The following is a 114606-nucleotide window of genomic DNA, read 5'->3' on the forward strand; positions in this document are numbered from 1 at the left end:
CGGTGGCTATGACGACCACCTGAAGAACAGCGTCTTCAGGCATCTCGGGGTAGTAGTTGACCCGGAGTTGTCTTGCGAAATTCGTCATGTCGGTGCCGGGTGGCTGGCGGGCTGCTAGCGGCGACAGATGAGCGAGATCGTACGTTTCTACAGCGGTGACCTGTCCTGAAAGGGGGCGGGCGGTCGGGTGATTTATCGAAGATGAAAATTGCCGGCCCTTCGTGAATGTCTTCGCGCCAGCGGACGGTGGAAACTTTCGCGCCAGAAACCACTGCCGTGTAATGCTTCTGATGAAAGTGCACGGTTTGAGCAGGAGCGCCGGTCGTCATGTTCGCATTGTCCACTAAGCACGGCCAGCACCAAGGCGGTCCTACCCTCGATGGCGGCGGCCGAAAGCGTGGCCTTCGCGCGGGGTGACCGAATCCGACTTCATCACGGTTGCAGGGTTGATCCTGGCCGCGGTGACGATTGCCAGAGTCCGGCGCGGCCGGCGATCGAGTATCGAATCCTGAGCTGGTACCTCGTTCGTCAGATGTAGTACTGCAGATGGATGTGCAGTCGAGTACCTGCTGATTGACTCTCTCCCGGAAGGGAGTCGTCAATGAGCACGTCCGTCAACCGAAGCCGCTGGTCGATCGTTGCGTTGTCATGCGCCGGAGCGGCATTGGTGGCCGCGTTCGTTTTGGGCCCGGCCGCGTTGTTACGCGGACGCTATCCGCAGTTCCAAGATCAATCCGTCATTAGTGTGCTGCTCGGCCGCGGCTTGGTCGACTACTGGGGTAGCGGAGTCCGCACCTATCCTCCCGGCTTGGCGGAGATGGTGGACTACTGGTTCGAGTGGCACGCGATCAAGATCGTCATCTCGGTGCTGCTGACCGCGGTTCTGGGTCTGCTCGCGGCGACTCTGTGGCGGCGATCTCTGACGGCCGGCGTAGGTTGCGTGGTCGCGGCGGCCACTACGACTGTGCTGTCATTGTTTTCGGTGTTTGTGGCTGTGCTCAACATCCAGTCGACGGTCGCACCCGTAGTCGCGCTGCTTCCGATGCTCTCCGCTGACAACGCGGACGGGCAGACAGCGCAGTCTCTGATCGAGAACGGTGTGCAGAGCGGAGACTCCAGGCCGCCACTGCTCGAGTTGCTCACACAGGTCGAGCACTACAACTGGGCGGCGATTGTCGCTACCACCGTGGTGATCGCTGTAGTCGCAACCGGAACCCGCATCGCCTTCCGACGCTACAGATCGTCGGACACGACAAACGGTGCCCACCGTCGGATGTTCGTCGCCCTCGGATCGCTCGGTGCTGTGATGACCATTGCGATGGCGCTGCTGTTCGTTGCGGCCGTCGTTGCCGTCGTCGATCCAGGAGAAGCTCTGCTCGGCGCGGTTGGCCTGTGACTCTATTGCCGGACCAAGATGAAGGGCGACGGCGTATCCAGACCGAATCGCGGAAGTGCTGAACGTCGCTCGCAGTACGCTGTGCCGAAACCTGTAGTAGCAAAAGCGAATTCGCTATGTCATTGGAAATGCTGCGTCTTCGCCGGCACTGATGTCGCTGGTTCGCCTTGGTGGATGTGCTTCCTACACTTCGATGGGGCGATTCGGGTGTGGGCCTGTGGTTGGCGCGCTGATATCTGTGCGCCATTGCCTCGACCGCGGTGAGTGGGTAACGCAGCTGTCTGTCGAAGTGGGAGAGGGGCAGCTGCGTCGCGGGTTGCAGATCGTCAAGCCGCGGCCCTCGACGGCTCGTTGCGGTAACGCGAGAGCCGGCCGTCGGTTCCGGTAAGCCGCCAGGACCAGAGGGTGAGCCGGGTGCGCATTCCGTTGGCGTCGGCGAGGCTCCGGACGTCTGCGCAGGACTCTGCAAGGAGTCGCCGGAAATCGGGGTTGCGCATCGAATAGGTCTCGCGCAGAACATTGCGGGGGATACCCAGCAACGTCGCGTCCTGCCGGCTCGGGACGACGATGGACCAAAACCCTATGCGCATGACTACAGGCGTGGTGAGGCCGAGTGCGAGGCGGTTGAATCGGCTCATGCGCGGAGCGTGATGGCGCAACCATGCATGGGCGAACCCGATGTGACGTGCTTCCTCGGCGAGATGGATCTGCATGATGCGGTCGGTGAGCGGGTGAATGCCACCGCCGCGCATGATGCTCTTCTGGATGTGGTCGATCGGCTCCTCTCCAGCGAGGATGATCTGAAAGAAGAAACTGGGCCACAGCGATCCCAGCGAACCGACCAGGGGGAAGGCCTTGACAAGCCACGTTGGGGCACCGTGGACCTCCGGAGCCACCCGGTTGGTGAACTCCTGAAACATCTGGATGTGGTGTGTCTCTTCGGTGAGTTCGTGCATGAAGTAGCGGAATTCGGGGTTCTCGTTCGCCAGGCCCATCAAGAACTGGGTACCGCCGAGAAGGAGCAGTTGCTCGAACTGGGAGCCGGTCTTTGTTATAGATGCGAGCCGAATCCGGGCAACCCGCCGTTGTTCCTGGGGTGAGAGCGCGCGGTACCAGTCGGTGTGGGACAAGGGGTCGACCGCGGGGAGTGTCCATCTTGGGTCGTCCGCGGGGGCGGCGAACTCGGGCGAATTCCAGGCGATGTCTTTGAACGCCTCGAAGTGGAGCCCTGTCGAGGATGCCTCGGACAGTGTGCGCAGAGTGTCGTGGTAGTCGCGATGTTCGTTGACGGTATTGCGCCCCGGAGTTAACCGGACAGATGGCGCGTTACGCCGCGTGCGACGAGGTGTTAGGAACTGCATTTCGGGCTCCTTTGTGGCATCTATCTCAGATGTGCCCACAGTAAACTAAGTGTGACTACGCGTCCACAGTAACTGTATGAGTCTGCACGTCCACGGGTAAGTCCGGAAGGGCGAAAGGGGCACTCAATATCGCACCATGCACGCAGCTCTCGGCATTTGATGGTGGTGTGGGTCCTGCTGTCGAGACGACGGCGCTGGACGTGGTCGACGTTAGGCCATTGTGTGCATCTGCCGACCTATTCGGTGGGATAGGTGCAGGACGAGGTTCTCGCGATCTCGTCACGGTCGGTGTCCCGCTTGATCGGGTCGGAACTCACCTCGCCGAACTCGCGTCCCTGCACCGCGGCGACATCCGAGGCGGCGCAGACAGTTGATCATGTGGATCGGCCCGCACGTCTTTCGTCATGCGACGGGGATCCGATGGACCGTGGTTTGTTGCTCGGATGGCGATCGGTAACAGTGGAAATATCTCACCGGTAACTTTCAAGTTGTGTCAGTTCTCTTTCTTAAGTGACTGTGTAACAACCAGTTTCGATGGAAGTCGCTATCTGAATTGAAATTCTGGGCGGAAATGCACGACGACCAATGGCTCTGGCAGGGGTAACTGTGCGCGTCACCGATGGCGACGGAACCAACAGCGTCGAGATCGACATGCTCGTGACCGCCGACGCCATCACCGAAGTGCCGTCGGTTGGCTGAGACTTGTTCAGTGCCGAGACCGGCAAGAGCGGAGTTCGCGTCGGGCGCTCCCGGTAGATCGGCGGTGGCCTTCATGGTGTGATCGCGCTCTATACGGCACTGGCTTTAGTGGTGGGTGTTGCTGTCGCGGCGCGCCGTCCTGTGGGCGGCAGGAAGAATCTGGCCGACGTGTTCGGCGGGACCGAGCATGAAGCGGTCCAAACCGGAACGCGTCGGGCTGTAGACGTACTGGCGGCAGAGGGAATTTCTGCTTCGGAGCAACCGTTGGCCGCATTACGTGAGTTGCGGCGGGCTAATCGAGCGTTGTCGCTTACCGGTGCCAAGATTCTTCTGGACCAACTTCTGCCACCTCGCTAGCGCAGTCGCGGATCGCTGTCACCGAAAACGTCAGCGGCCTGGGCCTGACAGCTACTGAATGCACGGAAAGGGCCAGCGAGCACTTTGCTCACCGGCCCTATGAGGGAAGATCGTCCTGGGTCACCACTCCTTGATGATATCGACGGTGCTCGTCCGGATCGCAGGATTGTCGACTGTGAAGGTGACCTCTCCGCGATGGCCGGCGGTCTCGTCCACCAGCTGATCAAACTTGCGGATGTGGTGTGGCCGGGATTGCCCAAAGTTCGAAATGGGCGGCGCCCCCTTCACCGCAGAAGCAGAAGCAGCAGCCCGAGCAGTCCTCAACGGCGAGATCACAGGAGACGAAGCGATCGCCCGCGGACTCACCGAACTGAACGCCCGCACCGCTCAGTGAGCAACGACTACCACTATCCCGGCACCACGGTCCTACGAAACCGACTCGGATACACCGACCCTCACACGCTCGCACAGGCAGAAGCCCTCATCGCCGCAACACGAATGGCGGAGCTGGCAGCGAACCCGATCGACGGACACTTCGACTTCGCGCACCTGCAAGCAATCCACCGACACCTACTCGGTGACCTCTACAAATGGGCCGGTGAAATCCTCACAATCGACACCGCGCCAGGCGATCTCGGCATCCTTCACGACCCACCCGCCGCCATCCCCGGCGAACTCGATCGAGTGTTCACCGACATCAACAGCGGCGTCTACGTCAACCACCACAGTCACGAAGCGTTCGTCCAGGATCGCGCCGGCCACTGGGGAGACCTCACCAGCGTCCATCCGTTCGTCTACGGAAACTCCCGTACTCAAAGGGTTTTCTTCGACCAACTCGCACGCGACGTCGGATGAGCAATCCAGTGGCGCGAACTCAGCGTCGACGCCGTCCAGGCTGCCCGTAACTTCGCCTACGTCGACGGCGGAACCATCCTCGCCGACGTCCTACGACCCGCAATCAAGCCTGTCACCGAATTACCTGCGGACTCCATCACCACCGCACCCCGTGGCAGCGCCATGACCTTCCCCGAGCACTGGCAGGCGATGATCGAGCACTACGACACCATGCCCGAGCAGGCCTACACCTGGGTGAGCCAGATCAAATCCGAAGCACCGCCATGAACCACCGGCGACCGAGATTCGACCAACTCTCATACCGGCCGCTCCGGAGCGAGAACTTGCCGACCTACTTTGACACCACCAAGTTCCACACCCACTGGAGCCCAGAAGTCGACTACCAACTTCTGAACAGCCGCACCATCCCACAACACAGCAGCAGACCAGAAGGACCGAGACTGTGAGCATCATTGGATACGCCCGCGTCTCCACTCTCGAACAAAACCCCGAACTGCAGCAGCACGCACTCCGGCCAAGCCGGAGCGATCCGCATCTTCACCGTCTACGAATCCGGCTCCAAAACGCAGCGTCCCCAGCTCACCGAATGCCTGAACTACCTACGTGACCACGACGGTGATGTCCTCGTTGTATGGAAACTCGACAGGCTCGGACGATCCGTCCGCCATGTCATCGACACCGTCCGCACACTCGGCGAACGCGGCATTGCATTCCGTTCCCTCACAGAAGGATTCGACACCACCACCGCAGGCGGCGAATTCCTCTTCCACATCATGGCAGCCCTCGCTCAGATGGAACGCCGCATGATCGTCGAGCGCACCCACGCCGACCTCGAAGCCGCCCGAAGGCAAGGCCGACACGGCGGCCGACCGACCGTCATGACCCCCGAACGCACCGAACTTGCCCGCACGCTCCGCGAGCAGGGGAGAAGTCTCGACGCCATTGCCTCGACGCTCGGCGTCGGTCGATCCTCCGTCAGTCGCGCACTCGCACCGGAAGTCCTCCCGGGCTGAATGCGACAAAGGTATCGCTCAGTCCAGCGGGTACTCGCTTAGCTCGACCGAACTGGAGAGAGTTCATTCCGTCAGGTGCCCGAAGAACTCTTCTGCGGCATCGGTCAGTTTTTCGTGTACTTTCCGGGCAGTCGCAGTGCGGCGGCCTCCAACTCGGCGGTATACCTCGGCTCGAATTCGGGCACCAACCCGGCGTGCGTCCAGTAGTCCGGCACGATGTGGGCGGCCCCGATAACTGCGCCGGCAATGCAGGCAATGGAGTCCGAGTCACCGTTACTGGTTGCCGCCCACCCCAGTGCAGCGGGCCCGGTGAGCGGCGCACCATCACCTCCGTCGGCGGAAGTCGCCAGATCCGCAACGAGCAGCCCGAGAGCTACCGCGCTGGCGGATTCCCACCCTTCACCGACATCGGCGCACGGATCACCGAACGCGGCCGCATCGATCCCGGCGAGTCGATCCCGTGCCCGAGTTGCGGCACCGAGGATGTCCACCACATCGTCGTTGAGCCCATCCACCAGTACTGATGGCATGTCCCTTCGATACGGGGCGAGGACGTCCGCTAGGTACGTATCGCTCAACCACTCGCTGACACCATCGTAGATTCGCTCTGCCTCCGCCAGGGCGAATTCGAGGAACCGGCCGCGGCGCTGCGGCGCGTGACGGACCGCGTCGGCCAGAAGCAGCGCGGGAACTATTGCGCGGGGGTGTTTGTGGGTGATCACAGCTTGAAGGGCGCTCACACCCCGCCAATACGGTTCCGGCGCGAATGCGGCGGGCACCAATCGCATGACCGCACCGCACCCGGCGGACTTGTACGCCCCGTCCGGGTCGTACCACTGGGCGCCGCCGCGCAGATTCGCCAATGAGCCCATGCAGGTCATGCCCGGGGCGCGGAAGTTTTCGGGATCGAGTTCCCATGCGATGAAGTGTCGGACGATCGAGTCGGTGACTGCGGGGATGTCGGCGAAGTCCGAGACCTCTACGAGTGCGTCGTGCAGCGCGAGAGTCATCTGGGTGTCGTCGCTGATCATCCACTCACCCGCAGGCGCGGGCACCGGGTAGGCCGGCATGTCCGCGTACTTGCGGAACTCGACCTGGAAACCCCACGCGTCACCGGCCGCGAGCCCGACAAAAGCATTCCCGTAACGGGCATGCTCGGCGGCGGGATCGTCAGCAGAAGGTAATGCCATGGAAACTCCTCTATCCCGGACTCAGTCTGGGGTCGCAACCGGTGCACTGGTGCGAGGGCTCATCGTCCAGGGCTGGACGGTAAGACCAGGCCGTTACTCCGTTCGAGGCCCAGGTGGTAGCCCGACAGGAACTACGGAAGCAAGTCCAAGAATTCTTGGATATACCCCCGGACTGCCGTCTCATTTTTGGATGCCTTCGTGGGATCGTCCCACCGCACCGCATTTATTATCTCAATTTGCAACCACGCGCCCCTCAATTCCTCGAAATCGGGCGCATTTTCGGATTCGCGGGCGTCCACATAACTCTCGAATATGTCGACGAGCGTTTGTAAAGATATTTTACCTTCCCTGTAATCGCGACTAACCTGCTCGCCTTCAGTGCGATATCTTCCATTATCTGTCATGTTAATTTCACCTTCCTCTTAGCCGTCCAAATGAGGTCGTCACAACTCTACCGAACTCGTTAACGATGACTGATAGGTTATTTGCCGCATCGTAGAACACGATCGTTGCGTCGTCGCTGGGGGTTGCCACCCCGTTTCGAATTGCTTGTTCGACAAGAGAGGGGAGGATGCCGCGCTCCTGCATCCGGTCGAACGCATGCCCCGTGTATTCGCGACCGTTGACTATTCCCGGAGGATTGGTTCCAGGCTTGACGCCCAATTCACGGCCTCGACGACCCACGGGCATCGAGGCGACTACCCGGCGGCCTGCTGCTTCGGCTTCTGCGGGGGTGCCGCCGCGTCGCAGGACTGCCTCTACCGCTTCTCGTACGGCTGTGACACCGGCTCTGCCCCCTGCACCCACTCCGGGAATCAGCGCGAGGATGTTTGTGGCCGCGAGTGTGATCTCGGCTGGGGAATGCTCGGGTGAGGGCTCGGCTCGTAGGCCAGGATGGAGGCCGAACGGATCGACGGCGGCATCGTTGACGGGCACGACGAGGAAATTGCGCCAGGCATCTCCGAGGGTTTCCACGCTCTCGACTGCTGTATCGACGACGCTTTCCCCGAATCCCCACGCACTGTCCCAGAGGCCGGTGGTCGGCGGTTTCTGCGGTGTCGTGCGTGGTGTCATCGAGTTCGGCTTCGACGTGGTGCCGCCGGATGTGTTGCCCGTATTCGTGTTCCCGCTGTTCTGCGGTTTCTGCGGGCTCGTTCGTGGTGTCATCGAATTCGGTGCCGACGTATTACCGCCGGACGTATTCCCACCAGAAGTGTTCCCGCTGTTCTGCGGTTTCTGTGGAGTCGTTCGTGGTGTCATCGAATTCGGTGCCGACGTATTACCGCCGGACGTATTCCCACCAGAAGTGTTCCCGCTGTTCTGCGGTTTCTGCGGGCTCGTGCGTGGCGTCATCGAATTCGGCGCCGGCTTGTTCCCACCGGAAGTGTTGCCCGAATTCGTGTTCCCGCTGTTCTGCGGCTTCTGCGCCGTGGTCCGGCCGGTCATCGAATTCGGCTTCGACGTGGTGTTCGAGCTCTTCGTCACCTGTTTCGAAACCACCGAAGCTGGCGCCTTCACCTTCTTCGCCGGCGGATCAGCCAAAATCGGATATGCGGTCGCTTCGTCGGCGTACACCTTTTGAATCAGGTGGCCGTCGCGGACTTTTGAATCAGGTGGCCGTCGCGGACTTCGTAGTCGGTCGGGACCGGGTTGCCGTTGGCGTCGTACGCCCACGGAGCTGCGACGACCGAGACGGGGTTTCCGTCCGCGTCGAAGACGGTGACGGAGCCGTCCGGATTGACATGCATGTGTCCTCCGGGCGGAACGTCGACAGGGATTTCCGCTTCATGTGAGGACGTCGCGTCGTGGATGAGGAAGAATGTACGACGTCCGCCATCGGGTTCGGTGACCGTGATCTTCGACTGGCCACCCTTCGTATACGCCATGAGCGGTGAGGCGAGAGTTCCGACGGTCTGGGAGAGGATCGATTCCGGTGTCCGGCCATTCAGCGGTATGCGTGGGCCGAAGGGTGAGCGGCGCCCACGGACTCCGATCCCGCCGGCTGTGAACGCGGCGGCGCCGACCAACACGAGTTCGAGGTAGCGGTCACGTCCGTCGTCTTCGTGGAGCCCGGAAGTCGCGACAGCGGGGGCTGATTCCGACTGAGTCGGAGCATTACTCGGCGTCGACGCGGGTACTGGTCCGGGACCACGATCAGTGGTCGATGCGGGTGCGGTCGATCCTGCAGGTTGCGGGGTGGTCGGTGCAGGTTCGCTGGTGGTCGTCGGAACCGGAACTCCCGCAGGGTTCTCGATGCCTGGAGGTGTCGGCGAATTCGGCTGCCCCGGTTGCGCCGCACCTGGCACGGGAACGATGGGGGTGCCGTTGTAGGTGGGAAAGTTCGTCGGCGCATTCGCCCCGACGTTCGGGCCACCGCCTGGAGCCTGCGCGCCGGGGAGCCCGACAGTGGTCGTCGGCGCAGCTGTCGCCGTCGTGGACGGCGCACTCAGGCACGGGTTGATGTACTCCGGCGGGACGGGGGCACCGGGTGGCAGTGAGGCGATCAGGTTCAGGTAGATCTGATGATCACGTGCCCGTACCGCTGCGCAGTCCTCTGCCGGCCCTGCGGAGGAGGTCGGGGCGAAGATCAGCAGCGCGAGCAATGCGATCACCATCGCCGCGAGCACCACCACGGTGGAGATCACCGTGGTCGGTGAGGTGCGGTCGAACCGGCGCGCAGGCTTCACCGGCGATCACCCGTGTTCGACTTCTTCCGAAATTCGGCGATGAGTGTGTCTGCGCCCCACCAGAACACCCGTCCTGCGATCGACATCCACAGAAAGAATGCCAGATACACCAGAATCGTCCCGTAATCGGCGGCCCACCCTCCGAGGCGTCCGATCACCGCGAACGCCGCGATCAACAACGCGAGCCCGAATACGGTCGCGATCACAGCTTTCGAGGTCTGACTCAGTTCACTGTCCGGGTCCCACTCCCGTTTCCCTGTGTCAGCGGCCAAATCCTCGTATGCCGATGGAGTAATCAGAACCGTTCCCGGCGGCACATGGGGCAATGTGTGCTCGGCTGTGTTGTCGCGGCGGGTGGGCGAGGTCATCGGGGCGTTCGGTGAGGTGGTCATCGGAGATGAATTCCTTTCCCCGCCAACCAGAGACGCGGGACTCGAGATACCCGTCACCGGCCACAAGGACGGGCGGTCACCGGGTGCAGGATTCGGTGGTGGACGGAAGTTGCGGCTGTTACCAGGGGCAGTTGGCGTACGAGGCAGCGTTGACGGCCCACGTTCCACCCGGAGGAAGATAGAACTGGTACGAGGTGCACCCGTTCGGGTACTGGGCAGCTCGGGCAGTCTGGTTCTTCAGGACCTCCGCGGTAGCGTCGATCACCCCAGTCCACCCCGGTACCGGGATCGTCACATTCGCATTCGACAGTGCGGCCACGATCCCGCTCTGGTGGGCGGCGACGGTCAGGGCGTGGTTGATCGGGATGTTCACCACTGGCGCTCCGTAGCTGGCGGGAACATTTCCCGGCCGCGGTGCAGGCGCCGCGGTTGCAGCCGGTGCGGTAGCGAGCAGAATCCCGCCGGCAGCGAGTGATGCAGCCGCGGTCGTGGCCGCGATTTTCTTCGTACGAGTCAAAGACATGATGCTCCTCTGATGGATGGATGGAAAAGTGGAAAGTGTTGGGTAACAGCGCCAACGGCGGCCCAGCACGGCAACCGAGACGTGCGATTGCGGGCGCGGACTACCGTTGACGACAGTCCTGGATCAGAGCCAGGTGGGATCGGAGTACACGAACACACTGTTGTCCGAGACGGCTGTCGACACCGCGAACTGCGCGTACGAACGGATCGTGACCGGGCCCATGCACGCATCGACCTTGACGTGCACGTTCTCCGCCGTGATCGACGCCTTCGCAGCCTCGAGGTCCTTCTTCCCGAGCGGGATCGTGGTGATCGTGCCCGGTGCGATGGTGGTCTGGATGCTCGGGTTCACCGAGGCATTCACGCCGACGTTCGCCGACGGAACCCCCGAAATGCTGACCACGACGGACGGGCCGAGGGAAAAACCAAGTCCCAGGCCGAGGCCGGAGGACACATCGATTTGGCAACCGATCTGCAACCCCTGCTCGACGTAGCCCGTCTTCACCGCAGAATTGCCGGCTCCGGAGATGGTGCCGGTGACCTTCGCCGACACGAACCCCTCGCGGGTGAATGCGGTTGTCGCCAGGTTCGGGACCGGGTTCGCCGAAAGTTTGGTAGCTGCCAGGTCGAGGGTCCATCCGTCGTCGGTGACCGTGCTCGCAAACTTGTCCGGCAGCGCCGTCGGGGTCGCCGATGCGCTGCCGGTGAACGCGAGAGAACCCGCCATCAGCACGGCCGACATCGCAGCACAGGAACCCACAGCCTTACCGATACGGTGCTTTCCTACTCGGGCCTGAGCGGTCTCGACGGTCGTGGTGGCCATGGTCGGTCTCCCTGTAGGTGAGTAAAAAGTCCAGCAACCCGATCGATTGCCGAAACTTAGCTGAACGTCTGACCGGGACGCTACAACACGACACGGATGCCCGACCAGCCCCCGATATCCGACTCAGCCCACCAAAAGTCGTACCCGGCGTTACAGCAACATTTCCGGAACACTCGGACCAGGCGGTTTGTTCGCGTGGGGTGTGTGACGAGCCTCATGATCACGAAATGGTGACTGTTTATTGCGGATCAGTGATTTTTTGGCAACCCAGCACCGAAACGTGTTGACAACTGGGGCGAGGGTTATCTCGTCGGGGTGGTGCGGCGAGGTCCGACCGCTGCTTCGGCAAGTCGGCTGTAGCCCGGTGAGTCGGCGGGAACCTTCCGACGTTGATCGGAGATGCGCAGTTTGCCGGCCAGTTTCAGCAACAGTTCCAGCGAGGTCGCCGAGAGCCCGTTCGCGGCCTGCAGCAGCTGCTTCAGTTCTTGATTGTCGAGACGGTCGACGATATCGGCGTCCTGGGCCTCGACGAGGGTACGGTCGCCGGTCCAGGGGACGGTGAAGAAGTGGCCGGGGGAGACTCCGAAGTAGTCGGCGAGCGCACCTACGACCTCATCGGATGGGCTCGTGCGAACACCGCACCGCAGTTGGGAGAGATATGGTGTCGAGATCCGACAGCCTCGCTCGAGAAGGCCTCTCGCTACCGCAGTGTTCGTCAAACGCCGACCGCCTCGGGCTGCGTCGACGGTGGCGAAAAGTTCGTTCAACCTGACCTGGAACACGTCCTCGCCGGCCACTCGCCCGACCATCACTGACTCGCTTTCTTCTGTCTGCTCCCATGCCCGAGGTGAGAGTACCGGCGAGGCAGGCAGCTCCGGGGTAGGCGACGTATGAGGGGGGAGTGGCGCTCCCACACGGGATGTCCGTGGTAGTCAACGAGCCGGGGTGAGTAGCAGTGTCATGGTGCGGAATTGTTGTTCGGCGCTGGCTGCGAGAAATGCACACCGATCCGCGCTCATACCCGAATCCGCAGTGGCCGTAGCATTCTCGGCTGGGGCGGCGCAGTCGAGGGAGGTGAACCGGTCGACGCTGCGGTTGAATATCTCGATCGGTGAGGAACTCTGACCTGTCCACGCCCGCGCCAGGTTAGCTGCAGTCGATTCGTCGATACTTCGCACCAACGCGGACTTGCGACTCAGGGAGTCCGAGCACAACGATGCCTGGAAACGGCACGAGAATTCGACCTCGGTACCGAATTCGGCGCATCCGGATGCATACCGCTCACCCGCGCCGGCACTCAGGCTGTCGACGGAGTCGCCTCCTGGCGAGCAACCCGCTGACATGATCGCCGCGACAGCGAGAACACCGATCGCACATCGGCGAACAACGGTGATACCGACACGGTGATGCACGGTTTCCTGCATGCCGGGTTCAGCTGTTCTCTACCAGGCGCTTTCGGCGTTGAAGATGTTCCCTTGATTGATTGCGGGGTCGACGAGATACAGCCCGACACGACCGCCGGGGTGCGAGGCTGCCTCGTCGACGAACTGATCGCCGGTGACCGGGGTCCATGCTCCGGTGTACCAGATGGAATCGTGCGGCAACCCGACAGTCCAGGCGTCGCCGAATGCGGCGTTGATCAGATTGCCCGCGTTGATCTGGCTCGCGACGACCGTCTCGTGGTGATCGAGAATGACTCCGACGTAACCGTTTCCCGATACCGGAGTCGCCGCCGAGGCAGAGCCTGCGCCGGCAACCGCCACAGCTCCAGCAGCCGCCGGGATGGCCAGAGCGGCAACGATCTTGAGTGCACCTGTCATCGAAAGGGCCTTTCTTCGTTCGGATCTAGTCAGGGGTCGAATCCGGGGCCTCGAAACCAAAATAGGTGGAGGGCCTGTGCCTCCAGTGAACGCCATTCGGCAAATAATCGGCAACCCTATGGGCTTACTTGGGAGTCAGATCACATGGGTAATCTCTATTCGTTGCCGTATCGATGGCAGGTGTCCATGGTCCCGAACGGGTCGTCCCAGGCGTCGTCATTCTCGCGCGGCGGCAAGTCTTCGGTTTTGGCACTGAACAGGTGCGCGACCGAGGGAATCCGCCCTCGATATCGCGAACCCAATGCTTTCAGTCCTCCCACGCATTGGCATCAGGTGTGAGAATCTCCAAAGATGCTTCGCGTGTATACCGCCGGGGTCGATCCAACCGTTGTGCGAAACATTTCGATGAAAGCACTTGTCGACGAATATCCGACGGCTGCCGCTACCTCATGTACCGGCGTGCCCCGCCCTAACAGGTCCATGGCGGCATGTACGCGAACCGTCGTTCGCCAGCGACCGAAGGACATCCCGGTCTCGGTTTGGAAGGTTCTTGCCACCGTTCTCGGGCTCGCGCCCACACTGCGCGCCCAGTCCTCGAGCGTCCGCGAATCGGAAGGGTCGGCGATGAGCGCGTTCGCAACGGTTGATGCCCGAGCGTCGGAGGGGATCGCGAGAGTGTCTTTTCGCTCCTCGGAGTTGTCGATCAGTTCGTAGAGAAGATCCACGCTTCGCCCCCGCTCCGTGGCAGGGCGATCGGAATCTTCCAGATGTGTCAACAGCGCAGCGGTCAATTCGCTGACAGCGACGACGCGTTCGTGACCCCACCGTTCACCACGTGGTCGAAGCGCCGTCGACCCGAACAAACAAAGCAGCTCGCCGTCGCCGAGCAACGTGGCCTCGTGTACTTCCCTCGACGGTATCCACGCGAGGTGCCCCCCGGTGCAAGCTGAGTCGATTGCCCGAAACGACGAGCTCGAGGCGACCGCGACGCGCCCACATCAGTTCGTCGGTGTCGTGGCGGTGGGCCGGAAAGTGCAAAACTCCGGCCGCTATGTCGCGCGTCACATAAAAAGCGCGATCTGACGCAATTTCGATACTTTGCGTCATTCCTGTGTGTCCCCGGCTAGATGATGCGGAATTTCTGCCACTGAAGTGACCTTTCTCCGATACCGAAGGCGTAATTCACGCATTGTAACCAAGGTAAAGCAAGGCTAACTTCTTCGGAGAGTGTGGGCGATTTCCCGCACCGTGCGAGAGGAACTCAGGTGTCACGGATCAGGCCGCGCTCACGAGCGACAGTGGTGGTAGCCATTTTGATCGCAGCATTCTGGTCACTGGCAGGTTGCGGAAACTCCGACAACTCCCCGGATTCGCTTCCGGCGACTTCCAGCGCAGGAGACGACACGGCATTTCCTGTCTCGATCGAGCATTTCTACGGTGAAACGACGATAAGCGCGCGCCCCAAGCGAATTGTGGCATTGGGCAGTACCGACTTCGAAATCCTCTACGCCCTTGGGGTCGTCCCGGTCGGAATTGCCACCTACCCCGGATTCGGTGCAACCAACGACGACGGTATTCAACCGTGGGTGGAACCATACGTCGATGCGACGGTCACGACTTTTCTTCCAGACGGAGACCAAAGCGTCGAGCAGATCGCGGCCCTTGACCCCGATTTGATTCTGATGACCTACGGAACACTCGGCGAAAACAGCTACCGACAACTGAGTCGGATTGCGCCGACTGTCGGGTCACCCGGTGGAGACTGGACACTGGACTGGCGCCTACAACTTCGCACAGTCGCCCGAGCAGTAGGCATGACCGACAAAGCAGAAAACCTCGAGGCACAGCTCTCCAACGGCATCGGAGAACTTCGAACGGCACACCCTGAACTCGACGGGAAAACGTTCAGTTTTGTCGAAGTTCACCCCGAAGGCATTTGGGCATACCTCTCCGGCGACCCCCGCAATGGGCTCATACAGGAACTGGGACTCCTTCCGTCTCCGGGTATCCGAGCTTTGGACGAGAGCACCGGCGGCAAATTTGTCGGCGATGTGTCTTACGAACTGGCCGGGGAGATCGACGCGGACATCATTGTCGTACAGGCACCGTCGCAGAGCGCCCAATCCATCCGCGACGCACCTATTTTCGGGGAACTGAACACTGTCAAGTCCGGCGCCGCAATCCTTTACGGCAAGGACGATCTCGCCTTCCTCGGATCGATGGTTCCGTCGCCCTTGACGATTCCCGCGTTTACACAACGATTCGTGACGGACGCATCTGAGGCCGCTACCCATATCCGATGAACAGCGCATCTGTGACGACCGCTTACGTTGTCGCTATCGCGTTGGAACCGTAGTCGAGTTCGAACTATCGCATGTGTCGGACAGAAACAACATTCATATTGAATGCCATTGCCGATAAAACGCTGATTATGTCGTTCTAAGGGCGAAATCTGCCGTACAGCAACGAAATACATTCACATCGAACGTGCATCGTGAGTGTCGCTACCAGAGTGAGAGCGGACGTCCTGCAGCCTCCCGATACGGATCGCGACGGCGATTGCCCGAGTGCGACCCCCGCCAGTACTCCCCATTGCGCTCTGGCGCACCATAGCAGTCGAAGGATGGCTTCGTACCCTCGACTAAATTGCGATCCATGGGGGCTGTGCCGAGGATCGGGTAATTGGTTGATTTATAGCCACTTTCGTCCGGAAGTCATTTACGTGGCGTGGAGATGGTGGTGACGGAGTTGCGGTGGTGGAGTTCTGCGCGAAGGTGGTGCGCTTCGAGGCTGAGTTGCTGGATTTACAACGTGCGGGCGAGGATAACCGCTCGCCCGGATCCGATTCGCGTGCCGATTGCGTGTGCACTCGATGCTCCGAGCAGGCTGGCGACTCCGAAGGTCGTCAGAAGCAAACCGTATGTGTAGGGGGCTGAACCCGAGCGAGCGGAGGGTGAACAGCGACAGCACAGTCAATGCGGCTCCGTTGGCGAGGAACCACACGTGTGTCGATGTTGCGAGCGGGTTGAGCGTGCGGTGGCGGTAGGTGAATCTCAGACCCTCACGCATTTCGTTCATCAGGTTGCGGGAGCGAGCAGTGGGTCGTGGCTCGTCTACGTCGAGACCGGAATTGAGTGCGACATCAGCGAGGTAGCTGATTGCGTCGACGGCGATCACGACGGGAGCGCCGAGCAGGCCTACGAGTGCGCCCCGACCGTTGGTCCCAATGTCGTTGCTGCTGCGTCGGCTTGGTCGAGTCGAGCGTTGGCTTGCACCAGTTGACTGCGTGGAACCAGCCGGGGCAACAAGGACTGCATCGCAGCGAAGCCGAACACAGAGAAGGAGCCGAACAAGAGCAACACGATGACCAGAACCCAGATGTGCAGAAGCCCAGCGAGCCACAGGAGCGGAACAGTACCGAGTGCTACCGCTCGACCGATGCTGGCCCACACGAGGATCGGCTTGCGCCGCCACCGATCGACGTAGACCCCCGCGACCAACCCGAGCACCGCATAGGGGATGAACTGAGCCGCGTTCACCACACCGACTTCGAAGGGCGTCGCGTTTAGAAGCTGCACGACCAGAATGGGCATCGCCACAGCTGTCACCGACGAGCCGGCCGAGCTGATCACCGCGGCCGTGAGAAAGCGGCGAAACGATGAACTACGTTGTGGCGGCGTCACATTACTCATCCGCTACTCACGACGCTCCACGTAGCGGACGCCACAGGTCCGTCCCGTCCCATGAAGGGGACTGTAGTCGAGCACTCCCGATATAGTGCTGAGCCCGGGACGGTTGTTTGGCATTGCGAAGCTGACAGAAGTACTCGACATGGTGACAGGGGAGCGACTCCACCGACTCGAGGGAAGGTATCACCGTGACCGAAACAGCCTTTCCCACAAGCTTTGTCGCGATGCCCCGCACCGGAGAACGCGGCGGGTACGAGAACGAGTGCTTCACCCATTACGTCCAAGGCAACGGCGGCCGCTGCTGCCTGCGAGGACCGATGGTCCAGTTGGACGTGGAATGGCTCGCGAACAACATGAACAGCGCAACGGAGCCCGAAACTGTTTGGCAGGTCAAGCGGACTGCGTGTGCGTCGCACCCACGCAGCGTCGTACTCGCGACCGAGTGTTTATCGAAGTGTCTACCGTTTCCGCTAGATCGACAGCAGTGCCGGGACGCAGACAATCGAGAGCAGAAGGAACGTCCCTGGGAATGCGATGTTGTAGTACACGCGAGTCTGGATGTGGCGGACTACCTCCTCCGAGGAAGAACAGGATAAGGCCGATCGCTGCGAGCAGCCCCACCGGTCAACCGCCCAATAGCCCGAGCATCAGATCGACCACCACCGGCGGTGGGTGGCCCTAGCAGCCCACGCCCCGGCTCGTCGTACCGTGCGCACCCCCCGACCTTCGTCAGGGGGACGGTCCCTATACGCCGCCTTCAGCAGCATCCTGAACGGGCGCACTGCTACGGCCCGACCGCGATGGACCTGCGAATACCCGGGAGCGGCATCGAGGCAACGCGGCAAAAGGAACAAAGCTAGCTCAATCGTTCGAGGACCATAGCCATACCCTGCCCTCCTCCGACACACATCGTTTCGAGGCCAAACTGCTTGTCGTGTGTGGTCAAGTTGTTCAGCAGCGTTGCGGTGATGCGCGCACCGGTCATGCCGAACGGGTGACCCAACGCGATGGCGCCGCCGGAAATATTCAGTGTGTCCTCGTCGATGTCCAATTCCCGCGCCGAACCGATCACCTGGACCGCAAACGCCTCGTTGATTTCGACGAGGTCGATATCGGAGATATTCATCCCGGCTAGGGCGAGAGCACGCTTGGATGCCTCGACCGGGCCCAGCCCCATGAGCTCCGGCGATAACCCGGAAACCCCGGTCGATACGACCCGAGCTAACGGGTTCAATTCCAATTCCTTCGCTTTGGTATCGGACATGATTACCAGCGCCGCGGCACCATCGTTGAGAGGGCACGCATTGCCCGCGGTGACGGTCCCGTCCGGGCGAAAAACCGGCTTGAGGTGGGCGACCGCCTCGTAGGTGGTGCTGATGCGAGGGCTGTCGTCTTTCGAGACCACGGTTCCGTCTGGCAACACTATCGGGGTGATCTCACGGGCAAAGAAGCCACTTCTGATCGCTTCCTCTGCGCGATTCTGCGAGCGCGCCGCCCACGAATCCTGCTCCTCACGAGTGATTCCCGTGACCTGGGCGACGTTCTCCGCAGTCTGACCCATCGCGATGTACGTGTCAGGGATCAAGCCCTCCTGTCGTGGATCTACCCACCGCTGGTTGCCCTGGGCAAGCTTCTGGGTTCGGATCTGCGCGTCTGCGTACAGCGGATTCTGGGTCTCGGTCAGTGAATCGGAGTTGCCCTTGACGAACCGAGAGACCGTTTCGACGCCAGCGGAGATGAACACCTCGCCCTCACCTGCCTTGATCGCGTGCAGCGCCATCCGGGTGCTCTGCAGCGAAGACGCACAGTACCGGGTGACGGTGGCGCCGGGAATGAAGTCGTAGCCCAGTTGGACCGCGACGTTGCGACCCATGTTGAATCCCTGTTCGCCGCCTGGCAGACCACAGCCCAGAATCAGGTCATCTATGTCGGTCGGGTCCAGCGCAGGCACGTTGTCAAGGGCCGCCTGGACCATCTGTGCGGCGAGGTCGTCCGGGCGCATTCCTACCAGTGAACCCTTCATGGCACGACCGATCGGCGAACGGGCGATCGAGACGATAACGGCTTCGGGCATGAAAATTCCTCTCTAATTGTCGACGGATTTGTGGACGACACCTACTTCTTGTCCATCTAAATCGAGCGCTCGGGATGGCACGCCGAAGCGAAAGCTATCGGCGAGTTCATTGACTGAGAAAGCTCAGACTTCGAACGTACCGCCATCCCTTATCGTGTTGCAGCCCAGCATTATTGGCCAGCGCCTCGGTCCCGTGACTGTGCACGGCACCGTCAGGTCCACCCGGTTCGCTGAGCTGATGGGTGCGGACTATCTTGCGGTCTCCACTGGAAGGTGGAGCTCGTTCGCTAGCGCCGAGAGGGTGTCGTCGATGACGTTCAAAATCGTGTCGACTTCGTCGGAAGTAACGATCATCGGCGGGCAGACCAGGAAGTGGTCTCCTGCGGCGCCGCCGCGTGTGCGCCGCGAATAGATGATGAGCCCTCGTTCGTAGGCGAGCTCGACGACGCGACTGTACGCGTTCAAATGCGTCGGAAGTGGCTCCATGGTTTCCCTGTCGCTGACGAACTCCGCCGCCAACAGCAGCCCTTTGCCGCGCACATCTCCAATGAAGGGGTAGCGCTTCGCCAACATCCGGAGTCCGTCTTTGAGTCGGGTTCCCATGCTTGCTGCATTCGCGACTAGGTTCAATCTGTCGATCTCGGATAGGACTGCCACTCCTGCTGCGCAGGCGAGAGGGTTGCCTGCGTAGGTGTACCCGTGGGCGAAGCCCCCCGCTTCCATGATGGGCGCCACCAAACGGTCCGATGCGATCATCGCACCGAGCGGTGCATAACCGGCGCCGAGCCCTTTCGCCATCGCGACGATGTCGGGACGACACGCCCAATGATCGCCGGCGAGGTATTCTCCGGTGCGGCCGGCACCGCTCATGACCTCGTCGTGAATGAGGAGAATGCCGTAACGGTCGCATATTTCCCGCACGCGGCCGTAGTAGGTGTCCGGCGCGACCAAGGCTCCGGTCGAGGCGCCGCCGACAGGTTCCATGATGAAGCTGAGCACAGACTCAGGGCCTTCGTCGAGGATCGTCGACTCGAGCTGGTTGGCGTATCGGATGCCTCGCTCTTCGAAGCTGAGTTCGTCGCGGTCCAAGTAGGCGGTTGGGGCCGAAATTTTCGGCATGGTTTGGAGCATTGGCGCGAATGGTGTTGTCAGGGCGTCGTAGCCGGTTACCGCGAGCGCTCCGAGCGTGGATCCGTGATACGAGGGGAAGCGTGAGATCACCTTCCACCGGTTGTTTTGGCCTGTCGCTACGGCCCACTGTCTGGCCAGTTTGAGCGCTGATTCGGTGGCCTCGGAACCGCCGGAGACGAAGAAGACCTTGTCTAGGTCGTTGGGCATACGTTGGACCAAGTCGGCGGCCAGTTGCTCGGCCGGTTCGTTCTCGAAATGCGTGCGGTAGAGGAATGTTGCGCGATCGAGTTGGTTCTTCATTGCAGTGATCACATTGGAGTTCGAATGTCCGATGTTGACGACCATCGCTCCGCTGGACCCGTCGATGTATCTGTTTCCGTCCCCGTCCCAGATGTATATCCCAGCTGCGTGCGACCCGCATGGACGTCGCCCATGGGATTGGTAGAACAAGTGGGATTTGGCTTGTGACGCTACCTGCATTGTTTTCGTTCTCCTCTTTCTGGCTTGTCGCTGGTTCGTCGATCGGGTGGTGAGGCGAAGCTGGCCGGATTGGACACGCAGGGACGAGCACTGCGATCGGATGTAACTTGGCACCCTGACGGAAGATTTGTGATCATGATGGCATACTTTTTGTGATCACAAAAGCGTGGATCTTCGTTCGGCTTCACCTAATGTTCGGTTCCGCCAACTCGACCTGGGCACGCGCTTGGGCTCTCGAGCCACGGGAACGACTACGGCAGGACAGTCGCGGAACACCTACGGTTCAACGATTCATGCCTTGAAGGTTGCTGTAACGGCAGGCAATGCTTCAATAACGACGTCTAGAAATCTTGACCTCGACCTGAAAGTCATACATGCACGACGTCTCCGCAGAATCCACATCAGGCGGCCTGGAAGAGCTGGCCTATCAGCGCCTCAAACAGGCGCTGGTGCTAGGCACATACGGGCAGGGGGACCGCCTGTCGATTCGTGGTGTCAGTGACTCTCTCGACCTGAGCCCCATGCCGTGCCGAGCAGCGATCCGACGGCTCGTACACGAGAATGCACTCGACACAACCCGGGCGGGCACCGCAATCGTGCCGCATCTGACCCGGCGGGAATTCGAGGACCTCACTCTCATGCGTATTCGGCTTGAGCCCCTGGCCTTGCAGCTAGGTGCACCGAAATTGACCTCCGAGAGTTTCGAGCGTCTCGGCACGTTCGTTCACCACCACGACGTCGCCCGCCTCGCCGGCGACACCCTCGCTGCGCAGCAAGCGGACACTGCGTTCCTCTTCGAGATTTATCGCGCTGCCAACTCCCCTCTCCTTCTGCGATATATCGAGGGTCTCTGGCTACGACGAAGCCCACTCTTCTGGGAAGCGAGGTGGATTGTGATGGGAAGCAGCGTCGGCCGCGTTCTTCGCCATCGAGAAATCATCGATGCCCTGCGAACAGTCGACGTGGATCTCGCGGCTGAGCTCCTGGCCGAAGAGATCCGGGCGACGGCGGATTTACTGTTGGCGGAGTTCGACTTTCGTATTTGAAGCGAATCATCGGTAGGTACGTTGAGCGATTGGGACTGCGTCCAGCATCGAGCGGACGCGCCCGAGGAACGCTGCCTCGGCGGCGTCGAAACTGCGGCGCGGATTGATCACCAGATGGACCTCGGTCGACAAAAGCTCGGATGTAGGAAGTAGCGGCCACAACAGCCCCGACTCGACGTCGGCACGTGCGGTATGCACAGGCAATGCCCCGATGCCCAGGCCCGCGGTGATCATGCGGCGGACCTCGAGCAGGTTCGCCGACACCCCTCGCGGCTTGGGATCCAGTTTGAACCGCTCCCGGAGTTGCCGTACCCGAAAGAGTGGGCCGTTTTCCAACTCGGTCTGAAAAGACACGGCCGTTCTCCCTGCCAGTTCGGGTAGCGCAATGCGTGTTCGCCCGAACAATTCGTGCCCCGGGCCGCAGTAGAGTCCGAAGTATTCGCAGTAGAGCACATGACTTTCGACAGCAACGTCCTCGTCACGCATCAAGCAGATACCGAAAGTGGCTCGGTTCTGCCGTACCCGACTGAGTACGTCAGCACTGTCAGTCACCACGGTTGAATATGTCACGTCCGGGTGGGCCGCATTGAACTGTCGCAGCACTTCGTCGAAGTGCGGGCTCACTACGTGACTCGCTGCAGCAAGGGACACGTGGCCCGATACGGATTGCTCGGAGGCCACCATAAGGCTGGGTATTCGCGAGACTGAATCGAGCATCGCACTACTTTCCCGGTAGAGTGCCGCCCCCGCCGTACTCAGCGAGAAATGGCCCGGGCGTCGGTCGAGCAGCTGGTGACCTACTGTCTGCTCCAAACGCTTCAAAGCACTACTGACGGTGGGTTGGCTCAGGTCGAGAAAGTCCGCCGCGCGCGTGATCCCTCCCTGTTCGACGACAACAGTGAAAGTTCGCAGGAGGTTCCAGTCGAGGGACCAGAGGAACGGTTGTTCGTACGGTCGCATAATAGGCTCCGAGAATGGTCGTCGCGCACTGATATAGACCTCAATGATAGGTGGGTATGTGTGGCGTCCCACAGCGCAACGGGGGAGGTAGCTGGTCATCGGCATGTCAGCGCACGTTGTCTGTCATCGTGCTGTCCGTGCGCACGCAGGCCTTCCCGAATCCGCCGCCATGAAACGCGAATGTTCCAGCGCGGCAACCCCCCATCCAATTCATGGGTGTCCGTGCATCAGTTGGCGAGGTCTCGCCACTGCATCGCAGTTCGCGCGATGCTCAAATCCTCGTCATACGTCGCGGCCAGCGCGCCGTACGAGTGTGATCGCGGAATGTGGGAAGAGATTCGCTCTGTGAATAGACAAGATCAATTCTCTCTATAGTCGAACATTTCTTTGTTCTCTAATTGAGGACGTTGTAATCTTCATCACGACCCGCACACATTTCGGTCGGCAATGGCCAGGTCTTCTCTCCTTTCCGCGTACGTGAGCACTCTGCGTAAGTGATCACTCAGCACATCGAGAATGCGACCGCGCTACGCGGCCCTACGAATGCACATGGATGGTTCGTGTTCACACTCCCGAGTAAATTTATCCGTATCGAAGAAGCTGTCTCCCAGATCCGGGACGGTGCGGTAGTGATGATTGGCGGATTCGGCGCGCCAGGCACTCCGTTTCTCCTCATCGAGGAGCTGGTCCGGCAAGGGCCACGTCACCTGACGATCATCAAGAACGACGCGAACGAGACCGGCTCGGGGGTTGATTGGCTCTTGGAGAATGGTCAGGTCGACCGCATCATTACCAGCCACATCGGACTCAATTCGAACGCTGTCCACATGATGAATGAGGAGCGGATCGACGTCGAGTTCGTACCGCAAGGCATTCTCGCTGAACGTATCCGAACCGCGGGCGCAGGACTGATCGGCTTCGTCACTGACGTGGGAATCGACACCGAGATCGCGACGGGCAAACAGTGCGTCGAAGTCGGCGAGAAAGTCGGAATTCTCGAGACTGCGCTCGCTGCCGACTTCGCGCTCGTGCACGCCGCGAAGTCCGACCCGTTCGGGAATCTGACGTTTTCGGCGACGGCGAGAAATTTCAACCCGATCATGGCGATGGCAGCCGGTCAAACAATTGCCGAAGCGGAGGAATGCGTCGGTCTAGGCGACATCGCGCCCGACCATGTTCACCTTCCGGGCAACTTCGTCGACCACGTCATCGACATGTTCGAACTACCGGAGGTCCCCAATGTTGTTGGACGCTAAGGAATCGATGCTGCGCCGTGTGGCAGCGGACATTGTCCCCGGAATGACCGTAAACCTCGGCATCGGGCTGCCTACAGGGGTGATCCAGTACATCACCCCTGGAACCTCCGTCTGCCTCCACTCCGAGAACGGTATCGTCGGAGTCGCACCGACAGCGCCCGGTGACACCCCGGATCGCAATCTCGTCGACGCCGGCGGTGCCTATGTGACGCACCTGCCAGGTGCTGCCTTCTTCGATAGCGCAGTCAGTTTCGCGATCGTCCGTTCCGGTCGAATCGATCTCACACTGCTCGGCGCCTTTGAGGTCTCCTGCCACGGGGACCTGGCCAACTGGAAGATCCCGGTCAAATTCACCCCCGGTATGGGCGGGGCCATAGAACTCGCGCAAAAGAGTCGTCGGGTCGGCGTGGTTACGTCCCATGTCGATCGTAAAGGTAACCCCAAAATCGTTTCCGAATGCACGCTTCCGCTCACGGCACGAGGACGCGTGAGCCGGATCTACACCGATATGGCGGTCTTCGACGTCACTCCAACAGGGTTGAGCCTGATCGACATCGCAGACGGTATCAGTGTGCGGGAACTGCGCTCGGTCACCGGAGCCGAATTCGTCATCTCTGCTCTAAACCCGACTACCTTCGTCTAAACGAGAGCCCAAATACCTATGCAAACAACCAAATTGGACATTCTGCACGCCGTCGACGAACTATTCGACCAAGAGACAGAGTTCCTTGCAGAACTCGTGCGATACCCCTCACTGCGCGGCAAAGAGGCACCCGCGCAAGTATTCGTCGCCGATGTCTTGGCCGAGCGCGGATTCGAAGTCGACAGCTGGAATCTTGACGTCGACGAAATATCGGCAATGCCCGGCTTCTCACCCGTACCCGCAGCCTACGACAACGCCGTCAACGTCGTCGGAACCCTCCGCAGCAACACTCGACGTGGAAGATCCCTAATTCTCAACGGACACATCGACGTTGTCCCCCCAGGACCTCTCGAAATGTGGACCCACGATCCCTTCACTCCCACCATCGACGGCGGGTGGATGTACGGTCGCGGCGTCGGCGACATGAAGGCTGGACTGACCACCAACCTATATGCCCTCGAGGCCCTCCGAAATCTCGGGAAACGGCCCGCCGCCGACGTCTTCTATCAATCGGTAGTCGAGGAAGAATGCACCGGCAATGGTGCCCTCGCTTGTTTGCACCGCGGATACCACGCTGACGCGGCATTGATCTCCGAGCCGTTCTCCGAATCCCTCGTCGCTGCACAAGTCGGCGTGCTCTGGTTTCAAGTGCGTCTCAGAGGCCGCCCGACTCATGTCGCCTACGCAGGATCTGGGGCCAACGCCATCGAAGCGGCAATCCCACTCATTGCCGCGCTGCACGAGATGGAACACGAGCTGAACACCGAAGCTCGGCGCCACCACGCGTTCGCTGACCAAGAGCGCGCCCTGGCCCTCAACATCGGCAAGATCCACGGAGGCGACTGGGCCAGTTCGGTGCCTGCATGGTGCACTTTCGACGTTCGGATGGGCCTGTTCCCCGGCCAAAGCATCGAAGCATTGCGGGCCCATATCGAATCCGTCATCCACGATGCGGCCCGGAAGCACCCCTTCCTGGCCGACAACACTCCCGAGATCGTGTACGACGGCTTCGCCGCCGAGGGGTACGCCCTGATCGACGACACGACTCCGAACGCGGCAAACGCCCAGAACTTGCTCGAATCAGCTCACCGAGACGCCACGGGGAAATCGTTGCAGCACAAGGCGATTACCGCAACAACCGATGCGCGTTTCTTCGGACTCTATGCAGGCACTCCCGCGCTCGTGTACGGACCCCACGCCGAGGAAATTCACGGCTTCGACGAACGGGTTGATCTCGAGTCGGTCCGCCGCGTCACTCATGCGACCGCGTTGTTCATCGCGTCCTGGTGTGGACTTGAGGACGACAAAAACAGATCGTGAATACTACTGCCGCCCTTGGCCTTACCGCTCAAGCCGCAAAAAATTGCACACCGAAGTTCTCTCACGAAGTGCCAAATCGGGCACTCACCGCTCGCACTGTCCGCGCCTACCGGAGCGAACAAGCATCGAGATGGAAAGGCGCTCATGGTCAGGCCTTGAAGAAATGAGGAATACCCATGAACACCGCCACTCGTTGAGAGCACTTTTCGTCGCGCTCGAAGACTGTGGGGAGACGCCACGCGCTCACGGCACTCACCGAGTCGATCGGCGGCATCACCTAGGAAAGATCAGGGCCGCCTCCCCAAACACCTGCCCTGTAAGGCACAAATCCGAGGATCGATATGGACATCCCCCCGATCAACAAAACACTCACCGAACCGACACCGGAGTCAACGATGACCCAAGTTCCCGGCGCGCCCCTCCTGCGCGCATCAATCAATAGCCGCCAAATGAGCATGATCGCGATCGGCGGCGTCATCGGTGCCGGCCTCTTCGTCGGCAGCGGAAGTGTCGTCAATACCGCCGGACCGGCCGCGCTGGTCGCGTACACAGGGTGCGGTTTGTTGGTGGTTCTCATCATGAGAATGCTGGCCGAGTTGTCGGTGGCCTCACCGACCACCGGATCGTTCGCCGCCTACGCCAGCCGAGAATTCGGTAGTTGGGCCGGCCAGACGATCGGGTGGCTGTACGCCTACTCATGGTCAATCACGGTAGGTATCGAGGCCGTTATCGGCGGCGGTTTGGTGCATGAACTTTGGCCGCAGACCCCCGCCTGGTTGGCGGCCCTCGTGTGCATGGCGCTCCTGACGGGATGCAATCTGCTCACGGTACGCGCATACGGCGAGGTCGAATTCTGGTTCTCCACCATCAAGGTAGGCGCCATCTGCCTCTTCCTGATCCTCGGAGTCGTTGCCATCGCTGGCTGGTTCCCGGGTGTCCCCGCGCCGGGTACCTCGAACTTGCTCGGAGACGGCGGTTTTGCGCCACACGGATGGGCAGCGCTGTTGCCCGCACTGCTGGTCGTGATGTTCTCGTACAACGGAACCGAAGTAGTGACAATTGCCGCCGGAGAAGCCGTCCGACCCGCTGAGGCGGTGCGCAAGGCCATGCGGTCGACCGTCCTACGTATCCTGACCTTCTACATCGGCTCGGTTGCCGTGTTCGTCACACTCATGCCCAGCGATGATGCCTCGATCACCCGCAGCCCATATGCCGCTGTGCTCGAAAAACTCGGCATCCCCGGTGGCACACTGATCATGCAGTTCCTGGTCCTCGTTGCTGTGCTGTCCTGCCTGAACTCGGGCATCTACACCTCGTCAAGAATGCTGTTCGCGTTGAGTAGCAACGGTGAGGCCCCCGCGGCGCTCACCCGCACCTCACGTCGGGGGGTACCGGTGAGAGCAATTCTCGCTGTGTCGATGGTGGGATTCGTCACCGGGGTTGCGAACTATTTCTTATCGACTTCGTCCCTTTTCGTGCTCCTGACCGGCACCACTGGCTCCATCGTGGTTCTTGTCTACCTGTGCATTGCCGCCACCCAGATCCGAAGCCGCTCGCGGGCACGTCGTGAGGGCGTCGAGCTTCCGGTCCGGATGTGGGGGTTTCCGTACATCTCTTGGGCGGTGATCGTTCTGCTTCTCGCATTCACCGCAATGCTTGCGATCAACACGGAGACGCGACCACCCCTAGTCCTGACCCTCATCGCAACATCGGTGGCCATGGCCTGCGCAGTCGTACGCCAACGGCGAACTCCATCCCGAACAGACACTGCCCACACAATTACTGCACAGTCGAAACTGGCACAGAACGACGCGGTCCGCGATGGACGGAACTGACGATCCCACACGCTGCTGGAGTCGAGAACGGTTGTGTCGCGACTTACCACTTCCCATCCAAAGAGGCGATCGCCGAACACCTCATCTCAGACTGGAACCACACCCTCGACGAAACCATCAGCGAAGCACTGGCGGCCAGTCCGAGCAGCACAGCAGGGGAGAAGCTGACAGCGATCTTTATCTCGCTCGCACAGCGCATCGGCGAAGACACCAACCTGCGGGCCGGCATGAAACTCACCCTCGAACCCACCATCAACAACGGCGCAGCATTCGCACACTGGGTCGACGTCATCAGCGACATCATCGAAACAGCCATCACCGAAGGTGAGCTCACCGACACTCCCACCACACACCGACTCGCCTGGAACCTGTGCGTCGGCACCATCGGAGCCGCCAACGCATCAGCAACCTTGAGAGAAGACGTCGACCTCGCGACCCGCATCGAAGACACCGTCACAGCCCACACAAAGGCTGCAACCCATCTTGATCGGGAATCTACAGCTCGGAGACAACCCGGGGGGCAGCATCCGGAATGAGATTGCCCTGCAGGAGTTCCGTGTGACAGGAGAACCGTCCGGTTGAGTTCTTCAATACGGCTCGTGCCGCCGAGGGAGACACGGCACCTGACTCGACTTGTTTGAGCAGATCAAACAGCTCTCGAGTGTCGATTACCAAACCATCAGGGTCAGCGAATGAATCGAGTTGGTCGTCCGCACCAGCAAAAATTTCGGGTCGGCCTTCGGGGCTTTGCGTACGGAAGATGTTGGCTACGTACCACATACTTCCTGCGTCACACCCGTGTCGACGCTCGTAAGCTCGTCGGTGTTTCATCACGTCCATGAGATCGTTGGACTTTGCGCCCTTTGCGTAACCCTTCACTTCGACTATCGCACTCCAGTCGTCCTCGGACACCAGGAGGTCGGCGGTCTTCGCCACTCCTTCGCTCACGAGTGCGTCAAGATCGACAACATCGAATTCGAATGCCTTGAGCGCGTAGGCCACGGCGTCGACGAGTTCATCACCTGTGGCCATCAGCAGCTTTCGCTGAGGCGATTGCTCAACATCACCACTCAGTACGTCAAGTTTGAACTCGGACTCTCGGATTGCAGAGGTCAAGTGATCGATCTGTTCTCTTGCAGAATCGATTTCGTTCCGTAACGTCAGCACGCGCTGCTGTTGGTCCGCGGACATCCACCGTGCGTCGGACGTCCAGCTCGGCGACGAGGGGAAGCGGTTCGGGTCTTGTGCATTCCATTCGGTAAAGGCCACACGAAGAATCGCGTCCAACGCATGATCAGCTTCCTCGGGGAAGTACCACACCTCGCGGGCACCGCGATGAGGTCTATAGATGACCGCGATCGCCTCGCCATCAGCGTTCTCTAGAAGCGGTTGCCATTCCACGTCCTCGATGCTGTAAGACCGATGCAACACTGCTCGTTCGTGTGGGTATTGCGGCAGGAGCGGAATGATGTGCCGTTTCACGAGATTCGCTCGCTCCTCGCTCAATCCTTGAGGAGGTAGCAGTTCATGCCCGGGCTTGAGCTCGGTTCGGAGCACACTGTAGGACTCGAACAAAGAACTAGCAGGACCCGAGATGCCGGACCTATTGCCAGCTGACCCGCGGAAGCTTCCGAGTGCCTTCCCCCCGATTTGAACCACGCGTAGCTCGCGCGAGTCGGGAAGCGCAGGCAGAAAGGGCGAATTTCCAATTGCGACGATCGAGTCCCAAGTTTTCCATCGAGGCGTGTTCCGTACAGGCGTAATGCTCTCGGTGTACTTCGACACTGCCGCTGTGATCCGGTCCTCGACGCCCTCGTTACGACCCCCGACGAGCACGCACGGCGGCGGCAAAGCGTTCACTATGTTCAACCCGACTACCCTTCAGAACTAGCCATAACTCGCGGAGACCATGCCTACTCGGTAAATCTATGGCAAGGGTGATCCGGGCTCGTAGGTAACAGCGGCATGGAAGCACCAAGGTCGTCCAGTGGGCCTCGCAATCTCGGAATTGCCCTCGCGTCAGCGACAGCTGGAATCTCGTACGACGCGACCGCACGCTCGATTCTGACTAGATCCTGTCTGTTTCCCTCGACTCGGGCCGGGCGAGACAGTGCCCGAATTGGTGCGTGCAAATCGTTCGTTTTCTCGGACACAAAGACGTCTCCGGCAACGGTCCGACTTTCGAAATTATTTGGCACGTTCTTCCCTGAATTATTTGGCACGGCCGTAGCCGTCGGACACTCTCACCTTGGGATCCTCGGTCGAGCAGGAGGCGGGAAGTATCTCGGGCCTCTCACCGTGTTGGGATCCGCCAACCCGGCATCCTCAGAGCCTCCGAACAACTCCTCGACGCGGCGACTGTTCAGAAAACCACTGATCAACTGCCACAGTTCATCCGCGTACGCCGGGGCGTCTGGACCGACCAAGCGCAGCAAGAACACGAACGCATCATCATCGTCGAGGGCGGCCACGATGCCGTGCTCGGCGATCGCCCCCGCGTCATCGGGGTATACCCCACCCAGGGACTCCAGCCCATGCAGATAATCGTCGAGGTACCTGTTCGGGCGCATCCCCTCATCCTTGCACCATGATCACTCGTGCAAGATCGCAAGCCGGACCCACCGCTAGGGCAACGCAGCCAGTAGGTCCTCTTCTCGTTCGATCGTTTCTAGGACCCAATGCAGTCGGTGAAATCCGTTCGATAGGGGCGATGACGACAGCCATCCACCTGCGCCCCTCGACGCCCGGTGTCCGCGTGCAGACAGATTTGGCCCCAGCAGACCGATACGAGCGCTGGATAGGTCATAGCCTGTAACGGCGTACACCAGTTTCAGAGAAGCAATACATCTGACCGCGAAAAGGAAGAAACATGCCATCCCGTGTCAGGCTTGCGATTGTCGCCGGCTGCGTTGCCGCACCTCTTGTCGCAGTTGGGGTCGTTGCCTTGAGCGAAAGATCGAGTGAGCAGAGCCTCTCGCCTGGCGAGATCGTCGTGATCGGAGCCGAAGGTCCAGATGCTCAAGACGATCCCCATGAACCGCCTCCCACTCTGAATCCTTATGCAATCGACTACCCGCTTCCCACCGCCACTCTCGAACTCGACTTACGCGAAGTCGAGAGATCGGTGCATGCACAAGCGGTCGCAGACTTAACGCCAGCTCCCGTCGACCGGGCACAGTGCCTTCAATCGCGCGTTCCGGCGAAACCTGGGATCAAGTTTTCCTGCAACGTCTACACGACCAATGAAGACAAACGGACATATTTCGTGACTGTCGACGATGCGCTCGGCAACTACACCATTGCGCCCACCTAAAACTTTAATTGCGGGATGAGATGCTTGCCAAATGGAGAGTGATCAGTTTTTACAGGATGAGTTCGCCTGGGTCGAGGAGGACGATCGCTTCGATCTCGGACTTTGCTTCACACTGGTTCATTCCACCGATGTCGAAGCCGTGCTGGAGGTCTTCGATTCGGCCAATCCTCGGAAGCTACGCAAACCAACCGAGATGGGTACCGAAGAGTGGTTGGACTCGCTTGCCGACGAGGACACTCTGACGATGCGCCATGCAGCCGCGGTCGGCGACTGGACGTGGATACTCGAGGAACTGTCGATCGCCGCCATACTGCCCCCGTTGCCAGAACGGCTGTCCGCTGCTTTCGGCACCAGCATCACAGTCCAGTGGGATGTCAACATGCTGTCCACATTCGTTCTCGCACGCGAAGGCGTCGTCGAGCGTCGGTTCGAACTCGGCCGGATAGCGGATCCGTCCGATCAGAGAAGTCTTGAAGGCTATCTCGACGAGGAACTGGGACTTGACTGGGAACAATGGATGTCTGCCGGCGTGTGCCTACAGGCCCGAATTGCAGGGGTGACGTCGCTGTCCGAGATGCCGATCGAGCCCATGATCACCGAAACCTGCACATAACCCCCACCACACCAGTCGGAAGAAGCTCGGAGTGACCATCGAACGACACCAATCAGTCGTTGACACCGACTATCACCAGTTCATGATCGAAGCAGGCCCACTGCGGGAGCTGATCCACGGCCAAAATCCCGACTTTCCGCTCGCGATGTTCGCCGGCGACCTTTTACGGGTAAATGTGGGTGTCAAAAGCGGGCCGGTGAATGTCACCGTCGAGGTACACCACACGCCGCCCTTCTATGACGACAGCGCATGGGAAGACTCCGTCGAAGGCGACCTGACTCAGGCCATTGCCCACCGTGTAAACATCGTTTCGTTCTGGGACAACATGAACGCAGACGGGAAAGCAGCCGATATTGTCGGGTTAACACCACCAGGGGAACGTCGGTATCGCGTGCGGATCTACGCCCGCGGGAAAAATATCCGATTCGATGCGCATCACGATGGCGATCCTGTCGAGGACTACCTGATCCAAATGTGGCCCACAGCAGAGGCCGAATCTCCCCGCCAGATAAAGCACACGTCCGGAAGATAACCTCGCGCTTTCACGACGACTGCCGCCAGCAGATCGCATCTGCGCATCCGGAAGCTGTAAAGTTGATCTCTTCGTCTCTGTGCGGAGTCATCAGGAGTAGACCCGTGACCAAGCACCCCGAGAGGACTTGCCTACACTTCGCTTTCGCCGACACTGCACGACATGGGTGAACTCCAGCCAGTACCAGTCGGTGACGACGGTATCGACATCCAGGCAATTCTGCGCGGAAGCAGAATCCCCCAGCCCGGGTATCGGGCAGAAATCGGTGGTACCCCGGTCCGGATCACCGTCGCCCGGCGCTGCGTCGACGATGACGGAACATTCATTCCTGACACCGGAAACAGAATGCTCAGCTTCGCCGTCACGGATTCTGTTCTGCAACCTTCGACCGCTATCGACGTCGTGCGGCACGCCGCACCGGTGAACCTGGGACCTGTCTACATCTACGTACCGGATCTCGAGAAGACATGGTCGAGATACCTTGTTGCCGCGTTCTTCTCAGGTTCTGGAACGATGACCGAAGCCCCACCGGATTTCGATTGGCGCAAGTACTCCAACATGTTTCGGGACTTCACTGTGTACCGTGCGGATAAGATTCTCGGCCCTCTGACACCGGTGTATCACTCCCTGAACCGCGATTTCTATCAGCCGTACATGGACCGGCGAGGAAGATACTGGACTCTTCGTGTCACCGCGCCACCCGAAAGTTCCGGTCTCGGCGAGGCATTCGCTGCCACCCTCGGTGCCTTGTCTCGCAGGTCCGCGATCAGAAGCGACATTCGGCCCCTCGCCCTCGAATGGCTCCGCGGCGGAATCGTCCGGTTCACCTTTCAGCGGATCCTCAAAAAGCGATGCTTCCAACTGGAGTTCGAGATCCCCAGCCTCAATCAGATGACGTTCGGCCGCTTCCTTCCACCCGGCTGTAATCCGACTATTCGCGAACCCGCCCAGTTTGCTGCAGGATTCGTCTATCGACTCTACGAAGCATCAGCCGCCTCGTATTCGCTGTTCGGGACGGAAGTTGTATGCGATGAGAGAGGCAACCTTCGGCGTTGACAGGTGTCGAGATCGCTCGGCCCAAGGATAGGAAGCGAATCACGCCTGAGCTCGCTTCTCGGGTTTGGGTGTGCGTTTTGACCGTCGACAAACTGGACGATTTGCATCTGGTGAGACACGCTCGCTTACTCGGGTGCCGTCGACTTCCATACCTGCAACAAATAGCTTTCCGGAATCGACGAATTCCCATCGTTTTGATTCGCTACCCTGCCTCGAGTAGACACCCGCATGGTGTACGTACCGGCACCTTCGGTGGTGATGGGCTGTTCGAAACCCCTCGCATACGAGAACGAATTCAGGTCGTACACGTACATCTGACCGTCTGCAGTCGAGAATTCGAGATCGAATGATTCTTCCCAACCCTCATCGTCTGGTGGTGGCGATTGCACCGAATTGACGGTGACGTCGACGCGGGGCCCGTACTGTTTTCCGGTGTGGATGATGACGACGCCGTCACCTGCGGATGCACCTCTGCGCGTGTCGTCGGCCGAGAATATCGAGTGTGGGAGTTGCGGCATGCCCGTAGGGCCTTCCGGCCAAGTCGCGATCGGGCCGGCGATCATCAGTTGACCATCAGGGGTTTCAACAGACCCCGACTGGCTGTGGCGGTTATCGGACGACTCGATTTCTTCCTCACCAGGTGAACAAGCCATCAACGCTCCGGCCAACATCAGGATCGTCCAGGCCGTACCCAGTGAGCTTCTCATGCTCTCGAGCTTGCCATGTCGGAGCTCACGCGAAATCAAATATCCGTTCGTTTGGACGAGCATCAACTCGAACTCGCTCTGAGCACGATTCAGTTGCCACGCCCTCGTGAGTAACCAGAATCCACTCGGTGGGGTGCGTGTCGTCGTGCTTGTATGTGAACGATTGACCCGTTGCAGCCTCGTCGAAATCGACATGCTCGTGACCGCCGACGCCGTCACCGAAGTGCCGGCCACTATTTGAGCCGGGCAATTACGGATACGCGACAAGGGCCGGTGAGTAATGCGTTCACCGGCCCTACGCGTACGAACTCGACCTATGTCACCAGTTCTGGAGGATGTAGATGTTGTTGTTCCAGATCGCAGGATCGGTGAGCGAGAAGGAGATTTCACCTCGGTGGGACGCTGTTTCCTCGACCAACTGATCGATGCTGGCGTAGACGTGCTGGCCGTCGCCCTTGTAGATCGAGCCTTCGCCGAGGGCGATGCTCCAGTAGTCGTTCGGAACGACCTCGAGGAAATCCGCGGCATTGGTGTCGGCAATGAATTGAGTTTCGTTCGGATCGAATCGAACACCGACATAACCGTCTCCGGAATACGGCGTAGCAGCAGAAGCGGCACCCGCCCCGAGGAGAGCGACAGCACCGGCCGCGACCGGTACCAACAGCGCAGCTACAGCCATACGTGAACGGGACATGGAAACCTCCTGTGACGCGAAGGCTGCATCGACCGCAACCAACTTGATGTAACCGACGGTATCGCAAAATCCGGTAACCGAACATTTGCGACAGCATGACGTCGGTCACGTCCGCGGTAGTGGAAAGCCTCGCAATACGGCTACTCATACTTTATGACTAGGCGAAACAAGGCTTATCGCCCTTCAGAGCGGACGTGGAAACGGGCAACTTGCCGTTTTCGGCTCCCGATGAGTAAATGCCTGGCACTCAACCCGGTCGGTCGGATCACCTAATGCATCCGCCTGCCCGGCGGCCCGGCTACCTGCGGTGTCCCCCGAGGAGAACTCCGCTTCGCTCCGTCCGGAAAAGCGTTCTATTTGTTCCCTTACCGTTTTTGCTGGGCGATGATGGCCGAATATTTGTAGGTTCGGAGCTGCCTGGGGACGCCGGGTATGGCTCTTTTTGTTTCTGCTGTGCGCATGGCTGAAGGAGAATGGCCGCCCGGTGTTGTCGACGACTCGACCGCTCATTGAGAGACGCGAACCATATCGCTGTGTAAGGACACGACGGAGAGGTCGTCCATCAGGCTTTTCAGCCGACTCGACAACCATCGGAGGGGTGCGTGTGAAGCTACTCTGGGCAGGAATCGACGCAGGTAAAGCCCACCACCATTGCGTGGTGATCGACAGCGACGGAACGCAATTGTTCTCCCGCCGTGTCGCGAACGACGAAGCGGATCTGTCGACGCTCGTCGACAGCGTCCCTGATCGCGATCGGATACGCATACGCTCGGTGGATGGCGCGCAGGGTGGTGTTCGATCCGACTGAGTGGGAACTGTTCGATGAGCAGCGGCAAGGTTTCGACTGGACGCTTCTGCAGTCGGGGTTCGTGTTCCGGTACGCCACTCGGTTCCAGTTCGACAGCGCGTGCACACGACTCACGGACCTCGGCTATCTGGTGCATGAGGTCGAGGCGCAGGAATGGGCCTCGGTTGAGGATATGCACGCCGCGTTCGCAGCGTCGATGTCGTTCCCGGACTACTACGGAAAGAACCTGGATGCGTTCAACGATGTCCTCAGTGATGTCGCGACTTTCAGCTATGGCAGCGATCCTGCGACGGTGGGAACTGTCCTTGCGATCGCGGACTTCGACGTGCTGCTGCACATCGACCATCGCACCGGCCGGAAGATCCTGGAGATCTTCGCAAGGCAGGCGCGCCTGGCGGCTCTCTACGGCCATCCGATGCTGTGCTTGGTGGAGACAATTGCGGCTGATCTCGGGACGGTCGGAGATGTCGATGTCTACGAGGGCACGGTGTGGGATACACCTCCGGATCCGCCGGTTCCTTTCGAGGAAGCTGACGTCCTCGAATTCGGGTTTCGGATTTATGCCACGTCCGATGAGGCTGCCGACTATGTGTCTGCACTGGATCAGGTGATCGCACCCGTTCTCGGCGAGATCGGTCGGTGGCAGGTTCTCGATCCCGCACTCGTACCGGAGAATTCAGTCCGTTTCCACCGAGAACATCCCAGTGCACGGCGACTGCCCGGCCAGCAATTCTGGGACGTCTTCATCGGTGTCCGCGGAGTGGGGGATGCCATGGTGCTGGGCGAAGAGGTCTTTCGCGCCGTCGAGCGGGCGGGCATGCTCTTCGAGCAGATGTCACAGACCTTGTACAAACTCGGCTATCAGGAAGCCGCGTTTGAGAAGTACCAGGAGTTGGCCGACTTCCCGAACGGTATCCGGCAAGTGGATTCGTGACTGGTCCCCGATCCGGTAACGGAGAGTGACCGGAGTGAGGATTCTGACGCGTTCGTGAGAAAGAAGCATGACGCGATGTAAGAACCTGCAATCAGGGAGCCCGCACGCGTCAGCGAAGCTTCGGCGGCGATGTACCGGTCATCGTTCCTGAGTCGAGCTACCGTACCCGGCAATATGATCGACCAGTGCTCAACCATGCGATGGAGTCATGACACAGCGGCTTCTCACGGTGCCGATTGTGCTCAAATCCGACGTGCTGCCCTACACCACGCCTTTCCATCTGGGTGGCCAGATTGGTGTCCACCTGTCCTGGACGCCCACGCTGGGACGCTGGTGGTGCGATCTTTCGGAGGGATGGCGCTTAACCATGCCGTTTCGGTTGCACTCGGAAATCGCAGCCGAGACCCGCGATACATACCTCACGCAGGGTGGGAGACCTGTTGCCGTTGACGTGGTGGCGGAGTTGGCGGGAGTCCGGGTCGCGACGACGGTTGATCTGCCGCTTCCCGCTGCGCATCGTATCGAGCTGTCCGGAGCGCTCAATGTATTGGAACCTGCTGATCGGGTCGACGGCAGACCGAGCCGGGCTCGCGTGCTCCCGACCATTGGCAGGGTGGACCGCATCCGGATGATTTCCGTCGCGATCGGTATTCCTGCCGAAGCTCCCGACGGGTGGATCGCGAGCCAGTATCTATCGGGAACTGCGCGCGAGTACGAACTCCGCCGGAGTCCAGTGGGCGTGTACACGTATCCAACTGCTGAAGGTGACGAGGGCGATTGCCGCGAAGAGCTCCTCGTGGTCGATCTGATGTGCGAGGAATGAGGCCGTCCGGGATCTCCCGTATAGGGATCGTCCACCGGTCTCCGATTTTCCTGCTCGAAGTCTCACAGATTGTCGTCTCGGAAACGATCGAATGAGAGAAGACCACTAGCACATAGCTTTACCAAGAGTTGGTGGCGGTCGGGGCCAGGCTTTTGTGCTGTACATACGATCGACTCATTCCGCGGATATCTCTTCGATATCGCGGAACACCAAGTTGGAGGTTGAGATTGTGAATCGCCCTAGAGGTGTCGCTGTAGCAGCTGTCGCGGTTGCGGTTGTTCTCCTCGGTTCGTTCTTGGCGCTGACCAATCGAGGCCAGCAGTACGACGATGGTGCGAGCAGTGGTCCGTTCAGCTCCAGGGCTTGGGATTTCGATCCCGACGGGACCGTTCATGAGAGCTTCGACCTCGACGGCACGATTGCGCCCCGGGGCGGTACCCCAGCGAGTGGCGTCGTCACCATGTGGAATGGCGAGGAAGGCTGGGGAGTCATCGACTCTGCGGACACACCGGGCGGTTGTTGGACCTTCTACAGCGCCCTGCACCCCGACGAAGTCCTCAATGCTCAGCCGGGCGACAGTTTCAAAATCGGCGGAGGAATCCATGGTCTCGTCGTGGGCGAGCAGGTCGACTTCGAATGGGAGCCGGCCATCGACCAGGACGGATACAAATTCCGTGCGATCAAGGTCAGGCCGCAGCGCGAGATCCCGCCTTGGCACGTCGAACGAATCGGTAGGTAGCGCTCGGAGTGGACTCATCGGCGACGTAGTCGATGCCGCAACGGACTACCTACAGTCCGGCCTGGCTGCGGGCTGCAGATACTTGGATTGAAGCATGACTGAGCTTGAGGCTCGACCGCCTATGTCGTCAACGCCGGTCGATCTCAACCCTGGGTATGTCACCCTTCAGGTGCTTCACAAACCGTCGAATAAGAGACATCCGAATATGCGCGTAATTACCCAACCGATCAATCGGCGGCGAAGCCGTGCGACGGATTCACCGTTCTGATTCAGTGGTCTCAATGAACACACGAGTGAGCCAAAGATCGCACGTTCGCTTCCTAGCGTTTGCTGCCGGTGGCCTTCTGAGCATCGCCGCAGACCGTTCAATCTCTCGTCGGAATCCGACACGTCGAACAGTGGTCTATGCCGCGGGGCTGGTGGGCGCTGCAGTTGTCTATCCGATCTCGCACCTGGGGCGTACTGCGGATTCGGCTGTGCTCACCCGTGAGTGGATTGCGGTGTTGGCGACGGCAGCGGTCTATGTCGGTGCGAGCATTCTGCCGGCACAGGGTGCTGCGCGGCTGACCGCTGGCGGATGGCTTGGGCATGCAGTTTTCGATCACGGACACGATCGAGGTGGGTCTTCACGGCTACCACAGTGGTATCCCATGCTGTGCGCTGGCTTCGACGTTGGCGTAGCAGCGTTGCTGTGCGTGTCGAACACTCCTGTGCCATCGAGAACCACCGCGTAGCCGCAGAATCCGGGCCAGCCCATTCAATTGCGCATCGATCTGTCGACATTGGCCGCGGCGCCCATACGGTTCGGTAACCGCTGCCATCGATTTCGGACCGGCACCCACGGGAGCGGCAAGCATCGCTGTGTCTCAGCCTTCGATGCCCCAGCAACGGCCGATTCAGAGACATCGAAGAAACGGATAGCTCCTCACCGTTATGGACGATCAAGCTAGGGAGTGGGACGGCTCGCCCACTCGTGCCGCAGCCAAAGGGCGCTGCAATCGACTGCGCCGCAATTTTGCTGGAGGGATTCGACGTGGTTGTCTTGGGGACTCTCTGGTGGCGCTGTAGCGCCCTCCCACGGGCGGGCAGTGGCCGCGCGCCAGGAGTAAGGGATCGCTACTGATCGTCACAGAAGGGTAATGGGACGGCCTGGATCTGCGGATCTTGTCGCGAGTATCCGGACACACAGGTCTATCAGCGTGGAGAGGGCGTGTGACCGGCATTCGGCTCGACGTCGCGGCCGCCGGCAAGGGATTCCAACAACGCACAGGAAGCCTGGAGATCCGCGACGAGAGTGGACAGCTCCGCTGGGCCGCCATCGACGACAATACCCTCGCAGCTACACGACCATTGAGAGCAGCACAGTGATCAACACTGACCATTGGACCGAACGCTGGCCCGATCACCCCGTGCTCAGGACATTCGACGAGCCGAGAGCAGTAAAGGTCGACATCGGCCGGGCGCTCCCACTCGGACGCGGGGGATCATCACGTGCCGATCACGTGAGTATGCGCGTAAAAACATCCGCGCTCTACATGTCTGGATATCTCGATGCAACCCAACAGTTTTGGGTCAAGATGCATTCTCTGCACTAGTCAAGCTAGGCGTCGATTCAGCTTCGATGGACACTCCAGAACCGGGCCTTGACAGTTCTTGCGACTATCCCGAGCGCTCTGCCAATCTGCGATATGCAATCTCAAGAGCTATTCGAGGGGCGGCGATTGCAAGCCTGAGCTGCGCGATGAATCTGGTGGACGAATGGATGTTGAGGTGGCCGTACATGCGATGTTCGATCACTAGACCGTCAGATAGTGTCCATATTTCGGTTCCGATCTGTGTATCGCGGCTGCCGAATCCTCCAGTCCACGAGAGCACTACGGTGTTTGCGTCGGCACATTCGACGCGCTTGCGTATCGTAAGCCCGTACTTCTTCCAAACGTGCGCGAGTTCGGTGGCAGCAGCGGATATCTCTGCGATTCCGGCATGGACGTCGCGTGCGCCGTTGAAGACCCACTCCGCTGTGGCCTCTGGATGGTATAGCGCGATCCACTCGTCGAGTAGCGCGTTGTTCGTGATGCGCTCGGCAGACTCAGCGAATTTGATTGCAGCGGTTGAGTGGTTCACTTGCTTGCTCCTTGAATCTGGGGGCTCGTATCAAGTCTTCGAGACGGTCGGCTGCTGCCCTTGCGCCGTCGTTTGCGCGGAGGCGCCGGACGATCTCGGATGCAGCCGCTCCCTTCGAATGTGGCAACGAGGATCGTCGCCATCAGCTGCTCTTCCTCCGTTGAGGCGCGATGTACGGGGCTAGTGCTGAACGCAGTGCAGCATCGAGTTGTTGAGGTGCGATGTCGGCAAAAGGCTTTGCGCACGATGGATCGACCATGTAGTCAAAGTTGTTGATACTGGCTAGGTGCCGACTGAATTGGTACGAGTCACCGGTGAACCGGGAGACGAGGAACGCGTCGATAGTTGGGTTGCTCCACGGCAGCCGAAGGATCGGTTTGTTCACTCCGAGCGTCCGCATCACTGCACGCACCAGTTCCTCGTGCGTGGGCTCTGCGGACGCTGGCACGTCAACAGATCCCATTGGTTGGTCGGCTACCCCCGCCCGGACCAGACAAGTTGACACCGTCTCGGAGTCAACGACGGCGATCCTGTTGTCCCGCCAAGGCCCCATCGGGATGATCGGAGCACGTTGCACCAGTTGGGCATACGGTCTCATCCCACGCGATCGGTCGGCGAGGACCATGCCTGCTCGCACTACCGTAAGCTCGTTGAGCCGTTCAGCAAGGGCGACCTGCACTGCCTGGCGATTCCGCTGGTAACGAGGAGGCTCGCCGATGTTGGGCGCCGGCAAGGTGGTGAAGAAGACACCTCTCTTCACCTCCGCCTCGGCTGCCGCGCTTGCGAAATTTCGCGCGGCTACCAGGTCGAGATCATCTTGGGCCCGAGAGTCGAGCGAGTGGACGAAGTAGTAGGCGACATCGATACCAGCAACAGCTTGCGCAAGTCCCGCACCCGTGACTACGTCGCCGGCATGGACCGCATCAAGGCAGTCTGGCGCTCGTGCCTCGTCCCTTACGAGTCCGCTGATGTGATGACCTTGAGCGCCTAGCCTTCGGGCGACCGCCACGCCGTTATGCCCTGTCGCGCCGACTATGAGGACCCTCATCTAACGCTCCTGCTTGGTGGGATGTGTCTCGCTTCGGGTGAGTTGGCGCCCGCTGGACCACGGCCGCGCAGCGCCGGAACGCCACCAACTCCACCACTCCGATGGATGCCGGGGCAGCTCTGCCACAAGGGGAATCGGATCGAAGTAGGAGATCCTTTCGACTGCCTTGGCGCCGCGAAGTAGGAATCTGTCAACCCCACCCCACTCCACTGAGCGCGACGCCATGGTGGACGACAGGCGGATCTCGATGAAGAGCACTGTCGCATCCCCCTGCCAGCGCTCCACATGAGCCCTCAGATCAGGCGTCCATGACCACAGTCGCTCGAACTCCGCCTCGGCCGCAGCCAGGCCGACAAGCGGGGGTGAAAGCGGCTGTCTGAGCACTACATCAGCGTGGAGGATCTCGTCCAAGCGGTTCGGTGCTGGCCTACTCCAGAAGTCTGCGAACGCATCGACGAAATCGTGCTGCGGGTCAGTCACGGACATCTCCTCGGATCGTGATGCGGCGTGTCCTCGCCGCGCAACGATCGTCACATAACTTTTTGAAGTGAGCAATGCAGAATTGTTTTCTCCAACTTTGAATAGTTCCCTGGCCTGAGTATCATCGACACCATGTCCAGGCGCACGTACAACCAATTCTGCGGTCTCGCCGGCGCGCTCGACGCAGTCGGCGAGCGGTGGACACTACTCATTGTGCGAGACCTGAGTGGCGGACCGAAGCGCTACTCGGACCTCGCAGGATCCTTGGAAGGGATCGGCACCAGCCTCCTAGCAGCGCGCCTGAAGCAACTGGAGGTCGACAAGGTCATCGTTCGGCGTGACCTTCCGCCGCCGGCTGCATCCACGGTGTACGAGCTGACAGATGCTGGCTGGGAACTTGTGGATGCGTTGACGCCTATCGCTGTTTGGGGAGCACGCCACAGCCTCAGCAAGACCCGACTTCCCGATCAAGGCTTCCAGCCAGAGTGGAGCCTGGCATTCGTAGGTCGAGCGATGCGAAACGCCCTGAGCGACAGCGCCCCTCCTGCGGTCATCGAGTTCACAATCGACGGATCCACTGCAGTTGCGACAGTTGACCGGCACAACTCGGCGATTACGCCTGGGCGTGCCCAAGGAGAAGTCAACGCGTCAATCGCCACCGACTCCGCGACCCTAGCTGCGATTGTCGCCGGCCGCGTTGATCTCGCTAGTGCGCTCGAAAGTGGACAACTCCGTGCAAGCGGCGACGACTGGGTGATGCTCAGTCTCGCATCCGCCTTGTCGCAGGTGGCACACTAGATGGTTAGGTAGTTGCATACGCTGGCGGCGTTGGAATGGATTGTGTTTCAAATAGCGCATTTCGGCCTCTGCGGTAGCGCGTGAGGCGCGCCGCTGTTGCACTTCCGCCGCCAGTTCGTGCTCAACGCGCTGAGTATGGGGAAGTCGACGAGCGCGCGAAACAACAGATATCAGGCAGAGCAACGTTTTGAGGCGGTGCGATGTTGGGGAGCAACGAGCAGTACTTCATCCGGGTGCGCGGAGGTGTTGTCGTTGAGGGGACCTGCGGGTACTGACTCGGAGGCCGGCGATTGTGGATCTGTCAGGTGGTCGGCGGGATGACAGTGAACGTGATGGCGAGGATGTCCATCGTGTTGAGTTCTTCCAGGATTGAACGGAGCGCTGCTGCTGCGTCGGTCGCCAGTGTTCTTGCAGCGCTGGGTGTTCTGCCGCGGGCGGTCACGGCCAGTCCGGGCGCGTCGGATGCAGTGATTGCCAGATCCGACTCGTAGTCGGACGCATTGCCGCCCAGATCTTGTGCGAGGCGTTCTCCGGTTGATGGCAGTTCGTGAGGAAAATTCGCGGCGGCAATGAAGGTTTGGCTCCTCGAATCGTCTGGAGCTTCGAATGGATCGATACTGAACTGCACAACTGAGGTCGAGGTGAAGGCAATGGTCTTCGTCCACCACAGACTCCCCGCCACGACCAAAACGACGGCGGCACCGACAATCACTACTCGACCGCGATGGTGGGAGCGCGTTGTTCGCATCGTTCAGTTGTACCGCTTCAACCAGACGATTCCATCATTTACTGGTGCTAACTCATAGATCCCGAGCGTCGGCAACACCGGGAGTGGCATCGACGAGGCGCTTTGTAATGGATCGATGTAGTCAGCGATATTCCAAGTACCTACGCCCCGATGGAAACAGACGTGCCACACATCCATACAGCGCAAGAGGTGGAAGTGAATGCTGCTGTCCGGATGCGCGAACTGGGGTTCGCTGACGCCCGAGTAACCGCTGCAGGACCCGATGGCGGAATCGACGTCTCGTCATCGCGAGCGCTGGCTCAGGTGAAATGGCGAGGAGGGATGGTCGGGCGTCAGGACTTACAAGCGCTGTATGGAGCACGCGGACAGGATGTCTCGAAGAGATTGCTTTTCTTTGCTGCATCGGGCTATTCGAAGCCTGCGATCGACTATGCCGATCGAAATCAGATCGCGCTGTTCATCTACGAACCTATGGGGACGTTGGTCGCCAGAAACAAGTGCGCCGCCACGCTTGTACTCGATGGACCACATCGCAAGCAGAGTTTCTGGTCACGAGTTCTGTGGCCTACGTTGACAGCGATATGGTCCCTTGCAGTTTGGCCGCTCTTCCGTGCCTTGTGGACAAGGTGGTTGTGGCCGTTCTTCGACGATCGATGGCGCCTGATTTCCGTGATCGCCTTCACGGCAGGTGCGTGCGCGGGCATAACTGTCGTCGTCTTTGCTTCTCCTGGTCCCCTTCGGGTCTTCGGAACGGTGTTGTTGCTTGTCAGTGTCCTCAACATGCCGGTTGCGTGGTGGATTTATCTCGCAGATCGCAGTCGAGCTTCATAGCACTCACCACGGGTCAAGCGCAGCTATTTCCATCGGAGCGACCACGCCGAGACCGGATAGTGCGAAGACCCCGGTCAGCGGAAGACTTGAGGAGGATGGGATATGTGGCTCGGGGCGTTCAGGATCGTCGAACAAGCTAGCCGGCAGGTCTCACTTGAAAGCGTGGTGAATGGTTTCTGTTGCCGCGGCGTGGGCAGAAGGGGCGTGCGCATCGAGAGGGTTTGAAGGATGCGGGCCCGGGTTGCTCGCGTAGCGGCGTGTTTGTCTCGGGCGTGGATTTCTGCGCGTCTCGCTGCTTGTTCCGCGAGTCGAAAGTGATCATGCTGGCTAGCCTTCTCGGTCGGGGTGGCCGCTGCCCAGCTGATCTGGGCCAGTCTCCAGCGTAGAAGTGCGGCCGGCTGGGCGATGTCGCTGGGCCAGATCCAGCCTCGTCGTTGGGTGTCTGCTGTGAGTTGGCGTGCGATGTCGCGTCCGGTCCATCGGGTGGTGTCGACGCCGGTTTGTTGGAGCGTATTGCAGATTGTTCCGATGTGGGTGGCTGGTTTCAGTGCTGGTGCGTGGGCGATGAGTTCGGCTGCTGCGCGTTGGAGGTGGAGGGGTCGGGGTGTGGTTGTTGGTTGGTGTGTTGTCTTGCCCGCGTGCGTTTCTGCGCGCGTTGGTGAGATCTTGAAAGCAAGAGCTTTAAGTGCAAATCCCCCGGAGGGGGATAGGGGGTCACGGTGGCCGGATTGTGGATGGTTCCGTGTGGTGGTTCTGGATCGGTATGCGTTGGTGCGCAGTGTGGCTCGGGAGGGTTTTCTGGGTTTTGTGAAGGGAGGGGTGACGGTTGTGGCTACCGGGCGGGGTGTGGTGAGGGCCCAGGTGGAGGCTGCGCGGAATTGGCGGTGGCCGTGGTGTGATTCTGCAGCCATAGCTTCCAGGCGGCTGAGGTAGCGGCCGCGGACGAGTTCTACTGCGACTCCGAGGGCTGTGAGGACTCGTCGGGCGCGTTTGACGGTGGAGGTACTCACTCCTGCACGGCGGGCGATGGTGTTGCGTGAGGCGGTCACTGAGCGTCCGGTTGCGCTTTCGGCGAGGGAGGCGTGGGTGACGGCGACGGCGAAGACGGCTTCGGTGCTGATGGTGTGTTTTGTGCAGAGTGTCGTTCCGGTGGGGGAGTTGAGGAGGGTGCGGACTTGGTGTTGCCAGTGTGTGCGACTGGTCCAGGTGGGGGTACGGCTGTAGGTGCCGTCGGGGATGGGGAGGGACCAGGAGTTTCCGCGTTGGTTGCTCGTCCGGTTGAGTGTTTCGATGCGGGTGACGTTTTCGGTGGCTTGTTGTACGGCGTGGGCCCACTCGGTGTCGGAGACTCGGGCGTGGCGCGTTGATGGTGAGCCGTCGAGGATTGTGTTGTGTGGAAGTGTTGAAGCTGGTTCAGGGTGTGCGTTACCCTGAGATGTACCTGTCACAGGTAAATCCCTTCAGTGAGTGAAGTAGTGCAGTACAGAAGGCGGAGTGGTTACTTCGGCTTCATCAGTGACAGCGAGCCGGGCATGGCTTTGCTGTTGATTTGGCTCAGTGTGTGGCGAACCCCCGTAAGGGGGTTTCGTCGTTTCTGGACTGCGTCTATGGAGTTGTGTGTCATGGTCTTTCGGATGTCACGCTGGGTGGTGGCGGGGCTCCCTTTTTTGGCGGTGTTCGGGTCAGGCCGGGTGTTTATCGAGTGCAGTTGCCGCTGGCGGTCTGTGTCGGACGCCGACCCCTGATGTGCGGATCTGTCGCGTGTCGAATGTCAGGAACGTGTGGTGCGAAGCGAAAACACCGCTCCCACAACACCCGCACTCCCCAACGCGACAGCGAGAACGAGCGCTATCACGAATGATTCGCTCGAACGGGGATGTGCAGATCCAGAAGCCCCCGGAGTGCAACCGCAACCTCGTGAATCTGATAGACCGACGCAGTTTCCGGATCGGAGGCAACGAGATCTGCCACGTCGATGAGGTTGTCGCGCAACCCGGCCGACAACTCGCGAGGTCCGGCGAGCGCGTCGACGGTGTCCCGGACGATCGTTTCGGCGAGTTGTCGTACCTCGGCCATCTCGGCGTCGGTGGGGAAGGTGATGCCGACTTCTTTCAGGAGTGCTGTGGAGGCGGTGCTGATCATGGATTCGATCAGCGGTGAGCGATGCGGTGTTGTTGTCATGATGCTGCCCCCAACTGTGTCGAAACAGATGATGCGGTGGTGCATGTGGGATGAATCCAGTGTTCGACGGCCGCAGTGATAGTCGTGCGGGCGGTCGCAGGGTCCTGTGCGGTGATGACGGCGGTGAATGCTGAGGTGACTGCTTCGATCCCGGAGGTCTCGAGTCCGTTGCAGTGGTCGAGTCCGTCGGTGATCAGCTCCAGTGCAGTGTTGAGGACTTCCCAGTGACCGTCCTCGTGCGGGGAATGCGCTGCGATGAGTTCGATGGTGGGGAGTTGTTCTGCGGCCCACAGTTCTCGCACGTTGAGGGGGTGGATGGGGTGGGCGGTGAGCTGGCACAGTCGGGCGACGGGGGCGCAGACGTGGTCGAGTCCGTCGACGATCGCGGTCATTCCCCAGAGCGGGTGGGTGAAGAGCTCCGCGAGCCATTGCCATCGTTCGGCGGGAAGGCCGCTCGAGGCGGGGGATGGGAGGGCCCCGGTACTGATCCCGTAGATGATGTCCGGGAGGGGGCGGTGGGGGTTGGTCAGTTCGTCGAGCAAGCGGTGTGTTGTCATGTGGGGCAGTCCAATCGGGTGACGTCGAACGAGGCTTGTGACGTGCAGGTGGGAAGGTTCGCGGCATCCGTCGTATCGGTACGGAGGGGTGCGAGGACCGCGGCAGGGGAGGGGTCGACCCTCAACGGGCCGTGGGCTTCGATCAGATCGCGGGCATGAAGAATCGCGCGGGAGTCCACGTCGATCAACCCGTACACATCCGGTGAGTCACCGATGTCCGGGTGATCGTGAATGAAGGTGCGGCGGCTACGCAGGCGGCCGGCGACTTCGACGAGGATCCACAACCGGTCGTAGCGGTCCCGTACCGGCACATGGCCGTGCGTGTCGGCGAGGATTCCGTACACCGACCACGCTGATTCGAATGTCCTCAAGATCAGCACCGGGCACCCATCTGATGCCGGTGTGTCGACCGGCGGTGTGAAGACCGGATCGAACGACCCCACTATCGGGGTCACGCAGCGCTCCCACGAGAAGTACCGCGATGCCCGTCGACCCGCCGATAGTACGAACGCAACACCGCATCCGAAGTAATCGGCCGGCCCCGATGACTGAACGGCACACCCGCCCAAATCATCGACCGAGGCGGAGTATCCGCCGCCACCATCGACGACAACTCCTTCCGACAATCCGCCAAACGCGGGCACCGGAAACACTCCGCCTGCGCATCCACACCCGCGCGATACGAACCCTCATCCAAATCCCACGATTGAGGATCGACCGCGCACGCCAACACCGTCGGCGGCGGCACCGCGGCCCTCACGCGGCCACCTCCGAATCCCGGCGACGACGCGTTGCTGTCGTCAACGACTCGTACAGGCCCAAGCGTTCACCGTCGACGATATTGCCGTGACTGTCATACGCATTGCCCGCCATGATCATTCGCTGCGGACCATCCCCACGTCCCACCGACGCGGCCGCATCAATGCGGCACTGCGCCAACAACGGGCACGCCCCACACGAGGAGATTGCGCGACGCCACTCCACCACCGTGCGGCCATCCATCTCCCACGACCGCGACTTCCCCGCGCACAAACCCTTGCCCGGCTCGGCACCGCCAATCGGCACCACGCCCCGAACCTCCAACTCCACACGAACAGCTCGCACAGTCGGGCACACATCGCACTCCGACGAGAAAACGAACCCGCACCGCGCGCACCGACCAACCCGATCAGGATGATGCAAAGCAGCAACCCGAAGAAGATCGTCAGTGCTGAACTGCGGCCACACGACCGCAGATGATCCCCGGCCCTCACGGTGCGTCAACTCACGCAACGCGGCCGCAGCCTCCGGGCACAACGGAACAAGCTCCGAAACACTGAAACCGCAACCATCGCAACGCCCGCCGATCGACGAATGCCGCGCAACAAGCCGACGAAGCGTCAACGTCGATAACGCGGCATACCGATTGCGGAACACGTCATCCGGACCTGATGGGTCCACTAAGATAGACATCGCAGAATCCTTTCTGCATCTGAAGAAAATGCTGGACGGGTTGCATCCCGTTTGGTCTGGTCCCTCGGTCGTTGGCGCGACTGGGGGACTCTTCCGTTTTTTGCTCTAGTTGTCTCCCTTGAGGTCGTTGACTATGACTTGGCCGCCATCTAAAACCGGTTATCTAAAAATAGCCGCGTGTGCGAATGGTATCGAGGAGGCGGCACAGTGTCTACTAATGACAACGAGATGCGAAGGGTGCTGGCTGTGAGTCGGCGAGTGATGCGGGGGTTTTCCCCGTCAAGTCTTGTGGCTGCGCGCCGCACTGCGGGGATGTCACGTGCGGAATTGGCGCGGCGGGCGGGAGTGGGTGAAACGACGATCCGGCGCTGGGAGCAGTCGAATTCCTCTCCGCAGGTTGATCTTCTGGCGACTGTGGTGGCGGAGTTGGGTGTAGAGATCGCCGATATCGTGCAAGTGCCTGAGGATGACAGGTACCCGGGTGATTGGCGCGTCTTGAAGGGTTTGACCCAACCGCAACTTGGGATGCAGGCCGGCTTGCGGACACCGATCGTTGGAGGCATCGAGCGGGGCGAAATTCCGTTGTCAGACGTCGTGGCGGAGAAACTTGCCCCGGTTCTAGGTGTCTCGGTTGACGAGTTGTTCGCTGCGCATATGCGGGTTCGTCATCGGGGGCCTGAGGCGCCCGCCTAGGTCCAGGCTTTTCTTTGGTCGCCTTCGCTGTCGTGCTGACTGATGAAGTTACGTCGTTTCGGCTGCGGTGGGTCACCGCCTGTCGGTCCTGACTCTGTAAAACATTGCTGCCCCTCACGGTCGAGGTCAGCCTAAAACCGAAAACTTACTATTGCAAGTTGCGTTGGGCAGCGGGACTTGCCAGTATTGGAAATTGAACATTGGACCAGTGCGCCCATCCAGCGTGGCGATTGAGGACGGAGGGACGAACGATGAGCACATTCGCAGAACGGCTCCGACATCTCTTCGACACGGTGCACCCGAGAGATCGTGGTCCGTACACGCAAACAGAAGTTGTGGACATAATCCGCTTCGGCGGCGGCAAGATGACTACCGGGTACATGTCTCAACTGCTGAGTGGTAAGCGTCAGTCGCCAGGCGTAGAAACTGTTCGCGATATCTGCAATGTTTTTCATGTTCCGATGGACTACTTCAGTGACGAAGAAACGTATGAGTTGGTCAAGCACACCATCGCCTGGATCCAGGATGTTCGTGATAGTGAAGGTCAGCAGGTTGCAGCACGTGCCTACAACCCGTTTCGGAAGATGATGCAGTCTGGCGATGACTAGTTTCTATGCGATCAACGCATATGCAATCCCCGTTGTGACCGCTCCGGCGATAGCTCCGACGATCACCTGGCCCTTGGTGTGATCTCCCAGGTGAACCCGTGACCATCCGATTAACGGAGTCAATGCGAGAGCAAGTAGCCACCAGGGCGACAGCGCAAGCGCCAAAACTATGGTGACCCCGGCTGAAACTCCAGTGTGCACACTGACTTTCCAGTGGAGAACGCTAGTGATCAATGCAGCCACCACAAGCGCCGACAATCCGGCAGTCATGAACGCGATCATTTGAATGGGTGCGCTCGCGATAATCTGAATGATCAACCCACCCAAGGCAACTGCGAGCAGTATGACAATGAGCAGGTGTCGTTCGCTGATGCTGGTGACGTGGTGATCGCCGATTTTCGACTTTCGCATCCCGTAGAGGATGACGCCCATCGGGACCACACCTGTGCAGATCGCGACGAAGATTCCCCATCCTGGCGCCCCGATGGAACACCCGAGGATCAATGAGGTCACGATGTTGATGACCCAGGGTGCGCCAATCTCGGTGAGCAACCGTGCGATCCGGTCGTGTCCTGAGGCTTTTCCCTTTACTCGTGCTTCTGTCATTGCTCAAGGACCAACTTTCGCTCGATTTCACGGGCGTACGCATCACCCAGTTCTCGCGCCCAACGGACATCTGAAGTAGCTGCCCGTGCTCGGAGGTTGTCCGATCCCAATCCCTCCGGAATCCGATCAGTAATAATCCATTCCGCAACAGCATGTGCCACCTCTGTCCGGCTCAAGGCTGCACCTTGGTTCGGTAGAGCCTGTCGCTTGGCCTCCAAGCTCAGCGCGTCCAGCAGTTCCGCTGCGCGATCGGCAGCCCGATCAGCGGCGCCGCTTCCGGGCTCGGATGGCCGTAGGGCACCAGGCCAACGGGCAAGTAGCTCGGTGCGAAGGTCGTCAAAGGCCCGAAGTTGCGCTCGTGAGACGAGCGTAGTTCCCATCGCTGTAACCAAGACTCCCGCTGCGACAAAGAGAACGCCGACAACGGCCAGGAAGCGCGAGATTGCAAAGGGTGTCGGGGTCGGATCGATCAGTCCCCACCGTGCCGACCCCAGGTAGCCAATTCGGAGTGCGGCGTATGCGCTGAGTGCAGCGGCTCCGGGGGAAATGATGATGAGCCCCCAGCCGGTTGCCGTCCGCCGGTCTGCTTGCCGAATAGCGACGATTGTCACCATCAAGCACAACAGAAACGGATAGGCCATGCCCAGCATCAGGCCCTCTGCATACCCCGGAAGAAATGCGTATTGGTTGTCGAAAGTCCGGTTGTCGGGGTTCGATGCCGGCCACGGAGTCTTGAAGAAGAAGTAGAACGAGAGCGCTGCGGTGACAACTGAGAGTGAAATGTGTAGCCAAAGTAGCTTTTTGAGATGCCGGGAGCTGGTGACGGTTGTGAACACAATGGCGGTGCCGACGCAGATACCGCAGACGAGCAGCATTTTGATTGTGCCGGGTATTCCAGCCCCGAGTGTGACTCTGACAGCGTTCTCGACCGTTTTCACGTTGAGCGCCATATGAATCGACATGCACAGTAGAACAATGACTGCGCCTGCCAGAGTCCACGACCTGGAAAACCACCAACGCTGGATCCGGGTGGCCGCTGCAGTGGCGAGTACTGCCGCCGCGAGAGCAGTGATCAACCGAGTGCCTCATCCAGTCGTGAACGAACCGAAGGATTCTGCGCGCGACGTGTGACGTGAAGCCGCCGCAGAAGCAGACTCCCGAATGCTTCAGCCTCGGCTTCTTCCGTCGAGACGGTGTCCACACAATCGCGTCGAAGCATCAGAGTTCCAAGATCACGCAACGCGGGTGGGAGGAAGTCGGTGGCCAAATCGATGGCCGGTCTGCCGGAGTGGTTCAACGCGATATGTCCCAACTCATGAGCAATCGTTCGGTCGCGAGCATGAACCCACCCTGCACAGGACACTTCATCGCGGTCGTGGTGTCGGACCCATTGACCAAATACACCGGGCGGGAGGACTGCGTCGTCCAGCACGGACAGTGGGCGTCCGCGGTCGCGCGACAATGCTTCGGCCATACCTTCAAGGGTTCGCGCTTCGTCGCCTACGGCAATGCGGAACAGGCGCTCGACTGCTCGAGCGACGGTTTTGTCTGCCACTTCGGGGCACCTCCTCACCGAGTATCCCCTACGGCCCCAACCGAACACCGTAGTCGTTGTTGTTGGTATCGCTCAACTGGGCGCTCAAGACTAGCGCAGTCACGGGCTCGCACAGTCGAGCACAAGACACGCTAGGGTCGTCCGAATGTCGCCTAACTTGCGCCCCTCACGTCGACGCGCTGCCTGCGTGGCTATTGCGGCGGCAGGTTTTCTGCTGACAATGAGTGCGTTGGCGCCCACCTATGCCAAGGGTCAACTGGTGAAAATTCCGTTGAGCATCGATGCGGCAACAGTGTCGACGGGTACTGCAGTATTGCTCGATGCTGCGGCGTTAGCGAAGGGCAAATTGGTTGTGGACAGCAATGTTCCGATCACAGTCCAGCAGCGCGTCACTGCCGAAGATCCGTCGGGATCCGACGTGGTGACCCTGCAGTCGGCGGTTCAGATGGTGCGGGACGATCGGGTCGGTACGGCAGCGATTGTGAATGCGAGCATCGATCGTTCCACTGTCGACAGGATCTCGGCGATCCCGGTCGAGGAGCCGATCGGCTCGATCCAGACCGTGATGGACAAACCGGCGGAAGTTGTTGCCCATGAGGGACTTCAATTCAAATTTCCGTTCGACACTCAGAAACGAACGTATCCGTATTTCGACTCGACACTGCGGGATAGCTATGACGCGACCTTCATCGCGGAGGGTGAAATTGAAGGCGTTGACGTCTACAACTTCCGTCAGGAAATCGCGCCCGTGGAGATTGGTACGGAGATCACATTGCCCGCCTCCAGTTGGGGGAAAACAGGAACAAGCCCAGTCACCATGAAGCGTTTCTATGGCATCACGCGCGAACTGTCAGTCGAACCCATTTCCGGCGCCATAATCCAAGTGCAGCAACACTATAGGCAATATTTTGCGACATCCGCTTTAGCCCCTGAAACCATCACGATCATCGATGTAGCCCCCAAACTCGATTCCCAGACGCAGCACGAACAGATCGAACGAGCCGTCATGTATCGAGACCAAATCCGGTGGGGTACGGATTACGGCCCGGCAATCGGGGGCTCGGTCGGGCTACTGCTTCTTCTTGGTGGGATATATCTCGGATGGATATCAACGAGACCCGGACCACAATCTCTGATAGTCCAAAATGAGAAGTCCGGCGATCTTGTGACTCGATAGATGCCGGAACTGATCGCGTCGGACCGCACTTTCGCTGTTGCTAGTGAGAGTTGCAATCGACATGCATGGCGAGGTTAACCTTTTCGGCCGAATTGATCACCCAGTGTGGGGGTGTTCGCTCGTTGAGTTGGATTTCCACGTCACCTGGTTGGGGGACGTCCCAGGTGACGCCTCTGAGGAACTGGTTGGTTGTTCCGAATTTTTCGTTTAAAGCGATTTCGTGGTCGAGTGAACTCTGCGAAGTCGTGAATTCTTGCGCGGCGTAGTTCAGTTGAGGGTTTTCGATGGTGACGGTTTGGGATCCGTGGGTGAGGACTGCATGCCAGCCGTTGGGCTCGGTGATGTCGACGGTGAGGTTGTCGCCTTCGCCTATGCACTGTGCGCGGACCTGGTTGGCGGCAGGGAGTGTGATTTTGTCGTCGGCTTGTTGGTCGCCGACTCCGATTACCAGGTCTCCTCGCCACGAGGAGGATTCAGCTGGTGTGACGGTGCCGGCACGACCGTTGTTTGCGCTGGTGGTGGCGCTGCCGCCGTTGTCGTTGGCGGATGTCGAGTCCGAGCATGCGGTCAGGATCAGGGGTGCTGCGAGGATCCCGGTGACTGCGATGGCGGTGGTGCTGCGCTTCATGTGTGTTTCCCTCCAATGTGGGTTCGCGGGCCTGTTAGGGTCAGTTTCTCCTGAAAACGTTTGTGCCTGAGTCTTGTTCGGCGCTTCGTTCCTGTTGGTACGAACATAGTCGATCGGTACGAATCCTTTGTCGTACAGCCACGGTGGGGAGTGGTGGTCAGTAGCGGATGGTGTCGAGGAGCCACTGGTCGCCACCTTTGGTGAGGGTCACCCAAACCGTGGTATCGGTTGCGACAGTGCTGGTTTCGTTTTCGTTGATTGCGGTTTGGTGGATGCTTGCGACTCGGTGGATGAGTGCGTCGGTGTCGGGTGGGCAGCCGGAGCATCCAAGGGTCACGTTGGCGGCCACTTTGGCATTGTCGGAGGCCCATTGTTTCCACTGTGCTCCTGGTCCTCGTTCGGTGTGCGTGTCGACGAGCAGGGTCTGTGCCAGGGTGTCGGTGAACCATTCCCGGGCGCGTGCGTATCCATTGGTGGGGCTACGGTCCGTTGCCGGGTACCAGGTGAACGCCACGGAAAGTGCCTGGCGAGCGATGTTTTCAGCCACCTCCGTATCCGGATCCGCGGTGACGTCGATTGCTGTCGGAGCCGGCGAAGTCGAAATGGTCAGCGGCGCCGGTGCTGGGGCGATCTGTTCAGCTGTCTCGGTTTCCGTCTCGTTGCCCCAATCGAAGAGGAAGTACACCAGTCCACCGACGAGGAGGACAGCGACGGCAAGCAGAACCAGCTTGCGTGCGTTGCTCACAGAACCCTCCTGGCTTTCATATCGCTCTGCAGTGGAGCTTGTTTGACGACGTCCCCCGTAGTGGGAGCATGGATCATCTGGCCTCCGCCGATCGCGACGCCGACGTGCCCCGGACCTGTTCCGGCCCACGAACCGAACACCAGATCCCCGGCTTGTGCTTGGTCGATAGGGATCTCGACTCCGACGTTCCACTGCTGTTCGGATGTCCTGGGCAGGGTGATCTTGTTTCCACTTCCCTGGTAGATGGCGTAACTGGTCAGTCCGGAGCAGTCGAATCCACCGCCGGTAGTGCCGTTGATGTTGCCGCCGCCCCAGACGTACGGGGTGCCGAGGAATTGGCGGGCAGCGTCGACGACCTGCGATCCGGACGCCGAACCGGGCGAGACGATCAGTTCCCCGCTACCTCCGGGGGACGCGAACTCTGCCTCGTATGCAAGGACTTTCGCGACGTAGGGCTGTGTCTGGGTGGTGTAGTCGCCGCCGCTGGGCATTCCGCCGGCATTCTTCACCGCGCCTTCGCCCGCGTTGTAGGATGCGATGTAGAGCGATTTGGGATCGCCTTTGACTGATCCGTCGGTAATCCATCCGTCGACCTGGGCCGCGATGGCGCAGAAGTATCGGCCTTGAGCCATGATCGCGTCCCCGTCGTCCCAGATCGAGATCTTGCCGTTGCTGTCGTCGTCCTGGCCGTAAGAAGCAAATGTTCTCGGCATGAACTGCGTGATTCCCTTAGCGTCGCTCGCGGAGGTCAGTCCACGGACCAGGCCGGATTCGGCTTTTGCATCTGCGGCCAGCAGCGAGGGCTTGATCTGGGGGCAGATCGATCCGGCTTTGCGGAACCACGGCTCCATCTCTGGGGGAACGGATCCGGCTTTGAGATCGCCGCCACCTGCCACGCCGAAGCCGCCGCAGTCGATCGCCGATGACGAGGCGGCCAGCTCGATGGCAGGAGAATCACTGCCGGCTTCGCCGGCGGGGGAGGGCGCTCCGCCGAGTTTGGTCATCGGATCGACGGCGGTTCCGCCCTGCAGTCGTCCGCCGTCCCAGTATTCGAAATGCAAGTGTGCGCCGGTGGATTGGCCGTTGTTTCCGATGTTCGCGATGTGGTCGCCGGCCTTGACCTGCTGGCCTTCCGTGACGAGGACACCGTCGTCGAACATGTGGCCGTAGACGGTGCTCACGGGTTTGCCGTCGACGAGCGAGTCGAGCACGATCCAGTTCCCGAACCCGGATGCGGGCCCGGCCTTGACTGCAACGCCGTCGAGTGCCGCGTAGATCGGTGTCCCGACGGGGCCGGCGAAGTCGACGCCTTTGTGTTCGGTTCCCCAGCGAGGCCCGAATGGGGACGTGAACGTCGTCGTTCCGTTCTTGGTTGGCTGGGTGATCGGCCCCGATGCTTTCAGTTCGGTGTTGCCGGTCGCCGAGGTGGCTTTGTCGTCCCCCTCGCTCGACGAGTATCCGCCGCAACGGTTGTGGGGGATCACCGGCTGCTGGGTGCATCCGGACAGCCCTAGGATCGCAGCGGTGGCAGCGGTGACGATCAGGGCCACCGCCTCACGGCGGAGACTCACAGCGTTCCTGGGAGCGGTGTGTCGAGGTCGGGAATCGGGATGGGGCCGGGAACAGGAACAGGTGCCGGTTCGAGGTCCGCCGAGGGAACAGCGACCGAGCTGGTCGATGTCGGCGTCGTGGTCGAGGTAGCGCTCGGCGAGGTCGTCGACTTCGGAGCCGTGGTGGTTGTTGGAGCTTCCGAGGTCGGTTCGCTCGCGAGGGAAGGTGCGCCGAGCTTGTCGATCTCGCTGCGGTCCAGGGTGGGCAATGGATTCTGGACCTGCCACGTCGAACCCTTTTCGGTGCCCGACACTTTGAGCGTGATCCGCAAATTCCCCGCCTGCGTCGGGACGATGACCTGCACGGCGCTCTCACCGCCGGTGCCGGCCACGATCTCACTGCGCGTCGGGCCGGTGATCGCGACCGGTACGAGCGGGCGGGCATTGACCACCGTCACGCCGGGCGCTTCGGCGGCGTGCACGCCCAGCTTGGTCTTCCATTCGCTGTTCGAGAGTGACTGATCGACGTAGACGTGCGCGTAGGCCATCGCTGTCGCCGGTGCACTCTCGGCAACCGAAGCGATCGACTTGCCGGCAATCGAGGATTCGGTCACCTCGGTCAATTCATAGCTCAGATCCGGCGCCGCAGATTCTGCGTCCGTCGCAGTCGTCGCGGCGGAGGCTGGGATCTTCGAGGCAGTGTTCGACGGGGTCGGGGATTGGCCGAACACCGCTCCCGCCACGAACAGCACACCGAACGCAGAGACGATCGTGATCGTCAGATTGGTGCGCGAGTGCAGCACCCACCGCCGGATCGGTGCGAGTACGGGATTGGCTGCGCTGGAGGACATCAGCTGAACCTGCCGGTTGAATCAGACGAAGTACCTGCGGAGGTCAACGACGGCGTCCACAGTCGTGCCGTCGACCGCGGAGGAGTCGACGAGTTCGAGCGCGTCGCACCCGATCGAGGCATCGGAGTTCCGGTGGGGGCATCCCGCGAGGACGGAGTGAACACCTTCATCGGCGCGATACTCGACCGCGGGCCTCCGTCCCATGTCTCACTCACCGACGAAGAGCTGCGCGGCGAACCGGCTTCGGTTCCGACCAACTGGCGAGCGAGTGCCTGGCCTCGATTGGCGGCGGTACCGGCGGTTTGCGGCCGATCGGCGACGGGCCTCTTGAGGCCCGTAGAACTCTTCGCGGTACCGGCGAGGCTTTGGCGGCGCACATCGTTCTTGCGTGAATCCGTCAGGCGCTGTTGACGATCCATCGTCTTACGCGCATCGACACGCGATTTGTCGACCTCGTGCCGGCGTCGCTGATTCAACTCGCGTCCTTCCGGACGCACTGGTGTCACCGAATCCTTGTCGAGGTCACCACCGCGTTTGGTCGCCTTCCGAAGCGCGCCGACACCTTCCTCGACCATCGACGCTGCGGGACCGCCGACGACGGCGCTGCCGGCCTTGAAGAACTTCTGTTTCATCGACGTCTGAGCGTGACGAGCTTTGCGATTGAGTGCGCCCGCTTGGTTCTGGGTGAAGGTCTGAGTCATCCGTTTGAACGGGCGCATGATGAACCAGCACACCGCCGTCAAGATGACCATGAACCACAGCCGCCACGTGCCGTCGACGAGACCGTTGTCGGTGTCGTACAGCTTGACCAGCGCCATCAGGTACAGCGCGATGATGACTGCGCCGGCCACGCCCCACATGTAGGCGGTGGCGATCATGCGGCACACGCGCGAGAGGGTGCCGCCGTGTGCGGCGGCGATCGGAACCCAGATCGGTGCGAAGAGAATTGCGAGTCGAATGGCTAGTAGCGCAGTGAGTTTGAGGATGGATGCGCCGATCCAGAGGATGGAGGGCATGGCGAGTTTGATCATCGCCATGAACCCTGTGCCGGTGCGCCCGGAGTCTTTGCCCTGGAACTGATTGTAGGAAAGGTTCAAATCTTTCAGTTTCTCAACCAGATTATTTTCGAAATCCTCTCCTTTTTTGCTCGCAAGCTCACTTGCAGCCTCGTTGTCGCCGGCCACGTTCTGCTGCTCCGCGTACGAAAATGCCAGGGTGTCGCGGAGCTTCGGTCCAAGTTGCAGTTCCTGGTCGTTGAAATTCGCGCCGAACCATCCTTTACGCCAGTCGTCGAGGAAGATCTTGTCGATCAGCACATTGCGGGGGTCTCCGGTGTTTCCGGACACGGACAGCATCTGACCTTGTGTGTCGGTGATGACCGATCCGAAGGTGTCGTCGGCGACCTGTATGGCTTTTTGCGGTGCGCCGACGAACAGTGCTCCGATGGCCATTGCAGCGCCGGCGATCGCGACGGTGCGAGTCACGGCCGCGGCATTCGATTTGAGGGCGTTCCAGATGATGATCGTGGCGACCACGATCAATGCCACACCCAGCCACGTTCCGTAGACGCTGAGCATTCCGTTGGAGATCGAGGCGACGATCTGGTCGAACTGCACCATGGCCGGGGCGATCCCGGCCTCTTCGGCAGCTGCTCCGGTTTTCGTCTGGTCGTCGAGCCAGAACGCGGCAGCTGCGAATCCCTTGCCGATTGCGAGGAATGTGTTGCCCAGGGTGGTGTCCGCGACTGCGTCGGGTGCGCGGACCAGGTCGTTGCCGCAGCCGAGGTCGTAGGTGTACCAGCGTAATCCGGCCCACCCGTAGGTTTCGTAGCCGGTGCCGCTCGGTTTCGGTTCGCGGTCTTTGCTCGAGGAATCGAACTCGGCTGCCATGACCGAGTTCGGGAACTCGGGGGAGGGGACGTCTTTGCAGTCGAATCCGCCGGCAGATGCGATTGGCCCACCTGGGGCGACGAGGGGCGCCAGCACCAGCGCTAGAACGGCGAGAACCCGCGCGAGATTGACGGTCAGCGCCCGAACGCGCGATCGATGGGGGATTGCGCCATTCAGCTCTGCCGAGGGCGCTGTGAGCCCTCTGATGGTGTTCATGCGGCGCCGCCGAGCGCGTTCTTCGCCGACGAGGAATTCAGCGCCGCGAACACATGCGCGAGATGCACGTAGTGAATCCAGCTCGAACGCACCAGCTCCACGTCGTCGGCCATCCGGATCATCCAGCGCCGCGCTTCGTCCTGATAGGAGGTGTCGGTGTCCTCGTCGAGAGTGTCCTCGCCGCCGCTGCCCAGTTCAGCGAGGAACTGCTCGAACCCTTGCCCGGTGGGAAGTTTGAGCAGTTTCAGGGCACCTTCGATTGCATGCGGATCACCGCCGACGTCACCGACGAACACCTCGTAGGTCAGGGCGGTCTTGTCGTCGCTGCCGTCCAATCCGAGGAAATCATCCGGAAGTTGCGAGCAGACCAGGGCGCGGACCTTGAATTTGCGTGAGTCGCGCGCGATTCGGAGGTTGAGGGTGCGGCCTGCGCCGGTGGATTCGAGGTATTTGTTTTCGTCGAGGAAGAGCACCTTGCGCACGTGGCGAGGCTTTTCGTAGACGAGTCTGTTCGCCAGCCACGCGGCCATGTGCATCAACGGCGCCGTCATCCGTTGCTGCGGTGTCCACTGCGAGGACGGCGTGCCTTGGGGCGGTAGCTGCAGGCCCGGCATTGTCAGGATCGTCAGGCGGATGTCGGCGTCGAATGCATCCGCTCCGCTGCCGATCGTGCCCTCTTCCGGGAATAGCACACGCGCTTCGGTCAGTTCCGACATCAGACTGAGCTGCTGGTACAGCCCGTTCGCGCAGGTTTTGACGGCTTGGTCCGGATCGCTCACTCCGATGGATTGGATTGCGGCCAACACTTCTCGGAGGTTGTGGTTGCTGTCGCCGCCGACCATGTTCGCGGCCATGTGCAGCACGGGTTCGGTGTGTTCGAGATGCAGATGCCGTTCGGTGAGCATCATCTTGAGCACCGAGACGGCGACTTCGACGCGCTCGGCGGCGGCTGCACGCATATCCGCTTCGAACTTCGACTGAGCCGCCGCGAACGGATCGGCATCCCGGGCGAACTCGACGTTGCGGGTGTCGTACTCGGGATCGTCGCGACGTGGATCGGTGATCACGCGGTACGGGTTCAAGGCGCCAGCGCGTGAATCGCGACCGGTGAGGGCGTAGACGCGGGCGATGTCGCGAAACTCCGGTAGTCCGGCCAACGCTGCGAGCGGACCGGAGGGGTCGAGGACGACGCCGTATGCGCCGGCTCTCACGGCTTGGTAGACGATCATGCCGGCCAGGAATGTCTTACCCGAACCGGGTACGGCGACGATCGGTGTCAGACCGGACTTGTGCTTGATCTCGTGCGCGGCGAACAGGTCCCATATCACCGGGCGCGGAGAGATGGATCCGGTCTCGCCCAGGACGACACCGCGGCGGTCACCGATCCGGTCACTGACAGTTGCCATCCCGGCGGCAACTGCTTCGACATCCATGTGTCGTTTGTTGGCGATGTTGGCTTGCGGCTCACCAGGTATGAACTCGCGCAGCAGCTGGTATTGGCCGTGCTCTTGTTCGAGCGCGATGTGCGGTGAGTACATCTCCTGCAGATCGGAGACTTTCTGCCGCGCATCGTCGGGGTCGGTGCCGACTACCGCGAGGCGGTACCAGCCGGTGGTTCGAGTCGAGAGTCCGGAATGGTCTTCCTCGACGTCGGAGATCACGTCCTGTGCGCGGGCGTGCTGCTCCGCCAACTCTTTCGGCGGGACCTGATCGTGTTCGACGGTGTAGTGGTCGAACTGCGATTCGATCTTGCCGGTCAGCGAGCGCATGGTGCGGATCGTTTTCGCTTTGTCGTGCAGCTCGATGCGATCGGACCATTCGAGAGGTTCACCGGACGGGTCGCCGATGATCTGCCACGGCAACATCCGTTCCGGAATCGGTAGGGGAGCCATGCGGCCGATCGTCAGCACGATCACCACGCCGGTGTACTTGCGGCCGTCGACGACGCCGGAGACGGTGGTGTACCCGTCGCCTGGGGTGAGGGAGAGGTCGGTGAGATCTTCGAGGGCGGCGACGTCGGTTTCTTCCCAGTCTCCGGCGCCGGCGATCGCACCGCCAGCTTCCAGTGGCAGACCGATGGTCGCTGATCGGCGCAGCAAGTAGTCGATCGCGGCCGGTGTGGCCGGTGTTGCTTTCACACCGCGGCCGGACATGATTCGTTCGAGTGTGGCGAGGTGATCGGCGAGGGCCTTCTGCTCCCGGTCGAAGGCGTCGTCGGCCCAGCTGTTCACCCCGGTGCACACTCTGCCCAGCAGGGGCCAGTGAGCGAGGTGACGCAGCATCCGGGCGGTCCAGTCCAACCCCTGGCCGAGTGAGGAGCGTTGTGGCAGTTCGATACCCCAGTAGCGGCCTTTGATCGTCGCGTTGGACCACAACATCGCATGCTGCTGCCCACGTAGGTAGTCCGCCCATGACAATGCGCCGGGAACATCGGGAATCGGGGTGGCCCACTTGTCGTGATCGACTGCCCACTGTGCGACGGGGAACGGGGTGCGCACGAGGCGGCGATGCACCTTGTTGACGCCGGCCTTCTGCAGGTTGGTCAGGATGATCGCTTCGTCCTGGATGAAGCGTCGTTGCTTTCCGGTGGTGCGGAAATTCCACGGCCCTTGGCGTTGGACGAACCATGCGGTGGAGGTGGTTGCGGTGCGGGTGATGTTCGCTGATGTGCCGGTCAGTTTCAGGCGTACCGCTTTTCGTTCGCGGTCTGCACGTTTCTTCGCTGCGGCCTTGTCTCGATCTGTTGCCGACTTTGCCCGCTTCTTGCCTGTGCGGCGACGCTGACGGCCCAGCGCTTTGTCCGCGACGTGGTCCGGATCGGTTGCAGGGGAGGTGGGGCCATCGGTGTCGTCCTCGCCGTGGTCGTGTTCAGAACCAGCCGGAGTGTGTGCGGGTTCGGTTGCGGACCACGCCCGGGCCGGTTGCGGAGCATGTGACTGCACTGCTGCCCACGACGGCGGGAGGGCACCGGGAGGAATGAGCGGAACCGGGTCGTCGAGCTTCGGATCGAACAGAGCCGCAATGTCGTTCTCGGGAACGGTCATCGGTGATCCTTACCGTCGAGGCGAACAGGTACGACGGCAGGTTCTCCTGTAGTCAACCGCTGAGGCAGCGAGATGAACACGGGTGCACCGCGCTTCGGTGGGCGCGGCGCAACGAGGTCGTTGAGGGCGGCCTTGAGAACCGACCGCAGTGGGCGGTCCGGGGTGACGAACTTCGCGATCCGGGTCGTAAGCCACACCGTGATCACGGCCATCACCATCAGCGATTTGAACCCGAGATGGACGTGCAGAATTCCGCGACCGATCACGAACACCACCACGAAAGCAACCACGCCGACGATGCCGGCCGTGTAGCGGATCCGTACCGGCAGTGGATAACCGGTCGGACCGAGGTAGTGCCGGTCCACGCGGTACATCAGGTCGTCGTTGTCGATCACCGGGCATCCCCTTCGAATGTTCTCTGCGCAGGCATCAGCGGTTAGGTCGAGATACCGACGAGCCCGAGAATCCAATTGCCGATCCCCGTGGCCGCCGATTCCGATGTCGCGATACCGAGGTAGGCAAGCCCGAACAACCCGAGTCCGCCGACGGTGAAGACCCGCGACAAATTGCCCTTGAGCCCGCCGACGAGAACCACACACGCGAGGGCGATGAGGATGGTGAAGACGATGTTGTCCTTGATCCACGCGCGCAGACCACCGGTATTGACGTCCGTCGACTGAGCGAGGGTCACCGCGTATGCGGCGAGCGGTGGATGCGTCGGCGGGATCGACACGTCGATCACGGTGGAAGCAAGAGAAAACATGAGCACTCTCCAACACAGTGGTGTAACCAGACCCCACGAATGTGGTTGCGCGGAAACGTAGAAGAGTGGTGGCAGGAATTTCAATGCGACCTGTGGATAACTTTTTCGGCTCCGCGGTTGGCGCGCTGGCCGATCAGCGCTGCCGCGTGTCGTCGCGTGGGGGTGTGTGTTCAGGTGTCGCGATTCACCCCATCGGGGATCTCTCGGCGATCGCGGGGAACGACCTCGAATGCAGGGGGAGCGCGGCCACGGAACGGTCTTCGCTGGGGTGTCCGCGGGAGACTTCCCAGACCTCGGCGGGAGGGTTCCTTCAGTGGAGCGACAGAGAGCTGCGAACGGGCATCGTCGACGGACCCGTCGCAGACCATGGAGATCCGCACGTGTCTCCCTCGCTGTGCTTCGTGGTCTTCGTCCGCCTGAAGAACATGGCACAGAACCATTTTCGGAATGTGTCCGCCAGCTGTGCGAGTCGCCCCTGCTCGAGCTTGCTCGAGGCACCCGCGCCGTGGCCATGATCAGAAGTTCGAAGAACGGTTCCCCGCCACCACCTGCGTGGTGTGCATGCTCTGCACGCATAGCGTGTTCAGCACGCACGTGTGGCAGGCTGCGCACCCGTGCTCGAACAGTCCCGCATTTAGGGGGCCTGCAGAGGTCGCGGACAGAGGTGGAATTCAGGGGCCCGATTCACGCTTCCCCTCCGGGGTCACTCCCCCGGCCCTTCGGGCCTAGGGGGAGTGTACGTATCAAAATTGCTTCGCGCCAACATATTTCAATCAAATGCTGGTCAGGGTCCTGTACGGAGTATCCCCGGATCATCCTGGCGCGACGCCTGCCGCGGTGTCGTCCACACCGCTATCGGCTGTTCGAGCGCCGGGTTCGGTACCCCGCGAAGCGAGGCGTTCGAGAGCCCTGCAGGGGTCCGCGAACAGCGACGCAGGAAGACAAAAACCACTCGAGATGTACATCGTCATCGGGCCTGTGGTGTAGGTGGTTGAACAAGTTCCCACGTGGTGTATCAGCGATGCCGTCGCGGGTCCTGCGATCGGTAATGCGCAGCGTCACAACCGGAACCAGTAGCGGGTAGAGGCGATGGGTGTCTATCGCGCCCGGTGTCACCCGTCGGGTATGTGATGCATGCTCCAGCTACGCACCCGCGAAAGAAGTTATCCACAGGCGGGTTGAGATCGCTTCCCACGCTCTGTGACAGTGCACCCCACACACCCCGGCGACGACCGCCTCGGGACTGGATTCGAGTGAGAGGAGTGGACGGTGAGCAGAAGCCAGCAGGACCCGCTCAAAGACTTTCTCGTCGACCTCTTCGGCTCCGACAAACCCCACGCGCGAACAGGCCATGCGGGGGAGTCCGCCATCCGCCCGTACAGGGCGTGGGCGCCTTTCGCCGTTATCGCAACAACACTCGCGTTTTTCGCGCCGCAGATCCTCGAACTCGCCGAACAATTCTCGACCCCTCAGCTCGATAATGCAGTCTCCGCAGTCCACCAATATCGGTGGCCACTCGCCGCCCTCACACTCGGCCTGCTCGCCTGCGACATCGTGCGGTTCCTCACCCACCGTCACCGCGCCGGACTCGACGCCCAAATCCGGCAAAGCACCCGCCACACCCCGATCAAAATCATTGTCGGATACCCGCCCGGCATCACCACCCTGCGCAGCGCCACCATCACCCTTGCACGCGGCGCCATCATCCGTCCGAAAGAGCTCGACGAATTCACCACCGCCGTACGAGCTTCCGCGAGCAGACGCACCAACAAATGGACCTACACCGTCATCCACGACGCCCACCGCGACCGAATCCGCATCACCCGCACACTGACTCAACCCGACCTCCGATCACCACGGCACAAGGCACTGGCGAACTCCCTCAAAGACGGACCGCTGAAAGAGCCTGCCGTGAGCGTCGCCGCGCTCGACGGCGACGTCGAAACCGCCTTCAAGATCACCTTCACACCCACCCTCTCCAGCGGAGCACGCGGATTCCAAAAGAAAGTCGACGAAGCCCTCGCCGCCCTCGCCGGCGAGCACGAATCCGGCCGCACCTGGGCCACCGACTGGTTTCCCTCCGAGGGCTACCTCCTGATGAGCCTGCGCGCCCCACTACCCACCCGCGTCGATCACCCTCTCGAACTCGTCGACGAGAACCTGCGCCACCTGCCCTACGCGACCGCAGCATCGGAGGTGAACATGTTCTGGGACATCTCCACCAAGTCGAACAAACCTCACTGCCTGATCGTCGGACCCACCGGCGGCGGCAAGACATCGGTGATCCGCACCCTGCTCACCGAAGCGGCGCGACGAGGAATCCCGTTCCTGGGCGTCGACCCGAAAATGATCGAACTCGACGGACTCGAGGGCTACCCCGGGTGCGCCGCCATCGTCTACGACGCCGTCCGCTCCGCAATGCTCGTGCATGCCCTGCACAGCGAAATGATGGCCCGCAACCACTACGTCCACGTGAAGAAGATCGAGCCGTCCCAACTTCCGCTCCTGATCGCCGTCCTCGACGAGTTTTTCATCCTCTCCGGCAAATGGCAGCGCCTCGCCAAAACCGGCGACGACGAAACCCGCGAACTCCTCAAAGAACTCGACCCACTCGGGGCATGGGCAGATCTCGCCGTCCTCGCACGCTCAGCCGGTATCCGGCTCCTGCTCGGTGTGCAACGACCCGACGCGTCCCTCTTCGGCGGCGCCTCAGGCAACGCGCGCGACAACTTCGGCACCCGCATCTCCCTCGGCAACCTCTCGCAGGACGGCGCGATGATGCTGTGGGGCGACTCGCAGATCGGCCGCGAGATCGACACCTCCGTCCCCGGCCGCGGAGTCGCCCTCGGCAACGACGGCGTGCCCGTCGATGCGCAGATGTGGTGGACCCCGAACGTCGACCCGCACCCCAACAAATGGAACCAACTCTCGACCTCGGAGAAGAAGATCATCGACGGGCTACGGCCCCAGCAGGAACCGCACATCGCGTTCTACTCGACCGAACTGCGCCACTTCATCGAATCCGAACGCTCCGTCGCCGTCGCGGCCCGCGCCTACGGCCGAGCTCCCGAGCCCACCGTCCTCGGCCACCACGACGACACACCTGCCGCCGATGCCGGCGACGACTTCGCCGACGCGATACCCGCCTCCGCGGTCACCGAAGGAATGACCGTCCTCGTCGACGACGGACGCGGCAACGAACACCCGGCCACCGTCGCCGCGGTCACCGTCATCCTAGACAAAGACAGCGGCGCCGTCACCGAAACCACCCTGACCTTCCACGGCACCGGACGGGTCAAAAACCACATCACCTACGGACCACACGAAGTCGTCCTCCTTCCCGAACCGGACACGACCGCACCCGCGCCCTGACCCCGTGGCCCGACTTCGCTGACACACCTGCTCAACCCTCACCCGAAAGGTCCACCCATGAGCCGCCGCATCTCCCAATCGATCACGCCCACCGCCGACGACATCACCGTGCTGCGCAACCCCTTCGCAGCCACCAAAGGCGGCGGCGACCCCGTCATCACCGAACTCCGCCGCGTCCTCAAAAACGCCATCCCCACATGGCTGCCGAAACTCAGCGAAGACCAGGAACTGACCGCTCCGCGGCTCGACGAAATCAAAAGAGCCGTCGCCACCCGCCGCCAGATCATCGAAGTACTCCCCGACGGCAAAGCCCGCGACGACGCCTTGGCCGCCCTCGACAAGGCCGACACCATCGTCCTCGAAATGGATACCGAACTCTCCGGCGTCGGAGCCTTCACCGGAACCACCGCGTGATGTCGACCCTTGCCATCGAAATCACCTCCGAGCGAACCGCACTCGTGAGCGGGGCAGGGGACGAGAAGATGGAACTGTCCGCCGAGAACGGGCAGTCGATCCACGCGGTGATCGCACAGTTCAGCCGACAGCACTCCGCCGACGCAGGCTCGCCCGTCGAGGTCACCGTGCAGGAAGCGGGCCGCTCCCGCCAACTCACCGTCGCCCCGGACGGGAAGGTGGCGCAATCGCTGCCCACCGGACCCATCCCCGCACCCGTCGACACACCACAGACGCGGCCGGATCATCATGTGGACGAACCGGTCACGATGGCGGTGATACCCCTCGTCGACTCACCGCCACCCGGGGGAGCCGACACTCATGCCCGGCCATTCCCCGCGGCGCGCGCACCGACCTCGACATCCGTGCTCGCAGCACCCGAGATCGCGGCCGGCTCCCACGAACCCGCCCGCACCGGACTACGCGGGCGACTCAACACCATCCTCAACCTACGCATCGCCCCGAAACCCCAGTCCGCCGAAATGCGCCACCGCGCCGCCATCGCATCCATCACCGGCCCCCTCCCGGGGTTCTCGATCGTGACCATCGCCAACCCGAAAGGCGGCGTCGGCAAAACCCCACTCGCGGTAGGGCTCAACGCGATCATCGCCGAACACCGCGGAGCCGCAACCACAGTCTGCGTCGACGTCGCCGACGTCAGCGGCAGCCTCGCCGACCGCGTCAGCACCCCACCCCGCGGCGGACACGACGTGCGCTCACTGATCGCCGCAGGCGCAGCCGCGCCAGGCAGCATCCGACCCTCGGCGCTCTCGCAGTACCTCACCCGCCAACCAAGCGGGGACGACATCCTCGCCGGCAACAACGGCGCCCACGGATCCAGTCTCGGCTACGACGACACCCACGCCGCGGCGCAGATCTTGTCCCAACACCGCGAGATCCTCATCGCCGACACCGGCAACAACCGCCTCGCCGGCAGCTGGCACTGGGCAACAACCCACGCGGACGTCCTCCTCGTGCCCGTCCCGCTCCGCCGCGACGCCGCCGCAGCCGCGCACCGCATGCTCCTCGACCTCACCGCCACCGCAGGCCCGGCGATGATGGCTCGCACCATCGTCGTCATCACCGACGGACCCGGAGACGCACCGATGGTCGAAATCGACGCTGTCGACGCCTTTCTCGACGCCGGAGTCCATTCGGTCGCCCGGATGCCGTTCGAACCACTCTTCGCCTCCGGCGAGCGCATCTCGCCCTCGAAGCTCCGGCGCAGCACCACCGAATCCCTGACCGTCGTTGCCTCGACCGTCATCGATCTCATCGCCCACGCCGCTGACTGATTCATTTATCAGCCGGATTCCGCACACCAGACCCCCGCCGGCACCCATCCGCACCCTCCTGAACGAAAGGCATCACATGAGCATCGACACCACCGCCGCCAACCGAGCCGCCCGCCGCGCACACCGGCACGGCCGACACCGCCGCCGCACCCTCGCCCGCCAAAGCACCATCGCCGTCATCGCAGCCGCAGCAACGGCCGCCGGAATCGCCCTCGCACCACCGGCAATCGCAGCGCCCGGGCAAGCCGGCATCACCGACGGAGGAGGACAAGCAGGCATCAACGACGGCGGCGGACAGTCCGGCGTGACCACCGAACTCACCCCGCCGCCGGCCACGGAACCTCCAGCCCCCACAGAGCCCGTCTACTGGATCGACCCACCCGCGCAATACCAGAACATCGACTACCAGCCGCTACCGAACTGGGACTACGACACCAACACCTACACACCACCCACCTACAACGACACCACCCCGACCGACTACACCCAGCTCCATCTCCCCGGCCCCGGCCCCGTCGATGTCGTCGCACCGATCATCGCCCCCCGCGACACCCTCCGCATCGGAACCTTCCACATCGCACAACCGAACTGGGTCTCCGACGTCGACCTCGAACGGACCAACAACACCACCGCCATCATCGAATCCGGAGTCGCCACCGGCTGGAACTCGTTCGGCGTCCCCGTCGACAAAGCCAGCCGCGACGCCGCCACCCAAGTCGGCGGTGCCGCAGCCGGAGCACTCGCCGGAGGAATCGGCCTCGCGACCCCGTTCGCTATCGGAGGAGCGCTGGTCGGCGGGACCGTCGGCGGAAACATCGGTCTCGGACTGGGTAACGTCTTCGTCCCCGGAATCGGCTGGGTAGCAGGCGGTTTCGCCGGAACCGCTGTCGGCGCCGGTACGGGCGCCTTCCTCGCAGGCGCACCAGCATTCGTTCTCGGCGGACTGGGCGGAGGAATCGCAGGATTCACCGCAGCCGTTGCGTACGGCGCAGGAGAACTCGGCGAACCCGTCGAAATCGAGGTCCCCGACGTCGACCAACCCGCCGTCACCAGCCAGACCCAAGACACGCTCATCGACTGGGAGAACTCCGGCCCCATCGGTGAGGCCGTAGCCACCACTGTCCGCGACACCGTCGCCGCTGCCCCCACGATTGACCACCAGGTCCGCGACTTCGTCGCAGCACAGCCCGGAAGCGAGCAGATCATCGAACACGTCGACACCGCACTCACGGACTTCCTCACCAACGCCACCCCCGGCCTGGCGTCCTCGCTGATCAGCGACGCAGTCGGAGCGGGTATTTCGGCATAAAGCTCGCATGATCAGAGCCGTTCAGGACGGGCGGCAACGCGCCGCCCGCCCTGAACTTGTCCATGCACCACTGCAGAACCAGGCGCGAGCACCGAAAAGGAGACAGCGATGACGAACACGAAAAGACACCCCGCAGTGATCGACCTACTCGGCGGCACATCCCACGGCGCAGCCGCCGACACGGCCACAACAGTCACTGTACCCACGCCTCCGACAGCGCCGAAGCGTCCGCGCACGAAGGATTCCCGATCGCCCCGCCTGCGTTACGTGGCTGCCCTGATTGCCGTGCTCGCGCTGCTCGGTTGGCTCTTCCTGCGTCTTCTCTCCGACAACGACGAGCGCGCACAGGAAAGAATTGCCGACGAGACAGACACCTCGGAAACGGCACTTACCCTCGACGTCACCCCACCCGCTCTCGCCACTGCACCCACGACTGAAACCGATCCGACCGCATGCCGCACCGACCCCGGCGACCAGAAGAGCGGCGCCGGAGTCATCGCAGCGTTCGAGCACGCCTACTACGTCACACGCTCCGGAACAGCCGTCCGTGAGCTCACCACCCCCGATGCCTCCCTGCCCGCGAAGGAGAAGATCCAAGCCGGAATCGACACCGTCCCAACAGGAACCACCCACTGCGTGCGCATCACACCGATCTCGGCCGGTATCTACTCCGTCGCTCTCACCGAAATGCGTCCCGGCCAACCGCCCGCACAGTTCCCCCAGACCATCACCGCCAAAGAACTCGACGGCCGCTGGTTCGTAGACGTCATCAACTAAGCCGGCACCAGTTCCACTCTCGCCAAGGAGATTTCGTGAACACAAGAACACTGATCGCGGGCGATACAACCTCGCCCGTGATCTTGCACGTCCCGCACGCCTCGCGCGTCATTCCGCCCGAGATCCGGTCGTCACTGACCGTCACCGACGATCAACTCGCCGCCGAACTCGACGAGATCACCGACGCACACACCGACGTGATCGCACAGCACGCTGCGCAATCAGTGACCGCGCGGCCGTGGGTGTTGCGTAACGACCTCTCCCGACTGGTCGTCGATCCCGAACGATTCCCTGACGAACGCGAAGAACTCAACGCGGTCGGACGCGGCGCGGTCTACACCCGAACCTGCAACGGAGAGGTCCTGCGCAACGCCGACAATGCCACACGAGATGCACTGCTCGATAGCTACTTCCATCCGTACGCCGCCGCGATGTCCGACCTGGTGGCGGACCGCATCGCTGCCACCGGCCGCGCCGTGATCATCGACGTCCACTCCTACCCGGCTCAGCCCTCGGCATACGAACTGCACACCGACGGACCACGCCCTGCACTGTGCATCGGCACCGACCCCCACCACACCCCGTCGTGGCTCTGTGAAGCCGTCTACGCTGCGTTCTCCCCGCTCGGGGATATCGACACCGACAGCCCATTCGAAGGGACCTACGTTCCACTCGACTGCTACCGCACCGACCTTCGCGCGGTTTCGGTGATGATCGAACTACGCCGCGACTGCTACATCGACGAAACCGGGCAACTGGTCGACATCGCCGCCGAGAACCTCGGAGCCATGCTCGGCAGACTCGTCGAGGCTGCCCATCGGGGAAGCCTGTAGATGTGCCAGAAGCATCCCGGCCCGCGCTGCACACCACACGTACGAGCACGCCTCGACAGCGCCCGCCGACGACTCGACTCAGCGCAAGCACTCTTCGACGAGAACCCCGCGATCACACGGAATCGGCAACGACTCGACGCGGCGCGTGCCAACTTCGTTGACCGATCCGCTGAATTCGACGCCACGCCCGGAGGGCAGTCCGAGTTGCGCAACCAGCTCGACACAGAGGACGATCCAAGCAAGCGCGAAAACTTGCGGCACCGCCTCGATGTCGGCAAAGCCCTACGCGAGCATCAGATTCAAGCCGATTCCGCACACCACGATCCGAAGGACACCGGTCATGACCGCCAACGAGATACCGACCCTGACGCAGGAGCAGCGCGAAGCGTTCTGGCGTCGATGGGGATGGACCCCGGAGCTGCCGGAAGCCGAGCGGCTGGCGATCGAGCAGAAGTGGCACGATCTGGCGATCGACCTGGCGGAGTTCCACGGCTTCTGATCGGCAACCGGCACATCACGCCGGTTTCAGTACACCGATTGCAGGATGAACGCGCACAGGTCATCAGAAGTCGCGGAGACAGCACACCCGAGCTGTACGAGCTGCACCCCCGAGATGCGCGGACATACCGTCGCCAGATGGAAGCGCTGCGTGAGGCGAATCCGCACGCAGCCTCGGTTTACGTCTACGACGATGATGAATATGCAGGTATGCGTCTGTTCGTCACTGACGACGGACGGTCCGGCATCGCGCTCAAAGACGACGAAATCGTTTCCCTTTATGCACACCGCGACAGCAACCATCGGCGCGCAGCGAATTCGATGCTCGAAACTGCTGTCGCCGCAGGTGGGAGGCGGCTGGACTGCTTCGATACGGTCCTTCCCGATATTTACGCGAGGTCTGGTTTCGTTCCCGTCGCGCGATTGAAATGGAACGACGACTACGCACCGGAGGGCTGGAATTACAGCACGTACGCACCGTTCAACGGCGGTCGCCCTGACGTGGTGTTCATGGCCCATCACCCGGCATCGGTGGATTCGAGTTACCGCCCCGGCACCGGCCGCTATGTGGACTCGTACGACGAGGGAACCGACGCGGTTCGCGCCTACCTCACACGATGAACAATTCGGCCAGCCCACGTGTGTTGACGTCTCTGGAAAGCGTGTGAGCTTGCAAAACGCGAATCCCGTCGATTTTGTCTAGTTGGTTGACTAGAAACAGTCAACCAACTAGACTATTCTCATGGTTGCCGATCAGCCCACACGCAAAGTGGTCAAAGAACTCAAAACCGCAGGCTTCACGCCACTGCGGACCGCAGGCTCTCACACCACGTGGGAATCGGAGAACGGAAAGGTGCACGTGAGCGTCCCGGACGGGCATCGAACCATCTCCCCAGGCGTATACCGCAAGGTGCTCAAGGCAATTCAGGAGGCGAAAGCATGAGCGAGAGTTACGAAGTGACCGTCACCCGCGAGGGGAAGTGGTGGATGATCGAAGTCTCCGCCCTCGGAGACGACGGGCTGACCCAGGCGCGCCGCCTCGGCGAAGCCGAATTGATGGCACGGGAACTGATCGCCGTGTCAGTGGGTAAACCGTTGGCGGACATCACTGTTTCCGTTCACGTCAAACTCGACGCCGAGGGGCCGGACTTGGCCGAACGCGCCGAAAAGATCAAACAAGACCGAGAACTCGCCGCACAATACGAGTCTGCGTCCGTCGAATCCGCCCGCGCTCTCGCACACGAAATGGCCGCTGCCAACGTGCCGGTACGCGATATCGGCCAACTCCTCGACGTCTCGTTCCAACGTGCGAGCCAGCTCATCAAAAGCTGACGCCCCCGAAACCTTCACGCTCGATCATCGGGCGTGAACACACTCTCTGCCTGCACAGGCAGGAGACGAGCACTCCGCTCGAACCGCAAGCGCACCACCCACGCAGAGGCCCTGACAGTGCACGAACACCGTCAGGGCCGACAGCCACAGAACGGACCTGTGACCATGCACGATCATAACGACCTCGCAGACGGCATCGACCACGGCAAAACCGGTCGTCCCCCGATGCAACCGCGAGCGAAAGCCACCCGCGAAGCGATCCTCGAGGCGTCCGCAACCCTGTTCAGCAAAACGGGATACGCGGGCACCACCATCGACCACATCGTCACACTCGCCCCGGTCACCAAAGGCGCGATGTACTTCCACTTCTCGAAGAAGGAATCCATCGCGAGGGAGATGCTTCGCCGCTGGTCCGACGCAGTCACAGAGACTGTCGGGAAAGCGATCGCAACCGGTCAACCCGCAGACCGGCAAGTACTGATGATTTACCGCGAACTCGCCCGCCGCACCCAAAACGAGGCGATCAGCCGCGCCGGCCTCGTCCTGAGCGTCGAGCCTTCGCTCAACGACGCGTACGCCACCTACGAAGCACGGACAGAAGCCCTGACACCGATCATCATCGACGCAATCCGTTCCGGAACCCTCGACTGCGCCGAAAGCATGTCCAGACTCGCAGACACACTCTGCGCCGGTTTCGTCGGCGCGGTAAAAGTTGCGGCGAGTCTGGGCGAGAACGACACCATCACCCGCCGCGTCGACGATCTGTTGATGATGTGGCGCGGAACCGACCCGGTGTCCGTCCGCAAGATCGAAGGAGCATCCCTGTGAACAGCCCCAACGAACCGGCACACACCCCGGAAGGCACTGCCACCACGCCAGCCCGCCCCCGGAACGGCCGCGCCCCCGGCAGCAAGAACTCCGCACCCCAGGCCCGCGCAGTACGAACACGAGAAGCGATCATTGCCGTCGCAGCCCGGCATTTCGACACCGATGGATACGGCCACACCAGCATGAACACCATCACCCACGCTGGAAAATTCGCCAAAGGCGCGATGTACTACCACTTCCCAACCAGAGGAGCGATCGCCGAACACCTCATCTCGGACTGGAACCACGCCCTCGACGAAACCATCAGCGAAGCACTGGCGGCAGGAGCGAGCAGCACGGCAAGCCAAAAGCTGGCAGCGATCTTCATGTCGCTCGCACAACGCATCGGCGAAGACACCAACCTACGGGCCGGAATGAAACTCACCCTCGAACCCACCATCGACACCGGCGCAGCCTTCGCACACTGGGTCGACGCCATCAGCGACATCATCGAAACTGCCGTCACCACCGGCGAACTCACCGACACCCCCATCACACACCGACTCGCATGGAACCTCTGCGCCGGAACCCTCGGAGCCGCACACGCATCAGCAACCCTCCGAGAAGACATCGACCTCGCAACCCGCATCGACGACCTACTCACCGTTCACCTGGCTGCCGTCGCAACGCGATGAGAACCATTCATCGCCTCTAAGGGGGTGACCGGCCACTAGCTCACCACTCGATTTCGAATATATGTTCGACTGGAATGTGGGCGGTAAGGCGATGACGGAGGAGGTCAGCACCTATGACCGCCGACCCGAACACTCTCGCGGCACTGACTCCCGGTGACCGCATCGAGGCAATGCGCCGACGTATGGCCTCGATCCCCGCACGCACCGACGGGTCCGCTGCCCCCGCCGTACCCACTGAACGGGCCGAGGCGCGATTCGAGACGCACCCAGAAACGATCCCGAATCGGCGACCAGTGTCCTCGAAGTCCCGTCGGCGATCGCCACACTTCTCCCCAGACGCGGACTCGCACGCGGGTCGTGTCGTGGCCGTCGAGTATGACGACCTTGTCGACCTCGATGTCGTTCGCGCGGTTGTCCTCGACACCGCGCGGTCGCTTCATCCTGGTGCGCAGGTGCAGGGCGGGGAAGTGGTTTTCCGGCGGGTCCCGCGCCAACGTGGGGTGACGATGAATTCGGTGGTCCTGGTCGACGGTGAGCCCAAGTTCTTCCTGACGATTGTCGCCGGTGTCGGCAACGAGGTCCTCGTGCATGAGTTGCCACCGGGTGGCTTCACCTTCGTTGTTGACAACTGACGGCGGTGCCGTGATTCCTCGGCGCATGTCTGGATGCTTGTTTTGCGCCTTTGACCTGGGGTGATGACACGTCCCCTGGTTCGTGTTGGGTGGTGGATGTCGGTGTGGGGTGTGTGTGGTTGGTGTGGGTGGGTTCGGTGTTGGTGTTTTAGGGTTTGAACTGCGGTGATGGCATGTCCCTGGGGTGGTTGTCGGGGGTGTGTGGGGTGCCGGCGTTTTTGGGTGCCGGCGGGTGTTTGTGTTGGGTGGTGTGGGGGAGTGGTGTCGGGTCGTGTGGGGGTGTCTCTAGGGCTCGTTTTGGGTGTTTTTGAATGTTGTTGTGTGTCAGTAGGTTTCGGTATTCGGTTGGTGTTGGGTTGGTTTCGTGAGTTGTGCACGGTGGTGTTTTCGGGAACGTCGAAGCTCCGGACGGCTTCGATCAGACCGAACGCCGCGCGATCCGGAGGGCTGCGCAGCGTGCTCAGGAGTGGAATGACGCACACGTCGGTGAGAACCTGCCGCGCCGTCCGGAAAGCAGGGATGAACACCGGGTTGTGTCGATCGGTTTGATCGTCTGATCGAAAAGGTTCGGCCCGCAGCAACCGGGCCGGACCTTTCAGTTTGCGTGGTCCAGAAAGGCCCCTCTCCGTCTGGTGAGGGGCCTTTTCGGGTTCCGTGGTGGGTTGGGCTGGGTGTTGGTGGTGAATGAGGTCTGAGAAGGGGTTTGGGAGCACCATTCGCCGGATTGATCCGGGGATGCGGCCCCTTGGCACGGGTGAGGGGCTGGTCCGGTGACGCCAACTGTTCGTTGGCAAGTAGTAGTTGTGCAGGGACTGCCAAGCTGAGGGTATGAGGACGGATTCTGTGTTCACTATCGAGGTTCACCCTGAGTACGGTCATCCCAGTTCGATCTGGCCTTCGGAGGAACTGGTGCTCAGCAGGCCGGTTCTATCGACGCCTTACGTGCTTCCCAGCCAGATCGGTATGGACGAAGCCCTTGGGGACCAATTATTGGCGTGGACTAGCCAGTTTCAGAAGTTTTTCGTGGAAGAAAGCGCAGACTTCAGCTCGCGACCGCAGTGGCGACCTGGAATCGATCCCTTCCAGTGGTACGACGAGGGTTATCGAATCGTCCACAAGGTGAGGCTGCAATTCCCGGATGTGCACGTCATGCCGGTATTTGCGCACTATGTTTTCTCGGTCAATGAGCGCCGGGAGGGCATGGGCTTGCCGCCAGTTCGTCTCCCCAACGAAGTCAAAGCTGGGCACATCAGCGTTACCGAGATCGTGCGTTCCGCACCCAAAAGTCAGAGGGAGCGGGAGGAGCGGGACGCCGAAAGTCCGCGCTGAATACCTGGTCGGTCGCTCCCCAGCGTCTAAGTGGTGTTCTCTGATCGGTTTGTGCCGTCGTCGCTTCCGGGGGCGGCGACGGCTGTATTGTGGTGTTGACCTGCGGTGATGACATGTCCCCGGGGGTGGTTGTTGGGTGTGTGGGGCGCCGGCGGATTGCACTGGCGCTATCCACCGAATTGCAGGTACGGCGATACGTCGGTCATCGACTGCGCAGCTGCACTCGAACCACGTGAGCTCCCGAGCATGACCCCCGCGCCCTGTAATCATTCCTGGCGGAGGCCGTTACAGTTTGTGAGATGACGAGCGTAGGTGTGGTGGGGGCGTGGAATAGGGACGCTGGCTGGGGGGTCATCGACTCTACGGATACTCCGAGCGGATGCTGGTTCTATTACAGCAATTTGTGGACGCTCCGACACCTCCACTCGCCGCTGGAGAGTCGCTTGAAATCAGGGGGCAAAGTGGAGATGTTGAGATCGGTGAAACAGTCGATTTCGACTGGGAATCGGTGCAGCAGGATGGGTTCTCCTTCCGTGCTGTCGACGTTCGTCCACGCAGAAAGCCGCCACGTAGGATCATTGCCTTCACTGGCCACGGCAAGCTGGTTCCCTGGCCTGTCGCGCGTTTCGGAGAGATTCCATATCCCGATCTGTGGATCGATCAGGGCGCGCAGTAGAACGCGCGTTTCGGTCGCACAAACAAGGGCTGGGTAGTGCTTCACAGCTTCTGCTCTGGACGCTCTGCGCCGTACGGCTGAAATATCAGCTGTTCACAACCGGATGGGCCCGCCCCGTGGGGCGTTCGGGTGTGGGGGCGTGGTGCCGTGTCGAGGTGTCGCTATGGGTTTCGGCAACCCATCAGATATCGGGTGTTGGCGGCGGCGGCGCCGCACTGGGTGGCGAAGCCGGGTAAGAATCAGCTATGGATACTTCGTGGCGGTATCGGTTGTTTGCCGAGTACGAGGCCCGCGGCAATTCGCCGTGTTACGAACGGTGGTGCCTGGGCATCGCCGACGATCGGGAGCTTGTCGCTCAGATCGACCAGCTGCCGACCGAGAAGCGGCAGCCGAACCTCGTACTTGGCGCGGCCCGATACCTGGGCGTGGAGGAATCACTGTTCCTGCTGTTCAAAGATTGGATGGTCGAACACTGGGACGCGGTCCGAGAGGTGGCGCTGGCGCGCAGCACCCAGACGAACGAGGTCGGTCGAGCCGCAGCGCTGCTCCCGGTGCTCTCGCAGCTTCCGGGACCGCTGTCACTGATCGAGGTCGGGGCCTCAGCCGGGCTGTGCCTGTATCCGGACCGGTTCAGCTACCGCTACGGCGAGGAGCAATCCTCCATCGACCCCGCATCAGGGCCTTCGCCGGTTCTTCTGCCATGCGTCACGACGGGTCGCCCACCCCTGCCCGCAGCCCTTCCGACAGTGGTCCACCGGGCCGGAGTCGATCTGAATCCGCTCGACGTCAACGACACCGACGACATGCACTGGCTTGAATGCCTTGTCTGGCCGGGGCAGACGAACCGGCTGGATCGCCTCCGAGCTACCGCTGCCATTGCGCGGCAAGAGCCGCCGCACTTGGTCGCGGGGGATCTCACCGACACCATCGCAGGCTTGGTTCATGACGCTCCACAGGACACGACCATCGTTGTGTTCGGTAGCGCGGTCCTCAACTACCTCGATCTCGACGCGCGAACGTCATTCGAGGACACTGTGCGCGGTTTGCCGTGCCACTGGATCTCCAACGAAGGCGGCGGGGTGATCACGTCAGTCGTCGATCAACTCCCCAAGCCGATCTCAGAAACCCGCGGCCAGTTCGTCGTCACCCTCGACGGCAGACCGCTAGCATACGCCGGAGCGCATGGACAATCGCTGGACTGGTTCGCGTCTCCCTGACTGGGGCAGCGCCCTTCCAGATTCACGCCGCACAGCAGGTGGCTGTATTGCGTGGCTGCTCGGCTTGTGGTGCGTGGGTGATGGCATTCGGGGGCCGCGAGCGGGTGCCTGCCCTTTTCGGACGTGCGCCATCCAGAGTCGGCGCCGAGGCCTCGATGAATCTGGGATCCGGTGGAATGTAGGTCGAAAGGGTTTTAGGCTTCGTCGGGCCGAATCTGGTCGGGGCGTTCGATGTTTCCTCGCCAGGCGCCTGTTTCGTGGCCGTGGGATTCGATGAACGTGATCGACCTGTGCCGTGAAATTCGCAGCCACGGTTGAGTGTGATGCTGTGGCTTCCGTACGGGGCGGGGCGATCGCTACATGATGGACAATTGCGATGAGCGCGTCCGCTGTGGTGAACGAATTGCTCTCTGGCTGCGGTTGTTTCGGGTAGAAATTCGGCGCACAGTAGGGGATGGACCGTTACAGGATTACCATGCCGGATGGCTCGTCGACCGATGAATTTTTCGAGTCCGACCATGACGCGATCGCGGCGGCTACGGAGGCGAATTTCGGCGCCAGTTGCGGTGTCGACGTGCAGCGCTACGCCGAGGACGGGCATTTGTTCCCCACACATCTTCCCGAGGGTGGACATCGGGGAACGGCCAGACGGCACAGGCCCATGCCGGAGGTGGGGTGATGGCCGCTGTCTGCCCAGGCCATCCGGACTCTGGCAAGGAAGGTGCCCGGCGACGTAACAACGGGGCGGGCGTCTCATCGCCAGAGACGCAAGTGTGTGTTCTCCGCTTGTGTGGGTTTGATCGGCGGAACTTTGCCGGACCGGAACGCCGCAGCAGCGTCCGCGCCCCACACTCCCAGGGGGATCGGTTTCGATCTACTTCGGTCATCGCCCTCGGTTCCGCGATGCCGGACTCGGCACCCGCGTTGGTGCTTACCGGGTCCCTTTGCACCGTGCGCGCGTGGCTGACCTCGTCGGTATCGCCGCGTTCTTGATCTGACCTTCACCCTCCCTGCAGATGGCTGCTCCGGTATCCGACTTCGTTCCGACGATGGAATTTCGTGCGTGGCCTCAGTTGACGGTCGTGTCGCACATTTTCGGGGGGTCATTCGTCGAGGAAGCCGCGACGATGAGGGGCGCACCGGTTACTCACCGGATTTCCTGACGTGCACGCGACAAAACTTGGCGTCTATGCGGGCCTGAAATCTGTCCTCGGCAGCGAACATTGGTACGCATTCGTTCTAGATGGCGGATACCGATGATCGGCCGTTCGGCAATTGACTTTCATACGTTTTCGCGCCGCGGATTCTTCGGACTCGGCGCCGGCGCGGCCTCGATCGTACTGTTGTCGGCATGTGGATCGACGGAGTCTGCAGTAGACGACTCCGGTGCGGGCCGCGACACGGTGTTGTTCGATCACAACGGATTTACCGTCGAAATTCCTGACAACCCTCAACGAGTGATGTGTCTCGACACTCGCAGCAGCATCGAATTCTCACTTCTGGCTGGATATCCCATGGTTGCGGTGCGCGCGTTGTCGGAACCGGACGAGGGCGGAGTGCCCAATCCCGTCTTCGCTCGCCCCTGGATTCGAGTGTTCTCCAACTGGACGGTGGTGAACGTGAACTCAGTGCCGAGCAGGCAATGGAGAACGATCCGGACCTCATTCTGATCGCCTCGGGTCGCTATCCCGCGCTGACCAATGCTGCGCAGTTCGAGAGCATCGCACCGTTGGTGGGCATCGACGCGGGGAGTTCCGGTTGGGCCAACTCTTCGGGGGGTCGTTGGAAGGAGGCGCTCGAGGTGCAGTTGACGATGATCGGCCGCACGGATCAACTCGCGTCTGCGCTGGCGGACTACGAGGGTGCCGTCGCCGAGTCCAAGGAGTCGCTGAGCGAAGTGATGCGTGGGAAGAAGGTGATCATCGCTACCGATGATGTCGACCAGTTCGTGATGATGCGCGATGGGGCCTATCCGGTCGAAGTGGCACGGGAAGTAGGGATCGATGTGATGACTTCCGGTCCGGGGTTCGACAAGGTGGACGACAGAAGGCAGGTCTCGCTCGAAAATCTCCAACTGTTCGAGAGCGCTGATCTCATCATCATGCAGAACCTTGATACCGCAGAAGCGGTTTCGAGCCCGACATTTCAACGAGTGCGAGCTGTTCAGGAAAAGAAACTCCTGTTCCTTCCGTACGCTTTCAATTCCGGCTACACGATCACAGGCGCCGCATTCGCCCGCTACATGGCTGAGAAGATTCCAGCAATTTTGTGATCGAGATGCTGATCCCGCGAATCAGACACCTTGGCAAACCGTTCGGCCTTGGGGGGACCCGTGTGCGCGACGGCGGGTCCGTCAATGGTTTCGAGTGGGAGAAAGGTCATTGGGGAGAGGAGATACTGTTCTCGTCCGGGCGTCCCTTTCCGTGCACCAGTTCTTTGTCGAGGTCTCGTTTGCTCACTGGCCTCGGGGACGGTCAGTAGTAGCGCGGTGGTACGGGCAGCCGGTTCGTGGTGACTGCGGTGTTGCCGGTGATCGTGGTCGTGCACACGTCTGATCTTCTCCGGACGTACCCCCGATAGCACTACTCCCAACCCCCACAGGCGTTTGAGAGCAGCAGCGTGCGGTACCGACCTAGCGGACAGAGACCGCACGCGAAAGCCCTTCTTGTGGCCGAATTCCGCGACGGGACATCGCCGTGTTTGCGGTTCGTCATCTTCGGCGCGGAAGTCATGCGCCACCGTTTTTTGTGGCCGCAGAATGTTTGTGTCCGGGGTGGCGCGGAGATCCCTAAGGCGCGGCACTGGGAACACCGCGGCTTCGGGGCGACGTAGACGATCTGTCTTCCGGCTGTCGACTCGCCGCAGGGTGGGTCACCGTGGAAGAAGCGTCCTGCAGGGGCAGTGCAACGGCGCGCGTAGAGTTCGCCGACGCTGGCTTCATACACCTCGACGTCGGTGAACCCTTCTATCGCTGGTTCTGCGATGTATTCGCGCCGTATTTCGGCCGTGAAGTCCACATCCGCAGGTGCGCTCGCGTAGAGGGAGACGATGATGCAGAGGACTGTCGACGTCGGTCCGGGTGCGGAGGATTCGGGATCCGAAGTGGCCGTGTTCCAATACGGTTCGGATCGTTACGAGATACCTCTCGACGAGGCCAAGCGCCTGATGATCGATGTTCAGGACGTCTTGAATGATCAGGGGACGGCGGGGCTGGTTCGGGTCCGGGTGGACGGCGGTGAGGCGGTGTTCTTGATTTCGGGTGGCGCTTTGGTGACTTTTCATGTGCCCGCCGGGACCACCTACTACGACGGTGAAGATCCGGCTGCGAATTCTACTTCTGAATCTTGAGTGCAGGTTTTCGAATGCGAACGGCCGTGCGAGGAGTTCCGGCGGTGGGGTCTGCGCCTTCCTCACTGTCATCACCCTCGATCCTGGTGCAGTATGCGGCAAAAGTGCTGCTGGAGAGGGTGATTCGCAGTCTTGTCGGACATGGTGCTTCATGGTGTGTCGTTCCGATCGGTTGCACGGTCATCGGCGCCGGGTGAAGGCGTCCTTCCCGGTGCGAATGCGGAAGGGTGTGAGTTCGGCGCGTTGACGTTCGGCGCGGTCGATGAGTTCGGCGAAGTCGATGTCCGGGACTCGGGTGGGCAGTTCGGCGATGTCACTGAGTGTCGTCCACAGTTGTTTCTTTCGGTCGATGCCCATGATGAGTATTTCCAGTTCGGTGAACCGGCTCAGTGGCGAGTATCCGCGCAGCTGCCCGTTGAGTTTGCCGCGGCCCAATCGTTCGGCGATGATCACCGCGCCGAGTTTGATCGGGTTGGTGCGCATACGCAGCGAGTGCATCATTGCGCGGTAGGTGGCGATGTCTTCGGTGATGGCGGTTGAGACGTGAGCTAACGCGTCCCCGAGGTCGGTGCCGGCGTTGTGTCGTTGGGCGCGCCGGGCGAGTTGCCACATCAATCCGAGTGCAAGTTGGTCGTTGAGGTAGATACGAAGAAATTTGTCCACAGGACGCCCGTACCCGTCGGCGACGGTTGTAACACCCCACGCCGCGGGCACGGCGTGGGTCGATGAGTAGTCGCTTTCCTGTATCGGACGCGTCTACGTCGAGTGATCTGTGACGACGTTTGTACACGCGCGTGCATGGGCAGTCCTCGCCGACGGTCCGACCACCCGATTTATTGTGCGCCAATCATTCCAGCTGCCGGGTTCGCTTTCCCGTAGCACCGCGATTTTCACCGCGGGGTCGCCGATCTGGACCCGGTATATCAGGCGGACCGGTGTACATCGAGAACAGTCCATCGGTCGAGTGTGCTTCCATGCAGTGGACTCGTCGATGGCGGGCGAACGCCGAGGAAAGGTGAGATTGTCAGTGCCCCATCCACTTTCGATGACTGCTGGCTGCCGGGTCTGAAGCGTGTTGGCTGAATTGGTCGGTTTTCAGGATTGGTTGTCGTGGAGTACCTCGTGTGGCCTGTCGGCCTCAGCTAGCGAGGTCGCAAATGGATCGGTGTTTCGATACGAGTAGTTCCGTGAATGCTCCACGAGGGGCGTGATGTGATGGCGCCGTACGTGATGCTGCGACGAAGTGGAGAGCTGATCCGTCGCGGTTGGAGTCACCGAGCGTGGAGGTGGTGGGCGCTTGGCGAAGAGCAGAGCGTGTACCTGCCCCGTCGAAGGGCTGTTGCGGTAGGTCCTTGTTGCTGTCGTCGATTGTTCCGAAGGAGGAGACGGTGTGACCGAGCATTGCGGGCATCGCGATTCCCGCGCGAGTGTGGATACCGAGCTCGTCGAGGATTTTCGGGTGCTGGCTGATTCGCTCCTTGGGTGGGTCGAACCGATATTGGGCGGCTTCGCCGAGGGGCTGCAGAGCGCAGGCAGAAGGTCGATGCCATCATCGGATGAATCATCATCCTTCGACAGCTGCAGTTGGTGCCCGGTTTGTGCCCTTGCCGCGGCCATCCGCGGTCAACGCCATGAGCTACTCGTCGGTCTCACCGAACATGTGACGGTACCGGGATTGTTGCGTGAGCTTCTCGAGGAGTTTGTGCGCGGGCTGGACGGTGGTCGAGGTGGTGAATCCGACGACGACGCAGACGGTGCGGGGCCGTCGTCCGACGGTTCCGGCTCGGGCCAGACTCGGCAGTCGGCGTTTGTGCCGATCAAGGTGATCGTGCGCGGCTGATCTCATTCTCTTATGTTGTGCGCGGACTCAATCAGGACGACCGCGCCGTTGTGACGGGTTTGGTCGGTGGCCGGTGCCAGTTGGGCAGGGGTCGGGTTGCGGTTGGCAGTCGTGGTCCGGGGTCGCGAAATCCGATCGGGTGCAGGTGTCGTTCCGGGCGGGCCGTAATGGTTCTCGACAGTCTCAAAAGTCCTGAGTTTCGGAAAAGTATTGGGTGGCTGCGGGTTTCAGCCGTGTTTTCCGAGTTCGATGCGGAGTTGTTTGAGGGATTGGCTCAGGAGTCGGGAGACGTGCATTTGGGAGATGCCGATCTTGGCGGCGATTTCGGTTTGGGTGAGTTCGCCGAAGAATCGGTAGAGCAGGATGGTGCGTTCTCGTTCGGGGAGGGCGAGCAGGGCCGGTCGGAGGGTTTCGTGGTTGTCGACGCCGTCGAGTGCGGCGTCGAAGTCTCCGAGGGTGTCGCCGATGGAGACGCCGTCTGTGAAGGTTTCGACATCGAGGGATGACGACTGGTAGATGTCGCCGGCGGCGGCGATCTTGCTGATCTCGGATGGTTCGACGCCGATCTCGGCGGCGAGCTCGACGGTGGTGGGTTCGCGTCCGAGGCGTTGGGTGAGCGAGGATTGCGCCTTCTTGAGTGCGAGGTAGTTTTCCTGCAGTGAGCGTGGGACGCGCACGCCCCAGCCTTTGTCGCGGAAGTGTTTGCGCACTTCTCCCATCATGGTGGGGACGGCGAAGGCGAGGAAGTCGTGCCCTTTGTCGACCTCGAATCGGTCGACGGCGTTGACCAGACCGAGGCGCGCGACTTGGACGAGGTCGTCGTGGGGTTGACCACGGCCGCGGTAGCGGGCGGCAATGTTTTCCGCGATCGGTAGCGCTGCTTCGATGATCTGTGTTCGGAGGTGTTCGCGTTCGGGATGCCCGTCGGGGAGCGTGCTCATTTCCGCGAAGAGCGCGGTGAGGTCGGTGTAGGCGTTGTCCTGGTGCGGGCCGTCGGTCATGAGTTGGCCGGCAGGGCTTTCTCCATCGTGATTGTCGTAGTCCGGTCCCCGCCGGTGGTTTCCGCGGGTGTTTGTTCGAGCGCGACGTGATCGACGAGTGTCTTGAGGACGAGCCAACCGAACGACGAGGTACTGGCGTCGACGGGGGACGAGGTCGTTGCGGTCAGGGTCACCCGAAGGACGGCGGGGTTGGTGGCGGTGTCGAATGCGCATATCAGGGCGGTGGAGTGGCGGGCGTGGTTGATCAGGGTGGTGGCGGCTTCGTCGACGGCGAGGGTGAGGTCGGCCAGTGCGTCCATGGGAAGGCCGTGGTGGTCGGCGGCTGCCCGCACCATCGCGCGCATCAAGCCGAGCTGTTCAGCAGTCGCCGGGACGGACACGGAAGGCGTGGCGGCGGCTGCGAGGTGTTGTGCCTGCGTCGGCGATGTCACGGGCGCTCCTGTTCAGGGGTTGTGAGCATCGTATCCCCAGGTGGGGGTGCTGCACGTGGTGTTCGGTATTCGATGCCAGGTTATCGCAAGGCGGTCGGCGCGATCAGGCACACGAGCGGCGGGTGCACCCCGATGCGGTGCCGCTGGTGACGGATCCAGGTACCAGCGGCATCCGGTGCTCGCGGTCATGAAGAACACACGCAGCATCTGCGATGTACTTCATGTTCGGTGCAGAATGTTCAAGTAGGAGTCCCTTGGCGGAGTGTGATCGCACGACCCGTGACGCTTGTCGGTTGGGTGTCGCCGGATGACGCCGAACTCGTACTCGCCCCGCGTGCTTGGGCGTGCACGTCACGTGCGGCGGGGTGAGGAGTTAGCTTCGCGCCGCGGCGCCCCCGCCGGTGTGTTGCGGGGCGGGTCCGAGAGGCGTCGGTGAGGATCTAGTGGAAGCATGTGGTGTTCGGCGACTTTCGTCTGAACAGCGAAGATGTTCAGACGAAGTCGCCGATTTCGGAGAATACAGTCTTGTTAGACCGCACAACAACGTACGAGTAGGTACGTTTGTCGGAGTATCGCTGCCCTCAGCCGTGTCGTTGAATCGTCGGCGAGCACGGTACGTGCAACTATCAGATTGGTAGGTGTGCGCCCGATCCTTTCTCCGACGCGGCGGGAGTTGAGATGTGTTCGGTAACGAAATTGACCGCAGTCGGTTTGACCTGTGGACTTCTCGCTCTAGCCAGCCTCACTGCCTGTTCGACTGCCGTCGACTGCCACATGCAGCGGGGAGCGTTCACTTCGGATACCGAGGCGTGTCTTCGATTCGGTGTCAGCACCCCGAACGGTCCTCTCGCGGAGACCGAGATCTCAAGGGTGACAGAAGTGGTCGGAATTCGGCCAAGCGTGCTGCTGTCTTTCCACGACTTCACGGCCGCTCCGCCTCTCGAAGAACTGGACGCAGTGGCCGCCGCAGGGGCCGTACCTATCGTCACCTGGGAGCCATGGGTGCACCGCGGCGGCGACGACTACGATCGAGGCGCCTTTCCGGCGGCAGCGATCGCTGCCGGCGCGTACGACGATTACCTCTACCGCTGGGCCGACGAGCTCGGCGCGCACGGTTTGACGGTGTATCTGCGTTTTGCTCACGAGCCGAACGGAACCTGGTATCCGTGGTCTCCGGCAGGGGGCACGTCACCGGAGACGTATGTGTCGGCCTGGCGCCATGTCCACGATATTTTCGTGTCGAAAGGCGCCACCAACGTGAAGTGGTTGTGGGCGCCCAACGTTCCGGTCGCCGAGGAGCCCCGACCGATCACGGCGTGGTACCCGGGACCCGAGTACGTCGACGTGGTGGGCATCGACGGTTACAACTGGGGGGCCGGCGCCGTCGGCCACAATTGGGTCAGCCCTTCCGATCTGTTCGATCCCTCGTTCGAGCAGCTGCGTGCACTGGCCCCTGGCCTTCCGTTACTCGTCTCGGAGGTGGGCTCGGGCGAACTCGGCGGCTCGAAAGCCGAGTGGATCGAGGAACTGGTGGCGTATCTCGACGAGGAGCCAGGTGTGGTGGGTTTCGTGTGGTTCGACTACGACAAAGAGACCGACTGGCGATTGGACAGTGGAGAAGACACCGGTGCCGCGATGGGGCGTGCACTTCGAGAGGCAGGTTTGTCATGACTCAAGTCGATCCCTTACTGGACGATGCGCTCGAGGACGCCCGCCTCCGTTCGATGGAGCAATTGCAGTTGCTGGATTCGGGACCTGAGGAACGTTTCGAGCAAATCACACGGATGGCGAGGGCTGTTTTCGGTGTGCCGATGTCGGCGGTCTCTTTGCTCGCCCGGGACCGACAATGGTTCAAGGCCATCGACGGAATGGACAGGCAGAACGTCCCACGACCTCAGACGGTCTGCCAGACGACGGTGGCCAGGGCCTACACCCGGCCCGTCGACCCGGCGCTGATCATCGAAGACCTTGGGGAAGTACCCGAATTCGCGCAATTGCCCGGGGTTGCGGGTGATGCGGGCGTCCGCTTCTACGCCGGATATCCATTGTTCGGCCCAGGTGGTCATCCTGTCGGGACTTTCTGCATTTTCGACGTCATTCCGCGCGAATTGAGCGCGAACCAACGCCTCGCTTTCCTCGAGATGGCCGCATGGGCGCAGCGCGAGATCCAGAACAAGGACGAACTCGAACGTGCCGCTGCTGTCCAGCGACAGTTGTTGCCACCGCCCGTCGATCCAGTGCCGGGGTTTGCATTCGCAGCGATGTGTCTGCCGGCCTTCGCTGTCGGCGGCGATTTCTACGACCATTACCGGTGGTCCGAGGGAATGACGTTCACAGTTGCAGACGTGATGGGTAAAGGACTCGCCGCGGCGATTTTGACCGCCAGTCTCCGTTCGGCGATGCGAGGGGCCTCTCGCGCGTTGGATTCTGTGGCTGCACCGACGCAACTCGCTGAAGTCGTCCGTATGGTCGGTGACCAGATGTCGCAGGACTTCGGCGACACCGAGACGTTCGCCACGCTGTTTCATGCCCGCCTGCACATCGCGACCGGCCAGGTCGACTATGTCGATGCCGGTCACGGACTATCCGCCGTGCGGAAAGCGGACGGGACCGTCAAAGCACTGACCGGACACGATCTTCCCCTGGGGATTGTTCCTGGCGACCGATGGCAGACGTCCATGCTGACTCTCGAACTCGGGGACATGCTCGTCATCTCTTCGGATGGTCTGCTCGACTTGTGTTCCGGTATCGGCGATCCGGCACAAATGCATCGAGTTCTCGCGGAGAACGGGACACCTCAAACGCTTTGTGAGTCAGTCCGCGAGTCGGCCGCTGTCCGTCCTCCGATCGATGACATCACTGTCGTTGCGATTCAGCGGGTGGGCCTGTCGTGACCGAACGTATCGACAAGGACACCCTGAAAAGAACAGCTCCATCGATCTGGTTGCGATTGCTCATCCTTCTCACCGCAGTATTGGGCGTGAACTACATTCTCTGGCGCTGGCTAGCGTCGGTGAACTGGGAAGCTTGGTGGATCGCCGTGCCTCTCGTGGTAGCGGAAACGTACAGCCTTATCGACTCATTGCTCTTCGGATTGACGATGTGGCGACTGCAGCATCGGGCTGAGCCCCCCGCACCGCCCGAAAACGCGACCGTCGACGTGTTCATCACCACCTACAACGAACCAATTGATCTAGTGATGCGCACTGCTGTCGCTGCGAAGGCGATCGAATATCTGCACACCACTTGGATACTCGACGACGGAAACCGCAGCGAGCTGGCCGCCGCGGCATCTTCCGCCGGGGTGGGGTACCTGACTCGTTCGTCGAACTGGGTCGGCAAACCTCTCCATGCAAAAGCCGGCAATCTCAACAATGCGCTGCTCGAGACCGATGGCGAGTTCTTGTTGATATTGGATGCCGATCAGGTCCCCGAACCGCAAATACTTCACCGCACTCTCGGGTACTTTCGAGACCCGAAAATGGCGTTGGTGCAGACACCCCAGTACTTCGTGAACGTGCCGCCTTCCGACCCGCTCGGTAGTCAGGCACCACTGTTCTACGGACCGATTCAACAAGGTAAAGACGGCTGGAATGCGGCTTTCTTCTGTGGATCCAACGCGGTACTGAGACGGGAAGCGCTTATGCATCTCGGGGTTACCCAGTACGTCAGGGCGGTCGAGGACAGTGTCGACCGGGCATTGCGCACCGCAAAAACGGTTCTCCAGACCACTCGTAAACAGGTCGGTGCCGACGAGCGGACTGTTCTTGCCGCTCTCGACGCGGTCGAGGACGCGGTGCAGGGCGCACGGGCGCGACGAAGAGCGCAGGAGCCGCTGGCCGAGATCACCTATCGTTTTCAGGCACAGGTAAAGTCGGCTGCCCGGGAACTCGTCGACGCTGATCTGACGATGATGCGCGCCGATCTTGAAGCAATCGAGGCTATGCACCATATCGGTGAACAATCGAGCGCTGCTGGTGAACTGGACTACGAGGCTCTCTCCATTCTGGCAGAGCACCAGTGGTCACCTTTGGGGGCGATCGAATCGATTCGCACATTGATCGATGACGTCGATGTGGACCGCTCGGACGAAGCGCAGCCGATGCTGCCGCTCGCCACGATTTCGGTCACCGAGGACATGGCCACGTGCATGCGGTTGCACGCGCTCGGCTGGAACTCCGCGTACCACCACGAGAACCTCGCTTACGGCCTTGCGCCTGAAAATCTGAAAACTATGCTGACGCAAAGACTTCGGTGGGCGCAGGGCACGATTCAAGTGATGCTGCGAGAAAACCCGTTGATGCAGAAGGGGCTGAGCATCAGCCAGCGGCTGATGTACTGGTCCACGATGTGGAGCTATCTCGCAGGTTTTGCCGCTATCGCGTATTTCGCAGCCCCTGCGATCTATCTCGTCGTCGGTGTTCTGCCGGTTCAAGCTCTCAGCTGGGATTTCTTCAGCCGTCTCATACCTTTCCTATTGCTCAATCAGGTGCTCTTCTTCGTGGTCAGCCGTGGTACCCCGACCTGGCGCGGCCAGCAGTACAGCCTGGCGCTCTTTCCTGTCTGGATCAAGGCGTGCACGACGGCGTTTCGCAACGTCTACCTGGGTCGCCCCCTCGGATTTGCGGTCACTCCCAAAACCAAGCAGACACAGAACGCGCTACCGTGGCGCCTCGTCATACCACAGTTGACCGCAATGACAGTGTTGGCAGGGGCAACGGTTGTCGGGATCGTGCAACTTTACCGAGGCGCGATTTCCGTTCTGGGCGTGAGCGTTAACCTTTTCTGGGTACTGTTCGACATGGCGATATTGAGTGTAGTTATCACCGCGGTGCGTTATCGCGGACCTGACGAGGAAGGCTGACGATGCCGAGTTACGCGACCCGAAGCCTCGACAGCGGCGTGGTAGTCATCTCGCCGCAGGGGCGGCTGAACATGGTGTCCGCCCCGGGCCTGCGCGCACACCTTCACGAGCTCGTGGAAAGTGGCAGCGCCCGAATCGTGGTTGATCTCTCCGGTATCGAGTTCATCGACAGCTCGGGGCTCGGAGTATTGATCTCCGGATTGAAGATCGCCAGGCAGGCAGGCGGTGATCTCCGAATCGCCGCTCCCTCACTGCAGGTCGAAACTGTACTGGAACTGACCAACTTGAATCGCGTATTGCGGGCGTATTCGTCGAGCAATGAAGCATTCGAAGACGAGCGATGAAACCGGCCGACATCCGTGTCATCGAGGAAGTGACTTCCGCAACGACACTGGACTCGATCCACGCGCTACTTGCAGAGGTGTTCGCTGAACACGCGATCGACGACATGCATGCCATGCAGTTCGAACTCGGCGTCGCCGAGATCGGAGCCAACATTGTCGAGCATTCGGGTGGAAGTGAACCCGTTGCTCTACGGCTCGAAATTGAGGCATTGACCGGCCATATCGAGGCGCGTTACATCGACGACGGTCAGCCTGCCCATGTTGACCTCGGTGCCGTCTCTCTGCCCGACGAATTCGCCGAACGCGGCCGCGGAATCGCCATTGCACTCAATGTTCTCGACGAACTCAGCTACCGCAGAGTCGACCGAAAAAATTATTGGCGGCTCGTGCGAAACCTGACCTCCCCCTGACCACCAATCAGTCACCGCGCGGTATAGAGGCAACGACGTGGGGCAACACCCACCCTGGTCGTCAATTGTGCACTCGAAACATCGAATGGCGCCCGCGAGCCGTCGCGTGTGGCGGCATGGACATACTCCGTCTGTCTGGTTCTGTAGGTAGCGTTCTCGGCACTGGACGGGACGAAGAGGAGGGCGACAGTGGGATCTACGGAGGGGTCGGACCCGCGGACCTGACGCGGCAGCAGTACGTCCAGAGGTCAGGCCAGCCGAACTGGTCGCCGACGAATGCGTCGACCGTCGCGGGGAGTGTGAACCCGAGTGACGAGAGGAAAATGCCGTAACCGCACTCGCACAGATGCGGCTGCGCATGCTTGACGGCTGGACTACGACGCCGGGGGTCCTGTGCTCGCCGTCGCCAGCGGCTCCTGCAGGGGCGCGGGTGCCGGCTCGACTGATACGGCGGCCGGGGTGGGTGTGTGACTCGTGGGGTGGACGTATGAGTGCTGTGCCCGATGAGCCGTGTGCCCGTACCGGGCAAGGGCTGAGTTCCCGAACAGTATATCCGGCCGACCGTCCGTGTTGCTCGACTTGTCGCAGGCGAGGTGAGAAGTATTGTGCAGCCTGCGAAGTGACCGCATGGACGTCGGCGGTGGACCGAGTGGACTGAACTGCGGATCAGTTCGTGGGCTGCCATTTTTGGACTGTAGTCGTTGGGTGTCTTCGGATCTGTTTTCGGAGGCAGCGAAGGAGGATTGTTTATCGGCTGCGCACCGCGAGCTCGGCTTCTCCTCCGTGTAATTCCCCGTGTCTGACGTTTCCGAAAGTTGTGACTTGGGTAACTAGGCCAGGGTCGATGAGGAGGCAGTGATGGATGTAATCGTGTGGGCCGAATCCGAGGAACGTGAGCGGTGGTGGCGTCAGGTCGTGGGCCTCGCGCCCACATGCGAGCATGGCGTGGCAGCTGATGTCGGTGAGCTGGCTGCACGTGGATTGTCTGCGACGTCGAGGATGCGCGTTTCGGTCCGATCGTTTCATGGCGTGACCGCGGCTTGAGTGTAGCCGCCGGATCACGCGCGGTCGTGCAACTCGGGATTGTGTTTTGTGTTGTGTGAGTGGGTGATTCAATGTCAGAGGGAGCAGTGGCGATGGTGAATGTAGTTCTGTTGCTCGTGATGCTTGGTGTCGGTCTGATCGTGGTGATGTGCCTGGACTTCAAATGGGTTCAGTTGCCCTTGCGTGGCGAACGTCGGCGGCGTGCTCGGCATGCTCATGTGGGTATCGGGAAGCGGCTCTGTCAACTTAACTGGGCCGTGAGTCAGGGAAGATTGTCAAATGAGCCTTGAAGACGAGACACGGGCCCAGTACAAACGGCACCGCTATCCCGCGGAGATCATCGTGCACTGCGTGTGGCTGTACTACAGGTTCACCTTGAGCTTGCGGGACGTCGAGGAGTTGATGCTCGCCCGCGGCATCGTCGTCTCGCACGAGACGATCCGAACGTGGTGCAGGAAATTCGGGCACGAATATGCGCGTGGCCTGCGCCGACGCGCTCCCGAACCCGGCGACACATGGTTTCTGGATGAGGTGTTCGTCAAGATCGGCGGCATCCGGAAATAACTGTGGCGGGCGGTCGATCAGGACGGCAATGTCCTCGACGTCCTGGTTCAGTCACGACGAAACGCGAAGGCGGCGAAACGCTTCTTCGGCAAGTTGATGCGCAAGCAGGCCCGGGTTCCGAGGGTGCTTGTGACCGACAAGCTCGCCAGTTACGTTGTGGCGCATCGAGAGTTGATGCCATCGGTCGAACACCGGCGCTCGAAGTACCTCAACAACCGGGCTGAGAACTCGCACCAACCCACCAGGCAGCGTGAACGGGCAATGAAGTTCTTCCGCTCACCGGGTGCAGCGCAACGGTTCCTGGCGGTGTTCAGCGCCATCTCGCCGCACTTCCGGCCCGGTCGACACAAGCTCACCGCGAGCGATTACCGCTCCGAAATGACCGGCCGATTCGCCACGTGGAACGACGTCACAGGTATACCCGCCGCTGCCTGACCTGGTTTCCCTCCAGCAGAATCCGTAGAGGCATGGCCGAATGCTGATGATTCCCAATTGTGTACAGTTAAGTTGACAGAGCCGTGACGTATTGTATGTAATTCGGTTGCGGGGCAACGCAGTGTGGATTGCGCTGTGGGACTTCCTCTTCGAGTGATTATGCAAAGCACACACCAGATCGGTGATTCGAACCATCCCGAACAAGGCAAGCCACCGCCAACGAAAAAGGCTCTGGGGCAAAGGATATGAATGAGGGAGCCCCGGAAGAAGTGTTCTATTCGGGTTTCCAGGGGCTAGGATTTGCAGATGAGCGAAATCGGAGCGCATAGCGGTAAGTCGCGTAGAACCGACGCAGTAGTTATTTCCATCGCTGTCATCGTCATTGGACTGATCGTGTTTGTGATTGGATTGTGGGCCCCATGGGGGAGTGCGTTAGGCAACGCCGGAGGATTATGTGCTGATCGTGCACCGTGGGGCACACCTGCGAATCCCCCCTATCCGGGCCCTCCCGGTGTCAGCCCCGTGCGCTCTTGGTGGCCGGTCGGAGTGACGTGTGAAGGCCCCGATCCGGTCACTGGTGCAAATATCAGCGTCAAGCCTGAGGGGTGGGGCCCATCAGTTGTGGCCTACACCTCCCTGATCCTCGTAATTCTCAGTGTGGTCATGCTCTCGATTCAACTAAAGCGGCCGAAGAACCCATAGTCGCTCTGACTAGGTCAATCCGATACCAGGACGATTGCGCCAGCGGATCGCACCCCTTGATCAGGCTTCCCGCCAGAAGTCTATTTCGCCGTGGGCCGGGCGCTCCGTGCGTCGTCGTGTCCGAGGATGCAGTTTCGGGTCGCTGGCGGCGTCGATACTTGTTACGGCGAGCTCGCAACTGATGCACTGCGGCAGCCGTCAGTTCGTCAGCGACACCGCATCTTCTGAGAGCGTACAGGGTTTGGGCAGCAAAGTTGCTACCCACAAGTGCGGTGCCCCGGCGCGTGAATATCCGACGAGGCTCAAACAACAGTCGACGCGTGTGTCCGCACGGTATCGATTGCTGGACACACGCGTCGACGTTCGTGAGATCAGGAAGTGATTGTCTGCCCCGTCGCAGCAATCCACTTGATCCAACCGTGTTCGAAGTTCACCTGGCGATCTGCGCCGACAGCGAACTCATCGGACGTAGGGAATCCGAACCGTCCACCCTCCCAGCCTTCTTGGCCGTAACGGATGAAAATGGCTCCGTGCACGGCATGCGATCGCCCGACCGGGAAACCGAAGTAGATATTGCCGTTCTGGAAACGGTTGAATCTACCTTGACCATTTGGTGTTCCGAGCTCCCCGCTCGTCGGCCAACCAACAGCGGAGGAGGGGCCCCCGTCATTGGAGTACTTCAAACCGATGTTGCCGTAGACCTCCCAGGCCCCGCTGCTGGGGTTCCAGTACATGCGACCGTTAGTGAAGTCTTGGGTTCGCGTGAGGTTTGTGTTGCTTTTCGGTGCGATCTCCGCGCTAACACACGGGCCCACCGGGCCGTTTCCGCCGCCGATTTGTAGATACCGAGTGTTGATGGCCCCACCAATTGTGCAGTTGGCGTAGTAGGTCGGAGGTAGACCGGTCCAATGCTCGTACCCGCCGGGCGCGAACCACTTCCGTTCATACCCGCCGGACGTGTCTCGAGTGGTTCTGGCGTAGTCCACTGCAACTCCGAAAACGTCCTCGCCACCCGGGTAGGTGAAGGCTCCCTCACTGAGTCCCATGCACCACGATGTTCTGGTCAGATTTCCGCAGTCATTGTGTACGAGTTGATAATTCACACCGAACTGCGATGACGGTTTCGTTCCACGTTCGGTCGTGACGAGGGTTGTCACCTCTGGGCTGAGGCCAGCGTTTTGCGGAAGGCGGCTTGGGCGTCCGACACCGATTGCGAAGCCTTGTTGCTCGCATGGGTCGGTTGCGTCGAACCCATCGAAATAGAAATCGAGGGTCTTCGAACTTCCAGGTGATGTTGCAAACCAGCTGATGACCTCACCGCCAGATGTTCCACGTGCGGCCCAGAAATTGTCGTCAGTGTTGCATCCTGGATGTGTTTCACCCGAAAGCGGCGGATCCCAAAGGTTGTATTCGAGTTCCAATCCCCATTCGGTATCTATGCCTTGGGGGTTGTTCGGCGACTCGTTCCACCAAAATGTATTGTCGATCACCGCTTTCGACTGGTACTCCTGAGCCATTCCTCGTGCATGCGAGGGTGCCCAATTAGGTACGGCGTAGGGGTTTCCTGTCCGGGCTTGAGGTTGTCCCTCTGGAGGTGTGATCACTACGCCCGAAGGGGCCGGAGCTTCCTGAATCACCGGTTCGGGAGCAGCTTCGGCGACTGGTAGTTCCGAAGCTTCTGTTCGGATGTCTTCGGCCAGCTGCGGACTCTGTCCTTCGTCAACACGAACGGCGCTGATTCGGGCTTCCGTTTGGAAGTTGTCCCGAACCTCTTGTGCCAGTTCGGAAACAGCGTCCTCGGCCCTGACGTTCCCGACGAAGTACTCGCCGACCAAAGTGCCGTTGTCGATCCTGAGAGCTGTTATGCCGGGCTGAATGAGACTTGCGGCGTCCTCAGCGGAGACTGGATGTGGAAGTTCAACGAGTGTCGCGTCCTCCGGGGACACCGTGGGGCTTGGTGTGGTCGACGACGGTGTGTGGGCTGGTGTGGTCGACGACGTGGTGGTCGAAGACTCCGGTGCTGGATTGTCGTCAACTGCCGGTATGCAAGGCGCCGTCGTGGTGGGCTCGGAGGTACTCGTCGGTGTGGTCGTTGTTGTGGTGGTCGAGGTGACCGGATCGCACGAGTCGTCGACCTGCGTGGGTGCGCCGTTTCCGGGCGATTCTGCAGGTTGGGCCATACTGGCTGCTATCGGCGTCGTGACCAGGAACAGTGCGGTTGTCGAGATCGCGAGAGCGCGCGTGAGTTGTCTTCGTCGTGTTAAGTGTGGAGCAGACTTCAAGGCCATTCGTTACCCCTCAACTACCTGACAGTTCGGCGTAGCACTGATGGCTCCGCTCTTGGAAATGCTGGATCGGATCGCCACCGGTGCAACGATTCTGGGAGTCTTCCGCGCTCTCGTTACTGGTGGCGATCGCTGCTCACGCTAAAGAGTTACTCATGAGTTTCACAGGGTTCGTTGATACCGGTTTGGTAACAGACCGGTCTGATTTGTTTAGGCTGCAGGTCGGGATGGTTCCGTCTGTGAAAGTTAGTACTTTTGATGGGGCCCCGAATTGTGGAGCATTTGGTCCCTTATGGTGCATATGTCCGAAATGATTGACTTGCAGGGCTTCTCGCGTTCCTAGGCCGCACGAGCTGCCACGTTCGTAGTCGACTCGTGACACCGAACCAAATCACTTTGGCGGGTCAACCGCCCATCAGACGGCCTTGCCATGGTTGATGGTGAAGGTTGGTGGGCGTCCTGCCGCTTGTGGGGCTACGCGCCGCGTTCGCTAGTGAAGTGACTGCGGGGTTTCGCTTCCAACGAGGACCTCGAGAGATCGAGAAACAGTGCAGTGCCCTGCGGGCTCGGATGGTTCCGTTCTCGCGGGGCACTGCAATGGTGCCGTGTTGGTGTCGGACCGCAGTCCCTTACCTGTTAGGGGTTACGCGGCTTCGAGCCGTTCGCGGAGCTTGTCGACCGTGTTCGGGCCCGGGTACAGCTTTACGATTTCGGCTCGGTGGTCGGTGATGTCCTTGAGCCGCAACTGGTTCGGGCTTTGAGCAGTGAACCAGCGAGAGGCGAGATCGTCGTGGACGGGTGGTCCCGATTTCCTGTTCAATCCCTTCTTCTTTGCGAACACCGACCAGATATGTTGCTGCGAACACAACCGAGCGACGCGGTTCCCGCCGGCGATGATGCCTCGACATGGCAATTCGTCAGCGATGAACCGGTATCCGAAGGCTGGATCGTCGGCGTGAATGTCGTAGGCAGCGTTGATCAGGTGTGCGTTATCCCAGTCGCGCTGAGTGATTGGGCTTTCCTTCCATGTGTGGAACCCTTGCATCGAGAAGCCGAGCACCCGGCAGAGCACCGTGACGGGAATTCCGTCCTCGGCAAGGTCGCGGACCAGCGGGAACATCCTTTAGGGTTGACGTCCCGGGACAAGTAGGTGACGGCGCGTCGCATTACTTCCGCTTCCTGCTCGAGCAGTCGTATCCGCCTCTTCGCTTCGCGCAGCTCTGCGGATTCGTCCTTGGTCATTCCAGGCCGGACGGACTCGTTGCATGTGGATCTCGGCTGGCTGGCGTGGTGCACCGATCTGCTGCGTGATCGCCCGTAACTGATCTTCTGCGGGCCGCCGGCCACCGGGAAGACGCACATCGCGAAGACGTTGGCTCGCTATCTCGCCGGCCCGGACAACGTCACCATCGTGCAATTCCACCCTGCCTACAGCTACGAGGATTTCTTCGAAGGCTTCCAGCCCACCCCGCGCAGCGATGGTCAGGTCGGCTTCGAACTCAAGCCGGGCCCGATGCGCCGCTTGACCGACCGCGCCCGCACGCATCCTGATCAGTTGTTCGTGCTGGTCGTCGACGAGATCAATCGCGGAAACCTCGCCAAAATTTTCGGTGAGTTGTACTTCCTGCTCGAATACCGCGACGAGGCAATCGATCTGATGTACTCCTCGGACAAGGCCGAGCCGTTCACTCTGCCACGCAATGTGGTCATCATCGGCACGATGAACACCGCGGACCGCTCGATCGCTCTCGTGGACACCGCCATGCGCCGCCGCTTCGGATTCATTGCGCTGCACCCAGCGCAGGAGCCCACGAAATCGGTCCTGAGACGCTGGCTCACCGCCCGCAAGTACCCGCAGCGTGTCGCGGACCTGCACCACGCTTTGAACGCTGCGATCGACGATCCGGACTTCCAGATCGGACCCTCGTATTTCATGCGCCCGGCGGTCCACAGTGATGGGGGATTGGCGCAGGTATGGGACAGCGCGATTATCCCGTTGCTCGAGGAATTCCACTTCGGTGATCGCACCGTGGATCTCGAAGCCCGATACGGCCTTGCTGCTCTGGAGAAGAGCCTGACCACCGGTGAATGACCCAGTTACGGTGACCCTCTTCGAGCGGCCACCATGCGGTTACGGCTGCGCCGGCTGCCTGGTGTGCCGCCCGCAGGTGGCGTTGACGCCGGAGGGCGCTGCAGCGTTCGCGGCCACCGGACTGGTCACGGTCACACCCACGACCACTCCCAGCGTGTTCACACTGACTGGCACCCGGAAAATCGGGGCCGTGACCATCGATGCTCTCACTGTGAGGGTGGAACCGAAAACACCGATCAGCCGCGTGATGTGGATGATGGGCTACGTCCGTGACCCTGCGTGGTGGTCACAGCACACCGCACTCGCTGACACGGATACCGACCTGGTTGCGGCGTTGGCCGAAGCGTTCGTCGTGGCAGCCGAGCGAGCGACTGCTCGCGGGTTGCTTTCCGGCTACCGCGAAGTCGAAGACTCGGGCCCGGTCTTGCGCGGACGGCTACGCGCGGGCGATCAGATCACCCGACGATTCGGGCTCGCCCTGCCTGTGGAGATCCGCTACGACGAGTACGACGAAGACATCGCCGAAAACCAGCTGCTGCTCGCCGCCACCGTGATTCTGCTCGATTCCGCGGTAGTCCCGCCCCGTCTGCAGACGAGGCTGGCCAGGCTCCGCCGCGCCCTCGCAGACGTCACATCGCCCACCGCTGGTGCCGAACCGTCCCCGGCGCGAACGAGATTGAACGAGCGCTACCACTGGGCATTGCAGTTGGCGGTGCTGATCACCGAGCATCGGTCCATCGAGCACCGCATCGGGACTGTCGTCGTGCGAGGCTTCGTCCTCGACATGTGGAAAGTGTTCGAGGATTTTCTGATGACCACCACCGCTGCTGCGATCGCCCGCCGCGGCGGCACCGGAGTGCGCCCCGGATCCGGCCCGACACGCTACCTCGATCATGGCCGCAGCGTCACTATCGAACCTGATCTGACCTGGTGCGACAGCGACGGCAAGCCTGTGGCGGTGATAGACGCCAAGTACAAAACGGTCACTGCCGGCAAGAGGGGGCCGAACGCGGACATGTACCAACTGACTGCCTATTGCACCGCACTCGGCCTCCGCGAAGGGCACCTGATCTACACGAAAGGCGACACCGCCTCCCATGCGGTCGAGGTTATAGGCGCCGACATCACCATTTACTGCCACGCCCTCGACCTGACCACGCCGCCAGCGGAGTTGCTGGCCTCGATCGATGCGCTCGTCGAGACTATGACGGCTCGGCACGGTGATGAATTCTCAGTGGTCGGACACGGCTCGTAGTCGTTGCGGGCAAGCCGGATCTGAGGATGACGCATTGGGCCCGATGACGCATCTGCTCGTCGACGTCTCGAGTACCTCCGGTTTGTCTTGCCCCGGACCTTGCTAGATGAGCGGCGGGAGCTGAAACCACGCTGAGCGGTTTCAGCGCCCACCCACCCTCATCGCGCGATGCGGTACGTGCTCCACCGGCGCTTGACCAATCTGACGGTTCGCAGGCGCGGTCGCATCAACACTGCCCACACGAGAATCACCACGAGCCCGGCCGGCCAACCAATCGAGATCGTTGCGACTATCGCGCCGGCGAAGAAACCGAGAAGCATCGAGTTCAGTATCGCGCTGCTGGCATACCATTTTTTGATCGCCCACTCGCTCGAAAAATTCGACCGATCGTCCGCGTGATCTGTCAGTTCGGCAAGGCAGAGCAACACTTCTCGTGCCACGTTCAACACGATCAGTGCGATAGCGAGGTTGATGATGGTGGTGGTGGTGTGTGAGGTGATCATGGTTCTCCTTGGGGTTTAGCGTGCACGGTAGCGACCGCGGTTCCGGTGCTTCCGACATCGAACACATCGCCTTCTCCACCTCCCGGTCTTGTGCATACACACTCGTGGTTTCGGTGCCTTCGACGCGAAGTGCAGGCAGCGCGATAGTGGTGAGCCGTGACTGGAGAACCGATCTGGTAACAGGCGCACTGATAAATCGGAGACCGAAAGGGCAGATAGAGGCCTGCGAGCGCCCAGCCGCAAGTTGCCACCTTGCATTGTTACGTTGTGTTGTCTCGGTGAAGTCTCTACCGAGAATTCACCGTGGTGGGCGCCTCATGAGATCGCGCAAAACGTGAGCTGCCGCCCGGCAATCTGTCTCTAACTGCTTCGCTTCCGGCCAACCGAATGATGCACGGTCGCCGACTTGTCGGCTTTCGGCGCTACGGTCGACGAAACCAGAGGACCATCAGGGGGATCGATGAGCTACGAAAGCGACTTCGACGCAGCACTCAACCGGGGGCGGGTCTATGACAGTGCCGAGCAACTGCGCGCTACTCCGGAGGGAACGCCGATCGCCGATGCTGAAGGCAGGCAGTGGGTCCGCGGATTCAACGACCCGGCCGAACGACGGTGGCGACGCCGAAAGGCTCCGCGGCTGATCTGGGTTGGCATCGGCGGCGCTCACGACCGGTGCCCGTCTTCCGAGATCTCTCTCCCCGCCACGCATGCGGCCACCGAGGACTTCTGGCCCTCGACCCTCGTGGAGGGTTCGGAGACGCCCGTGTCGATCGGGGCGATCGCCGGAGGCTGTATCGGTGGCAACCCCGGCCTCTCGCTGTGGAACGGGGCAGAGGCACTCGCCCGTGACTTGTTCTCAGGTGCAGGGAAATCGAACACGGATGGTGGCGGCAGGAACCAAGTCGACCCGACAGGCTGGATCGACGGCAGCGACATCGTGACGATGCAGAACGCCCACTCTGCGGACTACCTGCTGACCCCGATGTCGACCCCGATCGCCGCGATACCGGCGAATCTCGCGAACCCCTTCACCTCGACGTCGTGGAATGAGACAGGTAAAAATTCGCCGACGAGCAGCTGAGAAGATAGACAGTTATCGGCATCTCGGTAGAGGAGAATTTCGTGGAGCAGGGCGACCAAGTGAGAATCGGGACCGAAGGCGTCTCGGTGTTCACGATCCTCAGCGTCGACGAGGACGCTCACTCCGCAATCATCGAATCCACCACGGACGCACCGGGCAAGTATCCGTTTCCGGCGAAGCTGGCCAATCTTGTGCCGGCTACCTGACGGCACTGCCGGATCCACGTAAGAAGAAGGGCGTCGATCGAGGGATGCTGCGCCCAAAGTATCTAGTCGACGACCATGTCGTCGGCAATCGCCGTGGTCCGCTCGGAGGCGATGGGTGGTAACCGCGCCGCCGCAGACGCTTCTGGGCAAGAGGTCGCCGAGGCTGTGGCGCCCCGCGCGGAACGATGAAAATCCCTGGCCTGTGCACTGTGAGAATGCCCGCGAATCGAGGTGGGGTTCGTCAAGCATTGCGTGTGGGCTCCGTTTCAGCCCTGACGTCCACGCTGAGCAGAGAATGGGCGCTCAGCGAGTCCGAGTTAGGGTGAAACCAGAGATCAGGCGGCCCGAATTCCGTCGCGACCCTTTTGCGGAAATTTCGAAATGGCGATACTTTGGGTTGCACCGACGCAACTTGTCAGGATTGCAAGCCAACCCTGACATGCTGAGGAAACAGAAAAGCTGGGCATCCGCATCCAAACGAAAGCCCAGCTCTCTGCCTAACGGAACAGTTCAATGAGGACCAGGGCCACTGACGCGATAGCTGTAACTATCGCCACGTAGTCCCGGTCCTTCCGTTTTTTACGCGGAAGATTGACCATTCGTTCCACCTCCTCCCCTCATCAGCAGCTCCAGGAGTGGAGCGCAGACTGTGGAGAGCCACCGTTGAAGGCTTGGAGGCGATGTGATGCCTTGGCCGAATGTCTCTTAGATCTTCGGTTCGTGCATCACTGTCGATAACTTTAGCCGGTGACCTTCCCTGAGAATGCCAACACAACATCTGAGGCATGGGCTCTTCGGTTGTATGAAGGCTCGTTAGAGGCGGTTGCGCGGTGAGTTGACCGGGGCATGTGGGCAGTCCGCACGAGTATTTGACGTGATCGAGATCACATGGATTCTGGGTGTGGGCGTACATCCGTGCCAACGCTCTGGGTTGGGATCCGCTCGTGCGATGAGGGCGGAGCCGGCCTTCCATGGGAAGTCCAATGTCGTCAAACCCGGCAGTGCTGGACCTCGACGTTGCCTGATGACGATTGCGACTCGATCTCATCGGTCAGTCCCGTGGTGTGTTCCGACGGTTGGATGGGTGGATGCGTGCCTCGGCGATCTGCTCCAGTTCTTCCTGCGAGAGAAGATAACTCAGGCGATCGAACCCGCGCTCACGCCTGTCCAGGATGCGGCGGTACTCGGTGAGCATTCGCGAATACATGTCGAGGGTGGGGTGATGGGAGTTGCCGTTGTCGTTGCGCTCCAACTGCGGCTTGAGCTCCGTCCAACGGTCCTCTTGCATCTGGAAGTCGACGTAGTCAGCCATGTGCCCCTCCAGTGCGTCGTTGTGGTCGAATCCCTTGAATTCCAGTCTGGATCTCAGTTTCTCGGCGACAGGTGTTCCGTTCTCGGAGAGGTGCTCGGCGCTGTAGGTGATGACGCGGAACATCTCGAGGATGTCGATCACGCGTTCACAATCCCGTATCGATAACTCGGTGCTGAAACCGGCGACCTCACGCCAATACTCGCCCGCGTAGCCGGCCTCGAGCATGTGCGCCCGCTTGAGTTGGTAGTCGAGATTTCCATCATCGCCATTGGCGTCCTCCGGCAGAACCCTCCCGAGGATGCGGTGGAGAAGGGAGAGCACCTGACGGTCGGCGATCCGCATGCTCTCCGGCGCGGGCTCGTCGCCGTGCTTGACCTCTCGGTCGTAAACCGGGACGACTGTTTCCATGAGGAGGTTTCGAACGAATTCGCTCAGGGTGATCCCTTGCTCGTCTGAAAGTTCCTTGAGCTGATCGCGAACTCTGTCGTCCACGCGGATGTTCAGGACTGCCATCTCAAACTCCGATGTTCGTGTATGACGTTTACTGTAGCACTGTCATACATTTGAGTCGGATTCCTTGCTACCTTGAGCAGGTTCTGTGCGTTGACCTGCGGAGACGGTAGGTGTCTTGTGAAAGCCCTGGTGGTGCGAAGGGGCGCATGAACCATGCAGAGAGGCGGTCCGCTGCACAGGTCTACTCGCTATTCGGTGTGTCCGTCCTCAAGAGTTGGCGCAGGGCGAGGGCGGCGTATGTGGTGCGGTTAGCCAGCGATGTGTCGTTCGTATCGACAGTGTCCTGTTCGATCTCGGGCAGCTGTTCGAGGCTCCACTGCTCGCGCGGAATGAGTTTCGCGAATTCGGCCTGCAGGAACTCGTGATGCCAGATCTCCGTCCCGCCGCTTTCATCGTTTGCGTTCCCCGCCATGGTGACGAACCGAGCACCGAGGCTGGACAGAGTCACGTCCGCGTCGGATGCCATCAATTCCTGCGCTCTTTGGCTGAGCTGTGCCCAGAGGTCGTCGTCGAGGTAGTGCAGGAAACTGGCGACCATGTGCGTTCGTCGCTTGTCAGATGGAATGTCCGTCGTCAGATCCAGCATGGATCGTTCGAGAACTTCTTCCCTGACTTTGCGGGTCGCTGCGACGACCTTGGCGGTGTCGATCGAGGCCAATTCGATAGGGCGGGAGAGTACGTCGATGATGGTGGATAGGCCGAATTCACCGTGGTAGTCGGCGGCGATCTTGTCCGCCGCTCCTGCCTCGGCCTGTGAAATCGCGTGTCCGAGAAAGGCATAGATCACCATCGACCACCCGCTGAAGGCCAGGTCGCGCCCGTCTGTGGAAAATTCGCGAGTGAGCAGATGGGCAGCCTGTGCACATTGTGGTGATGGAGCCCCATCGATGACGCCGAGGTTCTGCGTGACCTTGCCGCGAAGAAGTCGCCTTCGTTGCTCGTCGGGTAAACACTCGCGCATGACGGACGCGTCCGGCCACGCACCGGTGTGCACCAGCTCCGTCAGCTCAGCCTGGACGTCGGCATCTCGAATATCGCGAACTGGCAGGCCGAACGCGAAGTACCGCTCGAAGTATGTTGTGTCACGAACCTGGCAGCGCGCGTCGCGGGCCCGGACGTAGAACCCGGTGGGACGCGGGAGCGTGTGGGGAAAGAGGCTGACGAGCATGGCGTAGAGCAGGTGAGCTTCGAGACTTTCGGGTGTGAGGTCGACGAGTTCGGCGATTTGCTCCTGCCGCTGTGCGGCAGTGAGTTTCGGTTTCTGGTCCCAACTGGGCGCATTGCCGACGAGTTCCTTACGCCAGCGGGGAAGCATGGTGTACAACGGCGGATATTCGAGCCGAATGAAGGTGATCAGGGTGGCGTCGAAAAGGTCCAACTCGGAGCCACCGACGAGTGAGAGCATGATGTCGACCTGGTTACACAGTCGGTAGATGCTGCGCAGCGTGAGGCGGTCTGTCGGAAGGAGAGCGAAGACGTGGTCAGAGATGTCTTCACTCTGGTCATCGGGCTCGCCGTCGGGGTTCGACAAAAACGCCGCATCGTGGGTCGTTGCGATTCCGCGTAGTTGATCGCGGAACTCGGTTGCGAGGTGTTGCATTTGGATCGGTGGAAGCACGAAGGGGTACTGGACGATCTTCTCGAGGTACTTGCTCGCGCGCCGCCGCTTGTTTCGGGCGAGGTCGGTTTCTACGAGGACATCGATCACGGTCTCTTCGTCGTAGGACAGCAGGTAGTGGACACGATCGAATCTACCCAGAAGTCGAACTGTCTTCATCACCGATAGCAGTTCGTCGGAGTGCAGTCGGTCGACGTCGTCGACAATGACGAGAAAGTTCTTACCCGTTTTCCCGATTGCCTTGGAGATCTTGGTGAACCGTCGGGAGAACGGATCCGGCTCCACATCCGAGACGAAGTCGTCAGTCTGGTCGGCGACGGTGTCGGTCACCGTATCCAGAGCATCCTTCACGAAGCCTTTGCCTACGTACTTCTCGAGGAGCGATTTTCCGAGGACCTTCAGTACCGCCGCCCCAGCCGGAGCCGCAGCAGCCAAAAGCCGTTTAGCTGTCTCTCCGTCCGGGCCCTCGGGCATAGCGGCGGCGATCGCGTTGTAGAACTCTTCTATCAGCGCCAACGGGTCTCCAGCTGACCACGGCGTGAACGAAACGACGGACCAGTAGTCAGAGTGATCCTTTTCCATGACCTCAGTGGTCATGTTCAGGACCGACGACTTGCCGCTTCCCCAGGGGCCGGCAAGCCCGAAGACCACGCTCGGGCCGTCACCTGCGCGACAGATGCGGTTCGCGATTCGGCGGGAGAAGTCCGCGCGGCCGAGCCGATCTTGTCTCAGATACTTGATCTCGCCGTCAGGGTTGATTTCTGTCGCCGAGTCGGATGTGGATTCTGCTCGTGTGTCTCTCACGCTGTGATGATCGCAGGCTGCCGACGTGCAGGTCACTGTTCGGTACGTGTTGATGTGCACGGACCGAGACGGCGCAGGTCTCACAGACAGGGCGCGATGCCGTCGGCATCTAATGCCGGTGTTTCGTTCTGTCGTCCGGTTGGTCCGTGCGCGGCTCGTAGCGAGTCGAGTGCGGATGCCGTCGATCGAGCCGCTTCGAGCCGCTTCGCTCCGCTTTCTGAACCTTGGTTCGCACCAACCGAATTCACTTCTTTGCTGGCGGGCAAGATGTATGTCTGTTTTGCGGAAAAGCGTCGGCATCTCGGCAGAGGGCCGCAGCAAGTACAACGAGCACATCGATTGGCTGCCGGCGAGTTGCGCAGATAAGGGCCACAGCGGCCATGGGGGGGACTCGCCCCGAGCTTGTATTCGAGTTGCAATTTGTGTCCGGATCAGCGTTGCTTCCGCGCGAATTATGCGCGTTTCGGGGAAAACGTGGATTCACCTGATAGGTTGAAAGCGTTTCCAAACGACTTCATGTTGGCACGAAGGGGCGCGGCTGATGCAGCGTAAGGCTGTGGTCTCGGGCAGTGATCATGGACGAGCAGTGAGCGGCGGACGGGTGACGATCAGTACCGTCGCCGACGCGGCCGGTGTGTCGATCGCGACGGTCTCCCGGGTGATGAGCGGCAGTTCGGCGGTCACTCCGGAACTGGCTCAACGTGTCAGTAAGGTCGCGGAGGAACTGTCGTACCGGCCGAGTAGCGCTGCCCGCGGGCTGGCTAGGGGTTCGATGCGAAACATGGGCGTGTTACTGCCGGATCTGTCGAATGCTTATTTTTTCGATGTGGTCAAGCAGATGCACGACGCGGCGAGCGCCGACGGCTACCGCATGCTGGTGGCGGACTATTCGGGTGGTGCCGCGGACGAGTACGCGACCGCGGTCGATCTACTCGGCCAAGTGGACGGGTTGGTTCTGTTGTCGTCGCGCATTTCGGTAGATGGACTCAAAATGCTTGCGCGACAGCGCACTCCTGTTGTCCTGGTCAATCGTGTCGAGCTGGGTATCGATATCCCCATGGTCGGGGTGGACAACTTCACCGCCATGCTGGAACTGTGCGGTCACCTGGCGCAGCTCGGGCATCGTAAGGTTGTCTACCTGGCTGGGTCTCCGCTCGCCTGGCAGAACCGGGAGCGCCTTCGCGCGGTGGAAGCGTCGAGGGCATTCGGTATCGATTTCGTCGTAGTGGAGTCCGATGGCACCATCGAAACGAGCTACGGCAAGGTCGAGGAGGCACTCACTCACGATCCCACCGCAATAATTTGCTTCAATGATCTGTCGGCAGTAGGTGCCATATCGAAGCTTCGCGACTTGGGAATGTCTGTGCCCAAGGACATCTCGGTCACTGGCTTTGATGACATTGAATTGGCTCACCATATCGAGCCGAAGCTGACGACGGTGCGAAGTCCTAAATCGATTATCGGTGAGCAGGCGTGGTCCATGATGCAAGGTTTGCTCGCCGACAGGTCAGTGGAATCCCCGCCGCTCTCGCCTGCTGAACTGGTAATTCGTGAGTCGACAGGCGCGGTACCTGCGTGAGCACGTCCGCGAGTTGTCCATCCCCTGATGAAGTCAGATTCGGCGAAGTCCGTGCACAGCAGCGGTGACTGCGTCGGTCGGAGGTTGTCTCCACCAGAAGTTGCTGAGAACTTCCACTTCCACCAGACCGTCGTACCCCGCCGTCGTTGCAGCCTTCAGAAAGGCGGGCAATTCGATGCATCCGTCTCCGGGCATGCCCCGGCTGGACAGTTCGTCATGGATAGGGGTCATCCAATCTGCTATCTGCACCGACAATATTGATCCTGCAGCGCGGGTGGTCTCAGTGCTGAGTTCGGCGTCCCACCACACGTGGTAGCTGTCCAATGCAATACCGACGTGTGATGAGTCGATTCGCTCGACGATGTCGTTTGCTTCACGTAGGGAGGTGATCGCCGATCGGGTGGAAGCCATCATCGGATGCATTGGTTCGATGGCCAGTCTCACACCGGCCTCGCGGGCGTAGGGTTCGAGTTCGGCTATCCCGTCGAAGATTTGGGATCGTCCACCTGTGAGGTCGCGACCGACCGCAGCGCCGCAGACCAGCACGAGGCAGTCTGCGTTCAGGTCGGACGCCTGATCTACTGCTTTATAGTTGTCTTCCAATGTCTTTCGTCTGGTGGCCTTGTCCGGTTGAGGAAACATGCCGCCCCGACATACGGAAGTGACGCGTAGTCCGCGCTCGGCCACTTCACGGCCGTACGAAACGAGGTCGCAGTCGTCGAGGACATCGCGCCACAAGCCGACACCACCGAATCCGGAGTGCTCTGCAAGATCTACCACTTCGTTCAAGTCGGCGCCGCGAATGGTGGCGGAGTTGAGGCTGCATCGTGAGATATCCACATCAGACTCCGTGCACTGCGAAGTACCTGTATGCGCGATCTGCGCTGAAATCGGGGTCGGTGAAGAGCCCGATCTTTCCTGCCTCGACGGCCACTGACGCGAGATGTTCGAGGCTGCGCCCGGTTTCGAATCCGGAAAGCATTCGGAAATGATTCTGTTGCCCGTTGAGGTACGCCAGCCAGGCAACGCCTACTTTGTAGTACTGAGTCGGTGTGGCAAAGATCAGTCTGCTGAGCGCTTCTGTCGGCCCGAGGATTTCGTTGAAGCCGGCAACGTCGTCAGCATCGAGGCGGCGAAATGCCGCCGACGCGAACGGGGCGACTGCGGCGAATGCGCCGAGTAGCGCGTCACTGTGATGATGCTCGTCGCCTGCGATGAGATCGACGTAGTTGTAGTCGTCGCCGGTGAAGACTCGAACGTCCGCCGGAACCTGTGCACGTAGAGATTTCTCGAGTTCCGCATCGAGCACCGATACCTTGATGCCGCGGATCCGAGCGCTGTCGCGTTCGAGGATGCCGCGGACCGAGGTGATGGCTTCCCATGGATCGGTGGCTCCCCAGTATCCGTCCAGTTGCGGATCGAACACCGATCCGAGCCAGTGCAAAGTCACAGGTCTTGTCGCATGGGACAGAACGTGGTGGTAGACGTCGGCGTAGTCGTGTGCCGATGCTGCCGTCCTCGCCAGGTGCCGGCTCGCCATCATGACCACATCGCCTCCGAGTGATTCGATCGACTCGAGTTGCTCTACGTAGGCATCTTTGATCTCGGTCAGTGTTACCGAACGAGATGCGAGTTGATCGGTGGCAATACCGACGACGACGCGTGCCCTGCGCGGGGCTGCCGCCTCCAGAGTTCGACGAGCGAGTTCTCGCGCACCTACCCAGTCCAGTCCCATTCCTCGCTGCGAGGTGTCCATCGATTCGGCGACTCCGAGTCCGAGATCCCACAGGTCGTGGCGAAGTTGCAGAGTGGTGTCCCAGTCGATGTGGTCGACTCCGTTGCTCACGCCCGCGCTGGATGTGAGCGGATTGGCGACGACATGGGCTGCCGCATACACCTCTCGGCTAGTGGGAGGGGCTGTCGAGATTTCCAATTGTGCGGGTTCGCCGAGTTGCCGTACTCGTCGGCCGAGGAGGGAACTGTGCGTCGTGCTGGCGGACATCGAGTCTCCTGTAAGCGTTTTCTTGATGTTGTTTGAATCACACTATACTGTGACCTATTACGCGGTCCAGGCCGAATGTGATCGCAAAACTACGATAGAAAGCACTTACAGGAGCTGACATGCAGAGAGTGTCGACAGCAGCCGAAGCGGTCAACGCCATTTCACGTGGTGCCACCGTGGCCCTCACCGGATCCGGCGGCGGCATTCTGGAGCCGGATCTTCTGCTCGCTGCAATCGAGGACCGCTTCCTCGCCACGGGCGAACCGATGGATCTCACCGTCGTCCATGCGTTGGGCATCGGCGATCGAAAGAGCAAAGGGACCAACCATCTCGCACACGAAGGCTTGGTCAAGCGGGTCATCGGTGGACACTGGACCTGGTCGTCGACGATGGTCGAACTCGTGCGGACCGATCGGGTCGAGGCATACGCCTGGCCTGCTGGTGCCATCAGTCAACTACTGCGAGAGATCGGCGCACGCCGCCCCGGTTTGATCACACAGACGGGGCTGGGCACCTTCGTCGATCCCCGGCATTCCGGCGGCAAGTTCAACAATGCCGCGACCGAGGATCTCGTCGAGGTGATTACGCTCGACGGCCGAGAGTATTTGCGCTACAAGCCGTTCACCGTTGATGTCGCCATCGTGCGCGGCGACACGATCGACCCACTCGGCAACATCTCCTGTGCCCACGAAGCGGCCCAACTCGACGCCCTCGCCGTCGCGCAGTCCGCCAAGGCGAACGGGGGCCTCGTGATAGCCCAGGTCAAGAACGTCTCCGAACAACCGCTGGACCCACGACTGATCCACATTCCGGGTGTGCTCGTAGATCACGTCGTGATCAATCCGGCTCAATGGCAAACCTACGCAGGAGAATTCGATCCCGAACTCAGTGGTGACTCCCGTTCGGGGGCCGCAGTAGTGCCCGCCGACGACGATCCTGTGCGCATGCTCATCGCCCGTCGCGCGGCCGACGAGGTACGCGACGGTGACGTGCTGAACGTCGGTTTCGGCGTCGCAGCCCTCGTGGTCTCCGCACTCGCGGAGCAGTCTCGCCTCGACAGGGTCACCCTTGCGATCGAGCAGGGCTTGATCGGCGGCACACCGGTGTCCGGAGATTTGTTCGGCGCCTCCCGCGGACCTCGCGTCGTCCACTCCTCGACCACCCAGTTCGACCTTTTCGCAGGCGGATTACTCGATGTCTGCGCCCTCGGCATGGCGCAGGTGGACGAGACGGGCGCAGTGAACGTCAGCAAGATCGCCGGCGGGATCGTCGGTCCGGGCGGATTTATCGACATCTCCCAGAACTCACCCCGCGCAGTGTTCTGCGGCACATTCACTGCCCGCGGACTCGATGTAGCCGTCGTCGACGGCGAACTCGTCATCCGCAGCGAAGGCAGCGTCCCGAAGTTCGTCGCAGCAGTGGACCAGGTGACCTACTCCGCCGAACTCGCGCTCGCTCAAGGCCGCTCCGCGGTGTACGTCACCGAGCGCGCGGTCTTCGAACTCACCGCGGCCGGCCTCGCACTCATCGAAGTGGCGCCCGGCATCGAGATCGAACGAGACATTCTGCCGCACATGGGCTTCACACCCATTATCGACAATCCCAAAGTCATGAATCCATCCCTCTTCGCGGCTCTGACCGCATCCGTCTAAGGAGACCCTTCGATGACCACTGCACAGAGCGTCATACCGTCGTCCGTCCTCGGCGGCGACGAACGCGCCCTCGTCGCCGAGTTCGTGGACGAGCGGATACGGCCCGTCGCCGAAGAACTCGACGAGACCGAACGCTTTCCCGACGACATCTACAGCGAGATGGGCAAAATCGGCCTGTTCGGAATCACCGTGCCCGAGCATCTAGGAGGCGCCGGCGGAACGGCACTGGACTACCTGTTCGTCATGGAGTCGCTGTCGTACGGATATGCCTCCATCGCCGATCAATGCGGCCTTGTGGAGATTCTCGGCAGTCTTCTGGCCGCCTACGGAACCCCTGAACAGCAGAAGGACTACCTCACTCCGATGCTGACAGCGCAGAAGCGGTGCGCATACGCGCTCACCGAGCCGGGCTCGGGCTCCGACCTTGGATCGATTACCACGCGCGCGGTGAAGACCTCCGACGGGTGGGAGCTGACAGGGGAGAAGATCTACATCCACAATGCGCCCGTCGCGGACTTCGCCGTCGTCCTTGCTGTCACGGACCCCGCACTGGGTAAACGGGGCGGTATCTCGGTGTTCGTCGTCGACGTCGACCAACCCGGTGTCAGCCGTGCGTACCACGAGCACAAGATGGGACAACGCGCATCGCAGGTCGGTGGCCTGGTGTTCGATCACGTGAAACTCCCCGCCGCCTCAATCCTCGGTGAAGAAGGCAAGGCTTTCAGCTACATGATGAAAGTTCTCGCCAAAGGACGGCTGGGCATTTCGGGGCTGAGCCTGGGCATCAGCCGCGCCGCACTCGACGCGGCGACACAGCAGTCGGTGGACCGGGAGCAATTCGGCAAGCCCATCTCGGCGAACCAAGCGATCGCGTTCTCTTTGGCCGATATCGCGACAGAACTGCGCGCCGGCACAGCGCTGTGTGTCGAGGCCGCCCATGCGATCGACGAGGGGATCGCTGATGCCGAGACCCTCTGTTCGATGGCCAAGCTCTACGCGTCCGAGAACTGTGTCCGACACACAGACAAAGCGCTGCAGGTGTTCGGCGGTAACGGGTTCATCCGTGGGTACGAAGTAGAACGCCTCTACCGCGATGCACGCATCACCAAGATCTACGAGGGAACCAGCGAAATCCAGCGGCTCATCATCAGCCGCTCGCTTCTGAAGGGTATCGGCAAATGATCGAAGATCATCTCCAGGACCTCGACGGCCGCACGGCCATCGTCACCGGCGCAGCAGGCGGTATCGGATCCGCTATTGCCCGCGCACTTGCGCGCCGGGGCGCTCTGGTGGTCGCGCTCGATGCCGATCCGGCAGTAGATCGGATCGCCGAACTCGTCGATGGCGTCTCACTGTGCGGTGACCTCACCGACCATGCAGTGACGGCGCGCGCGGTGGAACTGGCGCACGAGCGTTCGGGGCGTCTTGACATCGTGATCAACTCGGCGGGGATCCAATGCCGCACCGCTGCAGTGGATATCGAGGACGAGGATTGGTTGCGTCTGATCGACGTGAACCTCACGGCTGCCTATCGTCTGACCCGGCAGGCAGCGAAGTCGCTCATTGCGACCCGCGGTAGCGTCGTCAACATCGCCTCGCTGTCCGCCGATCGTGCGGTGCCCGGAATCGTGCCTTACGGATCCACCAAAGCGGCTCTGACGCAGCTCGGCAAGGGACTCGCTGTCGAACTCGGCCCTCACGGCGTACGTATCAACACGGTGGCTCCCGGCTACATCGAGACACCGATGACCGCCGAGGTGTTGAACCAGGCCGAGTTCCGCAGCCGTGTTCTCTCGCGAATTCCGTTGCAACGTCTCGCTGACGGTGGCGACGTTGCAGATGCCGTGCTCTTTCTGGTTTCCGATGCCGCGCGATACGTCACCGGTGTGGTGCTGCCGGTCGACGGCGGGTACTCGATCACATGACGATGGCCCGGATTCCTACAGTCACATTGAACAACGGTGCTGTGATGCCGGCCCTGGGGTTCGGACTCTACAAGGTGGACGACGACGCGCTTCCCTACGTCGTCGAGACTGCGCTGGCGGCAGGCTATCGACTTTTCGACACAGCTCCGATGTACGGCAACGAGCGCGGCCTCGGAAATGCGTTGCGCACGAGCGGTATCGATCGCAGTGAACTCTTCGTGACAACTAAGATCTCGAACGAAGATCAGGGATATTCGGCCACCCTCGCGGCCGTCGAAGCCAGCCTCGAACGGCTCGGTATGGGCTATGTGGACCAGGTTCTGATCCATTGGCCGGTACCGAACCGAGGACTCTACGTCGAGACGTGGCAGGCTCTGACCGAGGTACTCGGTGCCGGTCGGGCACGGTCGATCGGAGTATGCAATTTCGATGCATCGCAGATCGACACCTTGGTCGAAGCCACCTCGGTCGTGCCGGCGGTCAATCAGATCGAACTGCATCCGCTGATGCAACAGCACACTTTGCGGCGCGAGATGAATGCGAGCGGAGTCAGAGTGCAGGCGTGGGCCCCTCTCGCTCGTGGCCAACTTGTCGACAACCCTGTCGTCGTCGCGCTCGCTCGTCGTCACGGGGTCTCACCCGCGCAGATCGTCGTGCGATGGCACGTTCAGATCGGTGCCGTACCGATTCCGAAATCATCGGATCCCGGGCGAATCCGACTGAACGCCAACGTCTTCGAATTCAATCTGGATGAAGCTGATATGGCCGCACTGACCGATCTGAATGCCGACCGCAGGACAGGACCGCATTCCGATGACGTTCGATAGGCCGCTGCGCGTGGTCGTGGCACCTGATTCGTTCAAGGGTTCGCTACCGGCGATACGAGTTGCAGAGTGCATCGAAGAGGGCTGGTCAACTGTTCGGCCGGGCGACCACATCGAGTCGATACCTCAGGCAGACGGCGGTGAGGGCACGGTAGCAGCGGTGGCGCGGCACTACCCGCGCGCTCGGCTTCACCGGGTTCCCGGTATCACAGGCCCGGACGGTCGGCCCGTCTTCGGCGAGTGGTTGCTTCTGCCCGACGACACGGCGGTGATCGAGCTCGCTCAGATGAGCGGGTTACCGCTGATGGGTGGTGAACTCGATCCGGGCGGTGCCACCACCTATGGACTCGGTCAGGTGATCTCTGCGGCTCTCGATGCCGGAGCGAAGCGAATTGTCGTGGGGCTCGGAGGCTCTGCCTCGACGGACGGTGGCGCTGGCATGTTGAGCGCGCTCGGGGCCGTGCTCACCGACAGCGCGGGAGGCCGTCTGTCATTCGGAGGTCTGGGTCTTGCGGCCCTCGAGAGGGTCGATTTGCACGACATGCGTCCGCTTCCCGAACGTGGTGTCGAAGTCCTCACAGACACGACAGCAACCCTGTTCGGCCCTACAGGCGCCGCTTCGGTATTCGGTCCGCAGAAAGGCGCATCACCGGCGATGGTCGCGTCGTTGGATGCTGCGTTGGAACGCTTTGCCGATCGTGTGGGCCGCATCGACCCTTCGGTTCCTGGAACAGGGGCGGCGGGTGGAACCGGATTCGGTTTGCTCGCGTGGGGAGCCTCGCTCGTTTCCGGCGCGGAGGCGGTGGCCGACTTGACCGGTCTGTCGGAGGCGATCACCCGCGTGGACGTCGTGATCACCGGCGAAGGACGCTATGACGACACCTCGTCGACTGGCAAGCTCGTCGGCTCGATGCTGAATCGTTGCCGGAAGCACGATGTGCGCTCGGTTGTCATCGCCGGCCAACTTTGTGCCTGCCCTCCGGAAATCGCGGTATCTCTGACGGACATGGCAGGTTCCGTGCAGGCTGCGCTGTCGGATCCGGAATATTGGATCAGCATCGCGGCGAGCGTTGCTGCGCAACGCTTCCAAGACCAGTTTCCATCCGATACGCAGCTTGACATGTGACTTCAATCACGGTAAGAAAGCGCTTACAGAACTTTTCAAAATCACTCCGAAGAAGGAACCGGTAGCTCATGACATGGAGATCAGCTCCCCTCGACGCCTGGCGCCGGGGCGTGTGTACAGCAGCGGTGCTCCTCGCCGGGGCGACCTCGCTGGCTGCGTGCTCGACGGGTGGGAGCCCGGTCGAACGACCCGAGTCGATCGACAAGAACGACATGATCATGGTCTCGGAAGTTCGATCGCTCACCAACCCATACGAGGCCGCCTGGGTGAAAGCCAGTCAGGTCTATGCGGATTCGGTCGGCGTCGAACTCAAGACCATCGTGTACGGCGGCGATTCCCAGAACGCACTTTCGCAACTGCAATCCGTTCTCGCAGCAGGGAAAACCGTTCTGTTGAACATCAACCCGAACACCAGCGCCGACACCCCGGCTATTGTGCGGGCCGTCCAAAACAGTGGGGGATACGCAGTCACACAGTGGAGCAAACCGGACAATTTGCACCCAGGCGATGTCGGTGACGGATGGGTTTCGTATGTCACCTACGACGGTGTCGAGGAAGGTTTCGACACTGCGAACGCCCTCGCGGACTCGCTCGGCGGCACAGGCGGAGTGATCGCACTGCAAGGGCTGCTCGCCAACGACATCAGCAAGTCCCGGTACGAAGGCTTCACCAAAGGTTTGCAAGCGCAGCCTGGATTGACTCTGTTGGACCAGCAGCCCGCTGATTTCGATCGAAACAAGGCGTACACCACCACTCAGACTTTGCTCAACAAATACGGTGACAAAGTCGACGGTATTTGGGCCGCGACAGACTCGATGGCACTCGGCGCGTTGCAGGCAGTTCGCGAAGCCGGAAGGACCGGTGACATCAAGATCGCCAGCGCATCCGATGCCACTCCAGAGGGCCTCGAAGCGATCGTGAACGGCGAAATGATCGCCACCTACACCACCGACCCGTACTTCAACGGGGCCATGGGACTTGCGATAGCTTACCAAGCCGCAACCGGAGAACTCGACGTGTCGTCGATGACACCGGAGCAGCGCGAAATGTACGTCGAGCAGACGCTCATCACCGCCGACAACGTCGAGGAATACCTCGACCCGCCGTCGGATCAATCCATCCTCGAGTCCGTTGCCGATCCGTTCAGTCGGATCGCCGGTCCGGTCAACCGTTAGGAGTGGCTCGTGTCCGCACCGGTCCTCACAGAGCCCGCGAACCCAAATTCTCCGGCGGATCTCCACAACGCAGATAAACGAGCGCGCCTGCGACATCTCGCAACGAATCTCGGCCCACTCGCCGCACTGGTCGT

General features: G+C 61.1%; 114 protein-coding genes and 2 pseudogenes (1 of these 116 running past the window's edge). 68 read left to right on the forward strand and 48 right to left on the reverse strand.

Going from position 1 to position 114606, the window contains the following annotated elements:
- The first annotated feature begins 601 nt into the window (after positions 1-601).
- Positions 602-1396 (forward strand): hypothetical protein, encoded by a 795-nt coding sequence (locus ACN50D_RS12530; protein WP_212633678.1) that lies wholly within the window; start codon positions 602-604, stop codon positions 1394-1396.
- A gap of 326 nt (positions 1397-1722) precedes the next feature.
- Here ACN50D_RS12530 and ACN50D_RS12535 read toward each other — a convergent pair whose 3' ends face one another.
- Entirely contained in the window at positions 1723-2757 is a 1035-nt protein-coding gene (locus ACN50D_RS12535; protein ID WP_064113761.1) for an AurF N-oxygenase family protein, read from the reverse strand.
- Positions 2758-3534: 777 nt separating this feature from the next.
- On the opposite strand from ACN50D_RS12535, the gene ACN50D_RS12540 reads away from it, so the two are divergent.
- From ACN50D_RS12540 to ACN50D_RS12555, 4 genes are all read left to right on the forward strand, one after another.
- On the forward strand, positions 3535-3813 hold the full coding sequence (locus ACN50D_RS12540; protein ID WP_212633679.1) for a hypothetical protein: 279 nt from the start codon (positions 3535-3537) through the stop codon (positions 3811-3813).
- Positions 3814-4081: 268 nt separating this feature from the next.
- On the forward strand, positions 4082-4207 hold the full coding sequence (locus tag ACN50D_RS12545; protein WP_283245748.1) for a hypothetical protein: 126 nt from the start codon (positions 4082-4084) through the stop codon (positions 4205-4207).
- Entirely contained in the window at positions 4204-4668 is a 465-nt protein-coding gene (locus ACN50D_RS12550) for a Fic/DOC family protein (RefSeq protein ID WP_212633680.1), read from the forward strand. Before ACN50D_RS12545 ends, ACN50D_RS12550 begins: the two co-directional genes overlap by 4 nt.
- A 452-nt stretch (positions 4669-5120) precedes the next feature.
- Positions 5121-5681: a recombinase family protein gene (locus ACN50D_RS12555; protein ID WP_306665689.1), complete on the forward strand. Its 561-nt coding sequence runs from the start codon at positions 5121-5123 to the stop codon at positions 5679-5681.
- A gap of 104 nt (positions 5682-5785) precedes the next feature.
- Here ACN50D_RS12555 and ACN50D_RS12560 read toward each other — a convergent pair whose 3' ends face one another.
- Entirely contained in the window at positions 5786-6871 is a 1086-nt protein-coding gene (locus ACN50D_RS12560) for an ADP-ribosylglycohydrolase family protein (protein ID WP_212633681.1), read from the reverse strand.
- Between the two features lie 411 nt (positions 6872-7282).
- On the reverse strand, positions 7283-7945 hold the full coding sequence (locus ACN50D_RS12565) for a DUF4258 domain-containing protein (RefSeq protein WP_212633819.1): 663 nt from the start codon (positions 7943-7945) through the stop codon (positions 7283-7285).
- Between ACN50D_RS12565 and ACN50D_RS12570 the strand changes: the two genes are divergently transcribed.
- The gene (locus tag ACN50D_RS12570; protein WP_419970228.1) at positions 7932-8453 is read left to right on the forward strand and encodes a hypothetical protein; all 522 of its coding nucleotides are present in this window, start codon (positions 7932-7934) and stop codon (positions 8451-8453) included. The genes ACN50D_RS12565 and ACN50D_RS12570 overlap by 14 nt on opposite strands.
- A 1-nt stretch (position 8454) precedes the next feature.
- Here ACN50D_RS12570 and ACN50D_RS12575 read toward each other — a convergent pair whose 3' ends face one another.
- The 8 genes from ACN50D_RS12575 to ACN50D_RS12610 all read right to left on the reverse strand — a co-directional run bounded on the left by ACN50D_RS12575 (position 8455) and on the right by ACN50D_RS12610 (position 13840).
- The gene (locus tag ACN50D_RS12575; protein WP_249343094.1) at positions 8455-9558 is read right to left on the reverse strand and encodes a hypothetical protein; all 1104 of its coding nucleotides are present in this window, start codon (positions 9556-9558) and stop codon (positions 8455-8457) included.
- Entirely contained in the window at positions 9555-9950 is a 396-nt protein-coding gene (locus ACN50D_RS12580; RefSeq protein ID WP_249343095.1) for a hypothetical protein, read from the reverse strand. The genes ACN50D_RS12575 and ACN50D_RS12580 overlap by 4 nt, the downstream gene beginning before the upstream one ends.
- Positions 9951-10068: 118 nt before the next feature.
- Entirely contained in the window at positions 10069-10473 is a 405-nt protein-coding gene (locus ACN50D_RS12585; protein ID WP_165639477.1) for a hypothetical protein, read from the reverse strand.
- A gap of 123 nt (positions 10474-10596) precedes the next feature.
- On the reverse strand, positions 10597-11214 hold the full coding sequence (locus tag ACN50D_RS12590) for an MspA family porin (protein WP_249343138.1): 618 nt from the start codon (positions 11212-11214) through the stop codon (positions 10597-10599).
- A 383-nt stretch (positions 11215-11597) separates the two neighbouring features.
- Complete coding sequence (locus ACN50D_RS12595) at positions 11598-12104, reverse strand: helix-turn-helix domain-containing protein (protein WP_207624593.1); 507 nt, start codon at positions 12102-12104, stop codon at positions 11598-11600.
- Positions 12105-12227: 123 nt separating this feature from the next.
- The gene (locus ACN50D_RS12600) at positions 12228-12719 is read right to left on the reverse strand and encodes a hypothetical protein (protein ID WP_212633683.1); all 492 of its coding nucleotides are present in this window, start codon (positions 12717-12719) and stop codon (positions 12228-12230) included.
- A gap of 18 nt (positions 12720-12737) precedes the next feature.
- Positions 12738-13115, reverse strand: a complete 378-nt coding sequence (locus ACN50D_RS12605; RefSeq protein WP_165639480.1) for a hypothetical protein — start codon at positions 13113-13115, stop codon at positions 12738-12740.
- 329 nt (positions 13116-13444) lie between these two features.
- Positions 13445-13840: a helix-turn-helix transcriptional regulator gene (locus tag ACN50D_RS12610; RefSeq protein ID WP_212633684.1), complete on the reverse strand. Its 396-nt coding sequence runs from the start codon at positions 13838-13840 to the stop codon at positions 13445-13447.
- A 573-nt stretch (positions 13841-14413) separates the two neighbouring features.
- On the opposite strand from ACN50D_RS12610, the gene ACN50D_RS12615 reads away from it, so the two are divergent.
- Positions 14414-15418 carry an iron-siderophore ABC transporter substrate-binding protein gene (locus ACN50D_RS12615; RefSeq protein WP_168798931.1) on the forward strand — a complete coding sequence of 335 codons (1005 nt, stop codon included), beginning with the start codon at positions 14414-14416 and terminating at the stop codon, positions 15416-15418.
- Between the two features lie 894 nt (positions 15419-16312).
- On the opposite strand, the gene ACN50D_RS12620 is transcribed toward ACN50D_RS12615, so the two are convergent.
- The 3 genes from ACN50D_RS12620 to ACN50D_RS12630 form a co-directional block, all read right to left on the reverse strand.
- Positions 16313-16807 (reverse strand): MFS transporter, encoded by a 495-nt coding sequence (locus ACN50D_RS12620; RefSeq protein WP_249343096.1) that lies wholly within the window; start codon positions 16805-16807, stop codon positions 16313-16315.
- A gap of 853 nt (positions 16808-17660) precedes the next feature.
- Positions 17661-18878 (reverse strand): acetyl-CoA C-acetyltransferase, encoded by a 1218-nt coding sequence (locus ACN50D_RS12625; RefSeq protein WP_212633685.1) that lies wholly within the window; start codon positions 18876-18878, stop codon positions 17661-17663.
- 249 nt (positions 18879-19127) lie between these two features.
- Positions 19128-20489, reverse strand: coding sequence for an aspartate aminotransferase family protein (locus ACN50D_RS12630; protein WP_165639483.1), 1362 nt, complete (start codon positions 20487-20489; stop codon positions 19128-19130).
- Positions 20490-20863: 374 nt separating this feature from the next.
- On the opposite strand from ACN50D_RS12630, the gene ACN50D_RS12635 reads away from it, so the two are divergent.
- Positions 20864-21535 carry a GntR family transcriptional regulator gene (locus tag ACN50D_RS12635; protein WP_212633686.1) on the forward strand — a complete coding sequence of 224 codons (672 nt, stop codon included), beginning with the start codon at positions 20864-20866 and terminating at the stop codon, positions 21533-21535.
- 6 nt (positions 21536-21541) lie between these two features.
- On the opposite strand, the gene ACN50D_RS12640 is transcribed toward ACN50D_RS12635, so the two are convergent.
- Positions 21542-22495, reverse strand: a complete 954-nt coding sequence (locus tag ACN50D_RS12640) for a LysR family transcriptional regulator (protein ID WP_212633687.1) — start codon at positions 22493-22495, stop codon at positions 21542-21544.
- Positions 22496-22989: 494 nt separating this feature from the next.
- Between ACN50D_RS12640 and ACN50D_RS12645 the strand changes: the two genes are divergently transcribed.
- The 5 genes from ACN50D_RS12645 to ACN50D_RS12665 all read left to right on the forward strand — a co-directional run bounded on the left by ACN50D_RS12645 (position 22990) and on the right by ACN50D_RS12665 (position 28085).
- The gene (locus ACN50D_RS12645; protein WP_212633688.1) at positions 22990-23751 is read left to right on the forward strand and encodes a CoA transferase subunit A; all 762 of its coding nucleotides are present in this window, start codon (positions 22990-22992) and stop codon (positions 23749-23751) included.
- On the forward strand, positions 23735-24394 hold the full coding sequence (locus ACN50D_RS12650; RefSeq protein ID WP_212633689.1) for a 3-oxoacid CoA-transferase subunit B: 660 nt from the start codon (positions 23735-23737) through the stop codon (positions 24392-24394). Before ACN50D_RS12645 ends, ACN50D_RS12650 begins: the two co-directional genes overlap by 17 nt.
- 18 nt (positions 24395-24412) lie before the next feature.
- Complete coding sequence (locus ACN50D_RS12655; RefSeq protein WP_212633690.1) at positions 24413-25714, forward strand: ArgE/DapE family deacylase; 1302 nt, start codon at positions 24413-24415, stop codon at positions 25712-25714.
- A gap of 395 nt (positions 25715-26109) precedes the next feature.
- Positions 26110-27549 (forward strand): amino acid permease, encoded by a 1440-nt coding sequence (locus ACN50D_RS12660; protein ID WP_283245749.1) that lies wholly within the window; start codon positions 26110-26112, stop codon positions 27547-27549.
- 227 nt (positions 27550-27776) lie between these two features.
- On the forward strand, positions 27777-28085 hold the full coding sequence (locus tag ACN50D_RS12665) for a hypothetical protein (RefSeq protein ID WP_249343097.1): 309 nt from the start codon (positions 27777-27779) through the stop codon (positions 28083-28085).
- Here ACN50D_RS12665 and ACN50D_RS12670 read toward each other — a convergent pair.
- Both ACN50D_RS12670 and ACN50D_RS12675 read right to left on the reverse strand, forming a co-directional pair.
- Entirely contained in the window at positions 28045-28950 is a 906-nt protein-coding gene (locus tag ACN50D_RS12670) for a hypothetical protein (protein ID WP_419970229.1), read from the reverse strand. The two genes, ACN50D_RS12665 and ACN50D_RS12670, sit on opposite strands and share 41 nt — an antisense overlap.
- An 842-nt stretch (positions 28951-29792) precedes the next feature.
- Positions 29793-30119, reverse strand: coding sequence for a hypothetical protein (locus ACN50D_RS12675; protein ID WP_212633693.1), 327 nt, complete (start codon positions 30117-30119; stop codon positions 29793-29795).
- Between the two features lie 299 nt (positions 30120-30418).
- On the opposite strand from ACN50D_RS12675, the gene ACN50D_RS12680 reads away from it, so the two are divergent.
- The 4 genes from ACN50D_RS12680 (at position 30419) to ACN50D_RS12695 (ending at position 33063) form a co-directional block, all read left to right on the forward strand.
- Positions 30419-30862 (forward strand): hypothetical protein, encoded by a 444-nt coding sequence (locus tag ACN50D_RS12680; protein WP_212633694.1) that lies wholly within the window; start codon positions 30419-30421, stop codon positions 30860-30862.
- Between the two features lie 31 nt (positions 30863-30893).
- On the forward strand, positions 30894-31475 hold the full coding sequence (locus ACN50D_RS12685) for a DUF6461 domain-containing protein (RefSeq protein ID WP_212633695.1): 582 nt from the start codon (positions 30894-30896) through the stop codon (positions 31473-31475).
- A 31-nt stretch (positions 31476-31506) separates the two neighbouring features.
- The gene (locus tag ACN50D_RS12690) at positions 31507-32007 is read left to right on the forward strand and encodes a hypothetical protein (RefSeq protein ID WP_136472928.1); all 501 of its coding nucleotides are present in this window, start codon (positions 31507-31509) and stop codon (positions 32005-32007) included.
- Between the two features lie 162 nt (positions 32008-32169).
- A complete protein-coding gene (locus ACN50D_RS12695) occupies positions 32170-33063 on the forward strand; it encodes a hypothetical protein (RefSeq protein ID WP_249343098.1) in 894 nt (297 codons plus the stop codon).
- A gap of 125 nt (positions 33064-33188) precedes the next feature.
- Here the strand turns inward: ACN50D_RS12695 and ACN50D_RS12700 are convergent, their stop codons facing one another.
- Positions 33189-33770: a hypothetical protein gene (locus tag ACN50D_RS12700; RefSeq protein ID WP_136472926.1), complete on the reverse strand. Its 582-nt coding sequence runs from the start codon at positions 33768-33770 to the stop codon at positions 33189-33191.
- Between the two features lie 106 nt (positions 33771-33876).
- Between ACN50D_RS12700 and ACN50D_RS12705 the strand changes: the two genes are divergently transcribed.
- Positions 33877-34011 carry a hypothetical protein gene (locus ACN50D_RS12705; RefSeq protein WP_283245750.1) on the forward strand — a complete coding sequence of 45 codons (135 nt, stop codon included), beginning with the start codon at positions 33877-33879 and terminating at the stop codon, positions 34009-34011.
- 78 nt (positions 34012-34089) lie between these two features.
- On the opposite strand, the gene ACN50D_RS12710 is transcribed toward ACN50D_RS12705, so the two are convergent.
- Positions 34090-34464, reverse strand: a complete 375-nt coding sequence (locus ACN50D_RS12710; RefSeq protein ID WP_212633696.1) for a hypothetical protein — start codon at positions 34462-34464, stop codon at positions 34090-34092.
- A gap of 604 nt (positions 34465-35068) precedes the next feature.
- Here ACN50D_RS12710 and ACN50D_RS12715 point away from each other — a divergent pair.
- The 5 genes from ACN50D_RS12715 (at position 35069) to ACN50D_RS12735 (ending at position 39136) form a co-directional block, all read left to right on the forward strand.
- Positions 35069-35272, forward strand: a complete 204-nt coding sequence (locus ACN50D_RS12715; protein ID WP_212633697.1) for an IS110 family transposase — start codon at positions 35069-35071, stop codon at positions 35270-35272.
- Complete coding sequence (locus ACN50D_RS12720; protein WP_212633698.1) at positions 35241-36206, forward strand: barstar family protein; 966 nt, start codon at positions 35241-35243, stop codon at positions 36204-36206. The genes ACN50D_RS12715 and ACN50D_RS12720 overlap by 32 nt, the downstream gene beginning before the upstream one ends.
- A gap of 208 nt (positions 36207-36414) precedes the next feature.
- Entirely contained in the window at positions 36415-37029 is a 615-nt protein-coding gene (locus ACN50D_RS12725; protein ID WP_212633699.1) for a hypothetical protein, read from the forward strand.
- 229 nt (positions 37030-37258) lie between these two features.
- The gene (locus tag ACN50D_RS12730; protein WP_307850529.1) at positions 37259-37768 is read left to right on the forward strand and encodes a hypothetical protein; all 510 of its coding nucleotides are present in this window, start codon (positions 37259-37261) and stop codon (positions 37766-37768) included.
- A 1212-nt stretch (positions 37769-38980) separates the two neighbouring features.
- Positions 38981-39136, forward strand: coding sequence for a hypothetical protein (locus tag ACN50D_RS12735; RefSeq protein ID WP_249343099.1), 156 nt, complete (start codon positions 38981-38983; stop codon positions 39134-39136).
- 291 nt (positions 39137-39427) lie between these two features.
- Here the strand turns inward: ACN50D_RS12735 and ACN50D_RS12740 are convergent, their stop codons facing one another.
- The 3 genes from ACN50D_RS12740 to ACN50D_RS12750 all read right to left on the reverse strand — a co-directional run bounded on the left by ACN50D_RS12740 (position 39428) and on the right by ACN50D_RS12750 (position 41420).
- Positions 39428-39892 carry a nuclear transport factor 2 family protein gene (locus ACN50D_RS12740; RefSeq protein ID WP_212633700.1) on the reverse strand — a complete coding sequence of 155 codons (465 nt, stop codon included), beginning with the start codon at positions 39890-39892 and terminating at the stop codon, positions 39428-39430.
- 142 nt (positions 39893-40034) lie between these two features.
- Positions 40035-40940 carry an NAD(P)H-binding protein gene (locus ACN50D_RS12745; protein ID WP_212633701.1) on the reverse strand — a complete coding sequence of 302 codons (906 nt, stop codon included), beginning with the start codon at positions 40938-40940 and terminating at the stop codon, positions 40035-40037.
- The gene (locus ACN50D_RS12750) at positions 40941-41420 is read right to left on the reverse strand and encodes a nuclear transport factor 2 family protein (RefSeq protein WP_372450141.1); all 480 of its coding nucleotides are present in this window, start codon (positions 41418-41420) and stop codon (positions 40941-40943) included.
- A 132-nt stretch (positions 41421-41552) separates the two neighbouring features.
- Between ACN50D_RS12750 and ACN50D_RS12755 the strand changes: the two genes are divergently transcribed.
- On the forward strand, positions 41553-42218 hold the full coding sequence (locus ACN50D_RS12755) for a winged helix-turn-helix transcriptional regulator (protein WP_212633703.1): 666 nt from the start codon (positions 41553-41555) through the stop codon (positions 42216-42218).
- A 301-nt stretch (positions 42219-42519) separates the two neighbouring features.
- On the opposite strand, the gene ACN50D_RS12760 is transcribed toward ACN50D_RS12755, so the two are convergent.
- A complete protein-coding gene (locus ACN50D_RS12760; RefSeq protein ID WP_212633820.1) occupies positions 42520-42966 on the reverse strand; it encodes a hypothetical protein in 447 nt (148 codons plus the stop codon).
- A 162-nt stretch (positions 42967-43128) separates the two neighbouring features.
- Here ACN50D_RS12760 and ACN50D_RS12765 point away from each other — a divergent pair, with 162 nt between their 5' ends.
- Complete coding sequence (locus ACN50D_RS12765) at positions 43129-43797, forward strand: restriction endonuclease (protein ID WP_212633704.1); 669 nt, start codon at positions 43129-43131, stop codon at positions 43795-43797.
- Between the two features lie 1851 nt (positions 43798-45648).
- Here the strand turns inward: ACN50D_RS12765 and ACN50D_RS12770 are convergent.
- The 4 genes from ACN50D_RS12770 to ACN50D_RS12785 all read right to left on the reverse strand — a co-directional run bounded on the left by ACN50D_RS12770 (position 45649) and on the right by ACN50D_RS12785 (position 47603).
- The gene (locus ACN50D_RS12770) at positions 45649-45978 is read right to left on the reverse strand and encodes a hypothetical protein (protein WP_212633705.1); all 330 of its coding nucleotides are present in this window, start codon (positions 45976-45978) and stop codon (positions 45649-45651) included.
- The gene (locus tag ACN50D_RS12775; protein WP_212633706.1) at positions 45975-46535 is read right to left on the reverse strand and encodes a hypothetical protein; all 561 of its coding nucleotides are present in this window, start codon (positions 46533-46535) and stop codon (positions 45975-45977) included. The genes ACN50D_RS12770 and ACN50D_RS12775 overlap by 4 nt, the downstream gene beginning before the upstream one ends.
- Entirely contained in the window at positions 46532-46990 is a 459-nt protein-coding gene (locus ACN50D_RS12780; RefSeq protein ID WP_249343102.1) for a hypothetical protein, read from the reverse strand. Before ACN50D_RS12780 ends, ACN50D_RS12775 begins: the two co-directional genes overlap by 4 nt.
- 301 nt (positions 46991-47291) lie before the next feature.
- Positions 47292-47603: a hypothetical protein gene (locus ACN50D_RS12785; RefSeq protein ID WP_212633708.1), complete on the reverse strand. Its 312-nt coding sequence runs from the start codon at positions 47601-47603 to the stop codon at positions 47292-47294.
- Between the two features lie 612 nt (positions 47604-48215).
- Here ACN50D_RS12785 and ACN50D_RS12790 point away from each other — a divergent pair.
- Together ACN50D_RS12790 and ACN50D_RS12795 are read left to right on the forward strand one after the other, a co-directional pair.
- Positions 48216-48680, forward strand: coding sequence for a helix-turn-helix transcriptional regulator (locus ACN50D_RS12790; RefSeq protein WP_212633812.1), 465 nt, complete (start codon positions 48216-48218; stop codon positions 48678-48680).
- A 251-nt stretch (positions 48681-48931) separates the two neighbouring features.
- Positions 48932-49288 carry a helix-turn-helix domain-containing protein gene (locus ACN50D_RS12795; RefSeq protein WP_212633709.1) on the forward strand — a complete coding sequence of 119 codons (357 nt, stop codon included), beginning with the start codon at positions 48932-48934 and terminating at the stop codon, positions 49286-49288.
- 3 nt (positions 49289-49291) lie between these two features.
- On the opposite strand, the gene ACN50D_RS12800 is transcribed toward ACN50D_RS12795, so the two are convergent.
- The 3 genes from ACN50D_RS12800 to ACN50D_RS12810 all read right to left on the reverse strand — a co-directional run bounded on the left by ACN50D_RS12800 (position 49292) and on the right by ACN50D_RS12810 (position 51449).
- On the reverse strand, positions 49292-49894 hold the full coding sequence (locus ACN50D_RS12800; RefSeq protein WP_212633710.1) for a hypothetical protein: 603 nt from the start codon (positions 49892-49894) through the stop codon (positions 49292-49294).
- Complete coding sequence (locus ACN50D_RS12805) at positions 49891-50856, reverse strand: hypothetical protein (RefSeq protein ID WP_212633711.1); 966 nt, start codon at positions 50854-50856, stop codon at positions 49891-49893. The genes ACN50D_RS12800 and ACN50D_RS12805 overlap by 4 nt, the downstream gene beginning before the upstream one ends.
- A gap of 110 nt (positions 50857-50966) precedes the next feature.
- Positions 50967-51449 carry a hypothetical protein gene (locus tag ACN50D_RS12810; RefSeq protein ID WP_019749735.1) on the reverse strand — a complete coding sequence of 161 codons (483 nt, stop codon included), beginning with the start codon at positions 51447-51449 and terminating at the stop codon, positions 50967-50969.
- 187 nt (positions 51450-51636) lie between these two features.
- Between ACN50D_RS12810 and ACN50D_RS12815 the strand changes: the two genes are divergently transcribed.
- Positions 51637-52626, forward strand: a complete 990-nt coding sequence (locus ACN50D_RS12815; RefSeq protein ID WP_212633712.1) for a DUF3068 domain-containing protein — start codon at positions 51637-51639, stop codon at positions 52624-52626.
- 40 nt (positions 52627-52666) lie between these two features.
- Here ACN50D_RS12815 and ACN50D_RS12820 read toward each other — a convergent pair whose 3' ends face one another.
- The 8 genes from ACN50D_RS12820 to ACN50D_RS12855 form a co-directional block, all read right to left on the reverse strand.
- The gene (locus ACN50D_RS12820; protein ID WP_212633713.1) at positions 52667-53254 is read right to left on the reverse strand and encodes a hypothetical protein; all 588 of its coding nucleotides are present in this window, start codon (positions 53252-53254) and stop codon (positions 52667-52669) included.
- A gap of 157 nt (positions 53255-53411) precedes the next feature.
- Positions 53412-53999: a hypothetical protein gene (locus tag ACN50D_RS12825; protein WP_287488980.1), complete on the reverse strand. Its 588-nt coding sequence runs from the start codon at positions 53997-53999 to the stop codon at positions 53412-53414.
- Positions 53996-55570, reverse strand: a complete 1575-nt coding sequence (locus ACN50D_RS12830) for a peptidoglycan DD-metalloendopeptidase family protein (RefSeq protein WP_212633714.1) — start codon at positions 55568-55570, stop codon at positions 53996-53998. Before ACN50D_RS12830 ends, ACN50D_RS12825 begins: the two co-directional genes overlap by 4 nt.
- A complete protein-coding gene (locus tag ACN50D_RS12835) occupies positions 55567-56400 on the reverse strand; it encodes a hypothetical protein (RefSeq protein WP_212633715.1) in 834 nt (277 codons plus the stop codon). Before ACN50D_RS12835 ends, ACN50D_RS12830 begins: the two co-directional genes overlap by 4 nt.
- Entirely contained in the window at positions 56400-58505 is a 2106-nt protein-coding gene (locus ACN50D_RS12840; protein ID WP_249343103.1) for a hypothetical protein, read from the reverse strand. The genes ACN50D_RS12835 and ACN50D_RS12840 overlap by 1 nt, the downstream gene beginning before the upstream one ends.
- Positions 58502-61549, reverse strand: a complete 3048-nt coding sequence (locus ACN50D_RS12845; protein WP_212633716.1) for an ATP-binding protein — start codon at positions 61547-61549, stop codon at positions 58502-58504. The genes ACN50D_RS12840 and ACN50D_RS12845 overlap by 4 nt, the downstream gene beginning before the upstream one ends.
- Positions 61546-61944 carry a hypothetical protein gene (locus ACN50D_RS12850; RefSeq protein WP_212633717.1) on the reverse strand — a complete coding sequence of 133 codons (399 nt, stop codon included), beginning with the start codon at positions 61942-61944 and terminating at the stop codon, positions 61546-61548. The genes ACN50D_RS12845 and ACN50D_RS12850 overlap by 4 nt, the downstream gene beginning before the upstream one ends.
- A gap of 41 nt (positions 61945-61985) precedes the next feature.
- Entirely contained in the window at positions 61986-62312 is a 327-nt protein-coding gene (locus tag ACN50D_RS12855; RefSeq protein WP_076949101.1) for a hypothetical protein, read from the reverse strand.
- Positions 62313-63581: 1269 nt separating this feature from the next.
- Here ACN50D_RS12855 and ACN50D_RS12860 point away from each other — a divergent pair.
- The 19 genes from ACN50D_RS12860 (at position 63582) to ACN50D_RS12950 (ending at position 80885) form a co-directional block, all read left to right on the forward strand.
- On the forward strand, positions 63582-65684 hold the full coding sequence (locus ACN50D_RS12860) for an FtsK/SpoIIIE domain-containing protein (protein WP_212633718.1): 2103 nt from the start codon (positions 63582-63584) through the stop codon (positions 65682-65684).
- Positions 65685-65741: 57 nt separating this feature from the next.
- The gene (locus ACN50D_RS12865) at positions 65742-66098 is read left to right on the forward strand and encodes a hypothetical protein (RefSeq protein WP_212633719.1); all 357 of its coding nucleotides are present in this window, start codon (positions 65742-65744) and stop codon (positions 66096-66098) included.
- Positions 66098-67432 (forward strand): ParA family protein, encoded by a 1335-nt coding sequence (locus ACN50D_RS12870; RefSeq protein WP_212633720.1) that lies wholly within the window; start codon positions 66098-66100, stop codon positions 67430-67432. The genes ACN50D_RS12865 and ACN50D_RS12870 overlap by 1 nt, the downstream gene beginning before the upstream one ends.
- A 76-nt stretch (positions 67433-67508) precedes the next feature.
- On the forward strand, positions 67509-68741 hold the full coding sequence (locus ACN50D_RS12875) for an insoluble domain protein (protein WP_212633721.1): 1233 nt from the start codon (positions 67509-67511) through the stop codon (positions 68739-68741).
- 108 nt (positions 68742-68849) lie between these two features.
- Positions 68850-69518, forward strand: coding sequence for a hypothetical protein (locus ACN50D_RS12880; RefSeq protein ID WP_212633722.1), 669 nt, complete (start codon positions 68850-68852; stop codon positions 69516-69518).
- Between the two features lie 35 nt (positions 69519-69553).
- Positions 69554-70351, forward strand: a complete 798-nt coding sequence (locus ACN50D_RS12885) for an N-formylglutamate amidohydrolase (RefSeq protein ID WP_212633723.1) — start codon at positions 69554-69556, stop codon at positions 70349-70351.
- A gap of 340 nt (positions 70352-70691) precedes the next feature.
- Positions 70692-70850 carry a hypothetical protein gene (locus tag ACN50D_RS12890; RefSeq protein WP_212633724.1) on the forward strand — a complete coding sequence of 53 codons (159 nt, stop codon included), beginning with the start codon at positions 70692-70694 and terminating at the stop codon, positions 70848-70850.
- A gap of 137 nt (positions 70851-70987) precedes the next feature.
- Positions 70988-71470 carry a hypothetical protein gene (locus ACN50D_RS12895; RefSeq protein WP_212633725.1) on the forward strand — a complete coding sequence of 161 codons (483 nt, stop codon included), beginning with the start codon at positions 70988-70990 and terminating at the stop codon, positions 71468-71470.
- 121 nt (positions 71471-71591) lie between these two features.
- Positions 71592-71792: a type II toxin-antitoxin system HicA family toxin gene (locus ACN50D_RS12900; RefSeq protein WP_212633726.1), complete on the forward strand. Its 201-nt coding sequence runs from the start codon at positions 71592-71594 to the stop codon at positions 71790-71792.
- The gene (locus tag ACN50D_RS12905; protein ID WP_212633727.1) at positions 71789-72181 is read left to right on the forward strand and encodes a HicB family toxin-antitoxin system; all 393 of its coding nucleotides are present in this window, start codon (positions 71789-71791) and stop codon (positions 72179-72181) included. The genes ACN50D_RS12900 and ACN50D_RS12905 overlap by 4 nt, the downstream gene beginning before the upstream one ends.
- Positions 72182-72346: 165 nt before the next feature.
- Positions 72347-73009 (forward strand): TetR/AcrR family transcriptional regulator, encoded by a 663-nt coding sequence (locus ACN50D_RS12910; protein ID WP_212633728.1) that lies wholly within the window; start codon positions 72347-72349, stop codon positions 73007-73009.
- Positions 73006-73683 carry a TetR/AcrR family transcriptional regulator gene (locus ACN50D_RS12915; RefSeq protein WP_212633729.1) on the forward strand — a complete coding sequence of 226 codons (678 nt, stop codon included), beginning with the start codon at positions 73006-73008 and terminating at the stop codon, positions 73681-73683. Before ACN50D_RS12910 ends, ACN50D_RS12915 begins: the two co-directional genes overlap by 4 nt.
- Positions 73684-73796: 113 nt before the next feature.
- Positions 73797-74315, forward strand: a complete 519-nt coding sequence (locus ACN50D_RS12920) for a hypothetical protein (protein ID WP_212633730.1) — start codon at positions 73797-73799, stop codon at positions 74313-74315.
- Positions 74316-75158: 843 nt separating this feature from the next.
- Positions 75159-75644, forward strand: a complete 486-nt coding sequence (locus ACN50D_RS12925; protein ID WP_249343104.1) for a hypothetical protein — start codon at positions 75159-75161, stop codon at positions 75642-75644.
- Positions 75645-76023: 379 nt separating this feature from the next.
- Positions 76024-76320 carry a hypothetical protein gene (locus ACN50D_RS12930; RefSeq protein ID WP_212633731.1) on the forward strand — a complete coding sequence of 99 codons (297 nt, stop codon included), beginning with the start codon at positions 76024-76026 and terminating at the stop codon, positions 76318-76320.
- A 245-nt stretch (positions 76321-76565) separates the two neighbouring features.
- Positions 76566-77537, forward strand: coding sequence for a DUF2332 domain-containing protein (locus tag ACN50D_RS12935; RefSeq protein WP_212633732.1), 972 nt, complete (start codon positions 76566-76568; stop codon positions 77535-77537).
- 1256 nt (positions 77538-78793) lie between these two features.
- A complete protein-coding gene (locus tag ACN50D_RS12940; RefSeq protein ID WP_212633733.1) occupies positions 78794-79207 on the forward strand; it encodes an ABC transporter substrate-binding protein in 414 nt (137 codons plus the stop codon).
- Positions 79180-79809 (forward strand): ABC transporter substrate-binding protein, encoded by a 630-nt coding sequence (locus tag ACN50D_RS12945; RefSeq protein ID WP_212633734.1) that lies wholly within the window; start codon positions 79180-79182, stop codon positions 79807-79809. Before ACN50D_RS12940 ends, ACN50D_RS12945 begins: the two co-directional genes overlap by 28 nt.
- 776 nt (positions 79810-80585) lie before the next feature.
- On the forward strand, positions 80586-80885 hold the full coding sequence (locus tag ACN50D_RS12950) for a hypothetical protein (RefSeq protein ID WP_419970230.1): 300 nt from the start codon (positions 80586-80588) through the stop codon (positions 80883-80885).
- 180 nt (positions 80886-81065) lie between these two features.
- Here ACN50D_RS12950 and ACN50D_RS12955 read toward each other — a convergent pair whose 3' ends face one another.
- Positions 81066-81548: a hypothetical protein gene (locus ACN50D_RS12955; protein WP_307850531.1), complete on the reverse strand. Its 483-nt coding sequence runs from the start codon at positions 81546-81548 to the stop codon at positions 81066-81068.
- Between the two features lie 727 nt (positions 81549-82275).
- Here ACN50D_RS12955 and ACN50D_RS12960 point away from each other — a divergent pair.
- Complete coding sequence (locus ACN50D_RS12960; protein ID WP_212633736.1) at positions 82276-82725, forward strand: hypothetical protein; 450 nt, start codon at positions 82276-82278, stop codon at positions 82723-82725.
- 227 nt (positions 82726-82952) lie between these two features.
- On the opposite strand, the gene ACN50D_RS12965 is transcribed toward ACN50D_RS12960, so the two are convergent.
- Both ACN50D_RS12965 and ACN50D_RS12970 read right to left on the reverse strand, forming a co-directional pair.
- Entirely contained in the window at positions 82953-83726 is a 774-nt protein-coding gene (locus ACN50D_RS12965) for a SigB/SigF/SigG family RNA polymerase sigma factor (RefSeq protein ID WP_212633737.1), read from the reverse strand.
- Positions 83723-84157 (reverse strand): ATP-binding protein, encoded by a 435-nt coding sequence (locus ACN50D_RS12970; RefSeq protein ID WP_212633738.1) that lies wholly within the window; start codon positions 84155-84157, stop codon positions 83723-83725. Before ACN50D_RS12970 ends, ACN50D_RS12965 begins: the two co-directional genes overlap by 4 nt.
- Positions 84158-84835: 678 nt before the next feature.
- On the opposite strand from ACN50D_RS12970, the gene ACN50D_RS12975 reads away from it, so the two are divergent.
- The 7 genes and pseudogenes from ACN50D_RS12975 (at position 84836) to ACN50D_RS13005 (ending at position 91818) form a co-directional block, all read left to right on the forward strand.
- Positions 84836-85828 carry a glycoside hydrolase family 26 protein gene (locus ACN50D_RS12975; protein ID WP_212633739.1) on the forward strand — a complete coding sequence of 331 codons (993 nt, stop codon included), beginning with the start codon at positions 84836-84838 and terminating at the stop codon, positions 85826-85828.
- Positions 85825-87051 (forward strand): PP2C family protein-serine/threonine phosphatase, encoded by a 1227-nt coding sequence (locus tag ACN50D_RS12980; RefSeq protein WP_212633740.1) that lies wholly within the window; start codon positions 85825-85827, stop codon positions 87049-87051. Before ACN50D_RS12975 ends, ACN50D_RS12980 begins: the two co-directional genes overlap by 4 nt.
- Positions 87052-87317: 266 nt before the next feature.
- Positions 87318-89021 carry a glycosyltransferase family 2 protein gene (locus tag ACN50D_RS12985; RefSeq protein WP_372450142.1) on the forward strand — a complete coding sequence of 568 codons (1704 nt, stop codon included), beginning with the start codon at positions 87318-87320 and terminating at the stop codon, positions 89019-89021.
- A 2-nt stretch (positions 89022-89023) separates the two neighbouring features.
- Complete coding sequence (locus ACN50D_RS12990; protein ID WP_212633742.1) at positions 89024-89365, forward strand: STAS domain-containing protein; 342 nt, start codon at positions 89024-89026, stop codon at positions 89363-89365.
- The gene (locus tag ACN50D_RS12995; RefSeq protein WP_212633743.1) at positions 89362-89775 is read left to right on the forward strand and encodes an ATP-binding protein; all 414 of its coding nucleotides are present in this window, start codon (positions 89362-89364) and stop codon (positions 89773-89775) included. The genes ACN50D_RS12990 and ACN50D_RS12995 overlap by 4 nt, the downstream gene beginning before the upstream one ends.
- A gap of 858 nt (positions 89776-90633) precedes the next feature.
- The gene (locus tag ACN50D_RS13000) at positions 90634-90819 is read left to right on the forward strand and encodes a hypothetical protein (RefSeq protein WP_212633744.1); all 186 of its coding nucleotides are present in this window, start codon (positions 90634-90636) and stop codon (positions 90817-90819) included.
- 279 nt (positions 90820-91098) lie between these two features.
- Positions 91099-91818, forward strand: a pseudogene (locus ACN50D_RS13005) (IS6 family transposase).
- Between the two features lie 1073 nt (positions 91819-92891).
- Here ACN50D_RS13005 and ACN50D_RS13010 read toward each other — a convergent pair.
- Positions 92892-93566, reverse strand: a complete 675-nt coding sequence (locus ACN50D_RS13010) for an LGFP repeat-containing protein (RefSeq protein ID WP_212633745.1) — start codon at positions 93564-93566, stop codon at positions 92892-92894.
- 901 nt (positions 93567-94467) lie between these two features.
- On the opposite strand from ACN50D_RS13010, the gene ACN50D_RS13015 reads away from it, so the two are divergent.
- Entirely contained in the window at positions 94468-94830 is a 363-nt protein-coding gene (locus ACN50D_RS13015; RefSeq protein ID WP_212633746.1) for a hypothetical protein, read from the forward strand.
- A gap of 669 nt (positions 94831-95499) precedes the next feature.
- Here ACN50D_RS13015 and ACN50D_RS13020 read toward each other — a convergent pair.
- A pseudogene (locus ACN50D_RS13020) lies at positions 95500-96053 on the reverse strand (IS3 family transposase); the annotation flags it as partial.
- Positions 96054-96129: 76 nt separating this feature from the next.
- Between ACN50D_RS13020 and ACN50D_RS13025 the strand changes: the two are divergent.
- Together ACN50D_RS13025 and ACN50D_RS13030 are read left to right on the forward strand one after the other, a co-directional pair.
- Positions 96130-96897 (forward strand): McrB family protein, encoded by a 768-nt coding sequence (locus tag ACN50D_RS13025; protein WP_307850538.1) that lies wholly within the window; start codon positions 96130-96132, stop codon positions 96895-96897.
- Complete coding sequence (locus ACN50D_RS13030) at positions 96890-98152, forward strand: McrC family protein (RefSeq protein ID WP_212633747.1); 1263 nt, start codon at positions 96890-96892, stop codon at positions 98150-98152. Before ACN50D_RS13025 ends, ACN50D_RS13030 begins: the two co-directional genes overlap by 8 nt.
- Positions 98153-98310: 158 nt before the next feature.
- Here the strand turns inward: ACN50D_RS13030 and ACN50D_RS13035 are convergent, their stop codons facing one another.
- Positions 98311-98655, reverse strand: coding sequence for a hypothetical protein (locus tag ACN50D_RS13035; RefSeq protein ID WP_212633748.1), 345 nt, complete (start codon positions 98653-98655; stop codon positions 98311-98313).
- A gap of 460 nt (positions 98656-99115) precedes the next feature.
- Between ACN50D_RS13035 and ACN50D_RS13040 the strand changes: the two genes are divergently transcribed.
- Both ACN50D_RS13040 and ACN50D_RS13045 read left to right on the forward strand, forming a co-directional pair.
- Positions 99116-99736 (forward strand): hypothetical protein, encoded by a 621-nt coding sequence (locus ACN50D_RS13040; RefSeq protein WP_212633749.1) that lies wholly within the window; start codon positions 99116-99118, stop codon positions 99734-99736.
- Positions 99737-99777: 41 nt separating this feature from the next.
- Positions 99778-99942, forward strand: coding sequence for a hypothetical protein (locus ACN50D_RS13045; protein ID WP_212633750.1), 165 nt, complete (start codon positions 99778-99780; stop codon positions 99940-99942).
- 1051 nt (positions 99943-100993) lie between these two features.
- Here the strand turns inward: ACN50D_RS13045 and ACN50D_RS13050 are convergent.
- Both ACN50D_RS13050 and ACN50D_RS13055 read right to left on the reverse strand, forming a co-directional pair.
- A complete protein-coding gene (locus ACN50D_RS13050; RefSeq protein ID WP_212633751.1) occupies positions 100994-101767 on the reverse strand; it encodes a YfbU family protein in 774 nt (257 codons plus the stop codon).
- Between the two features lie 181 nt (positions 101768-101948).
- Positions 101949-104189, reverse strand: coding sequence for a KAP family P-loop NTPase fold protein (locus ACN50D_RS13055; protein WP_212633752.1), 2241 nt, complete (start codon positions 104187-104189; stop codon positions 101949-101951).
- Positions 104190-104850: 661 nt separating this feature from the next.
- Here ACN50D_RS13055 and ACN50D_RS13060 point away from each other — a divergent pair.
- Positions 104851-105768 carry a LacI family DNA-binding transcriptional regulator gene (locus ACN50D_RS13060; protein ID WP_307850539.1) on the forward strand — a complete coding sequence of 306 codons (918 nt, stop codon included), beginning with the start codon at positions 104851-104853 and terminating at the stop codon, positions 105766-105768.
- 33 nt (positions 105769-105801) lie between these two features.
- On the opposite strand, the gene ACN50D_RS13065 is transcribed toward ACN50D_RS13060, so the two are convergent.
- Both ACN50D_RS13065 and ACN50D_RS13070 read right to left on the reverse strand, forming a co-directional pair.
- A complete protein-coding gene (locus ACN50D_RS13065) occupies positions 105802-106608 on the reverse strand; it encodes a sugar phosphate isomerase/epimerase family protein (RefSeq protein WP_212633754.1) in 807 nt (268 codons plus the stop codon).
- A gap of 1 nt (position 106609) precedes the next feature.
- Positions 106610-107770: a DUF993 family protein gene (locus ACN50D_RS13070; RefSeq protein ID WP_212633755.1), complete on the reverse strand. Its 1161-nt coding sequence runs from the start codon at positions 107768-107770 to the stop codon at positions 106610-106612.
- A gap of 119 nt (positions 107771-107889) precedes the next feature.
- On the opposite strand from ACN50D_RS13070, the gene ACN50D_RS13075 reads away from it, so the two are divergent.
- The 7 genes from ACN50D_RS13075 to ACN50D_RS13105 form a co-directional block, all read left to right on the forward strand.
- Positions 107890-109422: an acyl CoA:acetate/3-ketoacid CoA transferase gene (locus ACN50D_RS13075; protein WP_212633756.1), complete on the forward strand. Its 1533-nt coding sequence runs from the start codon at positions 107890-107892 to the stop codon at positions 109420-109422.
- Between the two features lie 12 nt (positions 109423-109434).
- Entirely contained in the window at positions 109435-110604 is a 1170-nt protein-coding gene (locus ACN50D_RS13080; RefSeq protein WP_212633757.1) for an acyl-CoA dehydrogenase family protein, read from the forward strand.
- Complete coding sequence (locus ACN50D_RS13085) at positions 110601-111347, forward strand: SDR family NAD(P)-dependent oxidoreductase (RefSeq protein WP_212633758.1); 747 nt, start codon at positions 110601-110603, stop codon at positions 111345-111347. Before ACN50D_RS13080 ends, ACN50D_RS13085 begins: the two co-directional genes overlap by 4 nt.
- Positions 111348-111391: 44 nt before the next feature.
- Positions 111392-112174 carry an aldo/keto reductase gene (locus tag ACN50D_RS13090; protein ID WP_419970231.1) on the forward strand — a complete coding sequence of 261 codons (783 nt, stop codon included), beginning with the start codon at positions 111392-111394 and terminating at the stop codon, positions 112172-112174.
- On the forward strand, positions 112161-113297 hold the full coding sequence (locus tag ACN50D_RS13095) for a glycerate kinase (RefSeq protein WP_212633760.1): 1137 nt from the start codon (positions 112161-112163) through the stop codon (positions 113295-113297). The genes ACN50D_RS13090 and ACN50D_RS13095 overlap by 14 nt, the downstream gene beginning before the upstream one ends.
- A gap of 68 nt (positions 113298-113365) precedes the next feature.
- Complete coding sequence (locus tag ACN50D_RS13100; RefSeq protein ID WP_212633761.1) at positions 113366-114472, forward strand: sugar ABC transporter substrate-binding protein; 1107 nt, start codon at positions 113366-113368, stop codon at positions 114470-114472.
- Positions 114473-114481: 9 nt separating this feature from the next.
- Positions 114482-114606, forward strand: partial view of an ABC transporter permease gene (locus ACN50D_RS13105; RefSeq protein WP_307850533.1) — the beginning only. It continues 907 nt past the right edge of the window; the window shows 125 of its 1032 coding nt (coding positions 1-125); it begins with the start codon at positions 114482-114484; its stop codon lies off the right edge, out of view.

This window comes from Rhodococcus sp. SB1D (assembly GCF_048573875.1).
GTDB classification, from domain to species: domain Bacteria; phylum Actinomycetota; class Actinomycetes; order Mycobacteriales; family Mycobacteriaceae; genus Rhodococcus_F; species Rhodococcus_F qingshengii.

What these genes read in the sequence shown, in the direction of transcription:
- ACN50D_RS12980 (WP_212633740.1), top strand. Translation starts at nt 85,825, where the DNA reads ATGACTCAAGTCGATCCCTTACTGGACGATGCGCTCGAGGACGCCCGC.
- ACN50D_RS13075 (WP_212633756.1), top strand. Translation starts at nt 107,890, where the DNA reads ATGCAGAGAGTGTCGACAGCAGCCGAAGCGGTCAACGCCATTTCACGT.
- ACN50D_RS12920 (WP_212633730.1), top strand. Translation starts at nt 73,797, where the DNA reads ATGACCGCCGACCCGAACACTCTCGCGGCACTGACTCCCGGTGACCGC.
- ACN50D_RS12880 (WP_212633722.1), top strand. Translation starts at nt 68,850, where the DNA reads ATGACGAACACGAAAAGACACCCCGCAGTGATCGACCTACTCGGCGGC.
- ACN50D_RS12675 (WP_212633693.1), bottom strand. Translation starts at nt 30,119, where the DNA reads ATGCGCCCGAACAGGTACCTCGACGATTATCTGCATGGGCTGGAGTCC.
- ACN50D_RS12560 (WP_212633681.1), bottom strand. Translation starts at nt 6,871, where the DNA reads ATGGCATTACCTTCTGCTGACGATCCCGCCGCCGAGCATGCCCGTTAC.
- ACN50D_RS12630 (WP_165639483.1), bottom strand. Translation starts at nt 20,489, where the DNA reads ATGCAGGTAGCGTCACAAGCCAAATCCCACTTGTTCTACCAATCCCAT.
- ACN50D_RS12665 (WP_249343097.1), top strand. Translation starts at nt 27,777, where the DNA reads ATGAAACTCACCCTCGAACCCACCATCAACAACGGCGCAGCATTCGCA.
- ACN50D_RS12840 (WP_249343103.1), bottom strand. Translation starts at nt 58,505, where the DNA reads ATGAACACCATCAGAGGGCTCACAGCGCCCTCGGCAGAGCTGAATGGC.
- ACN50D_RS12545 (WP_283245748.1), top strand. Translation starts at nt 4,082, where the DNA reads ATGGGCGGCGCCCCCTTCACCGCAGAAGCAGAAGCAGCAGCCCGAGCA.
- ACN50D_RS12685 (WP_212633695.1), top strand. Translation starts at nt 30,894, where the DNA reads ATGGAGAGTGATCAGTTTTTACAGGATGAGTTCGCCTGGGTCGAGGAG.
- ACN50D_RS13100 (WP_212633761.1), top strand. Translation starts at nt 113,366, where the DNA reads ATGACATGGAGATCAGCTCCCCTCGACGCCTGGCGCCGGGGCGTGTGT.
- ACN50D_RS12530 (WP_212633678.1), top strand. Translation starts at nt 602, where the DNA reads ATGAGCACGTCCGTCAACCGAAGCCGCTGGTCGATCGTTGCGTTGTCA.
- ACN50D_RS12965 (WP_212633737.1), bottom strand. Translation starts at nt 83,726, where the DNA reads ATGACCGACGGCCCGCACCAGGACAACGCCTACACCGACCTCACCGCG.
- ACN50D_RS12890 (WP_212633724.1), top strand. Translation starts at nt 70,692, where the DNA reads ATGACCGCCAACGAGATACCGACCCTGACGCAGGAGCAGCGCGAAGCG.
- ACN50D_RS13040 (WP_212633749.1), top strand. Translation starts at nt 99,116, where the DNA reads ATGAGCTACGAAAGCGACTTCGACGCAGCACTCAACCGGGGGCGGGTC.
- ACN50D_RS12940 (WP_212633733.1), top strand. Translation starts at nt 78,794, where the DNA reads ATGATCGGCCGTTCGGCAATTGACTTTCATACGTTTTCGCGCCGCGGA.
- ACN50D_RS12605 (WP_165639480.1), bottom strand. Translation starts at nt 13,115, where the DNA reads ATGACAGGTGCACTCAAGATCGTTGCCGCTCTGGCCATCCCGGCGGCT.
- ACN50D_RS12905 (WP_212633727.1), top strand. Translation starts at nt 71,789, where the DNA reads ATGAGCGAGAGTTACGAAGTGACCGTCACCCGCGAGGGGAAGTGGTGG.
- ACN50D_RS13060 (WP_307850539.1), top strand. Translation starts at nt 104,851, where the DNA reads ATGAGCGGCAGTTCGGCGGTCACTCCGGAACTGGCTCAACGTGTCAGT.
- ACN50D_RS13070 (WP_212633755.1), bottom strand. Translation starts at nt 107,770, where the DNA reads ATGTCCGCCAGCACGACGCACAGTTCCCTCCTCGGCCGACGAGTACGG.
- ACN50D_RS12990 (WP_212633742.1), top strand. Translation starts at nt 89,024, where the DNA reads ATGCCGAGTTACGCGACCCGAAGCCTCGACAGCGGCGTGGTAGTCATC.
- ACN50D_RS12535 (WP_064113761.1), bottom strand. Translation starts at nt 2,757, where the DNA reads ATGCAGTTCCTAACACCTCGTCGCACGCGGCGTAACGCGCCATCTGTC.
- ACN50D_RS12625 (WP_212633685.1), bottom strand. Translation starts at nt 18,878, where the DNA reads ATGCCCGAAGCCGTTATCGTCTCGATCGCCCGTTCGCCGATCGGTCGT.
- ACN50D_RS12950 (WP_419970230.1), top strand. Translation starts at nt 80,586, where the DNA reads ATGATGCAGAGGACTGTCGACGTCGGTCCGGGTGCGGAGGATTCGGGA.
- ACN50D_RS12595 (WP_207624593.1), bottom strand. Translation starts at nt 12,104, where the DNA reads ATGGTCGGGCGAGTGGCCGGCGAGGACGTGTTCCAGGTCAGGTTGAAC.
- ACN50D_RS12725 (WP_212633699.1), top strand. Translation starts at nt 36,415, where the DNA reads ATGACACAGCGGCTTCTCACGGTGCCGATTGTGCTCAAATCCGACGTG.
- ACN50D_RS12770 (WP_212633705.1), bottom strand. Translation starts at nt 45,978, where the DNA reads ATGACAACAACACCGCATCGCTCACCGCTGATCGAATCCATGATCAGC.
- ACN50D_RS12935 (WP_212633732.1), top strand. Translation starts at nt 76,566, where the DNA reads ATGGATACTTCGTGGCGGTATCGGTTGTTTGCCGAGTACGAGGCCCGC.
- ACN50D_RS12650 (WP_212633689.1), top strand. Translation starts at nt 23,735, where the DNA reads ATGTTGTTGGACGCTAAGGAATCGATGCTGCGCCGTGTGGCAGCGGAC.
- ACN50D_RS12580 (WP_249343095.1), bottom strand. Translation starts at nt 9,950, where the DNA reads ATGACCACCTCACCGAACGCCCCGATGACCTCGCCCACCCGCCGCGAC.
- ACN50D_RS12695 (WP_249343098.1), top strand. Translation starts at nt 32,170, where the DNA reads ATGGGTGAACTCCAGCCAGTACCAGTCGGTGACGACGGTATCGACATC.
- ACN50D_RS12660 (WP_283245749.1), top strand. Translation starts at nt 26,110, where the DNA reads ATGACCCAAGTTCCCGGCGCGCCCCTCCTGCGCGCATCAATCAATAGC.
- ACN50D_RS12585 (WP_165639477.1), bottom strand. Translation starts at nt 10,473, where the DNA reads ATGTCTTTGACTCGTACGAAGAAAATCGCGGCCACGACCGCGGCTGCA.
- ACN50D_RS12710 (WP_212633696.1), bottom strand. Translation starts at nt 34,464, where the DNA reads ATGTCCCGTTCACGTATGGCTGTAGCTGCGCTGTTGGTACCGGTCGCG.
- ACN50D_RS12800 (WP_212633710.1), bottom strand. Translation starts at nt 49,894, where the DNA reads ATGACAGAAGCACGAGTAAAGGGAAAAGCCTCAGGACACGACCGGATC.
- ACN50D_RS12565 (WP_212633819.1), bottom strand. Translation starts at nt 7,945, where the DNA reads ATGACACCACGCACGACACCGCAGAAACCGCCGACCACCGGCCTCTGG.
- ACN50D_RS12855 (WP_076949101.1), bottom strand. Translation starts at nt 62,312, where the DNA reads ATGTTTTCTCTTGCTTCCACCGTGATCGACGTGTCGATCCCGCCGACG.
- ACN50D_RS12640 (WP_212633687.1), bottom strand. Translation starts at nt 22,495, where the DNA reads ATGCGACCGTACGAACAACCGTTCCTCTGGTCCCTCGACTGGAACCTC.
- ACN50D_RS13080 (WP_212633757.1), top strand. Translation starts at nt 109,435, where the DNA reads ATGACCACTGCACAGAGCGTCATACCGTCGTCCGTCCTCGGCGGCGAC.
- ACN50D_RS12745 (WP_212633701.1), bottom strand. Translation starts at nt 40,940, where the DNA reads ATGAGGGTCCTCATAGTCGGCGCGACAGGGCATAACGGCGTGGCGGTC.
- ACN50D_RS12945 (WP_212633734.1), top strand. Translation starts at nt 79,180, where the DNA reads ATGGAGAACGATCCGGACCTCATTCTGATCGCCTCGGGTCGCTATCCC.
- ACN50D_RS12875 (WP_212633721.1), top strand. Translation starts at nt 67,509, where the DNA reads ATGAGCATCGACACCACCGCCGCCAACCGAGCCGCCCGCCGCGCACAC.
- ACN50D_RS12760 (WP_212633820.1), bottom strand. Translation starts at nt 42,966, where the DNA reads ATGCGAACAACGCGCTCCCACCATCGCGGTCGAGTAGTGATTGTCGGT.
- ACN50D_RS13000 (WP_212633744.1), top strand. Translation starts at nt 90,634, where the DNA reads ATGGATGTAATCGTGTGGGCCGAATCCGAGGAACGTGAGCGGTGGTGG.
- ACN50D_RS12865 (WP_212633719.1), top strand. Translation starts at nt 65,742, where the DNA reads ATGAGCCGCCGCATCTCCCAATCGATCACGCCCACCGCCGACGACATC.
- ACN50D_RS13035 (WP_212633748.1), bottom strand. Translation starts at nt 98,655, where the DNA reads ATGATCACCTCACACACCACCACCACCATCATCAACCTCGCTATCGCA.
- ACN50D_RS12895 (WP_212633725.1), top strand. Translation starts at nt 70,988, where the DNA reads ATGGAAGCGCTGCGTGAGGCGAATCCGCACGCAGCCTCGGTTTACGTC.
- ACN50D_RS13050 (WP_212633751.1), bottom strand. Translation starts at nt 101,767, where the DNA reads ATGGCAGTCCTGAACATCCGCGTGGACGACAGAGTTCGCGATCAGCTC.
- ACN50D_RS12870 (WP_212633720.1), top strand. Translation starts at nt 66,098, where the DNA reads ATGTCGACCCTTGCCATCGAAATCACCTCCGAGCGAACCGCACTCGTG.
- ACN50D_RS12995 (WP_212633743.1), top strand. Translation starts at nt 89,362, where the DNA reads ATGAAACCGGCCGACATCCGTGTCATCGAGGAAGTGACTTCCGCAACG.
- ACN50D_RS12600 (WP_212633683.1), bottom strand. Translation starts at nt 12,719, where the DNA reads ATGCAGGAAACCGTGCATCACCGTGTCGGTATCACCGTTGTTCGCCGA.
- ACN50D_RS12635 (WP_212633686.1), top strand. Translation starts at nt 20,864, where the DNA reads ATGCACGACGTCTCCGCAGAATCCACATCAGGCGGCCTGGAAGAGCTG.
- ACN50D_RS12805 (WP_212633711.1), bottom strand. Translation starts at nt 50,856, where the DNA reads ATGTCGATTCATATGGCGCTCAACGTGAAAACGGTCGAGAACGCTGTC.
- ACN50D_RS12655 (WP_212633690.1), top strand. Translation starts at nt 24,413, where the DNA reads ATGCAAACAACCAAATTGGACATTCTGCACGCCGTCGACGAACTATTC.
- ACN50D_RS12845 (WP_212633716.1), bottom strand. Translation starts at nt 61,549, where the DNA reads ATGACCGTTCCCGAGAACGACATTGCGGCTCTGTTCGATCCGAAGCTC.
- ACN50D_RS12720 (WP_212633698.1), top strand. Translation starts at nt 35,241, where the DNA reads ATGGCGCGCAGGGTGGTGTTCGATCCGACTGAGTGGGAACTGTTCGAT.
- ACN50D_RS12835 (WP_212633715.1), bottom strand. Translation starts at nt 56,400, where the DNA reads ATGTCCTCCAGCGCAGCCAATCCCGTACTCGCACCGATCCGGCGGTGG.
- ACN50D_RS12590 (WP_249343138.1), bottom strand. Translation starts at nt 11,214, where the DNA reads ATGTCGGCCGTGCTGATGGCGGGTTCTCTCGCGTTCACCGGCAGCGCA.
- ACN50D_RS12775 (WP_212633706.1), bottom strand. Translation starts at nt 46,535, where the DNA reads ATGACAACACACCGCTTGCTCGACGAACTGACCAACCCCCACCGCCCC.
- ACN50D_RS12620 (WP_249343096.1), bottom strand. Translation starts at nt 16,807, where the DNA reads ATGAGTAATGTGACGCCGCCACAACGTAGTTCATCGTTTCGCCGCTTT.
- ACN50D_RS13095 (WP_212633760.1), top strand. Translation starts at nt 112,161, where the DNA reads ATGACGTTCGATAGGCCGCTGCGCGTGGTCGTGGCACCTGATTCGTTC.
- ACN50D_RS13090 (WP_419970231.1), top strand. Translation starts at nt 111,392, where the DNA reads ATGCCGGCCCTGGGGTTCGGACTCTACAAGGTGGACGACGACGCGCTT.
- ACN50D_RS12755 (WP_212633703.1), top strand. Translation starts at nt 41,553, where the DNA reads ATGTCCAGGCGCACGTACAACCAATTCTGCGGTCTCGCCGGCGCGCTC.
- ACN50D_RS12790 (WP_212633812.1), top strand. Translation starts at nt 48,216, where the DNA reads ATGCGAAGGGTGCTGGCTGTGAGTCGGCGAGTGATGCGGGGGTTTTCC.
- ACN50D_RS12975 (WP_212633739.1), top strand. Translation starts at nt 84,836, where the DNA reads ATGTGTTCGGTAACGAAATTGACCGCAGTCGGTTTGACCTGTGGACTT.
- ACN50D_RS12680 (WP_212633694.1), top strand. Translation starts at nt 30,419, where the DNA reads ATGCCATCCCGTGTCAGGCTTGCGATTGTCGCCGGCTGCGTTGCCGCA.
- ACN50D_RS12820 (WP_212633713.1), bottom strand. Translation starts at nt 53,254, where the DNA reads ATGAAGCGCAGCACCACCGCCATCGCAGTCACCGGGATCCTCGCAGCA.
- ACN50D_RS12700 (WP_136472926.1), bottom strand. Translation starts at nt 33,770, where the DNA reads ATGAGAAGCTCACTGGGTACGGCCTGGACGATCCTGATGTTGGCCGGA.
- ACN50D_RS12930 (WP_212633731.1), top strand. Translation starts at nt 76,024, where the DNA reads ATGCTGGTTCTATTACAGCAATTTGTGGACGCTCCGACACCTCCACTC.
- ACN50D_RS12900 (WP_212633726.1), top strand. Translation starts at nt 71,592, where the DNA reads ATGGTTGCCGATCAGCCCACACGCAAAGTGGTCAAAGAACTCAAAACC.
- ACN50D_RS13085 (WP_212633758.1), top strand. Translation starts at nt 110,601, where the DNA reads ATGATCGAAGATCATCTCCAGGACCTCGACGGCCGCACGGCCATCGTC.
- ACN50D_RS12795 (WP_212633709.1), top strand. Translation starts at nt 48,932, where the DNA reads ATGAGCACATTCGCAGAACGGCTCCGACATCTCTTCGACACGGTGCAC.
- ACN50D_RS12910 (WP_212633728.1), top strand. Translation starts at nt 72,347, where the DNA reads ATGCACGATCATAACGACCTCGCAGACGGCATCGACCACGGCAAAACC.
- ACN50D_RS13010 (WP_212633745.1), bottom strand. Translation starts at nt 93,566, where the DNA reads ATGGGACTCAGTGAGGGAGCCTTCACCTACCCGGGTGGCGAGGACGTT.